General features: G+C 67.3%; 105 protein-coding genes, 1 tRNA gene, 1 other RNA gene and 1 pseudogene (1 of these 108 cut by a window edge). 50 read left to right on the top strand and 58 right to left on the bottom strand.

Going from position 1 to position 110578, the window contains the following annotated elements; all coding sequences use genetic code 11:
• The first annotated feature begins 1 nt into the window (after position 1).
• Complete coding sequence (locus tag HBE64_RS09525) at positions 2-1816, top strand: family 2A encapsulin nanocompartment cargo protein cysteine desulfurase (RefSeq protein WP_243841557.1); 1815 nt, start codon at positions 2-4, stop codon at positions 1814-1816.
• Between the two features lie 16 nt (positions 1817-1832).
• Here the strand turns inward: HBE64_RS09525 and HBE64_RS09520 are convergent, their stop codons facing one another.
• Complete coding sequence (locus tag HBE64_RS09520) at positions 1833-2582, bottom strand: NlpC/P60 family protein (RefSeq protein ID WP_167100820.1); 750 nt, start codon at positions 2580-2582, stop codon at positions 1833-1835.
• A gap of 231 nt (positions 2583-2813) precedes the next feature.
• Here HBE64_RS09520 and HBE64_RS09515 point away from each other — a divergent pair, with 231 nt between their 5' ends.
• Positions 2814-3344, top strand: a complete 531-nt coding sequence (locus tag HBE64_RS09515) for a hypothetical protein (RefSeq protein WP_208300603.1) — start codon at positions 2814-2816, stop codon at positions 3342-3344.
• A gap of 138 nt (positions 3345-3482) precedes the next feature.
• On the opposite strand, the gene HBE64_RS09510 is transcribed toward HBE64_RS09515, so the two are convergent.
• From HBE64_RS09510 to car, 6 genes are all read right to left on the bottom strand, one after another.
• A complete protein-coding gene (locus HBE64_RS09510) occupies positions 3483-3692 on the bottom strand; it encodes a hypothetical protein (protein ID WP_167100817.1) in 210 nt (69 codons plus the stop codon).
• Positions 3693-3756: 64 nt separating this feature from the next.
• Positions 3757-4308 (bottom strand): YaeQ family protein, encoded by a 552-nt coding sequence (locus tag HBE64_RS09505; RefSeq protein ID WP_167100815.1) that lies wholly within the window; start codon positions 4306-4308, stop codon positions 3757-3759.
• Positions 4309-4390: 82 nt separating this feature from the next.
• Positions 4391-4564, bottom strand: coding sequence for a chitin binding peritrophin-A domain-containing protein (locus HBE64_RS09500; protein ID WP_243841556.1), 174 nt, complete (start codon positions 4562-4564; stop codon positions 4391-4393).
• 102 nt (positions 4565-4666) lie between these two features.
• Positions 4667-5476: an LLM class F420-dependent oxidoreductase gene (locus HBE64_RS09495; protein WP_167100810.1), complete on the bottom strand. Its 810-nt coding sequence runs from the start codon at positions 5474-5476 to the stop codon at positions 4667-4669.
• 196 nt (positions 5477-5672) lie between these two features.
• Positions 5673-6473, bottom strand: coding sequence for an oxidoreductase (locus HBE64_RS09490; protein WP_167100808.1), 801 nt, complete (start codon positions 6471-6473; stop codon positions 5673-5675).
• Between the two features lie 31 nt (positions 6474-6504).
• Positions 6505-10053, bottom strand: a complete 3549-nt coding sequence (gene car / locus HBE64_RS09485) for a carboxylic acid reductase (protein WP_208300602.1) — start codon at positions 10051-10053, stop codon at positions 6505-6507.
• A gap of 106 nt (positions 10054-10159) precedes the next feature.
• Between car and HBE64_RS09480 the strand changes: the two genes are divergently transcribed.
• Together HBE64_RS09480 and HBE64_RS09475 are read left to right on the top strand one after the other, a co-directional pair.
• Positions 10160-10651, top strand: a complete 492-nt coding sequence (locus HBE64_RS09480; protein ID WP_167100801.1) for a helix-turn-helix domain-containing protein — start codon at positions 10160-10162, stop codon at positions 10649-10651.
• Between the two features lie 444 nt (positions 10652-11095).
• Positions 11096-11803, top strand: a complete 708-nt coding sequence (locus tag HBE64_RS09475) for a hypothetical protein (RefSeq protein WP_167100798.1) — start codon at positions 11096-11098, stop codon at positions 11801-11803.
• Between the two features lie 126 nt (positions 11804-11929).
• Here HBE64_RS09475 and HBE64_RS09470 read toward each other — a convergent pair whose 3' ends face one another.
• Positions 11930-12349, bottom strand: a complete 420-nt coding sequence (locus tag HBE64_RS09470; protein ID WP_167100795.1) for a PPOX class F420-dependent oxidoreductase — start codon at positions 12347-12349, stop codon at positions 11930-11932.
• Positions 12350-12353: 4 nt separating this feature from the next.
• On the bottom strand, positions 12354-13247 hold the full coding sequence (locus HBE64_RS09465) for a hypothetical protein (RefSeq protein ID WP_167100792.1): 894 nt from the start codon (positions 13245-13247) through the stop codon (positions 12354-12356).
• 139 nt (positions 13248-13386) lie between these two features.
• Between HBE64_RS09465 and HBE64_RS09460 the strand changes: the two genes are divergently transcribed.
• The 4 genes from HBE64_RS09460 to HBE64_RS09445 are packed head-to-tail and all read left to right on the top strand — an operon-like array spanning position 13387 to position 17034.
• The gene (locus tag HBE64_RS09460) at positions 13387-13590 is read left to right on the top strand and encodes a hypothetical protein (RefSeq protein ID WP_167100789.1); all 204 of its coding nucleotides are present in this window, start codon (positions 13387-13389) and stop codon (positions 13588-13590) included.
• Complete coding sequence (locus tag HBE64_RS09455) at positions 13587-15056, top strand: sodium:solute symporter (RefSeq protein ID WP_167100786.1); 1470 nt, start codon at positions 13587-13589, stop codon at positions 15054-15056. Before HBE64_RS09460 ends, HBE64_RS09455 begins: the two co-directional genes overlap by 4 nt.
• Before the next feature lie 23 nt (positions 15057-15079).
• On the top strand, positions 15080-16330 hold the full coding sequence (locus HBE64_RS09450) for a sensor histidine kinase (RefSeq protein ID WP_167100783.1): 1251 nt from the start codon (positions 15080-15082) through the stop codon (positions 16328-16330).
• Positions 16331-16386: 56 nt separating this feature from the next.
• Complete coding sequence (locus tag HBE64_RS09445) at positions 16387-17034, top strand: response regulator transcription factor (protein WP_167100780.1); 648 nt, start codon at positions 16387-16389, stop codon at positions 17032-17034.
• 6 nt (positions 17035-17040) lie between these two features.
• On the opposite strand, the gene HBE64_RS09440 is transcribed toward HBE64_RS09445, so the two are convergent.
• Complete coding sequence (locus tag HBE64_RS09440; protein WP_167100777.1) at positions 17041-17415, bottom strand: DUF1801 domain-containing protein; 375 nt, start codon at positions 17413-17415, stop codon at positions 17041-17043.
• 217 nt (positions 17416-17632) lie between these two features.
• On the opposite strand from HBE64_RS09440, the gene HBE64_RS09435 reads away from it, so the two are divergent.
• Positions 17633-17830 carry a long chain fatty acid-CoA synthetase Faa4p gene (locus HBE64_RS09435; RefSeq protein WP_167100774.1) on the top strand — a complete coding sequence of 66 codons (198 nt, stop codon included), beginning with the start codon at positions 17633-17635 and terminating at the stop codon, positions 17828-17830.
• 4 nt (positions 17831-17834) lie between these two features.
• Here the strand turns inward: HBE64_RS09435 and HBE64_RS09430 are convergent, their stop codons facing one another.
• The 4 genes from HBE64_RS09430 to HBE64_RS09415 are packed head-to-tail and all read right to left on the bottom strand — an operon-like array spanning position 17835 to position 20561.
• On the bottom strand, positions 17835-18284 hold the full coding sequence (locus tag HBE64_RS09430) for a Zn-ribbon domain-containing OB-fold protein (RefSeq protein ID WP_167100771.1): 450 nt from the start codon (positions 18282-18284) through the stop codon (positions 17835-17837).
• A complete protein-coding gene (locus HBE64_RS09425) occupies positions 18281-19477 on the bottom strand; it encodes a thiolase family protein (RefSeq protein ID WP_167100768.1) in 1197 nt (398 codons plus the stop codon). The genes HBE64_RS09430 and HBE64_RS09425 overlap by 4 nt, the downstream gene beginning before the upstream one ends.
• Positions 19474-19710 carry a hypothetical protein gene (locus HBE64_RS09420; protein ID WP_167100765.1) on the bottom strand — a complete coding sequence of 79 codons (237 nt, stop codon included), beginning with the start codon at positions 19708-19710 and terminating at the stop codon, positions 19474-19476. The genes HBE64_RS09425 and HBE64_RS09420 overlap by 4 nt, the downstream gene beginning before the upstream one ends.
• Positions 19711-19712: 2 nt before the next feature.
• The gene (locus tag HBE64_RS09415; protein ID WP_167100762.1) at positions 19713-20561 is read right to left on the bottom strand and encodes a sulfurtransferase; all 849 of its coding nucleotides are present in this window, start codon (positions 20559-20561) and stop codon (positions 19713-19715) included.
• A 62-nt stretch (positions 20562-20623) separates the two neighbouring features.
• Here HBE64_RS09415 and HBE64_RS09410 point away from each other — a divergent pair, with 62 nt between their 5' ends.
• Entirely contained in the window at positions 20624-21799 is a 1176-nt protein-coding gene (locus HBE64_RS09410; RefSeq protein ID WP_167108987.1) for a P1 family peptidase, read from the top strand.
• 8 nt (positions 21800-21807) lie between these two features.
• Here HBE64_RS09410 and HBE64_RS09405 read toward each other — a convergent pair whose 3' ends face one another.
• On the bottom strand, positions 21808-22620 hold the full coding sequence (locus HBE64_RS09405) for an acyl-CoA thioesterase domain-containing protein (protein WP_167100759.1): 813 nt from the start codon (positions 22618-22620) through the stop codon (positions 21808-21810).
• Between the two features lie 94 nt (positions 22621-22714).
• On the opposite strand from HBE64_RS09405, the gene HBE64_RS09400 reads away from it, so the two are divergent.
• On the top strand, positions 22715-24157 hold the full coding sequence (locus HBE64_RS09400; protein WP_167100756.1) for an MFS transporter: 1443 nt from the start codon (positions 22715-22717) through the stop codon (positions 24155-24157).
• Here the strand turns inward: HBE64_RS09400 and HBE64_RS09395 are convergent.
• Positions 24154-25023, bottom strand: a complete 870-nt coding sequence (locus HBE64_RS09395) for a DMT family transporter (RefSeq protein WP_167100753.1) — start codon at positions 25021-25023, stop codon at positions 24154-24156. The two genes, HBE64_RS09400 and HBE64_RS09395, sit on opposite strands and share 4 nt — an antisense overlap.
• A gap of 54 nt (positions 25024-25077) precedes the next feature.
• On the opposite strand from HBE64_RS09395, the gene HBE64_RS09390 reads away from it, so the two are divergent.
• Entirely contained in the window at positions 25078-25545 is a 468-nt protein-coding gene (locus HBE64_RS09390) for a MarR family winged helix-turn-helix transcriptional regulator (protein WP_243841555.1), read from the top strand.
• A 4-nt stretch (positions 25546-25549) separates the two neighbouring features.
• Here the strand turns inward: HBE64_RS09390 and HBE64_RS09385 are convergent, their stop codons facing one another.
• From HBE64_RS09385 to HBE64_RS09370, 4 genes are all read right to left on the bottom strand, one after another.
• Positions 25550-26572, bottom strand: coding sequence for a TIGR03617 family F420-dependent LLM class oxidoreductase (locus HBE64_RS09385; protein WP_167100750.1), 1023 nt, complete (start codon positions 26570-26572; stop codon positions 25550-25552).
• Between the two features lie 143 nt (positions 26573-26715).
• The gene (lhgO, locus tag HBE64_RS09380) at positions 26716-27915 is read right to left on the bottom strand and encodes an L-2-hydroxyglutarate oxidase (RefSeq protein WP_167100747.1); all 1200 of its coding nucleotides are present in this window, start codon (positions 27913-27915) and stop codon (positions 26716-26718) included.
• An 8-nt stretch (positions 27916-27923) separates the two neighbouring features.
• The gene (locus tag HBE64_RS09375) at positions 27924-29339 is read right to left on the bottom strand and encodes a mechanosensitive ion channel domain-containing protein (RefSeq protein ID WP_167100744.1); all 1416 of its coding nucleotides are present in this window, start codon (positions 29337-29339) and stop codon (positions 27924-27926) included.
• Positions 29336-31552, bottom strand: a complete 2217-nt coding sequence (locus HBE64_RS09370) for an adenylate/guanylate cyclase domain-containing protein (protein WP_243841628.1) — start codon at positions 31550-31552, stop codon at positions 29336-29338. Before HBE64_RS09370 ends, HBE64_RS09375 begins: the two co-directional genes overlap by 4 nt.
• Before the next feature lie 178 nt (positions 31553-31730).
• On the opposite strand from HBE64_RS09370, the gene HBE64_RS09365 reads away from it, so the two are divergent.
• The gene (locus HBE64_RS09365; protein ID WP_371744128.1) at positions 31731-32585 is read left to right on the top strand and encodes an alpha/beta fold hydrolase; all 855 of its coding nucleotides are present in this window, start codon (positions 31731-31733) and stop codon (positions 32583-32585) included.
• On the opposite strand, the gene HBE64_RS09360 is transcribed toward HBE64_RS09365, so the two are convergent.
• Positions 32582-34198, bottom strand: a complete 1617-nt coding sequence (locus HBE64_RS09360) for an NAD(P)/FAD-dependent oxidoreductase (protein WP_167100741.1) — start codon at positions 34196-34198, stop codon at positions 32582-32584. The genes HBE64_RS09365 and HBE64_RS09360 overlap by 4 nt on opposite strands.
• A gap of 138 nt (positions 34199-34336) precedes the next feature.
• On the opposite strand from HBE64_RS09360, the gene HBE64_RS09355 reads away from it, so the two are divergent.
• Genes HBE64_RS09355 through HBE64_RS09345 form a run of 3 tightly spaced genes read left to right on the top strand, consistent with a single transcriptional unit; the run spans position 34337 to position 37996 of the window.
• Positions 34337-35518: an acyl-CoA dehydrogenase family protein gene (locus HBE64_RS09355; protein ID WP_167100738.1), complete on the top strand. Its 1182-nt coding sequence runs from the start codon at positions 34337-34339 to the stop codon at positions 35516-35518.
• Between the two features lie 12 nt (positions 35519-35530).
• On the top strand, positions 35531-36439 hold the full coding sequence (bphC, locus tag HBE64_RS09350; RefSeq protein ID WP_167100735.1) for a biphenyl-2,3-diol 1,2-dioxygenase: 909 nt from the start codon (positions 35531-35533) through the stop codon (positions 36437-36439).
• A gap of 6 nt (positions 36440-36445) precedes the next feature.
• Positions 36446-37996 carry an FAD-binding protein gene (locus HBE64_RS09345; protein WP_167100732.1) on the top strand — a complete coding sequence of 517 codons (1551 nt, stop codon included), beginning with the start codon at positions 36446-36448 and terminating at the stop codon, positions 37994-37996.
• Here HBE64_RS09345 and HBE64_RS09340 read toward each other — a convergent pair.
• The 9 genes from HBE64_RS09340 to HBE64_RS09300 are packed head-to-tail and all read right to left on the bottom strand — an operon-like array spanning position 37983 to position 47784.
• The gene (locus tag HBE64_RS09340) at positions 37983-38498 is read right to left on the bottom strand and encodes a hypothetical protein (RefSeq protein WP_167100729.1); all 516 of its coding nucleotides are present in this window, start codon (positions 38496-38498) and stop codon (positions 37983-37985) included. The genes HBE64_RS09345 and HBE64_RS09340 overlap by 14 nt on opposite strands.
• Before the next feature lie 14 nt (positions 38499-38512).
• Positions 38513-40120: an MCE family protein gene (locus HBE64_RS09335; protein ID WP_167100726.1), complete on the bottom strand. Its 1608-nt coding sequence runs from the start codon at positions 40118-40120 to the stop codon at positions 38513-38515.
• A 2-nt stretch (positions 40121-40122) separates the two neighbouring features.
• Positions 40123-41391 carry an MCE family protein gene (locus tag HBE64_RS09330; RefSeq protein ID WP_167100723.1) on the bottom strand — a complete coding sequence of 423 codons (1269 nt, stop codon included), beginning with the start codon at positions 41389-41391 and terminating at the stop codon, positions 40123-40125.
• Positions 41388-42866: an MCE family protein gene (locus tag HBE64_RS09325; protein WP_243841554.1), complete on the bottom strand. Its 1479-nt coding sequence runs from the start codon at positions 42864-42866 to the stop codon at positions 41388-41390. Before HBE64_RS09325 ends, HBE64_RS09330 begins: the two co-directional genes overlap by 4 nt.
• Positions 42863-43960, bottom strand: a complete 1098-nt coding sequence (locus tag HBE64_RS09320; RefSeq protein ID WP_167100716.1) for an MCE family protein — start codon at positions 43958-43960, stop codon at positions 42863-42865. The genes HBE64_RS09325 and HBE64_RS09320 overlap by 4 nt, the downstream gene beginning before the upstream one ends.
• On the bottom strand, positions 43960-44985 hold the full coding sequence (locus HBE64_RS09315; RefSeq protein ID WP_167100713.1) for an MCE family protein: 1026 nt from the start codon (positions 44983-44985) through the stop codon (positions 43960-43962). Before HBE64_RS09315 ends, HBE64_RS09320 begins: the two co-directional genes overlap by 1 nt.
• Positions 44982-46169 (bottom strand): MCE family protein, encoded by a 1188-nt coding sequence (locus HBE64_RS09310; RefSeq protein WP_167100710.1) that lies wholly within the window; start codon positions 46167-46169, stop codon positions 44982-44984. Before HBE64_RS09310 ends, HBE64_RS09315 begins: the two co-directional genes overlap by 4 nt.
• A gap of 12 nt (positions 46170-46181) precedes the next feature.
• The gene (locus HBE64_RS09305; RefSeq protein WP_167100707.1) at positions 46182-47027 is read right to left on the bottom strand and encodes an ABC transporter permease; all 846 of its coding nucleotides are present in this window, start codon (positions 47025-47027) and stop codon (positions 46182-46184) included.
• Positions 47028-47040: 13 nt separating this feature from the next.
• Entirely contained in the window at positions 47041-47784 is a 744-nt protein-coding gene (locus HBE64_RS09300) for an MlaE family ABC transporter permease (RefSeq protein WP_371744179.1), read from the bottom strand.
• Between the two features lie 51 nt (positions 47785-47835).
• On the opposite strand from HBE64_RS09300, the pseudogene sucB reads away from it, so the two are divergent.
• The 6 genes and pseudogenes from sucB to HBE64_RS09270 all read left to right on the top strand — a co-directional run.
• A pseudogene (sucB, locus tag HBE64_RS09295) lies at positions 47836-48873 on the top strand (2-oxoglutarate dehydrogenase, E2 component, dihydrolipoamide succinyltransferase); the annotation flags it as partial.
• 4 nt (positions 48874-48877) lie between these two features.
• Positions 48878-49813 carry a TIGR01777 family oxidoreductase gene (locus HBE64_RS09290; protein ID WP_167100705.1) on the top strand — a complete coding sequence of 312 codons (936 nt, stop codon included), beginning with the start codon at positions 48878-48880 and terminating at the stop codon, positions 49811-49813.
• Between the two features lie 13 nt (positions 49814-49826).
• Positions 49827-50513, top strand: coding sequence for a lipoyl(octanoyl) transferase LipB (gene lipB / locus HBE64_RS09285; RefSeq protein WP_167100702.1), 687 nt, complete (start codon positions 49827-49829; stop codon positions 50511-50513).
• The gene (lipA, locus tag HBE64_RS09280; protein ID WP_167100699.1) at positions 50510-51490 is read left to right on the top strand and encodes a lipoyl synthase; all 981 of its coding nucleotides are present in this window, start codon (positions 50510-50512) and stop codon (positions 51488-51490) included. The genes lipB and lipA overlap by 4 nt, the downstream gene beginning before the upstream one ends.
• 24 nt (positions 51491-51514) lie before the next feature.
• A complete protein-coding gene (locus HBE64_RS09275) occupies positions 51515-52267 on the top strand; it encodes a DUF4191 domain-containing protein (RefSeq protein ID WP_167100696.1) in 753 nt (250 codons plus the stop codon).
• 18 nt (positions 52268-52285) lie between these two features.
• A complete protein-coding gene (locus tag HBE64_RS09270) occupies positions 52286-54076 on the top strand; it encodes an amidohydrolase (RefSeq protein ID WP_167100693.1) in 1791 nt (596 codons plus the stop codon).
• Positions 54077-54137: 61 nt separating this feature from the next.
• Here the strand turns inward: HBE64_RS09270 and HBE64_RS09265 are convergent, their stop codons facing one another.
• Positions 54138-54602 (bottom strand): RDD family protein, encoded by a 465-nt coding sequence (locus tag HBE64_RS09265; RefSeq protein ID WP_167100690.1) that lies wholly within the window; start codon positions 54600-54602, stop codon positions 54138-54140.
• A gap of 166 nt (positions 54603-54768) precedes the next feature.
• Here HBE64_RS09265 and glnA (HBE64_RS09260) point away from each other — a divergent pair, with 166 nt between their 5' ends.
• Complete coding sequence (glnA, locus tag HBE64_RS09260; protein WP_167100687.1) at positions 54769-56205, top strand: type I glutamate--ammonia ligase; 1437 nt, start codon at positions 54769-54771, stop codon at positions 56203-56205.
• 425 nt (positions 56206-56630) lie between these two features.
• Here glnA (HBE64_RS09260) and HBE64_RS09255 read toward each other — a convergent pair whose 3' ends face one another.
• Entirely contained in the window at positions 56631-56909 is a 279-nt protein-coding gene (locus HBE64_RS09255; RefSeq protein WP_167100684.1) for a hypothetical protein, read from the bottom strand.
• Between the two features lie 19 nt (positions 56910-56928).
• Between HBE64_RS09255 and HBE64_RS24910 the strand changes: the two genes are divergently transcribed.
• The 4 genes from HBE64_RS24910 (at position 56929) to HBE64_RS09235 (ending at position 59686) form a co-directional block, all read left to right on the top strand.
• Complete coding sequence (locus tag HBE64_RS24910) at positions 56929-57543, top strand: hypothetical protein (protein WP_167100681.1); 615 nt, start codon at positions 56929-56931, stop codon at positions 57541-57543.
• 224 nt (positions 57544-57767) lie between these two features.
• On the top strand, positions 57768-57992 hold the full coding sequence (locus HBE64_RS24845) for a hypothetical protein (protein WP_167100678.1): 225 nt from the start codon (positions 57768-57770) through the stop codon (positions 57990-57992).
• A 138-nt stretch (positions 57993-58130) separates the two neighbouring features.
• A complete protein-coding gene (locus HBE64_RS09240; protein WP_167100675.1) occupies positions 58131-58532 on the top strand; it encodes a DoxX family protein in 402 nt (133 codons plus the stop codon).
• Between the two features lie 2 nt (positions 58533-58534).
• Positions 58535-59686: an acyl-CoA dehydrogenase family protein gene (locus HBE64_RS09235; RefSeq protein ID WP_167100672.1), complete on the top strand. Its 1152-nt coding sequence runs from the start codon at positions 58535-58537 to the stop codon at positions 59684-59686.
• 4 nt (positions 59687-59690) lie between these two features.
• Here the strand turns inward: HBE64_RS09235 and HBE64_RS09230 are convergent, their stop codons facing one another.
• Genes HBE64_RS09230 through HBE64_RS09215 form a run of 4 tightly spaced genes read right to left on the bottom strand, consistent with a single transcriptional unit; the run spans position 59691 to position 64772 of the window.
• A complete protein-coding gene (locus HBE64_RS09230) occupies positions 59691-60299 on the bottom strand; it encodes a carbonic anhydrase (RefSeq protein WP_167100669.1) in 609 nt (202 codons plus the stop codon).
• A 29-nt stretch (positions 60300-60328) separates the two neighbouring features.
• Complete coding sequence (locus HBE64_RS09225; RefSeq protein ID WP_167100666.1) at positions 60329-60652, bottom strand: P-II family nitrogen regulator; 324 nt, start codon at positions 60650-60652, stop codon at positions 60329-60331.
• Entirely contained in the window at positions 60649-63219 is a 2571-nt protein-coding gene (locus tag HBE64_RS09220) for a DUF2309 domain-containing protein (protein ID WP_167100663.1), read from the bottom strand. The genes HBE64_RS09225 and HBE64_RS09220 overlap by 4 nt, the downstream gene beginning before the upstream one ends.
• Positions 63216-64772, bottom strand: a complete 1557-nt coding sequence (locus tag HBE64_RS09215) for a proton-conducting transporter membrane subunit (RefSeq protein WP_167100660.1) — start codon at positions 64770-64772, stop codon at positions 63216-63218. Before HBE64_RS09215 ends, HBE64_RS09220 begins: the two co-directional genes overlap by 4 nt.
• A gap of 134 nt (positions 64773-64906) precedes the next feature.
• Here HBE64_RS09215 and HBE64_RS09210 point away from each other — a divergent pair, with 134 nt between their 5' ends.
• The gene (locus tag HBE64_RS09210; RefSeq protein ID WP_167100657.1) at positions 64907-65191 is read left to right on the top strand and encodes a winged helix-turn-helix domain-containing protein; all 285 of its coding nucleotides are present in this window, start codon (positions 64907-64909) and stop codon (positions 65189-65191) included.
• Here the strand turns inward: HBE64_RS09210 and HBE64_RS09205 are convergent.
• The 7 genes from HBE64_RS09205 to HBE64_RS09175 form a co-directional block, all read right to left on the bottom strand.
• Complete coding sequence (locus tag HBE64_RS09205) at positions 65188-66048, bottom strand: TIGR03619 family F420-dependent LLM class oxidoreductase (protein WP_167100654.1); 861 nt, start codon at positions 66046-66048, stop codon at positions 65188-65190. The two genes, HBE64_RS09210 and HBE64_RS09205, sit on opposite strands and share 4 nt — an antisense overlap.
• Positions 66045-66677 (bottom strand): PaaI family thioesterase, encoded by a 633-nt coding sequence (locus HBE64_RS09200; protein WP_167100651.1) that lies wholly within the window; start codon positions 66675-66677, stop codon positions 66045-66047. The genes HBE64_RS09205 and HBE64_RS09200 overlap by 4 nt, the downstream gene beginning before the upstream one ends.
• Positions 66678-66682: 5 nt before the next feature.
• Positions 66683-69658 (bottom strand): bifunctional [glutamine synthetase] adenylyltransferase/[glutamine synthetase]-adenylyl-L-tyrosine phosphorylase, encoded by a 2976-nt coding sequence (locus HBE64_RS09195; protein ID WP_167100648.1) that lies wholly within the window; start codon positions 69656-69658, stop codon positions 66683-66685.
• A 30-nt stretch (positions 69659-69688) separates the two neighbouring features.
• The gene (glnA, locus tag HBE64_RS09190; RefSeq protein ID WP_167100645.1) at positions 69689-71029 is read right to left on the bottom strand and encodes a type I glutamate--ammonia ligase; all 1341 of its coding nucleotides are present in this window, start codon (positions 71027-71029) and stop codon (positions 69689-69691) included.
• Between the two features lie 99 nt (positions 71030-71128).
• Complete coding sequence (locus HBE64_RS09185; protein ID WP_167100642.1) at positions 71129-72667, bottom strand: alpha/beta hydrolase; 1539 nt, start codon at positions 72665-72667, stop codon at positions 71129-71131.
• A gap of 124 nt (positions 72668-72791) precedes the next feature.
• Positions 72792-74336, bottom strand: coding sequence for an alpha/beta hydrolase (locus tag HBE64_RS09180; protein WP_167100639.1), 1545 nt, complete (start codon positions 74334-74336; stop codon positions 72792-72794).
• Between the two features lie 78 nt (positions 74337-74414).
• Positions 74415-75833, bottom strand: a complete 1419-nt coding sequence (locus HBE64_RS09175) for a wax ester/triacylglycerol synthase family O-acyltransferase (protein ID WP_167108977.1) — start codon at positions 75831-75833, stop codon at positions 74415-74417.
• A gap of 214 nt (positions 75834-76047) precedes the next feature.
• On the opposite strand from HBE64_RS09175, the gene panB reads away from it, so the two are divergent.
• Complete coding sequence (gene panB / locus HBE64_RS09170; RefSeq protein ID WP_167100636.1) at positions 76048-76890, top strand: 3-methyl-2-oxobutanoate hydroxymethyltransferase; 843 nt, start codon at positions 76048-76050, stop codon at positions 76888-76890.
• Here the strand turns inward: panB and HBE64_RS09165 are convergent.
• Together HBE64_RS09165 and HBE64_RS09160 are read right to left on the bottom strand one after the other, a co-directional pair.
• A complete protein-coding gene (locus HBE64_RS09165; RefSeq protein WP_167100633.1) occupies positions 76887-77669 on the bottom strand; it encodes an enoyl-CoA hydratase/isomerase family protein in 783 nt (260 codons plus the stop codon). The two genes, panB and HBE64_RS09165, sit on opposite strands and share 4 nt — an antisense overlap.
• Positions 77670-77679: 10 nt before the next feature.
• Positions 77680-78357: a TetR/AcrR family transcriptional regulator gene (locus HBE64_RS09160; RefSeq protein ID WP_167100630.1), complete on the bottom strand. Its 678-nt coding sequence runs from the start codon at positions 78355-78357 to the stop codon at positions 77680-77682.
• Between the two features lie 154 nt (positions 78358-78511).
• On the opposite strand from HBE64_RS09160, the gene HBE64_RS09155 reads away from it, so the two are divergent.
• From HBE64_RS09155 to HBE64_RS09145, 3 genes are read left to right on the top strand one after another with little or no spacing between them, the layout of a single operon-like run.
• Positions 78512-79264: a DUF1989 domain-containing protein gene (locus HBE64_RS09155; protein ID WP_167100627.1), complete on the top strand. Its 753-nt coding sequence runs from the start codon at positions 78512-78514 to the stop codon at positions 79262-79264.
• Complete coding sequence (locus HBE64_RS09150; RefSeq protein ID WP_167100624.1) at positions 79261-79893, top strand: urea amidolyase associated protein UAAP2; 633 nt, start codon at positions 79261-79263, stop codon at positions 79891-79893. The genes HBE64_RS09155 and HBE64_RS09150 overlap by 4 nt, the downstream gene beginning before the upstream one ends.
• Positions 79890-81890: a 5-oxoprolinase/urea amidolyase family protein gene (locus HBE64_RS09145; protein ID WP_208300601.1), complete on the top strand. Its 2001-nt coding sequence runs from the start codon at positions 79890-79892 to the stop codon at positions 81888-81890. The genes HBE64_RS09150 and HBE64_RS09145 overlap by 4 nt, the downstream gene beginning before the upstream one ends.
• On the opposite strand, the gene HBE64_RS09140 is transcribed toward HBE64_RS09145, so the two are convergent.
• Entirely contained in the window at positions 81887-83728 is a 1842-nt protein-coding gene (locus HBE64_RS09140; RefSeq protein WP_167100621.1) for a fatty acyl-AMP ligase, read from the bottom strand. The genes HBE64_RS09145 and HBE64_RS09140 overlap by 4 nt on opposite strands.
• A 174-nt stretch (positions 83729-83902) precedes the next feature.
• On the opposite strand from HBE64_RS09140, the gene HBE64_RS09135 reads away from it, so the two are divergent.
• The gene (locus HBE64_RS09135; RefSeq protein WP_167100618.1) at positions 83903-85426 is read left to right on the top strand and encodes a CYTH and CHAD domain-containing protein; all 1524 of its coding nucleotides are present in this window, start codon (positions 83903-83905) and stop codon (positions 85424-85426) included.
• A 364-nt stretch (positions 85427-85790) separates the two neighbouring features.
• Here HBE64_RS09135 and rnpB read toward each other — a convergent pair.
• Together rnpB and HBE64_RS09125 are read right to left on the bottom strand one after the other, a co-directional pair.
• An RNA gene (rnpB, locus tag HBE64_RS09130) (RNase P RNA component class A) lies at positions 85791-86187 on the bottom strand.
• Between the two features lie 19 nt (positions 86188-86206).
• Entirely contained in the window at positions 86207-86827 is a 621-nt protein-coding gene (locus HBE64_RS09125) for a cyclopropane-fatty-acyl-phospholipid synthase family protein (protein WP_167100615.1), read from the bottom strand.
• 46 nt (positions 86828-86873) lie between these two features.
• Between HBE64_RS09125 and HBE64_RS09120 the strand changes: the two genes are divergently transcribed.
• Entirely contained in the window at positions 86874-87452 is a 579-nt protein-coding gene (locus tag HBE64_RS09120) for a helix-turn-helix domain-containing protein (RefSeq protein WP_167100612.1), read from the top strand.
• 3 nt (positions 87453-87455) lie between these two features.
• On the opposite strand, the gene HBE64_RS09115 is transcribed toward HBE64_RS09120, so the two are convergent.
• From HBE64_RS09115 to HBE64_RS09105, 3 genes are read right to left on the bottom strand one after another with little or no spacing between them, the layout of a single operon-like run.
• Positions 87456-88535, bottom strand: coding sequence for a bifunctional RNase H/acid phosphatase (locus HBE64_RS09115; protein ID WP_167100609.1), 1080 nt, complete (start codon positions 88533-88535; stop codon positions 87456-87458).
• Positions 88532-89269: a zinc ribbon domain-containing protein gene (locus tag HBE64_RS09110; RefSeq protein WP_167100606.1), complete on the bottom strand. Its 738-nt coding sequence runs from the start codon at positions 89267-89269 to the stop codon at positions 88532-88534. Before HBE64_RS09110 ends, HBE64_RS09115 begins: the two co-directional genes overlap by 4 nt.
• Complete coding sequence (locus tag HBE64_RS09105; RefSeq protein ID WP_167100603.1) at positions 89266-90315, bottom strand: Nif3-like dinuclear metal center hexameric protein; 1050 nt, start codon at positions 90313-90315, stop codon at positions 89266-89268. Before HBE64_RS09105 ends, HBE64_RS09110 begins: the two co-directional genes overlap by 4 nt.
• Here HBE64_RS09105 and HBE64_RS09100 point away from each other — a divergent pair.
• The 3 genes from HBE64_RS09100 to HBE64_RS09090 are packed head-to-tail and all read left to right on the top strand — an operon-like array spanning position 90290 to position 92378.
• Positions 90290-91054, top strand: coding sequence for an HAD-IA family hydrolase (locus HBE64_RS09100; RefSeq protein WP_167100600.1), 765 nt, complete (start codon positions 90290-90292; stop codon positions 91052-91054). The genes HBE64_RS09105 and HBE64_RS09100 overlap by 26 nt on opposite strands.
• Positions 91055-91112: 58 nt before the next feature.
• Entirely contained in the window at positions 91113-91550 is a 438-nt protein-coding gene (locus tag HBE64_RS09095; protein WP_243841627.1) for a protein tyrosine phosphatase, read from the top strand.
• On the top strand, positions 91551-92378 hold the full coding sequence (locus tag HBE64_RS09090; RefSeq protein ID WP_167100594.1) for an SURF1 family protein: 828 nt from the start codon (positions 91551-91553) through the stop codon (positions 92376-92378).
• Here the strand turns inward: HBE64_RS09090 and HBE64_RS09085 are convergent.
• Positions 92332-93297: a cobalamin biosynthesis protein gene (locus HBE64_RS09085; protein WP_167100591.1), complete on the bottom strand. Its 966-nt coding sequence runs from the start codon at positions 93295-93297 to the stop codon at positions 92332-92334. The genes HBE64_RS09090 and HBE64_RS09085 overlap by 47 nt on opposite strands.
• 45 nt (positions 93298-93342) lie before the next feature.
• On the opposite strand from HBE64_RS09085, the gene HBE64_RS09080 reads away from it, so the two are divergent.
• Together HBE64_RS09080 and HBE64_RS09075 are read left to right on the top strand one after the other, a co-directional pair.
• Entirely contained in the window at positions 93343-94158 is an 816-nt protein-coding gene (locus HBE64_RS09080; protein ID WP_208300600.1) for an oxygenase MpaB family protein, read from the top strand.
• A gap of 19 nt (positions 94159-94177) precedes the next feature.
• Positions 94178-95890, top strand: coding sequence for an amidohydrolase (locus HBE64_RS09075; RefSeq protein ID WP_167100588.1), 1713 nt, complete (start codon positions 94178-94180; stop codon positions 95888-95890).
• A 94-nt stretch (positions 95891-95984) separates the two neighbouring features.
• Here HBE64_RS09075 and HBE64_RS09070 read toward each other — a convergent pair whose 3' ends face one another.
• Positions 95985-97130, bottom strand: coding sequence for a DUF4185 domain-containing protein (locus tag HBE64_RS09070; RefSeq protein WP_243841553.1), 1146 nt, complete (start codon positions 97128-97130; stop codon positions 95985-95987).
• 10 nt (positions 97131-97140) lie between these two features.
• On the opposite strand from HBE64_RS09070, the gene HBE64_RS24700 reads away from it, so the two are divergent.
• From HBE64_RS24700 to HBE64_RS09050, 5 genes are all read left to right on the top strand, one after another.
• Positions 97141-97491: a hypothetical protein gene (locus HBE64_RS24700; protein WP_243841552.1), complete on the top strand. Its 351-nt coding sequence runs from the start codon at positions 97141-97143 to the stop codon at positions 97489-97491.
• Positions 97492-97676: 185 nt separating this feature from the next.
• Positions 97677-97913: a hypothetical protein gene (locus HBE64_RS09065; protein WP_208300599.1), complete on the top strand. Its 237-nt coding sequence runs from the start codon at positions 97677-97679 to the stop codon at positions 97911-97913.
• Positions 97914-98109: 196 nt separating this feature from the next.
• The gene (locus HBE64_RS09060; protein WP_167100582.1) at positions 98110-98346 is read left to right on the top strand and encodes a GCG_CRPN prefix-to-repeats domain-containing protein; all 237 of its coding nucleotides are present in this window, start codon (positions 98110-98112) and stop codon (positions 98344-98346) included.
• A gap of 276 nt (positions 98347-98622) precedes the next feature.
• Positions 98623-98862 carry a GCG_CRPN prefix-to-repeats domain-containing protein gene (locus HBE64_RS09055; protein WP_167100579.1) on the top strand — a complete coding sequence of 80 codons (240 nt, stop codon included), beginning with the start codon at positions 98623-98625 and terminating at the stop codon, positions 98860-98862.
• 146 nt (positions 98863-99008) lie between these two features.
• The gene (locus tag HBE64_RS09050) at positions 99009-99377 is read left to right on the top strand and encodes a DUF6319 family protein (RefSeq protein WP_371744177.1); all 369 of its coding nucleotides are present in this window, start codon (positions 99009-99011) and stop codon (positions 99375-99377) included.
• 27 nt (positions 99378-99404) lie between these two features.
• On the opposite strand, the gene HBE64_RS09045 is transcribed toward HBE64_RS09050, so the two are convergent.
• On the bottom strand, positions 99405-100436 hold the full coding sequence (locus HBE64_RS09045; protein WP_167100576.1) for a magnesium and cobalt transport protein CorA: 1032 nt from the start codon (positions 100434-100436) through the stop codon (positions 99405-99407).
• 151 nt (positions 100437-100587) lie between these two features.
• Between HBE64_RS09045 and HBE64_RS09040 the strand changes: the two genes are divergently transcribed.
• From HBE64_RS09040 to HBE64_RS09025, 4 genes are all read left to right on the top strand, one after another.
• Positions 100588-101325, top strand: coding sequence for a polysaccharide deacetylase family protein (locus HBE64_RS09040; protein WP_371744126.1), 738 nt, complete (start codon positions 100588-100590; stop codon positions 101323-101325).
• A gap of 320 nt (positions 101326-101645) precedes the next feature.
• On the top strand, positions 101646-102674 hold the full coding sequence (locus tag HBE64_RS09035) for a 3-oxoacyl-ACP synthase III family protein (RefSeq protein WP_167100574.1): 1029 nt from the start codon (positions 101646-101648) through the stop codon (positions 102672-102674).
• Positions 102671-103789, top strand: a complete 1119-nt coding sequence (locus tag HBE64_RS09030) for a sulfotransferase (RefSeq protein WP_167100571.1) — start codon at positions 102671-102673, stop codon at positions 103787-103789. The genes HBE64_RS09035 and HBE64_RS09030 overlap by 4 nt, the downstream gene beginning before the upstream one ends.
• 311 nt (positions 103790-104100) lie before the next feature.
• Positions 104101-105774, top strand: a complete 1674-nt coding sequence (locus HBE64_RS09025; RefSeq protein ID WP_167100568.1) for a hypothetical protein — start codon at positions 104101-104103, stop codon at positions 105772-105774.
• A gap of 40 nt (positions 105775-105814) precedes the next feature.
• On the opposite strand, the gene HBE64_RS09020 is transcribed toward HBE64_RS09025, so the two are convergent.
• The 4 genes from HBE64_RS09020 to HBE64_RS09005 form a co-directional block, all read right to left on the bottom strand.
• Positions 105815-105886: transfer RNA gene (locus HBE64_RS09020), tRNA-Val, on the bottom strand.
• Positions 105887-105933: 47 nt separating this feature from the next.
• Positions 105934-106398: a peroxiredoxin gene (locus tag HBE64_RS09015; protein WP_167100566.1), complete on the bottom strand. Its 465-nt coding sequence runs from the start codon at positions 106396-106398 to the stop codon at positions 105934-105936.
• The gene (locus HBE64_RS09010) at positions 106395-106823 is read right to left on the bottom strand and encodes a DUF3052 domain-containing protein (protein WP_167100563.1); all 429 of its coding nucleotides are present in this window, start codon (positions 106821-106823) and stop codon (positions 106395-106397) included. Before HBE64_RS09010 ends, HBE64_RS09015 begins: the two co-directional genes overlap by 4 nt.
• A gap of 85 nt (positions 106824-106908) precedes the next feature.
• The gene (locus HBE64_RS09005) at positions 106909-107478 is read right to left on the bottom strand and encodes a hypothetical protein (RefSeq protein ID WP_243841550.1); all 570 of its coding nucleotides are present in this window, start codon (positions 107476-107478) and stop codon (positions 106909-106911) included.
• 151 nt (positions 107479-107629) lie between these two features.
• Here HBE64_RS09005 and aceE point away from each other — a divergent pair, with 151 nt between their 5' ends.
• Positions 107630-110419, top strand: a complete 2790-nt coding sequence (aceE, locus tag HBE64_RS09000; RefSeq protein ID WP_167108961.1) for a pyruvate dehydrogenase (acetyl-transferring), homodimeric type — start codon at positions 107630-107632, stop codon at positions 110417-110419.
• 71 nt (positions 110420-110490) lie between these two features.
• Positions 110491-110578, top strand: the start of a protein-coding gene (locus tag HBE64_RS08995; RefSeq protein ID WP_167100558.1) for a CdaR family transcriptional regulator. The gene runs 1196 nt beyond the window's last position; 88 of the gene's 1284 nt are visible here — the first part of the coding sequence; the start codon lies at positions 110491-110493; its stop codon lies off the right edge, out of view.

Genomic DNA, 110578 nt, shown 5'->3' with positions numbered 1-110578 from the left:
AATGGCAACACAATTGTTCTCCACCGGAACGATTCCCGGAAACGACAGTCCGCCCCAGATGGTGCCGCCGGCACCCCGCGGTGAAGTCCCCGACACCACGTCGGCTGCCAGTTATGCGCAGTCCGGTGTGGGGTCGCAGACCCACCTCGCGCCGGCCGCCGTCACACCGCCGCCGTCGCTTGCGGTTCCGGCCCCGAGTTCACCTGGGCCGGAACCAATTCCGCCGGGATCGGTACCGGTGGCACCGCGGGGGAGCGCTCCCGATCTGACTTCGGGAACGTCGGCCGGGCATGCCGGCAGCGGGCTGGTTAGCGCCTTCAATCCGTTCAACCTGGGCGAGTTCACGGTTCCCGACGGCATCCTGCCGACGGTGCCGGGGGTGCTGGCGGGTGCGGCGCCCACCGTGCCGGTCGCTCCGCGCGGGTCGGTGCCGGGCTTTCCCCACGAAGTTCCGGGGATTCCGGACCTCAGTTTCCTGTCGGCACCCGAATTGACTTCGGCGCCAACCGGAGACGAGGCGAACTACTACTTCACCTCGGCAGCTCCCGAGTTAGCCGAGCCGGTGCCGCAGATTCCGGACAAGCACGAGATCTTCGACGTCCACGCCATCCGCGCGGACTTCCCGATCCTGCACGAAACAGTCAACGGCAAACCACTGATCTGGTTCGACAACGCCGCCACCACCCAAAAACCCCAAGCCGTCATCGACCGCCTGGCCTACTTCTACGCCCACGAGAATTCCAACATCCACCGCGCCGCTCACGAGTTGGCCGCACGCGCCACCGACGCCTACGAAGAGGCCCGGGATACGGTGCGCCGCTTCATCGGAGCTCCGAAATCTGAGCAGATCATCTTCGTGCGCGGTACCACCGAAGCCATCAACCTGGTGGCCAAGGCCTGGGGCGGCAAGCACCTCAAGCCGGGTGACGAGATCGTGATCACCAATCTGGAGCACCACGCCAATATCGTTCCCTGGCAGATGATCGCCCAGCAGACCGGCGCGATCCTGAAGGTCGCCCCCGTCGACGATGCCGGCAACCTGCTGCTCAGCGAGTTCGAAGACCTGCTCGGTCCCCGCACCAAGCTGGTCTCGGCCACCCAGGTCTCCAACGCCCTGGGCACCGTCACCCCGGTGGAGAAGATCGTCGAACTCGGCCACCGCTACGGCGCCCGCGTCCTCATCGACGCCGCCCAATCAGTGCCGCACATCCCGATCGACGTGTCCGAGACCGGCGCGGACTTCCTGGTGTTCTCCGGCCACAAGATTTTCGGCCCCACCGGCATCGGGGTGCTCTACGGCACCGAAGAAGCACTCGCCGAAACCCCGCCATGGCAGGGTGGGGGCAACATGATCGCCGACGTCACCATCGAACGCTCGATCTACCAGGGCCTACCCAACAAGTTCGAAGCCGGCACCGGCAACATCGCCGACGCCGTCGGACTCGGCGAAGCCCTACGCTACGTCGAAAAAATCGGCATCGACCGCATCGCCGCCTACGAACACGCCCTACTCGAATACGCCACCCCACGACTGGCCGCCATCCCCGGCGTGCGGCTGATCGGCACGGCCGACGAGAAGGCCAGCGTGCTGTCCTTCGTACTCGCCGGCCACGACCCGATCGAAATCGGCAAAGCCCTCAACACCGAAGGCATCGCCGTACGCGCCGGACACCACTGCGCCCAACCCATCCTGCGCCGCATGGGAGTCGAAACCACCGTCCGACCCTCCTTCGCCTTCTACAACACCTACGACGAAATCGACATCTTCATCGACGCCGTACGCAGAATCGCCGAGGGCGCAGTCAACGTCGGCTGACGCAGTCCTGATCACGTCACCCGATGGGTCGCCAGGCGCCCAGAACGGCGTCCCGGTACCAGCCTGATCGGGTGCGGATCTGGACTCCGGGGAGGTTCTGGGCGTCGACGCGGCTGTCGATGACGTGTTGATCATCGATGTAGATCACGACATGTGAAGCCACGCTTGGGTTTCCGTTGGGATGCAGATAGATCAGATCGCCGGGCTGGAACGGCCATTCTGCGGGGATGCGGCTGCCCATCGGCCCTGCGCTGCCGGCGAACTGCTTGTGGACGTCGCCGCCGAACTTGATGCCCAGACCGTAGTTGTAGACCCAGGCGGTGAAATTCGAGCAGTCCAGCCCTCGCCCGGCGTCCCATGCGGTGGTGCTGCGTGGCGCGTCGGTGTCCGGATTCTCTTCGGCGTCACCGGCATACGTCGACGTGGGTGGATCCCAGCCCGGGATGTGGTGGTGGCGGTACTGCAGGCCCAGCGGGTTGTCGGGAGTGTTGAGGTAGCGCATCGCGACCGCGAGGACCCGCTCCTGCTTCCACGTCGCGGGGTCGCAGCCGGAGTCCTGGGGGATGACCGGCGGCGGATACGTGCTCGCCGCCGGTCCCCATCCACCGTTCTTGTACCGTCCGGCGGGCGTTGTCGTGTACCACTGGTCGGTAGCGACGGGGGACTGCGCCAGCTCGTCGCGTGCCGCGAAGTCAGATGTCAGCGAATCCCAGCTGCACGAAAAGGGATAGCCGCCGGTGTCGGCGTTGCCGAGCCCAGGGGCCACGAGGACCGTCGTAACCAATAGGGTCAGCATCATCAGGAGCGAGCGCGTTCGAAAGGTCATCACGGCCCCCATCATTCGAGCGGTGCAATCTCGCGATCCTAGGCGGGCCCGGTTGCCGGGTGGTGCGGAATCGCCCGAGCTGCTCCGCAGCGGTTGGGCGATCGGTTGGCGTCAACCTCGGATGGTTACACGCGACGTCGAGCTCGAGTTGCACCTCGGTGAGGAGACAGCATGGCTATCAGACAGACTCCGCCGTTCCGGATCATCGCTGAGAACGCCAAGGCCTACCGGGCGGCGAATGTGGCTGTCTACGGGACACTTCTGGCCGGGTTCGGCGTAGGGCTGGCATTTCCAAAACTCAGCCAGGCGCAGCACAGGCGGTTACAGGATGACGGGACAGCCGATCTCGTCCAGTCGCTGATCGCCAACCCCTGGCTGTTCGCACTGACGATTCTCGCGGTGAACACCCTCAAGATGGGAGCGCTGACCATCGTTGCGCCGTCGTTGATCGTGCCGTTCGCGGGCATTGCGTTCTTCGCCTACTGGGCCTTGGCCACAGGGATGACGCTCGTTCCTGCGCAAGACATCGGCTGGGTGGCTCTGATACCGCACTCGCTTACGGTGATCGTCGAATTGCAGCCTACCTGCTGCTGCTGTTGGGTGTCTATCTGCTCGGCAAGGGCTGGGTCGCACCCGGGACCGTCGGCGCCGAAAATCGCCGCCAAGGCTACCTTCGAGGGCTGCGGGACCTCGGCTGGCTGACGCTTCCGGCCCTGGCTCTGCTCATCGTCGGTGCGGTGTACGAGGCGTTCTCATTGCGCTACTTTGTACACCCGCTGGCCGAGTGGCTGTTGTAGCCGGGGGAGCGGTGCTGACTGCTGGCTGCATGTTTGTGACGGCTCATGCGACGCTGCTGATGATCGCGATAACCAGCCCGATCAGGGTAAGTACTCCGACCAACACGGCGGCGGCGATCGCCCGCCCCCGTCGGTGCCGGCGTACGTCGTAGATCGCGACCGCGATGCCGGCGAAGATCAACGCTGCATAGGCCGCCAGCCCCGTCGTCAGCGCCGCCGTTGACGCGGCGCTGGCCAGGATCTCGTTGTGCACGCCGTGAGCCTACGGCGCGAACGGAGCATTGCTGCGCCTGGGAAGCACCGCCAGCTCAGCCCGTTCACTCCAAGGGCTCGGGCGTGAAGGTGACATCGACACCACCCACGCTCATCGTCACCTGGCTTTCCATCACCATCACCTGGGCCGAGACCCGTCGATCGACACTCTGGGCCAGTTGCTGCACCGGTTCGTGCGGTATCTGCACCACCGACAGGTTCCGCAGCCCCGCCACTTTAGGTCCCACGGTGCGCCACCAGGTGGCCACGCCGGCTGCGAACGGGAACAGCAGCACCTCGTCGGCCTGGCTGGCCGCCTTGCCCAAGACACGTTCATCAGGCTGGCCAACGGTGATCCACTCCAGGATCCGGCCCGTGAAGTCCGCGAGTCGCAGGTCCGGCACGCCAGGGGTGGATAGGCCCGCCCCGAACGCCAAATCACCGTCGACATCACTGAGCCGGTGCGCGCGCAGCCCAAATGCCAACAACCGCACCACCATCCGCTCGTCGGTCTCACTGGGATGACGGGCCACGGTCAGCGTGTGATCGGCGTAGTAACCGTGATCGACATCGGAGACGCCAAGTTCGACTTTGAACACTGTTGCAGAAAGGGCCACGTCATAGTGTCCACCCTGGTGCTGTTCCCCGAGTAGTCAGGGCGCTGTCGTATCTCCTCGCCGCCGAGGGCAGCGAAGCGGCCTAGAGTTGCCCAAGGGGCCGGCAGACGTTGGACAACGGGTTCCAGTACTCACCGGGCGCACAGTTGTCCGCCGGACGCGGCGTCTGGCAGGTGTTGGTGATCGGGTCCCAGAACTGTCCGTTGGGGCAGTTTAGGGGCTCTGCCGAACCGATCCCGGCTCCGAACAGTGACATGGCAGCAATGGGAGCGGCGGCAAGGAGGGCGCTGCCCGAACGGCCAGAGAATTTTCGCATGGGTTGATCTTGCCCGACGGGGGATGCGGGAGCGATACCCCGTCAGCCGTTGTCCCGCCACGCCAGGACCTGCTTGAGGGACGTGAGGTCGTAACCACTGTCGGCGGTGAGTTCGGTCTGGAACAAAGTCACTCCTGCCTCGCGGAAACCATCGGCGCTGGCGGCGTTCTCCCAGAGCGTCGAGCGTTCGATATCGGCACCGTTGCGGCCGAAAGTCGATGCAAGCTCGTCGACACGGTCGCTGGACCGGCGGAACGCCTCGAGATCCTGGAATGCGTGCCAGATGTCGGCGTGCCGCGCAACAGCGGGGAGCGACCGCTTGGGCCCCGTGCCTCCGATGAGGATTGGGAGCTTGCGCACCGGCGGCGGAATCAGTGCGGCGAGCCGGTTTTCGATGCGGATCAGGCTCTCGTCGAACAGATCGAAGCGAGAGCCGAAGCTGCCGAAGTCGTAACCGTAAGTGGTGTAATCCTTTTCGTACCATCCAGCGCCGAGGCCGAGGATGAGCCGGCCACCGCTGATGTGGTCGACGGTGCGCGCCATGTCGGCGAGCAGGTCCGCGTTGCGGTAGCCGACGCCGGTGACGAGGAGCCCGATCTCGGCGTGTGAGGTGATCTCGCCCCACGACGCGAGCGCGGTCCAGCCCTCGAAGTTGGCGACGTCGGGCTGCTCGTCGAACAGGACCGGCTTGCCATCGACGAGGGCTTTCATCGCCGGGCGGTGGAAGTGGTCGTAGCCGAAGATCACGTCGACGCCGAGGTCGTCGGCGGCCACTACGGCCTCGCGCCATGTGCGGTAATCGGGCGTGCCGCCGGGCTGGATCTGCACAGCGACACGGACGGGTCGGGTCATGGATGCTCCTGAGTCGGGGAGAGGGCGACTCTTTGGCCAAGCCCACGGGGCGCGGAGTTTATTCCGGGTCGGTATCGCCCGGCCGAAGTGTAATGCCGCCAGATTGATTGACACCTGCGTAGGCCGCCCGCCCCGTGGTTGACGCGGCGCTGGCCAGGATCTCGTAGTGCACGCCGCGAGCCCACGGCGTGCATCGTCAGTTCCCGACAGCGAGGGACTTACGCAGTTGCTTGTCGAATGCCACACGAGGAACGAAGCGGCGCATGGCGCTCAGCTGTCGCGCGGAGCCGGCCGGATAACGCAATTTCGGATTGTTGTCCGTCGCGGCGGCCACGATCGCCTTGGCGACAACCTCGGGATCGTCGCCGTTGTTGACTTGATCGGCCACAGCCTGATTCGAGCGCCGCCGCCGATTCTCGTAGGCTGGCAGCGGGTTATCGGGTTCAGCTGTGTTGTCGTCGAATCCGGTTCTGGTACCGCCCGGTTCGACAAGAACGACGCGGATGTTGTCCTCGCGAACTTCGTGGTCGACCGATTCGGAATAGCCCTCGACGGCGAATTTGGTCGCGCTGTAGGAAGCCATGAAGGGAGCAGGCATCAATCCGAAGATCGACGAGATGTTCACGATGCGTCCGCTGCCCTGTTTGCGCATCTGCGGCAGGACAGCGTTCGTCATCCTCATGACGCCGAAGACGTTGATGTCGAAGAGCCGCTGCGACTGGGCGATCGAGTTCTCCTCGCTCGCTCCGTTGAGGCCCATACCGGCGTTGTTGACCAGTACGTCGATACGCCCGAACCGCGCAATCACCGCGTCGACCGCGGCTGCCACGGATTCGTCGCGGGTGACATCGAGTTCGAGGATGGACAGGTCCTGGCTGTCGGCCGTGCGGCTCGTGCCCACCACCTGAAATCCCGCATCGGTCAGGGCACGGGCGGCGAATCTGCCGAGGCCTGATTTGGCGCCGGTGACGAGTGCGACCGGTTTCGGTGAAGTCATGCGAATGTGTTCCTTTGTTCGTGGTGAGATGTCAGGCGGGCAGAAGTCCGAGTCCCCGGAGGTCGCTGACGTACTTGTCGATCAACTGCCGGGACAGGTGGGGGATGTCGGCGTCGGCGCCGATGGCGTTCGCTTGCACGGCGTCCCGGAAGACGTCCGCGGGAGCCAGCGAGCCGAGCACCGGTGCGTCCGGACGGTGGTAAGCGGACAACAGGGGGAGTACCGAGAGTTGGCGCTGCTCTTCGGGCAGCGCACGCAGAGCGGTCTCGAAGCGGAGGAACCACTCTCCGTAGTCATCGACGAGATCGATCCGATGACCCGCTTCGATGAGCCAGTCGACGAAGACGTCGAGTGAGACGCCGTCGTCGTGTGGGTTCATCACGTCGTAGGAACGGAAGCCGCGTCGTTCACCGGAGCCCAGTGTCGTGATCGACTCGGCGATGAAATCGACGGGCAGTCCGTCGTAGTGCGCACGTGACCGTCCGCCCCCAGATGACCTCTGATAGAACGAGCCCGGCGCCAGACCCGTGACCAACAGGCTGTAGATCAGGCGGGTGAACATGTCAGGGACGTTCAGCTGCCCGGCATACCGCCGGTCGGCGAGGATCATGCCGGAGCGGAACACCGAGACCGGGAGACCGCACAGGTCGTGCGCCTCCCGCAGGAGAACTTCGCCGGCCCACTTGCTGTTGCCGTAGCCGTTGGCGTAGGAGTCGTCGACCGGGCGCTCTGCGCTGATCTCGCGGATGTCACCGTCCTCGGAGAAGACCTCTGCATCCACGGTCATGGCAACCGAGACGGTCGACAGATAGTTGACCGGTTTCAGCCGGCCGCTGAGCGCAAGCCGGATGATCTCAGCGGTTCCCACGACGTTCGGACCGAACAACTGGCGATACGGCAGAACATGATTGACCAGGGCTGCCGGATGCACGATCAGGTCGACACGTGTCGCCAAGGCGTCCCACACCTGCGGGGTCAAACCGAACTGTGGCTTGCTGATGTCGCCGGCGATGACCTCGAGGTGCTCGTTGGCCAACGCACGGAAGTGGGTGCTCAGTGCCGGATCGCCGTCATCGAAGATCTGCGCCAACCGTGCCCGTGCCGAGTCGTCGTCGGCACCCCGCAGCAGGCAGATCAGCGTTCCGCCGGTGTCGGCGAGCCGCTGCAGCCACTCCAACGCGAGGAACCTTCCCAGATAACCGTTGGCACCGGTCAGCAACACGGTGGCGGGCGCATGCTCCGTCGGTGGCGGCAGCGTCCGGGCATGGGCGAGGAGATCCTGTGGGAGGAACCTGTCCAGCGTCAGGTCTGTGGCGCGAATGGTGGTGGCGTGCGGTCCGTGCACGCTGTCCGGCGTCGGACCGAAAGGCCCGTCCTCCCTTTCCTTTTCGAGATGATCTGCAATGTCGGCAAGGGTGGTCGTCGGGCCGGTCAGCAACCCCACCGGGGTTTCGACGCCGAAGAGCTCCTGAAGGAGGTTGGAAAATGTCAGCGCAAGAAGCGAATCCCCGCCAAGGTCAATGAAATGATCGTCGCGCGCGACGGTCATAGACGCGATGCCGAGCAGCGCGGCCGCCGCTTGGATGACGGTATCGACGACCGGTTGACGGGCAGCATTGTCACGCAAGGCACGGACTTCATCGGCGCGGGCCGTCTCGAGCTCCTCGTAGAGGCGTTCGAGGGCAGCACCGTAGCGTTCCTTCAGTTTCGGGCGCAGCAGCTTGCCCACCCCCGACAGCAGCCCGTTGGCGGCACTGAACGGCACCGTTTCGACGAGGAAGTCGACGGGGATCTCATAGGGCTGCAGATCAACATCGCTGGCCGTGCGGGAGATTTCGCCGCGGATCGCCGCCTTCAGGTCATCGCTCACTTCGCCATGCCGCGTCAAGGCATCGTCGGTCGGCACGACGACCGCGACGAGAGCGGACCGTTCACTGTTGCCGTAGAGGTAGATCTGCCGGATCAGCGGCGTCCGTGCGAATTCCGCCTCGAGCTTGGCCACCGCGACGAACTCGCCCTGCGAGAGCTTGATGACATTGTTGCGTCGGTCCACGTACGCCAGCCGGTCCGGCGCCAGTTCGGCGACGATGTCGCCTGTGCGGTAGTAGCCGTCGGCGTCGAAGACCTCGGCCGTGATCTCCGGGCGTTTGTAGTAGCCGGGCATCGCGGCCGCACTCTTGACCAGGAGCTCCCCGCGAGGGTGCGGCTTGTCAGTAGCGAAATAGCCGAGCTCGGGGACGTCGACGAGTTTGTAGTCGATGACAAGTGGCCGAACCACGTTGCCGTCGGTGGTGACCGCACCGATTTCAGTCAGGCCGTAGGCGTCGACAACGTTCACCTGCAGGCAGGACTGCAGGAAGGACCGCATCTCGGCGGCGAGCGGTGCGGTGCTGACGAAGCCGGAGACGACCCGCCCGCCCAGCAACTGGTCGCGAACCTCGGTCATCGCCACCTGCTCGGCGGCGTCGAGGTCGCGACCCTCGACCGTCAGGCGGTCCACGATCTGCCGGTAATGCTGGTAGAGCATGTCGACCACACGCGGAACAAGACCCAGGTCGGTGGGACGCACCAGCGCCCAGTCCTCGAACAGCGTCGACAGGTCCGGCTCGGCAACGAAATAGCTTGTGCCGCCGGCCTGGAAGGCCGCAGACAGCGGGAGCCGTCCGCCCATGTGGTTGAGCGGCATGAAGTTGAGGTTGATGACCACCGCGTCGGGCTGCTTGAGCGGAATGGTCCACAGTGTGGCGACCATCCGCTCGGTCCACATCGCACCTTTGGGTGCGCCGGTGCTTCCCGAGGTGTACAGGATCATCGCCAGCCGGTCGTCGGGCCCGTCGGTGAACAACGGAGCTTCCGGCAGCTCGGCGCCGCGCGCGATGAGGTCGGGGAGTGTCTCGATGACGACGTCTCTGTGCGCATCGGCGAATTGGTGGCGGGCCCGGCGGAGGCGATCCTGATGGTCGTCATCGTCGGGCCGGAAGTCGAATACGACCAGACGCGACAGCCACGGCGCGTCCGCTGCCACCTCGACCGCAAGATCGAGATAGGCGGCGCTGACCGCCAGGACACGCGGGGTGGTCTCCTCGAGTATAGGCGCCAGCCGGGTAGCAGAAGTGTTGTGCTGCAGCGGAACTGCGACCAGTCCGAGGTAGCCGCACACCAGGTCGAGGGTGAGGTAGTCGGCGCTGGCGAATCCGATCGTTGCGACGAAGTCGCCGGCCACGATGGGAGTCTGCGGGTCGTGGTGCCACGCACCGGCCACGGCCCGCACCCGCGACCAGAGTTCGCGGTAGGACATCGTGTCGAAGGACGGCAGGAGTTGCGTCACGCGACGACCGGTGACCTCGTCGGCAACGGTGGTCGCCGATCTACTGCCGAGGGCTGGGCGGTCGTCATACCCCTCGACCAGCGTCTGTAGCACCTCAGACAGGCGCAGACCCGGCTGCCGGGCCGCGTCGATGACGTCCTGGCGCGGCAGGGATGCCCGGAACTGGGGGTCATGCTCGAGCAATAGCGCCACGCGGTCGGGGGAGCCGTGCGCCGATTCGACGGTCGGTTTCGCCGGAGTCTCAGTGGTCAACACGCCATCCCTCACTCGTCGCCGTCCATCTGACTAGACTTACGTCTAGTCAGACGGTAGCGCGCTGGCTTTACCAAAGGCAAGTCAGCATGGCACTATGACAGATATGACTTCCGCGACACTGGTCGGACGACTCGGCGATCGGGACTCCTGGCGGGCAGATGACTGCTCCATGGCGGCAGCGCTGGACATAGTCGGGCGCCGAGCGAGCCTGCTGTTGCTGCGTGAGGTGTTCTACGGAGCCCGGCGCTTCGACGAATTCGTGCGCCGGGCGCAACTCAGCGAGAAGATCACCGCCACCCGGCTTCGTGAACTCGTCGACGAAGGGGTTCTGGAGAAGCGTCCGTACCACGAACCCGGGCAACGCGCCCGAGAGGAATACCACCTCACCGAGAAGGGGGAGGAACTCCTTCCCGTACTGCTCGCCCTGATGCGATGGGGCGACCGGTGGGCCCGCTCGGATGGCGGCCGCGTAGGCCTGACGCATATCGATTGCGGTGCACCCATCGAAGTCGAGGTACGTTGCGACAAGGGCCATCCGGTGACAGCGGCAGATATCCAGGCTGCCCTGCGGGACCAAGCGCCTTCGGCGCACTAGGCGGGGAGATCACCGATCTACCAGGGCGAAGCCGTATGTACTCTACTTGACATAATGTGGCTTATCGGCAAAACGTAACACCAGGCCACACCCAAACGAGCACACACCCAGCTCGATGCACGCCTTCCAACTCTTTGTGAGCCGCACTCGCCGCACCCTCATCATCAACACGCACCGAGTCTGCGCACAGATCGCCATCCGGGCGGCCGCTGGCGATCTGTGCGCAGACTCGACGACGCAGACATACCGTGCGAGCCGGCCTCGTGTCGCCAGTCTCGCGACACCGAAGCCCCGCCCCGGACTCCGCTTTAATGACCGATATTCGTCACAGTGACGTATTGGGGTGGCGTCGTTGGTTGCTCCTAATCCGTTGAATATCGGTGCCTACCAACCTATTACGCCAGATCGATGCAGTGACCGGTACAAGGCAGACATAATCTCGTGGTGAGCTCGCCCGACGAAGAACCGATCGCTCAGTCGCTGAGCGACATCACCCGCCACAACAGCATCGCAGCCGTCTTTCGGGCCGGCCTGACCGGAGGCGAACACCGTTGGGAGCTGCGCGCGGCAGCAGGTGAACTCCTCGCGGTCACCGCGCGAGTGCACAAAGGCGGACGCGGCGCACAGATGTTCTGGAAGGCGCTGACCCTCACCGGAATGGACGCCGGCAATGACATCCATGCAGAACTGCGCGGTGCCCGGGGGCGCGTCTTGGCGCGCATCACCTCGGCCAATGATGCACCGGCAACCGTGACCATTCACGACGAGGCGGGCTCACTGGTCGTCAAGAGCACCCGCGAGAAGACACTCTTGTTGAAGGTCAAGCATCCGGACACCTTCACCGTCCTCGATGCCGATGACCACGTCGATGCCCGCGTGGACTGCGAGGCCGCCCTGCCGTGGCAGGTGCTGGACGGTACGGGTGCGCTCACTGGAGAACTGCTCACCGGAATACCCGGGCCGACTCTCTCGCCGCAGTGGTCCGACTGGATTGACCCGCAATGGGGTCTGTCCGTGGCGACCTATGCCAACGCTCAACATCTGGGCATCGCTCGCGCCCAGCAGTACACGGCCGTGGTCCACGGCGCCCCCTCGGCCCGGCAGTCCACGGTCATAGCGTTGTTGCCGCTTCTCGCGGCGATGAGTTACTGACGACTCCCCTTGGTCCCCCAACGGCGCTCACGCCATTTCGTCACGGTGACAAATCGGGACAGGCATCGCCCCTGGGGTGCTTAAGCGCTGGCTTCCGGGAAGGCAACCCCACCAATGGTTTTCGCGTCAGTTCGCGACATCGAATGCCGCGATCACCTTCGTCGGCGTTATCCGGACGACGAGCTCGCCGGGCACCGCGTTGCGCCGACCGAACTCGTCTGCCCGGTCGGCGCCCATGTACCGGCCTCCGATCCGGGTTGCCGTGTGGAGCAACTCGTCGGGATCCTCACCGATAGCCGCCACGCCCTGAACCTGAACGAACGAGAACGGCGGAGTCTGATCGTCGACACAGATGACCACCCGCGGATCACGCTGCAGTGCATGACCTTTCGCGGTATCCCGACCGGTGTTGAACACCAGCTGCTGACCGTCGACGATGAACCAGACCGGCACCACCAGCGGCCGGCCGTCCGTCGCGACATACCCCAGTTTGCCCGTGCGAGTTCCTTCGGACAAGAACGCGATCACTTTGTCAGAGAGTTCCATGTCACTAGTTCAGGTTCATGTACAACGTCAGGCTCCGCGGCGGAAGGCTCGTACCGCCGAACCAGGTTTGCACCCGAAACGCGGTCAGCTGATTGGGATGCAAATCCGCCGGAATCGGTTTGAACACTGAGGAATTCGCGTACGACACCGTGATCCCGTTGTAATCGACTGAGAACGTGAAGGTTTGGCCGATCGGCACCGGAATGATCTCGGACTGCGTCGGCAGGATCCGGGCCAGGTCGACGTTGTAGTACGGCGCGATCTCGAACTGCTTGGCATTGACGTTGTAGCGCCACGCCACCATCAATGCGTTCTGGTCGGGCCGCAGGATGTTGAACGAGATGCCGGTGAGCTTGTTCCAGTCGTATTGGTCGACGTTGTGCAGGTCGTAGACCGTGTTGTCGGTGAGCATCGCGCTGCCGGACACCTTGGTGACGAAGAACGCTGGCAGCCTCGGCAGGCTGAACGGCAGGTTCTGAAAGATCGCGATCTGCCCCTTGAAGCCGACATGAACCTTCACCGGAGTCGGCGGAGTCGCCTTGATTCCGGTGCCGTCCGGAACATTGGTCGACGGCCACGGAATGGTCTCCGTCCCGAGCAGCGGCAGGCGAATCGGATCGACGGTGGTCGTCGGCGGCAGGCTGCGGTGCACTGGTGCCGCAGCCGTCCGCACGACCCGCGCCGACACCGCGGCACCCGACGACGCGGGACGGGACGCATGCGCAGTAGCGCCGGACCGGGGACCCGCACCACCGGTGGCCGACGCGGCATGCTCGGAGCCGGCTGAGGGCGAGTCCGCCGATGCCGAGGATGCCAGCGCCGTGCCGATCGCCGCCCCGATCCCCAACGCGACCGCCAGCCCGCCGATACGCCCGACGAGCGCTGCTGTTGTTGCCATACCCGGACCCCCGAATGCCGTTGACCGAGCCTATCCGCCACCCATCGCCGGCAGGCGGGCTTCGCGCGGATCCGATACCGCGGCGGCGCCTGCCTGGGATGCTTCATGCGAACCGGTCAAGGTGAGAAAGGCTCAGCCCATGCTCGAGATCCTGCGCGGACGGTGGTCGCTGCTGTGGCTCCTGGCTCCGGTGGTTCTGTTCCTGGCTCCCCTGCCCCTGGTCAACCACCCCCACCTGCTGGGTCCGTGGCTGATGGTTGCCACACTGCTGACCCCGCTGTTCGTTTTCCTGGCCGCCCGCGGCGATCCGGTGTTCCGCGCAGACGAGAGTGACGACGCATGAATGCGGCCGTCTCCGTGACGGTGCTCGCCGCCTTTCTGGCCGCCACCGTCGCACTCGGTGTCGCCGCCCGCCGAAGCGTCGCGCACACCGCCGATCTGACCGGCTGGTCGATCGGCGGCCGCAGCCTGGGACTGCTGTTCACCCTGGTGCTGATGGCCGGCGAGAGTTACACCAGCTTCAGCTACCTCGGCGCCGCCGGATGGTCCTACACCCATGGACTTTCGGCGCTCTACGTCGTCGCCTACGTCTCGATCGGCATGAGCGTGAGCTATCTCGTCGGGCCGATCCTGTGGACCTACGCCCACCGACACAACCTGGTCGGCATCAGCGACATCGTCGCGCACCGATTCGCCGCACCCTGGCTCGGCGCGCTCACCGCGATACTGGCCACCGTGTTCGTCCTGCCCTACATCCAACTGCAGATCACCGGAATGGGCGTGGTGGTCACGACGGTCAGCTACGGCACCATCGGGCTGTCGGTGGCCTACCTGGTGGCGTTCGTGGTCTCCGAGGCGTTCATCCTCGCTAGCGGATTACGGGGCAGCGCCTGGGTTTCGGTGCTCAAGGACATCCTCGCGGTCAGCACACTGAGCCTGGTGTTCATCTACATCCCGCTGCACTACTTCGGGTCCTACCGCGAGATGTTTGCCCGGATCAGCCAAGCCCACCGGGACTGGCTGACGCTACCGGGACCGGCCGGCCACACCCTGGGCATCGGCTGGTTCGTGTCCACCGTCGTCCTCAACGGCGTCGTGCTGACGGTGTTTCCCACCCAGGTGACGGCCTACCTCGGTGCGAAAAGCGCTCAGACACTGCGCAAGAACGCCATCATCCTGCCGTTTTATCAGGTGCTGCTGTTCGTGCCGGTGATCCTGGGCCTGGCCGCACTGATCGTCGTGCCGGGGCTGAAGGACTCCAACCTGGCGCTGTTCGCGATGATCGAATCCGTGATGCCGGCCTGGCTGCTCGGGGTGATCGGCGCGGCCGGCGCACTCTCGGCGATCGTCCCGATGGCGATGTTCATGCTCGTCATCGGAACCATGTGGGGCCGTTCAGTTCTGGGCATCCACCCGCGCACGGCACCACGGCAGCGTGAACTGTCACAGGCAGTGGCGTTGCTTGCCGGCATCGCCGCCCTGGCGATGACCTACGTCTGGCCCAACGCGCTGGTGCGCCTGTCGCTGATCTCCTACGAAGGGATGGCGCAACTGATGCCTGCGGTGTTGCTTGCCCTGTTGTGGCGCAAGATCTCCGCCACCGCCATCCTCAGCGGCCTGGTGATCGGCGTGAGCCTGGTGAGCTGGCTGGTCTTCACCGACCGTGACCCGTTCCACGGGATCAACGCGGGACTGGTCGCCCTGGCCGCCAATCTCGCCGCGGTGGCCGCGATCAGCGCGATCCGCCCGGCCCACACCCCCGAGGACCGGATCGCGCAACCCGAACGGATCAGCCGGGCCTATCGTTGAAGCCCGAGCGACAGGAGACTCCGATGCCGCCAGCAGCACAGCGCACACCCGCCGCGCCCCGAGTCGATATCGCCTCCCGCCTCGACCGGCACCTGCTGGCCGGCTCACGACTGCAACTGGGCCTGCGGCTGCTGCTCTCGGCGTTCATCATCGTCACACTGGTGATCGAACGCCCGCACGACAAGTTCGGGCTGTGCATGCTGATCGTCGGGGTGTACCTCGCCACCGTGGCGGGATGGGCGGTGTGGGCCTTCACCCCGCGCCGCACGGTCGACAGCTTCTCGGCGCCCATCGCGTTCGCGGTTCTGCTCGCCGACGTCACGGTCGTCGCGTCGATCACCGCGATCACCGGCATCGCGTCCCCGGAGAGCTGGACCTCCGATCTCCTGCGCGAAGGCCTGTTCCTGGTGCCGATCATCGCCGCCGCCCAACTCAGTGTCCGCATGACCGCGGTCATGGCGGTCCTGGTGGTCCTCGCACAGGTGGTGGCCAACTGGATCAACCAGGCCGCCAACGAGGAGCCCTGGCCCCCGATCATCTTGCACGCCACGCTGCTGGCCACCGTAGCCTGCGGGTCGGTGATGTTGTCCTACATCCAGCGGGCCCGCGTCACCACCATCCGGAACCTGTTGGTGCAGCGCACTGAGCTGCTCGACGAGATGGTCGGTCTGGAGATGCGGGAACAGACCGAACTCTCCGAACGCCTCCACGACGGCGCGCTGCAATCGGTGCTTGCCGCACGCTACGACCTCGCCGCGATCCGGTCGGGATCCACCGAGGCCATCGACCGGATGGGCACCACGTTGACCGACGCCGTCCACCTGCTGCGCGATGTCGTGCGTGAATTGCACCCGGAGGTGCTCAACCGGTCCGGCCTGCATACCGCCGTCGAACAGCTTGCCCACACCGTCGCCGAACGTGGCGGGCTGACAGTCGATCTCGACGCCGACGGGTGGCCGGAGGGGGTGCGCACCGACGCCGATCCCCTGCTGTTCAGCTGCGCGCGGGAACTGACCAACAACATCGTCAAACATGCCGGCGCCCGCACCGTGCAGCTCGGCCTGGAACTCACAGACACCTTGGGACGCATCATCGTTCGCGATGACGGCCACGGGATGGCCGATGTCGATCTCACCAAAGTCGTCGAAGAAGGCCACATCGGCCTGGCCGCCATCCGCACCAAGGTCCGCGCTGCCGAAGGCGAGTTCGACGTCGACTCCGGACCGCACGGCACCCTGGTGACGGTGACAGTTCCGCTGCACCACACCACCTGATCCGCGTTCGTCGCGGTACAGTCCATCCACAGTCGCAAGGAAGGCGGGGTGGCGACATGCAGACGTCGGAGACCCGCACCCGCGTGGTGGTGTGTGACGACCACCCGCTGTTCCGCGAAGGCATGGTCCGGGTGCTGCGGGCCAGCGGCGGCATCGAGGTGGTCGGCGAGGCCGCCGACGGCCGCGCCGCGCTCGACGCCATCCGGGAGCTGACGCCCGACGTCGCGGTGGTCGACTACAAGATGCCGGGGCTCGACGGGGTGGCACTGGCCAATGCGGTGTCCCGCGACGAACTTCCCACCAAGGTGTTGCTGGTCTCGGCGTTCGACGACAGCAGCATCGTCTACGAGGCGTTGTCGTCGGGGGCGCTGGGCTTCATCAGCAAGGAGGCCCCACCGGAGCAGGTAGTCGACGCCGTGCGGGCCATCGCCCGCGGCGAGGAGGTCGTGCCGCCCGAGCTGGCCCGGGGTCTGGCCAGCGAGGTCCGCAAGCGCGCCAAGGGCAACATGATGGTGCTGACATCGCGCGAGCTGGAAGTCGTCCGGTTCATCGCCGAGGGCTTCTCGGTGCCCGAAATCAGCAAGCAGATCCACCTCTCGCCGGCGACGGTGCGCACCCACATTCAGAAGCTCTACGAGAAGCTCGGCGTGTCCGACCGGGGCGCAGCGGTCGCCGAGGCGATGCGGCGGCGTCTGTTGGAATGACCGCGGCTACCGCGACGTGTTCAGCGCCACCGCCGCGTGGATGAGCGCGGTCAGTGCCTCGTCGTCGACGACGTCGCCGTCCCGAAAGTCGATGGCCCGCCGGGTATTGCCGTCCAAACTCGAGTTGAACAATCCGGACGGATCCGGCAGCGCCGCCCCTTTGGCGAATGTCACCTTCACGACGCTGTTGTAGGTCTCCCCCGTGCAGATGATGCCGGCGTGCGACCACACCGGAACGCCACGCCATTTCCATTCCTCGACGACGTCGGGGTCGGCCTGCTTGATCACCGCCCGGATCCGGGCCAGCATCTCACCGCGCCAGTCATCCAGTTCGGCGATCCGCGCGTCGATACGCTGCGCTGGGGAAACGTTGTCGTCCATGGTGGTTGGCTCTCGTCGGCGGTCAACGGGTTGTCGCAATTATGAATTACCTGGACGAATGCTGCGATAAACCCTTGACACGGATTTGGAGATTCGGCCGGACGGGTTGTATCTTTTCCGGCGGCCCAAAAACGTTTCGGAAAGCAAGAAGATGCGCACCCTGTACAGAACTCGCGGCTTCTCCAATCGTCCGCAACGTAGCGTCCGTTCCCACCGTGTGCTGCGCCCCGTCGCCGGTCAGTGCTTCGAGATCGACATCCGCCCGGAGAACAACCGGTGGATCGTCGCCATCCCCGAGATCAACGAGGTGACCGAGGCGAACACCCGCGCCGCAGTCGAACTCGCTGCCCGCGAATGCATCGCCACGCACACCGGGATTCCGATCGGCTACATCTCGGTGTGGGTTCGCGACTGATCGGTCATCGCACCGGCCGGAACAGCGGTATCCACACCCGGCTGTCCTCATCGCCGGACAGTGCGGTCCAGTCTTCGAAGAACACCTCGACCTCCAGCCCCACCCGGATGTCCTCGGGTGCGATGTCGACAATGTTGGTGATCAGCCGGGTGTCCGGCTCCTCGGCGAGTTCGACCATCGCCACGATGTAGGGCGGCTCGAATCCCGGTATCCAGGGCTGCCGGTCGACGGTGAACGCCGCGACCGTTGCCCGTCCCGACACCTTCTCCGGTGCGACGTTGGCGCTGCGGCAGCGCCAGCAGACCGGGCCGGGCGGGTGGAAGAAGTGCCCGCAAGCGTGACAGCGTGAGATCAGTAGGTCGCCGTTGCGCCCACCGGTCCAGAAGGCGGTGGATTCCGGTGTGGGACTAGGGGCCAGCCGCAGTGCGGGGCGCTGGTAGCCCCTGTCACTCATCGGCTGCTCACCAGCATCGAACCGGCGACCGGCCCGCCGCCGACCCCGACGGCCACCAGGTCCGGCGTGCGTACGGCCTGACGCTCACCGCCTTCTTCCCACAGCTGCACACAGGCCTCGTGCAGGAACCCCATCCCGTGCAGGCGCCCGCCGGAGAGCTGGCCGCCGCTGGTGTTCAACGGCAGCTGCCCCTCGAGCGCGATTCGTTCTCCCCCTTCGATGAACTCGCCGACCCGGCCGTGTTCGCAGAATCCCAACGCCTCCAACCACATCACGGTCAGGAAGCTGAACCCGTCGTACAACTGGGCCATGTCAACGTCGGCCGGCCGCAGTGAGGTGTTGTCCCAAAGCGTCGCCGCCGAATCGTGAGCCGCCATCGTCGTGATGTCGAAACGTTGCTCCCACGTTGGCCTTTCGAACATCCCGGGGCCCACCGACTCCACGGTCAGCGGGTGGCGTGGCAGGCCTGCCGCGGCGTCGCGGCGCGACACGATGACAGCGGTGGCGCCGTCGCACGGAACGTCACAGTCGAACAGACACAATGGTTCGGAGATCATCCGCGCCGAAAGATAGTCCTCCATCGACATCGGATCGCGGTAGACCGCATCGGGATTGCCGCCGGCGTTGCGGCGGGCGTTGATCGCGATCGCCCCGAGCTGCTCGCGGGTCAGCCCGAAATCGTGCATGTAGCGCTGGGCCGGCATGGCCAGCCAGTTGGCGGCCGACAGCGCCCCGAACGGCGCCGTCCACTCCATCTGCACGGGCAACTTGCCGCCACCGCCGAGCAGCACCGAGGCGTGGCCACCGCCGGCGTGCGCGGCAGCCGTGGACTCCCAGACCGACCGGAACACCACGACGTGATTGGCCAGGCCGAGCGCCACCGCCATGCATGCCTCGATCACCGGGCCGATCTGGCCCGCGGTCTCCAGCGACGACATGTACCAGCGGCTGCGCAGCCCGAGGGCGGTGCGCACCTCGGTGACGCTGGCCCCGGAGAACCCGGCCCCCGCGGCGGCCGGGCCGGGATAGCTGGCGATGCCGTCGACGTCGTCGACCGACAGCCCGGCATCGGCGATCGCGCGCAACACCGCCTCCAGCGTCAGGTCCAAGCCGGTGCGACCCAGCCTGCGCCCGACCGCGGACTTACCGGCACCAGTGATGACGGCCTTGCCGTCGAACGGACCTCTGCTCACGTCTGCTCGTCGGTGTCGCGGGTCTTCACCGGCGGGCGCGCTGCCAGCGCCTGTTCGGTGAGCGACAGCGCTATGAGGATGTCGACGGCGGTGATCACCAGACCTGTGTAGTACATCCATTTGACCGTCGGGTCGGGTTGGACCACGAAGTAGAGGATCAAGAAGATCGGCCCGACGATGCCAAAGACGAAGATCAACCCCTGGATCCTCAAGTAGGTCCACCACGTGGACATGGTCACTGCGCCCCGCGCGCCACCGGGCGCCCGTCCTCGGAACTCCATTGCGACCAGGACCCCGGGAACAGTGCCGCAGGCTGACCGAGCGCGGTGAGCGCCGCGACCGTCACCGCCGCAGTGACGCCCGATCCGCAGTAGACGCCCACCGGCGCGCTGCCGTCAGCGCCGCACAGCGCCAGCTGATCGCGGACCGCGGGATCGGTCGCGAACGTGCCGCCCTCGGCGAGTACCGACGTGCTCGGCAGGTTGCGGGCACCGGGGATGTGCCCGGCCACGGGGTCGACCGGTTCGACGTCGCCGCGGAAACGCTCCGGTGCACGGGCGTCGAGCAGCAGCACCGAGTCCACTTCGTCGGCGCTCAAGGTGGGCATCGCCCCGGCATACAGGTCGTCGTGGGGCAGCGTCACGTCACCGGGTTCCGGGTCGACCGGGCCCTGCTCCAGCTGACCCCCTGCGGCCTTCCACGCTCCCAGCCCGCCGTCGAGGATGCGGACGTTTTCCAGGCCCGCGGCCCGCAGCACCCACCAGGCCCGTGCCGAACCGGCGCGATTCCAGTCGTCGTAGACCACGACCGGACGGCCCTGACGCACACCCCATCGCCGCGCGGCTGCGGTCAGGGGGGCACCCGAGGGCAGCGGGTGACGGCCGCGGCCGGTGACGCTGTGATCGCTCAGTTCGCCGTCGAGCGAGACGTAGACCGCACCGGGCAGATGCCCCGACAGGTAGGCGGCGCGGCCGTCGGGTTCGGCAAGCTGCCAGCGCACATCGAGGATCGTCACCGGCTCGCCGCCGCGGATCCGGCTGATAAGTTCCTCAGCCGTGGTCAGCACCCCGGAGCGGCTCGTCATCGTTGTCCCTTCCCGTCGTCTCGCAGACGATCATGCCCAATCGCGTGCGGGTGTGTCAGCCGATGACCGGCGGTAGGGTCGGCGGGGTGAATTCGCCGCAGGCGTACGCCCCCGACGGACGACCCCGCGCCCGGGGCCTGGGTATCGCGGTGTCCGGGGAGCCCGGAGAGCTCAATGCGATCACCGACGTGCCGGGAGTCGAGGTGGGCACCGTCACCCTCGTCAGCGGCGAGGGGCCGCTGGTGGTCGGCAGCGGGCCGGTCCGCACCGGGGTCACCGCCATCCTGCCGCGCGGTCGCGCCGGCGTCGGTCAGCCGTGCGCGGCGGGCTGGCATTCCCTCAATGGCAACGGCGAGATGACCGGAACGACCTGGATCGAAGAGGCCGGCTCCTTCAATCTCCCTGTGCTGCTGTCGAATACGCACGCCGTCGGGGCCTGCCACACCGGGGTGATCTCCTGGGTGAACCGGGTCGACCCGGTCCTGGCTCGCCAGTGGCTGCTTCCGGTGTGCGCCGAGACCTGGGACGGCTACCTCAACGACATCAACGGCGGGCACGTGCGCCCCGAACATGCCGAGGTGGCCCTCGACGGCGCGACGGTCGGCCCGGTCGCGGAAGGATCGGTCGGTGGCGGGACCGGGATGAACTGCTATGAGTTCAAGGGCGGCAATGGAACTGCGTCACGTCTGGTGCGCTACGCCAGCCACACTTTCACTGTCGGCGCTTTCGTCCAGGCCAACTTCGGCTCGCGCGAGGAACTCACGGTGGCTGGCCGGCACGTGGGACCCCTACTGGGCGTGGGCAATCCACTGGCCGGCGACTGGTTCGAGCGCGACCTGAACCGTCCGCCGCCGGGTGCCGGTTCGGTGATCGCGGTGATCGCCACCGACGCCCCGCTGCTGCCAGGCCAGTGCAGGGCGCTGGCCCGCCGCGTCCCGTTGGGCTTGGCGCGCACCGGCACCACCGGCAGCCACTTCTCCGGCGACATCTTCCTGGCGTTCTCCACCGCGCCGGCGCCCGGCCTGGCCAGCCGCTTCCCCACTGGTGAACCCACCGACGACGAGTTCGGCCACCTCAGGTTCCTGCCCTGGGGCCGAATGGATGTCATGTACACCGCGGTGGTCCAAGCGGTCGAGGAAGCTGTGCTCAACGCGCTGGTGGTCAACACCGATATGGTCGGGCGCGACGGGCACCGCTCCCCCGCGCTACCGCACGACGATCTGCGAGCTCTGCTGTAGCCGTCCGGTCACACCTGCAGATTGGGCACGGCGTTGAAGCCGCCGAAGTCGAGTTGGGCGGCCGGGTTGGCGATCGCGGTGACCATCCCGGTACCGAACGGGCCGTCTCCGTCGTGCAGGGTCGCCGTGCCGACCGACACACCGTCGGCCGCCCAGTGCGATTCTGCTTGCAGGCCAACGTAGTCCGAGTGCGGTAAGCGGGTGAGCGCCACCGTCAGGTCGCCGTTGATGTACCCGATCCCCTTGGTTCCCAGATTACAGACCAGGCTGGTGGCCTCGGCGACGATCACCGCACGCACGAACGGGGTTAGAACCTGGCCGGCGACCGCATCGATCGGCTTGTGGTAGAAGCGCTTTCGGGTGGTGTTCTGGTGTGCCCCGCCGCGGGTGTCCCAGCCGGCGCCGTCGCTGCCGATGAGGTAGGCGTTCTCGTGGGTCTGCAGCGGCGGGGTGAACGAGGCATCCCCAATCCACTCCTCGCCAGGCGGCGGCTCGGACGTGCGGTACTGCACCAACGTCGCACGCGCCACGACGATCTCACCCTGGACCACATCGCATTCGGAGTTGCGGATCCGGTGGCCGTCGCGAATCAGGCGGGTGCGCACATGGGTTGGCCGTTTGCGGGCCGCTTTGAACAGGTCGACGGTGAGCCGGCCTGGAAGGAACCCCTGCGCCCCGTAGTCACGCTCGAGACTCCAGGCAGCCAAAGCCACGACCGCGGGGCCGTTGAGCATGTCCTCGCCCCAGCGGCTCTGCGCCCACTTGGTCGGCTGGAAGGTGCCGTCTGCTTCCGCCGTGAAATGCGCCGGGCCGTTCCCCATCCGCGCATCCTCGCACAAGGCACTCCGGTGTCCGCGCCCGGATGCTTAGTCGACATAATCAAGGGGTCGGGGCGAGGAGAAGGGAACACCACGAGTGTCTGATCTGGGCTCCGGTCACCCTCGGCCGGCGGTCCTTGTGGCGACGCTGAGTGTGGTTGCGTTGACCGTCGCGGTCCTGCAGACCGGGGTGGTGCCGATCCTGGGTGTGATCGCCCGCCAGCTCAACGCCTCCACGGTTCACGTCAGCTGGGCCGTCACCGCCAACCTGCTGGCCGCCGCGGCCACCACCCCACTGATCGGCCGGCTGGCCGACCTCTACAGCAAGCGGCGGGTCCTGCTGGTCGTGCTGGCCGTCGTGCTCGCCGGATCGCTGCTGGCCGCGCTGACGGCGTCCCTTCCGCTGCTGATCATCGCGCGAGTCCTCCAGGGCGCCTCGTACTCGCTGTACCCGATCAGCGTGTCGATCCTGCGCGACGAACTGCCACCGGAGCGGCTGATGCGGGCGATGGCGGTGCTGTCCGGGACACTCGGCTTCGGCGGCGGCATGGGGCTCGTGGTGACCGGTCTGCTGATGCGCGGCGACGCCGGCTATCACCGGGTGTTCTGGCTCACCACCGCGTTCACCGCGATGGTGATCGTCATGGTGCTGCTCGTCGTGCCGTCCCGGCCGCGCACGGCCTCGGGCACGATCGACTGGGCAGGAGCGCTCGGGCTGGGCGTCGGGCTGTCCGCCGTATTGCTGGCGATCACCCAGGGCCCGGGTTGGGGGTGGGCGTCTGGGCGCACGATCGGCTGCGCCGTCGCGGGCCTGACGGCCCTCGGCGCGTGGTGGTGGTGGGAACGCCACTGTGCGCAGCCCCTGGTGTCCACCGCGATGTTGTCCCGGCGTCCGATCCTGTTGACCAACATCGCCACCGTGTTGGTGGGGATGGGCCTGTATCTGAGCTTCCTCGGCCTGACCGACTTCGTTCAGTCCCCGGTGGCCAGCGGATACGGGTTCGGCGCCTCGGTCCTGGGTGCCAGCGTGGTGTTCCTGCTTCCGGGCGCGATTGCCGGCTTCGTCACCGCGGTGCTCAGCGGCCGCTACATCGACCGCTACGGGGCCCGCATCGTGCTGGTGGTCGGCGCGGTGGCCGGCGTGATCGGCTTCACCCTGTTGGCCGTCCTGCACGACCTGCCGTGGCAGGTCATCGCCGCCACCGTGCTGGCCAACGCCTACATCAGCCTGGCGTACGGGGCGCTGCCCGCCCTCGTCGTCCAGGAGGTGGACGCCGGCGAGACCGGTGTCGCGACGAGCATGAACGCGATCGCGCGGACCATCGGCAGTTCGGTGGCCGCCGCGATCGTCGCGGTGTTGCTGAGCCGCTCACATGACGGCTATCCCGCCGAGAGCAGCTTCATCGCCATCTTCGTGCTGGGCGCGGTCACCGCGCTCGGCGCGCTCGTACTCGTCGCCACCACGCGGCCGCGGCTACGGCGCCTGGAATCGCTGGACGACATCACCGATTCGCGAGCGATGAACCATGAGTGGGGCTAGCGCGCCGCCGTCTCCGGGCCGGGCTGCGCCCTGGTGCCACCACGGGCCGCCCCGATCCCGGCGGCCACCACGAAGCCGATACCGACGATCGCCAGCGCCGTCGGAACCTGTTGCAGCACAAGGAATCCGATCAGCAGCGCCAGCGCCGGCTCCAGGCTCATGAGTGTGCCGAATGCGGCGGCGTTCAGGCGACGCAACGCCAGTAGCTCCAGCACGAACGGCGTCATCGGCAGCAGCAGTGCCAGCCCGAACCCGACGAGGATCAACCCCGGCGTCATTCTGGGGATCACGGCGTGGCCGACCGCCGCGGTGGCGACCAGCGCCGCGACCGGCATCGAGACACCGAGGCCGGCCAGCCCGTCGACGCCGTCGCCGACGCGCTGGGTGAGCAGGATGTAGGCCGCCCAGCACAGCGCCGCACCCAGGGCGAGCCACACGCCGGTCACGTCGACGGTGCCGCGCCACGGCTCGGTGAGCAGTAGGACACCGGCGCCGGCCAGCGCGGGCCAGACGAGCCGCCCCCGGCCCCGGCCGCTGACCACCGCGACACCGAGCGGTCCGAGGAACTCCAGCGCGCTGGCGGTCGCCAGCGGAATCCGCGCGAGTGCGGCCATGAACAGCAGCGTGGTCAGCGCCGTCACGGCGCCCAGCACCACGCACGTCGCGAAGGTGGTCCTGGTGAACGCCGACGGGCGGGGGCGCACCAGCACCAGGAACAGCAGTCCGGCCCACGTCAGCCGCAGCCAGACCGCACCGTCGGTGCCGATCCGGCCAATCAGGCCGACGGCGACCGCCAGGCCGAGCTGGACGCACACCATTGCTCCGACCGCGAGGGCCGCACCGGTCCTCGCAGAGTGAGCGGGCATGGTTGGCATGATTGCAGAGGACACTCAGGCACCCCACGCCGGAACGGACGCTCAGTGAGTTCTTCACCGAAGGACGAGTCGCTCGACTCGATCAGCCACACGCTGGCCCAGGTGATGCGACTCAGCGGCAGCCGGTCGATGTTCGCCCGGCAGGCCGCGGCCGCCGGCGTCGTCCTGACCCAGCCGTCCTACGTTCTGCTACGCGTCCTGATCGACGGGGGCCCGCAGTCGATGGGTGCGCTGGCCCGCGCCGCACACATGGACGTCGGCATGGCGACCAGGCAGGTCAGCATCCTCGTCGATGCGAAACTGGCTACGCGGGAGCCGGATCCGGCCGACGCGAGGGTGACGCTCATCGCTGTCACCAGGACCGGACGGCGAGTCGCCGGTTCCCTGCAGGAGGTCCGGCGCCGTCATCTGCAGCGTGCCCTGTCGGGCTGGACGCGTGCCGAACTCGACGAGTTCGACCGGCTGCTGACCCGGTTCTTCGACGACTCGGTGGGCACTCCGATCGACGACTGACCCCTCAGCGGGCCTGCAGGGCGGCGATGCACGCGCGCAGGGCTTCGTCGTCGCCGGGATCGGCGATCTGGGGCAGTTGGACACCGTCGGCCAGCTCGCCGTAGCGCGCCCGCAGGATCGCCGGCAGCTCGTCGTAGCGCCCCGACACCAGCAGGGTGTCGAGCACCGCGTCGGTGAGCACGGCGGGCAGCTCGGACCAGCGCTGGTCCTTGACCACCGCGCGCAACCGGCCGGCGAGATCGGTCAGGCCGAGGCGTTCGAGCGCGGGCGCGTAGGCCGGTGTGGAGTACAGGAAGGCGAGCAGGCCGCGTTGCCGCTCCCGGGCGCGGGCTACGGCCGCGTCGCCGGCGCCGGTAGCCATCGCGCAGGACGCGATGATCGCTGGTGCGGCAGCGCGTTTCGCCGTCGCCGCGCCCCGGTCGAGGGCCGGCCGGACGACGTCGCGCAGGTAGCCCGGGTCGGAGTTGGTGGAGTGGGTGACCACGCCGAGGGCCAGTTCGCCGGCCAGCTCACACATTCCGGCGTTCACCGCACCCAGCCAGATCGGTGGCGGGGCGACGGCGTCGTCGGGGCCGGGGTTGAAATAGGGCTGCAGACGGGTCAATTGGTAGCACTGCCCCTGGAAGTCCAGCCGCCCGCCGGTGCGAAACGCCGTAAAGAGGGCCTCCAGCGCGCCGAGATAGTCGCGCATCCGGGATCGCGGTTCGCTCCACGGCATGCCGTAGCGGTCGCGGACGTTCTGCTTGATCTGGCTGCCCAGCCCGAGTTCGAAACGGCCGCCCGACATGACCGCCAGATCCCATGCGGTGTAGGCCACCAGGGTGGGGCTGCGCACGAAGGCCAGGGTGATCGACGTGCGAACCGTGATGGCGGCGGTGTGTTCGAGGGCGAGTAGTGCCACCGCCAGCGAGTCGTGAATGGTCTCGGCGATGTGCAGGCCGTCGAATCCCAGCTGTTCGACACGGCGTGCATACCCGGCGACGTCGCGCAGCGGCAGCCGGGGATCCATTCCCGCGTAAACCTTCATCGCGCCCCACCTTAACATTTGCTTGACATTGTCAATTTTATCGACTTAGCCTTCGGCGATGACCGCAGCACGGTTCTACTTCGACTGGGGCAATTACCTCACCATGCTCAAGCTGCTGCGGGCCGAACCGGCAGTACTGACCGTCAGGCAGTGACCCGGTCGACGAGTTCGCGCGCCAACGCGAACGCCGAGGTGGCCGCCGGCGAGGGGGCGTTGCGCACATGGGACACCGCACCGATGCGGGAGATCACGAAGTCGTCGACAAGGGTGCCGTCGCGGCCGACGGCCTGGGCCCGCACCCCGGCGTGCGCGGTCCCGTCGAGGTCGGCCACCGACAAACCCGGCATGTAGCGCTCCGCGGCGCGTACGAATGCGCGCCGGCTCGCCGCCATCCGGATCTCGTCGAACCCGACCCGCCAATATCTATGCGCCACATGCCAGGTGCCCGGCCAGCTCGCCGACTCCCACGCGTCGCGCCAGTTCCAACGGCGCAGCGAGTAGCCGTCGCGGGCCGCCACCATCATGGCGGTCGGACCTAGGCTCACCGAACCGTCGATGTGCTTGGTGATGTGCACGCCCAGGAACGGCAGTTCGGGGTTGGGCACCGGATAGATCATGCCGTTTAGACGCGGCTGTGCGGTCGGCGTGAGTCCTAGATAGGCGCCGCGGAATGGGATGATCCGGGGGTCGCGCGGAGCTCCCGCACGCCGGGCCAACCGGTCGGACCACAATCCGGCGCAGGCGATCACAGTCCCGGCCCGCACCGGACCATGACCGGTGAGCACCACCGGTGACTTCGCACCGTCGATACTGCGGACGTCGGTGCCGAACCGGATCGTCGCACCGGCCGCAGTCAGCTCCTGCACCAGTGCCCGCGCAACCGCCGGATAGTCCACGATGCCGGTGTTGGGCGCGTGCAGTGCTTGCACACCAACGGCATTGGGCTCGATCTCGGTGATCTCGGCCGCGCGGACCCGGCGCAGGCCTGGCACGGCATTGGCCCGGCCCCTGGCCTCCAGGTCGTCCAGTCGCGGCAGTTCACTGGCGGAGACCGCCACGATCAGCTTGCCGCAGCGCTCATGGGCGATGCCGTGCTGCTCGCAGAACTCATACATCAGTCGCGCGCCCTCGACACACAGCCGTGCTTTCAGCGAACCGGGCTGATAGTAGATGCCGCCGTGGATGACTCCCGAGTTGTGCCCGCTCTGGTGGCGTGCCGGCCCGGCTTCACGTTCAAGCACCGCCACCGAATCCTGCGGACGTCGCGCCAGCCATTCCCGCGCGACGGCCAGCCCCACAATGCCGGCGCCCACCACGACGAGGTCATAGGCGGTGCGAGCCATGATGCGGCTCAATCGATATCGGCGTCGGCGGTCTGTTCCATCGCCCGCCGGACGTGGGCACGGCGCTCCTCGATGGTCTGCCCCAGCTCCTGCAGGAGTTGGGGGTTCTGGTGCACAAGGTCGGCCATCTTGTCACGGCCAACGTGCACTGTGGTGACTTCGCCGTCGGCATAAGCCGATCCGAGCACCGCCTGTCGTGTCAACGCGGACTGGCCAAGGAAGGAGCCCTCCCCCTGCGACCACAGAACCGTCTCAGAACCATCCTCGAGAGGCGCGGTCATCTGCACTTCCCCCGACAGGATGAAGGTCAGTCCGTCGGGGACCTCTCCGATCCGCTGGATCCGCTCGCCGTCCGCGTAGCGTTCGAGCTTGGCGTGCGCGATCAAAGCCCGCTGCTCGTCGCCGCTTAGCCGGAACGTGGGCCCGACCACCCTGGAGATGGCCTCGGTGATCCTGTCCTCCGTCGAGAACTCATCCTGTGCCTCATCCAGATGCAATCCCTCACGCCTCGAGGCGTACCACAACCACCGCAGAAAGGTGGCTTTGGCCCTACCGTCCTCTGCCGGCGAATTCAGCGGAATCTTGGTGCGATACTCCATAGCACCCGAGGGCACCGCCGACGGCGAGCGGTCCGGGTCGCACTGCGGTAGTGCAGCGGCCAACCGGGCGAGCAGGGCACACACCTTCTCTGGGGGATCGTCTACCGCGAACACAGTGGTGACAGCCAACGAATGCTTGCCAGCCGGCCGGCTCAGGTTGGTGAATGAGGCTGCGGCCAGCATCGAGTTCGGTGTGATCTGAAGTCCGGTGCCCGTCTCGAGATGAGTTGCCCGCCAGTTGACCTCGATGACTTTGCCTTTTGCCTGTGCGGTCTCGATCCAGTCCCCCAGCCGAAAAGGCTGCTCGAACAGCATCAGCAGGCCGGAGATGATCTGGCCTACCGAGTTCTGCAGAGTCAGACCGACCACGATCGACGTGACGCCGAGTGCGGTGAACAAGCCCTTGACGTTTGCGCCCCAGATGTAGGCGAAAATCATCGCCAACCCCACCGCGATCAGCACGAAGCGCAGCACATCGAGGAAAATTGACGGGATCCTCTTGCGCCACGATCCGTCAGGAGCGCTTTGGAACAGCGCCGCCTTGATACCCGACAGCATGAGCACGAGCACCACGAACGCGACCAGGGTGCCCACCACCCGCACCGAAGTTTCTTGTGGTGGAATCTGATTGGCTTCCAACATCAGCAACAAGAGTGCGGTCAGCGGCAACAGATAATTCCGCAGTATGGTCACAGGGCGAACAAGGAAGCTCTGCTTACGCTGCAGGATATGCTGCCACTCGGTGAGAATCACCAGTCCCAGGGGGAGACCGAAGGCGATCCCGACCGCCCAGTAGAACCATGTCGACCTGAAGATGTCCGTCATCGCTCACGCTCCGACAACTGCCACACGGGTTCGGACGCGCCGTCGACTGTCACCGTTCCAGCGGACGTGAACTGCATGGTTTCCTGCAGGTTGTCGTATACCCGCGAGGTGACGTAGATCCCCGGCTGCGGCGAGCCGTTCTTGATCTGGTGGGCGAGATTCACCGCCGCGCCCCACATGTCGTAGACCACCGACGGCTGGCCGAACAGACCGCTGCTGACCGACCCGGTGTCGATGCCGGCCCGCAGGCTGAGGTTGTTGTCGGTCTCTGCGTTGAATCGCTCGACGATTCGCTGACACTCCAGGGCGAAGTCGACGGTCCTGCGGACGTTGTCGAGCCGGGGCACCGTCAGACCACAGCTGGCGAGGTAGCCGTTGCGAACGGTGTGCACCCGCTCCATACCCAAACTGTCGGCGGCAGCGTCCATCTGCCGGATGAGCTCGTTGACCTTTGTCAGCGATTCCCGCGATGACAGCTCGACCTGAAGCCGATCCAGCCCGATGATGTCAGCGAAGATCACCGTCACGTTCTTGTGCTCAACGGAGATACTCTCTTCACCCTGCTTGAACCGTTCGGCGATGGTCTCTGGCATCAGTGACTTCAGCAGAGCGTCGGCCTCGCGCCGCTGTTGGTTGATGAGATCTTCCTTGACAGTGAGACTGCGACCCATCTCATTGAAAGCTGTTGTGAGGTCGCCAATTTCGTCCCGCGTGGTGACGGGGATTGCAACTTCGTAGTCACCCGAGCCGATTCGCAGCGCACCGGCCTCGAGGCGCCTGATGGGGCGAACGAAGATCTGGGCCAGCATGATCGCCAGCAGACAGACCAGGAAGATCATGCCCGCGGTCACCACCACCATGGTCTTGGTAAACGTGGCTTCCTTGGCAAAGGCTTCGGCGGTATCGACCTTAGCGACGATCGACCAGTGCAGCTCGGAGTCCTTGACCACGAGCGGCGCATAGGCCTGCAGAGTGTCCTGGCCGAGGTAATCGGCGGCGACCAGGGTGCCAGACTCTCCCCTCTGGGCGTTCCTGGTGGCGGGCGAGGACAGCGGCTGCACCAACGTCGTCCCACCCTGACGGATGGCCATGTCGGCGACGTCGGGCGGAGTGCCTGCTTGGACGACATCACGTTTGTAGCGCTGCGGGTCCTCCAGGAAGACCCGAGAGTCCGACCTCATGAGCTCGTCTGGCCCCGCCAGGATCGTCTCCCCCGTCTGGCCGAGGCCAACATCCTGCCACTTCTTATCGAAGGTCATCAGGCGGTTGATCTTCGTGATGGGGAACTGCAGCGCGAGAACACCTTCCGCGCGGCCGTCCCGGCGCAACGGTGCCACCATCCACGCGGTCGGCGAGTTTTCGGCCGGTTGATAGAACTCGAAGTCAGTGAATCCGACATAGTCGACGGCGTTGGACGACATCGCCTTGAGATAGGCCTCCTGGAGTTTGGATCCGGCAAAGGGGCCGGCCACGATGTTGGTGCCGAGGTCGACGTCCTTGTAGGCGGTGTAAACGACGTTGCCGCTGGCATCGATCAGCAAGGCATCCTGAAATTCATACCTTGTCGTGATCTGCCGGAAGAAGTCCTGGAAATGAGCGTTCGCCGCCGACCACGCGCTGCCGTCGTGGGCGTCGTCAAGGGCAATCGCGTAATCGTCGCCGTCGTCAAGGTTGTGCGGACGCGTGGCCGTGTAGTTGGCCTGCAAGTAACGCTGGGCATTGGAAGCGGGTAGGAGCGCGGCGGCGTCCAGTTTCGTGCCGCTGTACTTCTCGGTCTCTTTGATGAACGAGTTGTTGTAGTAGTCACCGATGTTCTGCCACTGCGCCGGGCTGATCTGGGCGTTAGCCAATTGGTTGAACCCGGCGGTGAACGCCTCCAGTGCGTCGCGCGCGACCACACCGTGGGTGTAGATGATGAGGGAATTCTTCAGGTCGGAGATCTGCTCCTGCAGCGACCGGGTTTGGGACTCGCGTAATTCGGTCAGCCGGTCGAACACCGCATTGCGGAGCGAGGTGCGGCCGGCTTGGAACGCGATGCCGCCGACGACCGTCGCCGCCAGTATGGTGCACAGCACCATCATCAGGATGAGTTTCGACTGGATACTTACGTGGCTGAGCGGGCGGCGGCGCCGGATCCGGTCCAGCCTGGTCATTGCCGGTTTGGCTTCCCCCGTAGGTTCGGTGACGGCCTCCGCAGCGTCTGAATCAGACACTTGCGTCATAGGCATCCCTTCGCCCGGCACGGCGCGCACAGACACGCTTCCTCGAGCAGGATACCGCACGATGTGACCAGTGTTGCTGATGTGATGACTGATACGACGACTCTGTCGCCCGCTCACTGACCGGAACCCGCCGTTGAGCAACACGACCGCAAATGATCGGATAGCAGACGTGGACACCAGTTACGAAGGCACGCTGCGGGAAATCAGCACCGACAAGGGCGTTCTGCGCTATCACGAGGCCGGCGAGGGCCCCACGCTGCTTCTGCTGCACGGATCGGGCCCCGGCGTGACCGGCTGGCGCAACTACCGCGGCAACCTGGCGTTCTTCGCCGAACACTTCCGGTGCCTGGTGCTGGAGTTCCCGGGCTTCGGCGTCAGTGACGACTTCGGCGGTCACCCGATGCTCGACGCCCAGGCCGCCGTGCCGGTGTTCGTCGACGCGCTGGGACTCGACCGGGTCGACGTGATCGGCAACTCGATGGGCGGCGGCGTCGGTATCAACTTCGCGATCAATCACCCCGACCGCATCGGCAAGCTCATCACCATCGGCGGGATCGGCACCAACATCTACAGCCCAGGCCCCAGTGAGGGAATCCGGCTGCTGCAGGAGTTCACCGAGGATCCCACCCGCCAGCGCCTCGTCGACTGGCTCAACTCGATGGTCTACAACCAGGACCTGGTCACCGAGACGCTGATCAACGAACGCTGGGAGCTGGCCACCGATCCCGAGACGCTGGCCAGCGCGCGCCGGATGTACGGCAAGGCCGCCTTCGCGGCGATGACGAAGATGATGCGAAACGCTGATTTTCCGCTGCCCTGGGCGATCATGCATAAGGTCAAGGCACCCACCCTGCTGACCTGGGGGCGTGATGACCGGGTCAGCCCGCTGGATATGTCACTGGTCCCGATGCGCACCATCCCCGACGCCGAACTGCATGTCTTCCCGAACTGCGGGCACTGGGTGATGATCGAGCAGAAGCAGGCCTTCGAAGCGACCGCACTGAGCTTCCTTCAGCGCGGCTAACCTTGCGGCGCAAGGAGTTCGAACCCCTTGTAGCCGCTTGCCGCCACGTCGGCGCAGATGTCGTTGTAGACGCCGAACCCGCCGCAAAACAGCATGAACACCCGCGGCTTGCCCGGCACGTTGGCGCCCAGGTACCACGAGTTGGCCTTGGTGAACAGCGTGGTCTCCACGCGCTGCGACAGCTCGGCCAACCAGCGCTCCACAGCGTCGGGCGTGGCTTCTAATGCGGCGTAGCCGTTTTCGTCGAGGTAGCCGATTGCCTCGGCGATCCAGTCGACGTGCGCCTCGGCTCCGAGCACCATGTTGGCCAGGACTGCCGGGCTGCCCGGGCCGGTGATCATGAACAGGTTCGGGAACCCGTCGCAGCCCAGCCCCAGATAGGTCCGCGGGCCGTGGGCCCAGTCCTCGGACAGCGCCCGTCCCCCGCGGCCGATAATGCTGATCTTGCCCAGTGACCCGGTCAGTGCGTCGAAGCCGGTGGCGAACACGATCGCGTCGACGTCGTAATGGGCTGCGGTGGTGGAGATCCCGGTGGCATCGATCGACTCGATCGGGGTCCGGCGCACGCTGACCAACTCGACGTTGGGCCGGTTGAACGTCTGGAAATACTGCGAGTCGGTGCAGATACGCTTCGCCCCGATCGGATGGTCGTCGGGGATCAGCAGTTCGGCGACGGCGGGGTCGTCGATGACCGCGCGGATCTTGTCCTCCCAGAACTTCCTGGCCTCGTCGTTGGCGGCGAGGTCGGTCATCTGGTCGGGGAACGTCTTGGAGAACAGCACGCCGCCGAGCTGCCAACGCCTTTCGAAGGCCATCCGGCGCTCCTGCGGCGGCACCTGCAGGGTCGGCGTCGTGGTGCCGACATAGGGCGAGCCGCCGCCGCTGCGGAACGAGATCCGCCGCCGTTCGGCGTAGTTCGCCTTGACCTCGGCCAGCTCGTCGGCGGTCAGCGGCCGGTTGCCGGCCGGGACGCTGTAGTTGGGCGTGCGCTGGAAGACGTACAGCTGGGCGGCCTGTTCGGCGATCAGCGGAATCGACTGGATGCCCGAGGATCCCGTGCCGATGACCGCGACCCGCCTGCCGGTTAAGTCGACGCCCTGGTGCGGCCAGTGCGCGGTGTGGAACACATCACCGGAGAAGCTGTCCAGCCCCGCGAAGTCCGGTGTGATCGCCGCCGACAGCGCGCCGGTGGCCATGATGGCGAACCGCGCGCTGACCACCTCACCGGAGTCGGTGCTCACCGTCCACCGCAGGGTGTCCTCGTCGAGGACCGCCGACGTCACTCGCGTGCCGAAGGTGATGTCGCGGCGCAGGTCGAGTGTGTCGGTGACCCAGTTGAGGTACTCGAGGATCTCGGGCTGCGTGGCGTAGCGCTCGGTCCAGTTCCACTGCTGCTGCAGTTCCTCGGAGAACGAGTAGCTGTAGTCGACGCTCTCAACATCGCAGCGCGCGCCCGGGTAGCGGTTGTAATACCAGGTGCCGCCCACTCCGGGGGCCGCCTCGAACACCCGCACGGCCAGACCCTGCGAGCGCAGCCGGTGCAGGGCGTACAAACCCGCGAATCCGGCCCCGACGACGACGGCGTCGAGGTCGGCCAGCCCGGTTCTCTGCATGCTGGTCACATTGACAAATCAGACCAGACTTGTAAAGGGCCAAAAGGGCCTGGTCCGCTCATTGGGACAACTCCTCGCGCCGCCAGGCACGCTGGTTCAGTATTGGCCTAACCAGGCCCGACAAATGAGGGAAAACGCATGACAACCCGGGTTATCGACAAAGTCATGGACGCCGCGGATCAGTTGCGCGATCACGCGGTCGAGGCCGAGAAGATCGGCAAACTGACCGAGCAGACAGTGAAGATCATGAAGTCGGCGGGCAACATCCGCCTGCTGCAGCCCAAGGAGCACGGCGGGCTCGAGGTGCACCCGCGCGAGTTCGCCGAAACGGTGATGGCGACCGCGGCACTGGACCCGGCTGCCGGCTGGATCAACGGTGTCGTGGGCGTGCACCCGTACCAGTTGGCCTATGCCGATCCGCGGGTGGCCGCCGAGATCTGGGCCGACGATGTCGACACCTGGGTGGCATCCCCCTACGCACCGCAGGGTGTGGCGGTGCCCGTCGACGGCGGCTACATCTTCAACGGCCGCTGGCAGTTCAGCTCCGGCACCGACCACTGCGACTGGATCTTCCTCGGTGCTCTGCTGGGCAATGCCGAGGGCAGACCCGTCATGCCACCGCAGATGCTGCACATGATCCTGCCCCGCAAGGACTACGAGATCGTCGAGGACTCGTGGGATGTCGTCGGGTTGCGCGGCACCGGGTCCAAGGACGTGATCGTGCGCAATGCCTTCGTCCCCGAATACCGGACCATGGACGCGTTCAAGGTGATGGACGGCACCGCCCAGCGGGAAGCCGGCATGACCGACACCCTGTACCTGATGCCCTGGTCGACGATGTTCCCCCTCGGCATCTCCTCGGCCACCATCGGGATCTGCGAGGGCGCACTGGCCGCCCACCTCGACTACCAGCGTGAGCGGGTCAGCGCCGCCGGGACGGCCATCAAGGACGACCCGTACGTGATGTACGCGATCGGTGAGGCCGCCGCCGACATCAACGCCGCCCGCCAGGAGATCCTGGCCAACGTCGACCGCATCTACGACATGGTCGACTCCGGCAAGGAGGTCTCGTTCGCCGACCGGGCCGCCGGCCGTCGAACCCAGGTTCGTGCGGTGTGGCGCGCGGTGATGGCCGTCGACCAGATCTTCTCCCGCTCCGGCGGCAACGGCATGCGCATGGACAAGCCCCTGCAGCGGTACTGGCGTGACGCCCATACCGGTATGGCACACGCCATCCACGTGCCGGGCACCGTCTTCCATGCGTCAGCTCTCAGCTCCTTCGGCGTCGAACCCGAGGGTCCGCTGCGGGCGATGATCTGACGGGCGCCGCAGATGAGTTTGTTCTCCAGCCTCGGCTACGTCACGATCCAGACCGCCGACATCGAGCGGTGGCGCCAGTTCGCCTTCAGGTTGCTCGGTTTCGCCGAAGGTAAGGGACCCGATCCGGAATCGCTGTACCTGCGGATGGACGAGCGGGCCGCCCGGATCATCGTCACACCCGGCGACAGCGACCGAATTGTGGCCGCGGGCTGGGAAGTTCGCGACCGGATCGGGCTCGAGCAGGTCAGGCAGACCCTTGACGCGGCGGGTGTGCCCTACAAACAACTCTCGCAGTCCGAGGCCGACGACCGCCGGGTGGAGGAGGTCATCACCTTCGACGACCCGGCAGGCAACACCCTGGAGGTGTTCCACGGCGCGGTGCTTGACCACAGCCCGGTCGTGACACCCTTCGGCGCCCGGTTCGTCACCGGTGACCAGGGTCTCGGCCATGTCGTCCTGCCCGCGGTGGATGCCCCCGCCCTGTTCGAGTTCTACACCGAGACATTGGGTTTCCTGTCCCGCGGCGCATTCCGGGTGCCGCTACCCAAGGAGTTCGGGCCGATCCGGATCCGCTTCCTGGGAGTCAACGAGCGTCATCACAGCCTGGCGATCGCCCCGGCAACGACGTTGCGTGACCCCGGCCTGATCCACATGATGGTGGAGGTGGACACCCTCGACGCGGTCGGTGCGGCGCTCGACAGGGTCAACAAGGAGGGCTTCCAGCTGTCCTCAACACTGGGCAGACACACCAACGACAAGATGGTGTCGTTCTACGTCCGCGCTCCCGGCGACTGGGACATCGAGTTCGGCACCGGCGGGCTGCGTATCGACGAAAGTCGTTACACCGCAGAGGAGATCACCGCTGACAGCTACTGGGGCCACCAGTGGGTGAGCGACCTGCCCGCTGCCATGCGGCCCTGAACTGACATGTCCGATTTCGATGAAATAGTCGACGTCATCGTCGCCGGATCCGGTGGCGGCATCACCGGTGCCTATACCGCTGCCAGAGAAGGACTTTCGGTCGTTCTCGTGGAGGCGACCGACAAGTTCGGCGGTACGACGGCCTACTCGGGCGGCGGTGGGATGTGGTTCCCGTGTAACCCGGTGCTCCGACGCGCGGGAAGCGACGACACGATCGAGCGGGCGCTGAACTACTTCCATTCCGTTGTAGGCGACCGCACTCCACGCGACCTGCAGGACGCCTACGTGCGTGGCGGTGGCGCACTCATCGAATACCTGGAAGCCGACGAGAACTTCGTCTTCACCGTGCTGCCCTGGCCGGACTACTTCGGCAAGGCCCCCGACGCGCGCACCGACGGGCTGCGCCACATCGTCGCCGTGCCGATACGCGACGACAAGCTCGGACCGTACGCGGGTTCGGTCGGCGGCCCGTTGGATACCGAACGGCTCGGGGTCCCGGCGCCGGGCAAGCTGTTCGGCGGCCGCGCCCTCATCGGCCGATTCCTGGCCGCCCTCAGCGGTTTCCAGAATGCCGCGCTGCACCGCAACGCCGAACTGGTGGACCTGATCACCGACGACGGCCGGGTGGTCGGCGCAGTGGTGCGCCGCGATGGCGGGCAGGTCCGGATCGGCGCGCGCCGCGGCGTGCTGCTCGCCGCAGGCGGGTTCGAGCACAACCCCGAGCTGCGCCAGACCTACGGGGTGCCCGGTGACCCGATGGACTCGATGGGCTGCCCGGGTAACACGGGCGCGGCCCTGCAGGCGGCGATTCGCGCCGGCGCGAGCCTCGATCTGATGGACCAGGCGTGGTGGTCACCCGGTCTGACTCATCCCGACGGCCGGTCGGCGTTCGCGCTGTGGTTCACCGGCGGGATCTTCGTCAACGACGCCGGGCAACGCTTCGTCAACGAATCGGCCGCCTATGACCGGATCGGCCGCGCGATCATCGGCGAAATGCACGCCGGCAGGCTCAGCATGCCGCTGTGGATGATCTACGACGACCGCGAGGGTGAGGTTCCCCCGGTCAAGGCCACCAACGTCTCGATGGTCGAGACGGAACGCTACAAGGACGCCGGATTGTGGCGCACCGCAGCGACTCTGGCTGAGCTGGCAGAGCTGATCGGAGTGCCGGCCGAGGCGCTCGAGCAGACCGTCGCACGCTTCAACGAGATGGTCGCCCGCGGCGCCGACACCGACTTCGGACGCGGTGACGAGGCCTACGACCGGGCGTTCTCGGAAGGACGCTCACCACTGGTGCCTATCGTCGAGCCACCGTTCCACGCAGCGGCCTTCGGGCTGTCCGACCTTGGCACCAAGGGTGGTGTGCGGACCGATGCCCACGCGCGGGTGCTCGACCACGATGGCGTGCCGATCGCCGGGCTGTATGCCGCGGGCAACACGATGGCCGCGGTCAGCGGCACCACCTATCCCGGCGGCGGCAACCCGATCGGAGCGTCGATGTTGTTCAGCCACCTGGCCGCGCTGGACATGGCCGGCGTGGCGGTCAGCTCTGCTTGACCAGCTTGAACGGCATGCTGATGTAGAGGACGCCCCCGCGCCCGCAGGCACCGGGGGCACCGGTCGTGCCGTCCTCCCCCGCCCAGATCCCCGAGCTGGCATCGGAGGTCGTACCGTCCGCCGAGATCCCGTGGAACCGGTAGACCTGCTGTCCGGGCGCGGTGGAGCCGTCGTAGCAGGGCATCCAGTCCGGGATGATCCGCTTGACGTACCACTCGCCGCCGGTCTGATAGATCGGCGCCGTCCAGCCCCAGTCGCTGGTGACCGTTCCGGTGCACTCGGTGGGATAGCTGCACTGCGATGAGATGGTCCAGATACTGCGGACGCTCTTCTCGTCGTGGAACACGTCGTTGTTCGTCGCCCACTCACCGTTGGACGTCGCGACGAACGTCCCGTTGAGCGCCCACCGGTCGGAGGCATCGGCCGTCGCCGGGTTCAGCACACTGCCCACCGCCGCTGCGGTAAGCACCGCTGCGGCGACCAGCGTCGGTGACGTACGCATGCACCCGTCTCCTCTCATGTAGTGGGCAACAGGTCTTTCCACGACCGATCAGCGCCCGGCTTGACCAGGTCCGACTGCCGGAAGACGCTGCCGTCCGGGGTGGCGTACTGGCCGGTGGCCGGATCGTAGGTCGCAATGGCGACCGACGGACCGGATGCGCCGCCGGTGTACGCACTCGGCGCCACGGCACCGCCGGTGTCGATCGGCGCGGGATTGGGAATCGCGGGCGGCGCCCCGGGTGCCGGAGCCTGTGCCGCGGCGGGGGCCACCGGCGCCTGCGCGGGCGGCGGTGGTGCCGCCGGATCGGGCCCTGGCGGACGCGGGGTGCCCTGCAGCGGACCGTAGATGTTGTCGTTCAACGTCGTCCGGTCATCCGGCGGAATGCCTTGTGACACCAGGTTCGGGTCGAACGGGTAGGGCCCGGTCGCGTGCTGACGCATCGCCAGCGGCTCGAATGGTTTGTCGCTGTCACACAGTTCGGCAGTCGGTGCCCGCTTACCCGGCTCAGCCTGGCACGGATAGTTACGCGCGCCGCGGACGGCAATTGGCGAGTCCTGCGGCAGCTTGCAATACAGCCCGTCCGGTGTGTCGATATCGGACAGGTCCGCGGGGGAACGCCACGACGACGGCGGCAGGAAGCCGACGGTGCACGCCGGCGGGTCGCTGATGCCGACGGTGAAGTCGCCCTTGGCCATTCCGGTCGGGTTGTTCAACGGCCCGATGGACTGCAGCGACGCGATGTAGGGCGGCAGCAGCACCAGCAGCTGCTCGAGGGAGGCGTGGTAGGTCACCGCGACCTGCCCCACCGTGGTGAGGTTGGCCAGCAACACCGGCAGGGTGGGCTTGACCTGATTCAGCAGCGCTGAGGCCTCATTGGCTGCACCCGGGCCGTTCTGCAGGATGGCACGCCACTGCGGATCATCGGTCACCAACTGTCCGCTGATCCCGGCCAGGCTGCGTGCCCAGGTCCGAATCGAATCCGTGGACGCCAGCTGGCCGTCGAGCAGCGGGCGGCTGTCCTCGATCAGAGTGCGGGCCTGGTCCCCGGAACCGTTGAAGTCAGCGGCCAGCCGGGAGGCCGAGTCGGCCAGCGTGCTCAGATTGTCCGCGGTGCCGTTGAGAGCTTTGAACGACTCCTGCAGAAGATCCGGAATCCGGTCCTTGGGAATGCTCTTGAGCAAGGCACTGACCTGATCGAGCATCGGCCCGACCGCCTGCGGGACGGTGGTGTTCTTGGCCGGGATCACCGCGCCGTTCTCCAGGTATGGCCCGGAGTCGGTGCGCGGCACCAGGTCGACATACTGCTCACCGACTGCCGACACGCTGAGCACTCTGGCCTGCAGATCGGCGGGCACCTTCGGGGAGGTGTCCAGCGACAGGGTGGCCTCGGCGCCGGTCTTGGTAGGCCGCACTTCGGTGACCTTGCCGAGCTGAACACCGCGGTAGGTGACATTCGAGAACTGATAGAGCCCACCGGTCGTGGGCAGTTCGAGCTTGACCGTCATCCGGCCGATGCCCAGCAGTGTCGGGGCCTGCATATAGGTCATCACCATGACCGCGATCCCCACGATCGAGGCGATCGTGAAAATGATCAGCTGGTTGCGAACGAAGCGCGTCAGCATGGTTAGTTGCCCCCTCCGTCCTGCGGCGCCGCATCCGGTGCCGGTCCGGGCAGCGGGCCGGTTCCCGTGCCGTGTGCCGCAGGCGTGTCGACGTTCAGCGCCGACTGCGACACCGGTGCCGGGTTGACCAATGGCGGGATGTCGGCGACCTGAGCAGGTGTCGGCGTCAGCGGCGCCTGCAGGGGGTCGTAGGTGTAGGTCGCGTACCACGGGTCACCGGGGGCGGGAACCAGTTTGGCGTTCTCGTCGCCCCAGCTCGTCCCCAGGAACAGGCCGCGCTTGAGCCGGGGCACCGTGAAGTCGAAGATGATGAACTGGTTCATGTAGTCGCCGCGGATGGCCCGGTCGACGAAACTCTGGGTGTAGGGGAACGTGGGGAAATAGGCCAGCGCGGTGTCGAGCTTGGGTCCCACATCCGCGAGAGCCTTCAACGTCGGCTCCAGGTTCTGCAGGTTGCGGACCAGATCTGCGCCGGCGTCGTTGACCAAACCCGTAGCCAGGTTCGAGAAGTCGCGGAACTTCTCCAGCGCGGTGGTGATCCGGGGCCGCTCGTTGATCAGCACGTCCAGGGCGGGCGGAATCCGGTTCAGCGCGCTGGTGAGAACCTCACGCTGACCCGCGAACGTACCGGCCAGTTTGTTCAGCGACGTCACCGCGGCATTGATGCTGTCTCGCTGTTCGGAGAGCAGTCCGACGAAGTCGTTGAGCTGGGTCAGCAGATCCCGGATCTTGTCCTCGCGGCCGCCCAGTGCGGCGCTGAATTCCCGGACGATGTCCCCGATCTGGCCCAAGCCGCCGCCGTTGACAACGACTGACAGCGCCGACAACGTCTGCTCGGTCGACGGGTATGTCGAGGACTGGTTCAGACCGAGGGTGGCACCGGGCTGCAGTACCCCACTCGGTGCCTCGCCCAGCGGCGGATTGAGGGCAAGGTGCATCGAGCCGAGCAGGCTGGTCTGCCCCACCGTCGCCACCGCGTTCGCCGGGATCACGATGCCCGGCTTGACCGATACCTCGACATCGGCGTGCCAGTCGGACACCGTCATCTTCCCGACGCTGCCCACCACCACATCGCCGACCAGGACGGGCGAATTCGACTCGAGCTGACCGACATTGGCGATCTCAACGTGATATGTCTTCGAGCCTTCACCGTGGCCGACCGTTCCGGGCAGCGGCAGTGAATTGAGACCGCCGAACGCACAGCCGCTGGTGCTGACAGCGATACACGACGCGATCACAGCCACCCGGCGCACCGAGTCACGACGGGTCATGATGGCGGTGTCCCTTCGACGGGTTGCGCTGCCGGGGGCGCTGATTCGGCCGGAAGCAGCATGCCCTCCACACTCGACGGCGGCGGCGCGGCAGGTCCGGTGGCCGCGGCCGGAACCCCCGGCGGAATCGGAGCACCCGGGAACAGCGCAGGCGACGGGTCGGCGGGCAGCCCATTGGGGGCATAGGCCCCGTGGAAGTTGGGGTCCGCGGGGGGAACGCCCCAGCCGGCCGGGCCGGGCACGTCACCGTTGTAGCCGGTGTAGGCCGACACCGTCGGCGGAATCTCCGCAGGCGGGGCATAGCGCGAACCGCCCGGCGCGATCGCTGGATCCGTGTAGATCAGGTTCTCCGGGCTCGGCGACTTGCCCAGGTAGCTGTTGAACGGGATCGGCAGGTAGTTGAAGTTCAGCAGCCGGAGCGCCGGGCCCAGGTACTGAGCGCACAGCTTCGAGGTCTCGGCCGCCGTCGCGTTCTTCACCGCCGCGATCGCCGTGCAGACCACACTGACCGGGTTGGAGAAGTTCGCCAACGCGAAACCGCCCAGCGCGCTCTGGGTATCGGGGTCGTAGATGTTGTAGGCATTGCCGATGGCGTTCGGCGCCACGTGCAGCAGGTTCTTCAGCACGATCTGGTTGTCGGAGAGGTTCTGCGTCACGCTGGACAACCGCTGGATCTGCTCGGCGGTCTGGTTGCGGCTGCCTGCGATGAAGCGTTGGACGTCCACCACGGCGCTGGACAGGTTGGTCAGCGCCGCGTCGAGATCAGACCTGCTTCCGTCGACGACGCTGGTGAGACTGGCCAACCGGTCCTGGAACGCGACGATCTGGACATTGCTGTCCCGCAATGCGGTCACGAACGTCTGCAGGTTCTTGATGGTGTCGACGATGTTGCCGCTGCCGTCGGCGAGCACCCGGCTCACACCGGACAACTCGGCGATGGTGTCGTGCAGCTTCTGGCCGTTGCCATCCAGCGCGTTGGCCGCACTGTCGATGAAGCGGCTGACCGCCGTGGTCGACTGGGCGTCCTTCGGGCCCAAATCGGCTGCCAGGCGGGTCAATTGAGTCTTGACCTCGTCCCACTCGACAGGCACGGCGGTGCGGTCGAGGCCGATCACCGCGCCGTCGGCCAACTTCGGGCCGCTATCGGTGTAGGGCGGTGTGAGCTGGACGTAGCGAGCGCCGACCAGGTTTTGCGAGACGATGACGGCCTCGGCGTTGGCCGGGATCGGCACGTCGCGGTCGACGACCAGCGTCATCTTGGCCTTGGTGCCCTGAGCTTCGATCGACTTGATGTTGCCGACCTTCACACCGGCCACCCGAACCTCGTCACCGGGGTAGATCGCAGTGGCACTGGTGAAGTACGCCGTGATGGTGGTCGGCTTGAAGAACGCCTGCCGAACCAGCAGGCCGACGCCGCCGGCCACCAGCAGGGCGAGGATCACGGCGGCGACGGCGGTGAGCCGCTTGCGGGTCATGGCTGCCCCCATCGCTCATTGGGCTGCGGTATGCCGTTGTACGGGAACGGAATCTCGGCGCGCGGCCCGGCGTTGTCCGGCGGCTGGCCGGCGTCGATACCGCGGCGGAACCCGAGCGCGTAGTCGAAGAACGGCTGCAATGTCTGCGCCGGTATCAGGTTGGCCACGAACGCGTTGTAGAGGAACCCACTGTTGACCGCCTCGGCCTGGGTGATCTGGTACTTGGCCAAACCCTTCATGGCGGCGGTGATGTTGTCGTTGTTCTTCTCCAACATCGCGGTCACCGAGTTCAACTTCTCCAAGGCGGGCGCCAACGCCTTCTCGTTGTCGGCGACGATGCCGGTGAGTTGCTTCGACAGGGCCGAGGTGTTGGCCAGCAGGTTCACGATCGCGTAGCGACGTTCCTGCAGGACGCCGACGAGGTCGTTGGCGTTGAGCAACAGCGTGTTCACCTGTTGGCTGCGCTGCCCGAGTATGCCGGTGACGTTGGCCGCACTCTTGAGCAGGTTGGCCAGGGAATCGTCACGCTCGTTGATCATTCGCGACAACCTGCTCAACCCGTCGAACGTCGGCCCGATCTGGGGCGACACCCGGTCGAGGGTGTCCGAAAGCGTGTTCAGCGACTGGTTGAGCGCCGCGGTGTCGGTGTCGGCGGTGTTCGCGGTGAACTCCGACAGCGAGTCGGACAGCGAGTACGGCGCCCCGGTACGCGATACCGGGATCACCTCAGAGGACTTCAGGACCCCCTTGCCGTCGGACTCCAGCGTCAGGATCCGCTGGCCGAGCAGAGTGCCGGTGCGGATGTGGGCGGTGGTGTCCGCACCCAGCCGGACGCTGCCCTTGACCACGAAGGTCACCAGCGCCTTGCCGTGGTCGAGTGACACGTCGGAGACGGTGCCCACCTTGACACCGGAGACCTTGACGGCATTGCCGGACTGCAGGCCGCCGGCCTCGGTGAACAGGGCTTGATGTTTGACCGACGTCGCCCACGTCACGATGCGCTCGGGCGCCAGGCCGACGGTGATGACGAGCACGATCAGCATCAGGCCGATGAAACCCGATCTGATGAGAGAGGAACCGCGGTATTTGAGCATCAGGGCTCCCCACACCTTCCACTGTGTTGGATGATCCAGGGGAAGTACGCGGTCCGGCCCTGCAGGTCACTGACCCGGAACGACAGCCCGCACAGGTACTGGTTGAGGAAGCTGCCATAGGCGCCGAGCCGCACCAGTTTGCGGTAGTTCTTGGGCGCCTTCTGGATTGAGATGTCCAGCAGCTCCTTGTCCTGGTCGAGCAGCGGCGCGAGCCGGCCGAGCTGGCCGATGGTCCCGGCCAGCGGTGCGCGCGACTGCCCGAGCAGGTCGGTCAGCGACGCGGTGCCGTTGTCCAGTGCGGTGACCGCCTCGCCGATCGGGTCCTTGTCGGCGGCAAGGCCTGTAACCAGCTTCTCGAGCTTGTCGACGGCACCGGAGAACTTGTCGCCGTCCTTGGAGATCGTGGTGATCACCGTGTTGAGGTTGTCGATCAGCTGCTGCACCGTCTGACCGTTGTCGGCCAGTGCCGTGGAGAACGACGACGTCTTGGAGAACAGCGACTCGATATTGCCTTCCTGGCCTTGTAGGACCTGGATCAGCGAGTTCGTCAACGCGTTGACGTCCTGCGGATTGAGGCCACGGACAACGGGTTTGAGCCCACCGAGCAGCAGATCCAGATCCAGCGCGGGCTCGGTGCGGTCGAGCGGAATCCGTGAGCCGGCGGGCTGGATCTTGCCCGAGCCGGGGCTGTCGACCAGTTCCAGATACCGGTCACCGACCAGGTTCAGGTACCGCACCACAGCCTTGGTACCTGCCGTCAGGACGATCTTCTGGTCGGCGTCGAAATCGACGATGACCTTGTTGTCCGGCTGCAGGGCAACGTCTTTGACGGTGCCGACGCGCACACCTGCCACGCGCACCGAATCACCGGATTTCAGGCTGGACGCATCGGCGAACTCCGCCGAGTAGCTGTTGTCCGATCCCGAACGGTACTGGCCGAAGATCGCGAAGAGAGCTCCGGTCAGCAGCAGCATCACCACCCCGAAGATGCCGACCTTGACGACGGTCTTCCACAGCGCGGTCATCCGGGCTGTCCAATCTGTGCGGTGTTGCGGGGCGGTCCGTCGATCGGTCCGAACAGGGCTTGCTTGAGACCGTCGGAGTTCAGCAGGATGCCCTGGTTGCCGTACTGCGCCTGGTTGGTTCCGATGTCGGCGACCACGAACGGCGCACTCTTCTCGTACGGAACCTTGGGCAGGTCCGTGCACTGAGGCCCGCCCTTGGCGGCGACCTTCGGCAGGTCCTGCGGATAGCGGTAGCGCTCACGGCCGAGGAAGAACGACTGCAGCAGGGTCACGCCGGGCAGTGGCGTGCCGGGGCCGGTGGCCAGCGGGACCAGACCGGCGATTCCGCAGTTGAGTGCCGCGTTGTACTGGTTGAGCAGGTCAGTGGTGGGGACCAGCAGGTGCAGCACGTTGGTGAGCGGCTGGCGGTTCGTCGACAGCACCTCGGTACCGACGTCGGCCAGGCCGATGGCGCTGACCAGCAGGGCGTCGAGGTTGTCGTTCTGGTCGACGACGGTGTCGCTGATCTTGCTGGCGTTCTCGACCGTCGAGACGAGATCTGAGGATGCCGCGGCGTAGGCGTCGAACACCGGTGGCGCGATTGCGATCTCGTGGTTCAGGGTGTCCAGGCTGGGGTTCAGCTTGGCCAGCGCGGAGTCGAGGTCGACCAGGGACTGACCGAACTTCTGCCCGCGGCCGTTGAAGCCCTTGGCGAGCGCGCCGAGGGTCTGGTTGAGCTTGGCCGGCTCGATCGCGGAGAGCACCGAGACCAGTTGCTGGAACACTGTGTTGACCTCGACGGTGACGTGGTTGCCCTGGATCACCTGGTCGGACCGAAGGGTCTGCGCCGAGGGGTCAGCCGGGGCGACCAGTTCGACGAACTTCGAGCCGAACACCGTCGAGGAGGTGATGTCGGCGCCGACATTGGCCGGGATGACGTCGACCATTTTGGGGTCGATCGCGAGGTGCAGTGCGGCCCGCCCGTCGGGAAGTGAATCGATGGAGGCGACCTTGCCGACCTGGGCGCCGTTGATCTTGACCTTGGCCTCGGGATTCATCACCAGGCCGGCGCGGTCCGAAATCACAGTCACCGGAACAGTTTTGGTGAAACTGTCGTTAAAGAGCCCGACAGCGACAGCGACGATCGCGGCGAGTGCGATCACCGTCGCCAGGCCTGCCAGCGGGCGCGTGATACCTGATCTCATCGGGTTCCTCGCCTATCCGGACAGGTTGAAGTTGCCGTTGGAGCCGTAGATAGCCAGCGAGACCAGCAGCGTCACCGAGACGACGACGATCAGTGAGGTCCGCACCGCGTCACCGACGGCGACGCCCACCCCGGAGGGTCCGCCGGTGGCGAAGTAGCCGAAATAGGTGTGGATCAACAAGATCGTGATCGCCATCAACACCGCCTGCAGAAACGACCACAACAAGTCGATCGGATTGAGGAACGTATTGAAGTAGTGGTCATAGAGCCCGCCGGACTGACCGAACAACACCACCGTGGTGAACTGCGAAGCCACAAAGCTCAGGATCACCGCGATCGAGTACAGCGGGGTGATCGCGATCATCCCGGCCACGATGCGGGTGGAGACCAGATATTCCACCGGCCGGATACCCATCGACTCCAGCGCGTCGATCTCCTCGTTGATCCGCATCGCACCCAACTGCGCGGTCACACCGGCACCGAAGGTCGCCGCCAACCCGATCCCGGCCACCACCGGCGCCGAGATCCGCACATTGATGAACGCCGCCAAAAACCCTGTCAGCGCCTCGATCCCGATATTGCCCAGCGAGGAATACCCCTGCACCGCCAGCGTCCCACCGGCGGCCAACGTCAAGAACCCGACGATCACCACGGTGCCGCCGATCATCGCCAACGTCCCGGCACCCATCGAGATCTCGGCGATCAACCGAATGATCTCCTTACGGAAATGTATTGCCGCATGGGGTGTTCCGCCGATGGCACGGGCGTAGAACAGTGTGTGATCGCCGATGCGGGCGAAGAAGTTGACCGGCCTGTCGATCTGCTTGGCCAGTTTGGGATACGCACCCCGCAGTGCCATCACTGCACCCGCTTCATCGGCTGGTCATCCGGATACCGATGGCCGTGACGACCACGTTGACCACGAACAACGCCATGAACGCGTACACCACCGTCTCATTGACCGCATTACCCACCGCCTTGGCACCCCCACCAGAGATCGTCAACCCCCGATAACAAGCCACCAACCCCGCGATCAACCCGAACAACGCCGCCTTGACACACGAGATGATCACCTCCGGCACCCCGGTCAACAACGTGATCCCCGCCGCGAACGCCCCCGGATTCACATCCTGAACGAACACCGAAAACACATAGCCACCCAAGATCCCGATGATCACCACCAACGAATTGAGCAACAACGCCACCAACCCCGAGGCCAACATCCGCGGCGTAACCAGACGCTGCACCGGGTTGATCCCCAGCACCTCCATCGCGTCGATCTCCTCACGAATCGTGCGCGACCCCAGATCCGCACACATCGCCGTCGCCCCCGCACCGGCCACGATCAACACCGTCACCAACGGACCCACCTGCGTCACCGCACCAAAGGCCGCACCCGCCCCCGACAGATCCGCCGCCCCCAACTCCCGCAACAAAATATTGAGCGTGAAACTCACCAACACCGTGAACGGAATCGCCACCAACAACGTCGGCGCCAACGACACCCGCGCCACAAACCACGCCTGCTCCAAAAACTCCCGCCACTGAAACGGCTTACGGAAAATAAACCGCACCGCATCAGCCGACATCGCAAACAACCCACCAATAGCCTGCATCGGCCCCGACACACCACTACGAATAGCGATCCCCGGAGACCACCGATCTGGCCGAAACCCGAACCCGCACCGGCAGCAGCCCCCGCTCCCGCAGCCGCACCAGCCCCTGCCGCCGCCGAAAGCGACGCCGGCGACGGCAGCCCCTACGTCACACCGCTGGTGCGAAAGCTGGCCGCCGAGAACGGGATCGATCTCGCGACGGTCAAGGGCACCGGCGTCGGCGGGCGCATCCGCAAGCAGGATGTGCTGGCCGCCGCGGAGGCCAAGAAGGCTCCCCCGGCGCCCGCGCCCGCAGCTGCACCGGCCGCCGCGCCGGCGGCGGCCGCGGCTGCGGCTGCCCCTGCGGCCGCCTCGCCGCTGGCCCACCTGCGCGGTACGACGCAGAAGGCCAACCGCATCCGGCAGCTCACCGCGAAGAAGACCCGCGAGTCGCTGCAGACCACCGCGCAGCTGACCCAGACCCACGAGGTCGACATGACCAAGATCGTGGCGCTGCGGGCCAAGGCCAAGAACAAGTTCGCCGAGCGCGAAGGCGTGAACCTCACCTACCTGCCGTTCATCGCACGCGCGGTGATCGACGCCCTGAAGGCGCATCCGAACATCAACGCCAGCTACAACGAGGACACCAAGGAGATCACCTACTACGACGCCGAGAACCTCGGCTTCGCCGTCGACACCGATCAGGGCCTGCTCTCCCCGGTGGTCCACAACGCGGGTGATCTGTCGCTGGCCGGGCTGGCCCGGGCGATCAACGACATCGCTTCACGGGCCCGCTCCGGCGACCTCAAGCCGGACGAACTGTCCGGCGGCACGTTCACCATCACCAACATCGGCAGCCAGGGCGCGCTGTTCGACACCCCGATCCTGGTGCCGCCGCAGGCGGCGATGCTGGGGACGGGCGCGATCGTCAAGCGTCCACGGGTCATCATCGACGAATCCGGCAACGAGTCGATCGGCGTGCGGTCGATCTGCTACCTGCCTCTGACCTACGACCACCGGCTCATCGACGGCGCCGACGCCGGCCGATTCCTCACCACGGTGAAGCGGCGGCTCGAAGAAGGAGCGTTCGAGGCCGACTTGGGGCTCTGAGGCAATGGGCGACTCGGTCTTCGGGCGGGGTGGCGGGAAGGTCCTCGCCATCGCCGGCTCGTCGGGGCTGATCGGCTCGGCACTGGTGTCGGCGCTGCGCGCCGCAGACAACCGGGTGATCCGCATCGTGCGCCGCGCCCCGGCCAACGGTGACGAACTGCACTGGAATCCCGAGAGCGGCGAGTTCGACCCGGCCGGGCTGGAGGGCGTCGACGCCGTGGTGAACGTGTGCGGGGTCGGCGTCGGCGACAAACGCTGGTCGGGTTCGTTCAAGCAGACGCTGCGCGACAGCCGTATCGACCCGACCGATGTGATCTCGGCCGCGGTGGTCGACGCCGAAGTGCCCGTGCTCGTCAACGCCAGCGCCGTGGGTTTCTACGGCGACACCCGCGGCCGGGTTGTCGACGAAACCGCCCCTGCCGGAGCGGGTTTCCTGGCTCAGCTCTGCGTTGACTGGGAGGCGGCGACGCTGCCCGCCGAGGACGCCGGAGTGCGGGTGGTGCTGGCCCGGACCGGTCTGGTGCTGTCGCCCGGTGGCGGCGGGGTGCTGGGGCGGCTGCGCCCACTGTTCGCGCTCGGATTGGGCGGGCGGCTCGGCGGCGGCCGGCAGTACATGCCGTGGATCAGCCTGGAGGACGAGGTTCGCGCGCTGTTGTTCGCGATCAACTCCGAGGACCTGTCCGGGCCGGTGAACTTCACCGGGCCCGCGCCGGTGACCAATTCGGAGTTCACCGCTGCGCTGGGTCGGGCACTCAACCGCCCGACACCGTGGCTGGTGCCCGGAATCGCGCTGCGCACCCTTCTCGGCGAGTTCGCCGAGGAAGGTCTGCTCGGCGGCCAGCGCGCCATCCCGGCCGCGCTCGAACGGGCCGGCTTCGTGTTCCACCACAACACCATCGGCGAGGCGCTGGCCTACGCCACCTCCTCGGCGCAGGGCTAGTAGCGTCGATAAGGTGCGCCAGTCCATCCGGTCCAGCTCCACGCCCGTCGAGGTGCGACAGCTCGGCGCGGTGGACTATCGCAGCGCGTGGGCACTGCAGCGCGAGCTCGCCGACGCCCGGGTGGCCGGCGGTCCGGACACCCTGCTGCTGCTCGAGCATCCGGCGGTCTACACCGCGGGAAAACGCACCGAGGATCACGAACGTCCTGCTGACGGCACCCCCGTCGTCGACACCGACCGCGGCGGCAAGATCACCTGGCACGGGCCGGGCCAGCTCGTCGGCTACCCCGTGATCGGCATGGCTGAACCACTGGACGTGGTGAATTATGTTCGGCGCCTTGAGGAATCGCTGATCGCGGTGTGTGCCGACTTCGGACTGCAGACTGTCCGCGTCGAGGGCCGATCCGGGGTGTGGCTGCCCGCCGGCGACGGCCGCCGGGAGCGCAAGGTCGCGGCCATCGGTATCCGGGTCGCGCGCGGCACCACCTTGCACGGCTTCGCACTGAACTGTGACTGCGACCTGTCGGCCTACACCGCGATCGTGCCGTGCGGGATCGCCGATGCGGGGGTGACGTCGCTGAGCGCCGAGTTGGGCAGGCGCGTCGGGATCGACGACGTCCGTGAGCGGGTGGCGCAGGCGGTGTGTGACGCACTCGACGGCCGCCTACCAGTGTCGACTCACGTAGCATCGACACGGTGAGCGTCACTCCGGAGTCCAATGTCGCCGGCCCGGCGGCTCCGGAAGGCCGCAAGCTGCTGCGTCTGGAGGTCCGCAACGCCGAGACCCCGATCGAACGCAAGCCGCCGTGGATCAAGACCCGGGCCAAGATGGGCCCTGAGTACACCCAACTGAAGGGCCTGGTGCGCCGCGAAGGTCTGCACACCGTCTGCGAAGAGGCCGGCTGCCCCAACATCTACGAATGCTGGGAGGACCGCGAGGCCACGTTCCTCATCGGCGGCGAGCAGTGCACCCGGCGCTGTGACTTCTGCCAGATCGACACCGGAAAGCCCGCCGAACTCGACCGCGACGAGCCGCGCCGGGTCGCCGAGAGCGTGGCCGCGATGGGCCTGAAGTACGCGACGGTCACCGGTGTGGCCCGAGACGATCTGCCCGATGGCGGGGCGTGGCTGTACGCCGAGACGGTGCGCGCCATCAAGGCGCTCAACCCCTCAACCGGTGTCGAGCTGCTGGCGCCGGACTTCAACGGCGTGCCCGCGCTGCTGCGTGAGGTCTTCGAGTCTCGTCCAGAAGTGTTCGCGCACAACGTCGAAACCGTGCCGCGCATCTTCAAGCGGATCCGGCCGGCGTTCCGTTACCAGCGCAGCCTCGACGTGCTGACCGCTGCCCGCGAGTTCGGTCTGGTGACCAAGAGCAATCTCATCCTCGGGATGGGCGAGACCATCGACGAGGTGCACGTCGCGCTGGCCGACCTACACGGCGCCGGGTGCGACATCGTCACCATCACCCAGTACCTGCGCCCGTCGCTGCGCCACCACCCGGTCGAGCGCTGGGTTCATCCCGACGAGTTCGTCGCACTCGCCGCCTACGCCGAGGGGCTGGGTTTCGCCGGTGTGCTGGCCGGGCCACTAGTGCGTTCGTCGTACCGCGCGGGCCGGCTCTACAAGCAGGCCGCCAGCACGCACCGGCTGGACACGGCGACCCCGGCTCCGCGCTGATTCGACTTCCGTATCCTGCTAGCTATGGCGAAATCCCGCACCACCGCCGAGACCAAGGCCGCCAAGGCCGAGGCCAAGGCCGCCCGCAAGGCAGCGTCCAAGCAGCGCCGCACTCAGCTGTGGCAGGCCTTCCAGATGCAGCGCAAAGAGGACAAGCGGCTGCTGCCGTACATGATCGGCGCGTTTGTCCTGATCGTGGCCGCGTCGGTGGCCGTCGGCATCTACGCCGGCGGGTTCACGATGTATCTGATGATCCTGCTCGGCGTAGTGCTCGGCGCCCTCGTCGCGTTCATCATCTTCGGCCGCCGTGCGCAGAAGTCGGTGTACAGCAAGGCTGAGGGCCAGGCTGGCGCCGCGGCGTGGGCATTGGACAACCTGCGCGGCAAGTGGCGGGTCACACCGGGCGTCGCGGCGACCGGGCATTTCGACGCGGTGCACCGGGTGATCGGGCGGCCCGGGGTGATCTTCGTCGCCGAGGGCGCGCCGTCGAGGGTCAAGCCGCTGCTGGCACAGGAGAAGAAGCGCACTGCTCGCCTGGTCGGGGATGTGCCGATCTACGACGTCATCGTCGGTAACGGCGAGGGCGAGGTACCTCTGTCGAAGCTGGAACGGCACCTGACCAAGCTGCCGGCGAACATCACCGTCAAGCAGATGGATGCCCTGGAGTCCAAGCTGGTCGCCCTGGGCTCGCGGATCGGCCCTGCCGCGATGCCGAAGGGCCCGCTGCCGGGTCAGGCCAAGATGAAGGGCGTGCAGCGCACCGTGCGCCGCCGCTGACCGGCTTGGGGGGCCGCTTTGTGTACTGCATGTGAGTGGGCGCCGCACTTCAGCGCCCTCGGAACCGGGGTTGTGACGAGGCGGCCAGCGCCGCGAGCGGCGGCTGTGACGGCCGTCTCGACAGCAGCCGCCTGCGCGAAGCCGCCCGCGGCGGTGGACCGCACGACCGCCGACTTCGTGTTCCGCAACGGCCGGATCTACACCGTGTCCCCCGCCCAGCCGTGGGCGCAGGCGGTGGCCGTCACGGGCAACACGATCACCTATGTCGGGCACGACGCTGGCGCGAGAGCGCTCGAAGGACCCGACACCCACGTCATAAACCTCAAGGGCAACCTGCTGCTGCCGGGTTTTGTTGAGGGACACATCCACCCGTTCCTCGGCTCGTTCCTGACCAGCGGAGTCGACCTGCAGGTGCCTACCGGCGCGGACGCGCTGGCCGCGATCGCCGCGTACGCGAAGGAACACACCGACGGCCCGGTGCGCGGATTCGGTTGGCGCGTAGACATGTTCGGGCCCAACGGGCCCAATCGCGGCGAGCTGGACCGGGTGTTGCCCGACCGGCCCGGGTTCTTCTTCGCGATCGACGGGCACAGCATGTGGGCCAACAGCAAGGCATTGGAGAAGGCCGGCGTCAGCCGGGACACCCCTGATCCGATTCCCGGTTTCAGCTACTACGTCCGCGACGAGCACGGCGAGCCCACCGGCTATGTCCTCGAGGTCGACGCCGTGTTGAGCCTGGTGAACGCGGTCGACCCGATATCGCCGCACTCGATGCAGACGCTGCTGGAGAGGAGGCTGCCGAACGCGTCGGCCGCGGGGATCACCTCGGTGTTCGACGCCGGTGTGCCCCCGATCGGCGAGGACCAGGGTGCGCTGATCGGGCTGTACACCGACTTGGAGCGACGCGGGGCGCTGCCATTCCGGGTGGTCGCCTCCTACAGCGTGAAGTCCCCGCCGGTCGACGACGCTGTGGCGAGGCTGACCGACATCCGCAACCGGACCTCGACCGAGCTGGTCGACATCGGCGTGGTGAAGGTCATCGGTGACGGCACGCAGGGCGGGTACACGGCGTGGCTCATCGAGCCGTACGCGGACAAGCCCGATTCGATCGGTGGGTCGCCGTTCACCGACGAGCAGTGGCGCCAACTGGTCCGCGAAGTCGACGCGGCCGGGTTCGACGTGCACGTCCATGCCTGCGGTGAACACACGGCGCGCACGGCTCTGGATTCCATCGAGGCCGCGATCGCAGCCAACCCGGCCCGCGACCGCCGGCACACCATCGCCCATCTGGTGTACGTCGAGGATCCCGACAGCCGGCGGTTCGGCAAACTCGGTGTGATCGGCCAGTTTTCGGCTAACTGGATGTCCGCCGACCCCGACACGGTGTTGAATATGGCCGCACGCTACGGGCGGCCTCGTCAGGACTTGTTCTATCGCGCACAGGACATCCTGCGCTCGGGCGGTCGCATTTCGCTGGGAACCGATTGGCCTGCCGCAGGGTACTTCTCCACCTACAAGCCGCTGGATTCCATCCAGATCGGGGTTACCCGTCAGCTGATCGGCCAGCCGGACGCCGCTGTGCTGGCGCCGGCCGATCAGCGACTCAGCGTCGCCGAGGCGGTACACGCCAACACCTTGGGCGCCGCCTACCAGATCCGGCTGGACGACAAAGTCGGCTCGGTCGAGGTGGGCAAACTGGCTGATCTGATCGTGCTGGATACCGATATCTTCGAGGTCGACCCACACGACATTCACCGTGCGACCGTGACGATGACGATGATGAACGGGCAGGTCCGCCACCGAATCTAGAGCGGTGGTGGCGTTGGGCTGCGTAACCAAGGATCGGCGCCCGGGCGAGGCGAGAGACTCTTCAGCGCCGGACGACGGCTGTTGCGGTCAGACGATCGTGCAGGCCGCGTCCGTCGGAGTCGGTGAACAGCGGCGGGATCACCAGCGCGATCAGCAGACCCCGGACGATGGCCCGTCCGGTTCCCACGTGCAGGCGATTGTCGACCGGCACCATTGTCAACCCCAGTGCGTACTGGCCTGGGGTGAACCCGAACAGCCGCACCGAAATCACCCCGAGCACAAACCAGATCACCAGCACCGCGGTAGACAGCGTCGCCGTGCTCACCCAGCCGGCCGCGATCGCCAGCCCGGCGAGCCCGTAGCTGATGAACCAGTCGATGAGCAGTGCGCCGAATCGCCTGCCCATCTTTGCCAGCGACCGCGAACCCGTCTCGGGTAGTCCCAGCGCCTGGCCCGGGTATCCGGTCCGCCCACCGGGCTCGACCGATTCGGGTCCGGACAGCCACGAACCGATTTCACGCGCCATGGCCCCAGGATAGGTGGCCCTGACGTGAGGCCGCGGACCGCCGATGCGTAACGTCGGCGCAACACGAGCTTGACTGGCGTGCAACATCAGCTGCTTAGCGTCACCTCCGGGTTAAGAATGTGTGCCTGGACATGCATCGGCTGCAAAGCAAAGAAGGAGTTCACAAGTGGCAGAAAAGAACGCTGACGACATCTTCAAGCAGATCAAGGACGAGAAGGTCGAATACGTCGACATCCGATTCTGTGACCTGCCCGGTGTGGTCCAGCACTTCTCGATCCCCGCCGCCGCGTTCGACGAGAGCGTCTTCGAGGACGGTCTGGCGTTCGACGGCTCTTCAGTGCGCGGCTTCCAGTCGATTCACGAGTCGGACATGCTGCTGCTGCCCGACCCGGGAACAGCGCGCATCGACCCGTTCCGGGCTGCGAAAACACTCAACGTCAGCTTCTTCGTACATGACCCCTTCACCCGCGAGGCCTACTCCCGCGACCCGCGAAACGTGGCACGCAAGGCGGAGAACTACCTGGTCAGTACAGGTATCGCTGACACCGCCTACTTCGGCGCCGAGGCCGAGTTCTACATTTTCGACTCGGTGAGCTTCGATTCCAAGATCAACGGCACCTTCTACGAGGTGGATTCGGAGTCGGGCTGGTGGAACACCGGCGAGCCGTTCGAGGCCGACGGCAGCGCAAACCGCGGCTACAAGGTACGGACGAAGGGTGGCTACTTTCCGGTTGCCCCGTACGATCACTATGTCGATCTGCGCGACGACATCACCACGAATCTGCAGAACGCCGGATTCACCATCGAGCGCGGCCACCATGAGGTGGGTACCGCCGGCCAGGCGGAGATCAACTACAAGTTCAACACGCTGCTGGCCGCGGCCGATGACGTGCTGTTGTTCAAGTACATCGTCAAGAACACCGCCTGGGCCGCCGGCAAGACGGTGACCTTCATGCCCAAGCCGCTGTTCGGTGACAACGGGTCCGGTATGCATGTGCACCAGTCGCTGTGGAAGGACGGCAAGCCGCTGTTCCACGACGAGTCGGGCTACGCCGGGCTGTCGGATCTGGCACGCCACTACATCGGCGGCATCCTGCACCACGCCCCATCACTGCTGGCGTTTACCAACCCCACGGTGAACTCCTACAAGCGTCTGGTGCCTGGCTACGAGGCTCCGATCAACCTGGTGTACAGCCAGCGCAACCGCTCGGCCGCCGTCCGCATCCCGATCACCGGTAACAACCCGAAGGCCAAGCGCCTGGAGTTCCGCGCACCGGACAGTTCGGGTAACCCGTACCTGGCGTTCGCGGCGATGCTGCTGGCCGGCATCGACGGCATCAAGAAGAAGATCGAGCCTCAGGCCCCGGTCGACAAGGACCTCTACGAGCTGCCGCCGGACGAGGCCGCCAACATCCCGCAGGCGCCCACCTCGCTGTCGGCGGTGATCGACCGGCTGGAGCAGGATCACGACTACCTGACCGAAGGCGGCGTGTTCACCGAGGACCTCATCGAGACCTGGATCTCCTACAAGCGTGAGAACGAGATCCTGCCGATCCAGATCCGGCCGCACCCGTACGAGTTCGCGCTCTACTACGACGTGTAAGGACGTGTAAGTCGGCTAACGCGCCGACCTGCCCAGCTGCCTGACCGAGTCCATCTGCTCGGCGATCACTAACCCGGTCGTCGAGCAGGTGGACTCGTTGGTATCTGGCCATGAGCCCGCTGGTGGAGTGCTGGCGAACTTTGGGACTGAGCGGCGTGCGGATGACTGTGAGTTGCCGAAACACTCTGCCGAGCGGCCGCGTTGCCCACGTCAGGGCCGAGGGCACACGCCCTGGTGAGCTTGTCTGCTGAGGGATGTGTCGTACGGGTGGGTGATTCCTCGCAAACGGCGTTAAGTCGCTTCGGTGGGTGCGTTGTTGTGTTTGCATTGTCCACGAATGCGCGGTGTCGGGGCCGCGTCGTGTGGCAGGGGTGTCGAGTGGACGCAGCGAACAGCCTCATTGATGGGAATCACCGGCGCCAGGGCTACGCCCGGTATGTGGGCCGCGTGGGTGGTTTGGCGATTGCGTTGGGGGTGGGGGTCGGGATTGCGGCCCTGCCGGCGCTGGCGTGGGCGGATAGCGGGTCGGGTAGCTCGGACTCGTCGTCGGCTGCGGGGCCGGCACGCAGTGCAGGGCATACGGCCCGCACCACGACCGCGGGCAGCAGTGCGCGGGCCGGTGTGACGCCGGGAGCCAGTAAGGCCCCGGCGGGCACGGCGTCCACGGTGGCGGGCGCAGCGTCGTCGGTATCCTCGGTCGCCACGACCGACACGGTCGCGGCGGTGAGTTCGGTGCGCGCGGTCGCGGTGGGCCAGTCCGGGCGCTCCTCGTCGGTGCCGGGGCCGGTGGCTCCGGCCGCAGCGGTGTATCTGTCCTCGACGCTGGTCGCTACCCGCCGCCAGAGCACGGCGCGTACCGCGACGGTCACTCCGACCGCCCTGGCCTCGAGTGCGGCGCTGACGAGTAACCCGGTCACTGATTTCATCGCGATCTTCATCGGCAACGGCACCGCCACCCACCCTGATGCCGGGTTGTTGATCGGCAACGGCTTCTCCTACGACGCCACCTCCTGCACCGGTGGGGTGGCCTGCAACGGCGGCAACGCCGGGCTGTTGGGTAACGGCGGCAACGGCTACAACGGCGGCGCCGGCGGTGACGGCGGACTGTTCGGTAACGGCGGTAACGGCGGGACCGGGCTGGCCGGCCAGGCCGGCGGCACCGGTGGCCGTGGCGGGGTGTTCTCCGGATCCGGGGGTCGCGGCGGTAACGGCGGGGCGGCGGTGACCGCGGGCCAGGCCGGCGGCACTGGCGGTAACGGGGGGTCCACCGGGCAGTTCTCCCTCTACGGCGTCCGTCTCTTAGAAACATCTGACGCTGCCGACGAAGAGGAGAGGTGAGATTCTCGTGATCGCCGTATGATTAAAAAAAAAAACACAATCCATCCTTATACTAAAGAAACAGGGAAGGTGCTGCTCTCGTTGCCACCGGCGCCACCGTTGCCCGCACTGGCGGTGGTGGCGGAGGGGCCGGCTCGACCACCGGCAGTGCGGGCAACGGTGGCGCCGGCGGCAACGCGAACAGCACCGTCCCTGCAAATTCGGGTGCTGGCGGCGACGGCGGCATGGGCGGCGCGGGCACCGGCGGCGGTGGTGGCGGCGGTGCCAGCGCCGGCGCTGACCCTGGTAATGGTGCTGCAGGTGACAGCGGTTCCGCCGGCGGCACCGGCGGACTCGGAGCCGGTGGTTCTACCAACACGCAGGGCGGCCAGGGGGGCGCTGTCGGTGTCGGCGGCAGCGGCGGCAGCGGCACCCAGGCGGGTCTGCCGGGGGCGAACTCGGCCTCCTAACAGGCAGACACTGTCAACCGACCGATCCCGGGCACACCGGCCGGATCCACAGTCCCGCCCCTTGGGCGGCCTGACCTGCGCTCCGATCACAACGAGCGACACGGACCGGACCGCAGTCCGAATAGTAGGCTTTCAGCCATGTCTCAGAAACTGGACGCTCGCCTGAACACCTACCACTCCCCCGTGCTCGGCGTGTTCCGCATCGTCGTCGGCTTCCTGTTCGCCATCCACGGCACGGTCAAACTGTTCGCCTGGCCCATCTCCCAGGGCGGGGCCGTGCCCGTCGGCACCTGGCCCTACTGGTACGCCGGCGTGATCGAACTCGTCGTCGGCATTCTGGTCATCCTGGGACTGGGTGTGATCACCCGAATCGCGGCGATCATCGGCTCCGGACAGATGGCCTACGCGTACTTCACCGAGCACCAGCCGAAAGCGTTGTGGCCCATCGACAATGGTGGCGAACTGGCGATCCTCTACTGCTTCTCGTTCCTGCTCATCGGGTTCGCCGGTGTCGGCGCCTTCGCCGTGCGGAAAGCCTAGTCATGGGCCGCAAGCACACACCTTCCTGGCACGACGACGAAGTCGGTGCGCTCTACGAACTGGCGCTGGGCTTCTTCGAACGCGAAGTGGTGGCCCACGTCGACAAGTGGGACGCCCAGCGTCACATCGACCGCGACGTCTGGCTGGAGGCCGGCAAGCTGGGCCTGCTGCTGTGTTCGGTTCCCGAGGAATACGGTGGCGGCGGCGGCACGTTCGCACACGACCTCGCCGTGCTCGACGCGCAGGGGTACGCCGGTGACCTGTCGCTGGGAATCGGCGTGCACAGCGGCATCGTCCCGCACTACATCGTCAAGTACGGCTCAGAGGACCAGAAACGCACCTGGCTGCCGCCGATGGCCACCGGCGAGATGCTCTGCGCCATCGGCATGACCGAGCCGGGCGCGGGCTCGGACCTCAAAGCCATCCGCACCACGGCGGTGCGCCGGGGCGACGAGTACATCGTCAACGGTTCGAAGACGTTCATCACCAACGGCGGCTCGGCGGACATGATCCTGCTCGCCGTCAAAACCGACCCCAAGGCAGGGGCGCGGGGAATCTCCCTGCTGCTGATCGACCTGCACGACGCTCCCGGCTTCCAGGTGACCAGGGTGCTCGACAAGGTGGGCCAGCACGGCGCGGACACCGCCGAGATGTCCTTCACCGATGTCGCGGTGCCGGTGGCCAATCTGCTCGGACCCGAGGAAGGCCAGGGCTTCGGCCAGATGATCGACCAGCTCGGCCAGGAACGACTGGTGGTCGCCGCCCAGGCAATCGGCGGGCTGGAACGCGCGGTCGACGAGACGGTCTCCTACACCAAGTCCCGGGAAGCCTTCGGGCACAGCCTGTTCGACTTCCAGAACACGGCCTTCGAACTCGCCGAGTGCGCCACGATCGCGCGTACCTGCCGCACCTTCTTCGACCACTGCGTCGAATCGCACTTACGCGGCGAACTCGACGGCAGCGATGCCGCGATGGCCAAATACTGGATCACCGACCAGCAGTGCGCCGTCATCGACCGCTGCGTGCAACTGCACGGTGGGTACGGCTACATGCGGGAGTACCTGATCGCCCGCATGTACGAGGATGCCCGGGTTCAGCGCATCTACGCCGGCGCCAACGAGGTGATGAAGCAGATCATCAGCCGGTCGCTATAGCCGTTCAGACGCACTCGAGCAGCGTGTCACCCGCCTCACCGAGCGCACCGACGGTGGCATAGGGCTGGATCCGTCCGTTGTGGTCGGTTGTGGCGCAGACGATTCCGCACAGCCCGGCATCGACGCGCCGGGCGATCACCGGTGACTTCTCCAGCAGCGACATCCCTACCGACACGATGTGGGCGGCCGCCACGGAGTCGACGCTGTCTGCCGCCGATCCTCGCCGCACGATCGAGGTGAGCGCCTGCTCGACAGCCAGCCGGCTGGCGCCGTCGGGGATCTCGGCGGTGTCCCAGGCCCGCAGCGCGGCGCGCATCGCGCTGCAGTTGTGATGGCCGAGCACCACGATCAGCGGCACCTCGTACGCCTCGACCGCGTGCTCGAGGGTTCCGAGGACGCCGGTGTCGACGACGTGGCCCCAGGTGCTCAGGTCCAGCAGCGAGCCCCAGCTCTGGCCGAACACCACTTCGCTGGCGACTTCGGCGTCCGCGCAACGGAATACCGCGGCGACGGGTGGGCCCTGGTGAAAATTGTCCCGCTGTGGGCGCACCGGGCGGAAGAACAACTCGTTGCCCGCACGCAGTCGCTGCCAGGCGCTCATCGGATCAGACATGGTGGTGAACCTTTCTTTCAGTGGGCGAATCAGGAGAAGTAGTCGGGTCGGCTGACATAGGTCTCGGTCACGAACATCACGCCGGACGAGGCATCGAGCAGGGGCCGAAGCCCCGCCAGCAGTGCGTCGACCTTGTCTTCGGGCACCACGGTGATCAGCAGTTCCAGCGCGGCCTGCTGGTTGAACAGCAGCCGGCCCTGGTGGTATCCGCTGTGGCCGAGGCCGGAGACCCCGGACAGGCTGGTGAATCCGGTGGCGCCGACGCTCTGGATGAGCTCGCGCACCGCGGGCGCGTCGCTTCCGGCGACGACGACCTCAATCTTGGTCATCTTGGTCAGTGGCGGTGCGGTCATGGAACCATCTCCTCTTCGTCGAGAACTTCTGGGGTGCTGTTGTTTTCGGTCCAGGATCGCCATCCGGCGATCGTCCATCTCTGCCATTCCTGCCCAGGGGTCTCGCGGGCGGCCACGCTGACCCAGCCGTTGCCGAAGAGCCGCTGCAGGATCGGGTTGCGTTCGACCACCATGTCGATCCGCTCGAGCGGGGCCTGGATGACCGCGAGCAGCCGCAGGGGCTCGTGGGTCAGCCCCTGGCCGGTGGCCACCGACTGCCAGGGCAGCCCGAGCCGCAGGTCCCCTTCGTGTCCGGCGATGACACCGGCGGTGCCGACCACATTGTGGATGGTCTTGGTGCCGGCACCGAACACCTCGGGTGCGACCGCGGAGAAGTAGTACTGGCAGTTGATCCACTGTGCGACCACCAGCGGTGCGGTCAGGATCGTCTCCAGTGCGCTGCCGTCCGGGTCGACCTCGGCGGAGTAGGAGTGCAGGAATGTCCTGCGCTGCAGGTCGATTCCGCGGGACATCTCGCGTGGGCCCACCACGAAGGCGGCATTGCCTGCCAGTCCCCACTCCGGGTAGACCTGGGCCCAGTCCAGCGAGCGGCCCACGACGTGGCGCGCGGCCCGCATCGGCGACATGTCCCGCGGCGCGCCGGGTAGCAGTGCGCCGCGTTCGGCGGCCAGGGCGGCACCGGCGCCGGCCAGCGCATCCTGCAGCCCCGCGACCTGATCCCGGTGCGAGGCGGGGATCAGGTGGGCGTCGAGCACCGTCACCTGGTCGGTGGCGGTGTCGTGCTGGGCTGCCAGAAACCAGGTGTGGTCCGGGATGTCGATGCCCAGCGGCCGCAGCTCGTCGCGGACGTCGGTCTGGTTCAGGATCGCCGCGGCGGTGCGGGCGTTGGGACCGCCGGCCTGACCGCCGCAGGCGCCGCAGTCCAGTGCTGCCTGGTACGGGTTGTTCTCGGTCGTGCTGGCGTGCCCGCACAGTACGACCAGCCGGCCGAACCGGTCCGTCAGGCCCATCGTGGTCAGTGCCACCTGAGCGAACAGGGCCCGCTGGTCCAGGGACAGGTCGGCGACGTTCAGCTCGGTCGGCGCCGGCGGGGCCACCAGGTCACGCAGCCGCTTGCGCAACCGTCCACTTGCCGCCGGTGTCAGCGTCTTGGCCGCCGACAGGGGGGCTGCCACCCAGCCGGCCGCCTCGGCGAGCGTGAACGGTGCTGCCAGTGCGTCTTTGGCGGCGTGGAAGGCCGATTCGGCCGCGGCCAGTCCGCGGAACCCCGCCGCCCGCCGGGTGGCCTTGGCGGTCGTCCCGGGCGCCGGTGTCTCGTGGATCTCGTGGCTGGGCTCGATCAGCACCGGGCACAGGTCACAGGAGGCGCCACCGAGAAGGTCGGTGAACCGGATGGCGACCGCGAAGAATCCGGCGAATCCGAAGGTCTGGTATCCCTCGTTGGACTCCAGGTGCCTGCGCAACCCTTCGGAGCGGGTGTCGATGCAGGTGACCACCTGGGTGTGCGGGGCGGCCGGCTCCGGGCACTCGTCGGCGGCGCTCAGCGCGTCGAGCAGCTGATCGCGGTAGTGGCCTTCGAAGGCGTTCTGCCACAGCATTTCCCGTGCGGTTACCGGCAGCGCGGCAAGCACCCGGGCGGCGGCGGTCAGCTCCGCTTCGGCCACCTCGCCCACACCCCACACCTGGCTCAGGTGCGCCGCGCGCTGCCGTGCCGAGGGGATCCGCTCGGCAGCCTGCTCGGCGGCGCGCTCACCCCGGTTCCCGGCCAGCAGCACCGCCTCGTAGCTCAACCGCACAGCCAGGTAGGACATCAGGTCCACTCCCCTGTCGCGGCCGGCGCACCACTGGATGTGTGCCGCCCAGCCGGGCAGCCGGGTCAGGTGCGCCTGTAGGTAGGCAGCGCGGTCGGCGTCTCCCACGTCCAGTGCCGAAAGCGCTTGCAGCACAGCGTCGTCGGGCCGCTCGGCGACCGCGCGCAGCGCGGCCCTGGCCTTGCGGGACAGTGTCGGGTCGGCCGCTGCCAGCCCCCGCCAGGCGGCGTAGAAGCCGGCCTCGCGGCCCGGCATCGGCCAGCCCGCAGCGCCGAAGAAGGCCGAGCACCATTTGGCGGTCTGCGCGTCGACGATCCGGGCGACCTCGGGGGCGAACTGCTCGGCGTTGGTGCGGTAGCGGCGCTCGGGTTGCGGCGTGCCGGTGCCGTGCAGCAGGTCGCCGCGCAGCAGTTCGGCGGGAGTGACGTCGCGCCCGCCGAGCCGCAGTGCCGGTTGGGCCAGCAGGCTCGGATAGCGCCGTTCCAGCGCCCGGTCGAGGTCGGCGTCGGTGATCCGTCCCGTCCGGTAGAGGTCGCGGAAGCCGTCCTCGGCCAGGGTGCCGCGGGTGCCGTAGAGATCCCCGGCGCGCCGGACCGCCTGCTCGAAGGGCAGATTCTCCAGGCCGGCCAGCGGGTTGACCGCGATGAAGGTCTCCAGCGGGTAGTGGGTGGGCAGCACGCGGGCGGCGAGCGTGATGTCGCTGCGCAGCTGGGCCCGGCGTTCGGCGAGGCTCGATTCCAGGTGTGCGGTCGTCATGAACGGGCTCCTGTCAGTCGGATGGAACTCGGGGATGTGGGTGCTGCGATGTGGCCGGCGCTCAGGGCGCGGGCGTAGAGGGCCCGCTGCAGCCGGTCGGCGCCGGGGGCCGCGCGCAGTGCGGCCAGGCCGGCGAGCAGGGTCAGGGCGGCCCCGGTGATGAGCCAGGTTGCGCCGGCCGGGAGCACCGCCGCGGGCAGCGCCGGGGCGAGGAACCCGCTGACCGTGGTGATGAGCCAGACGTAGGCCAGGCTGGCCGGCGCCAGGAAGGCGGCGGCGGCCAGGACTCCCGCGGGCCCCGGGCGGCGCTTGAGCCAGCCCCAGATGGCGGCAGCACTCGTCACCCAGGCGAAGAGCAGTAGCGCCCGCTCGGCGGCGTGGTCACCCGACCCCGTCGGGACCACCGCCACCGCCAGGCCGAGCGCGGCGGTCGGCAGCGCCAGGGCCGCGATGAGCGCCGCGCAGCGCTGGGCAGCCGTGGGCGGGGCCGGCGGAAGCATCACCTTGCGGCGCCGGTAGGCGATGGCCGATCCGGACGACAGGAACAGGGTGGCCTTGTAGAAGCCGTGGGCGACGAGGTGGAAGACCGCCGCGGCCCAGAGCCCCAGTCCGCAGGTGAGGATCATGAAGCCCATCTGGGCCATGGTCGAATGTGCCAGTGCGCCTTTGATATCCGGTTTGACGAGCATGATGACCGCCCCGTAGGCGAGGGTGGCGATGCCCGCGCCGATGGTCAGCGCTCGGGCCGGGCCCGAGGCTGCGGTCAGGGCGGCGAGTTTGATGAGCAGGATGCCGCCGGCGTTGACCACACCGGCGTGCAGGAGTGCCGAGACCGGGGTCGGCGCGGCCAGCGTGGCGGGCAGCCAGCGGTGGAAGGGCACCTGCGCCGAGCGAGACAGCGCGGCCAGGACCACCAGGCAGGCGGCGATCGCCGCGACCGGGCCGCCGAGCGGCTCGCCGCCCAGAGCAGCCAGCTCGAGGCTGCCCCCGCGGGTGGCGACCAGCACCACCGCGGTCCACAGCGCGAGGTCGCCGATCAGGAAGGCGGTGGCCGTGCGCCGCACGCCGTCTCGCGCGGCGGGCAGATCCCAGTAGGTCGCGAGCAGCAGACACAGCGCCAGCCCGGCCAGAGACCAGCCGGCCGCGAGGACCACCAGCGTCTGAGCGGTCATCAGCAGGGCGGAGGCTGTGGTGAGAAGGCCGGCACCTGCGGTGAACCAGCCTGAGCGCGGGTCCTCGGCGAGGTAGCGGACCGCGAAGGTCTGCACGATGGTGCTGACACCGAAGACCAGCAGCAGGAGTACCACCGCCAGCCGGTCGGCAGCGGCGGCGAGGACGGCATGTCCGCCGGCGCCTGTCACCGTCACCGACACTGCGTGGCCGCGTGCCGCCTCCACGGCCAGGACCGCCGCGGTCAGGAACCCGAAGCCCGCGACTGCGGCACCGAGGCGACCGACCAGTCGCGGGTTGCGCCGGCCTGTGGCCGCGGCGACCGCCGCGATCAGCACCGGTCCGAGCAGGCTGGCCATCAGCAGGGCGCTCATGTTCGACATGCGACACAAATTACATGTGTTTGGTTTCCGGTGTCAATCTTCGTGAAATATGACTCTTGTTTGTGTCGACGGGTGTGTCGGCAGACCGGAGATGGTTGTTTCCTGATATGGCGTTGCCGACCTAGAATTCCGGTATGGCAGAGTGGACGTTCCTGACGAATCACGCCCACACGCTGCTGTGTATCGCCCGAGATCCCGGGATCCGGCTGCGCGACGTGGCCGAACGGGTCGGCGTCACCGAACGCGCAGCACAGCGCATCGTCAGCGACCTGGTCGAGGCCGGCTACCTGGACCGGCTACGCGAAGGCAGGCGCAACTACTACCGCGTGAAGGCCGACCGGCCGCTGCGGCACCCGGTCGAACGCGGCCACCACATCGGCGAAATCCTGACCGTCCTGCACGAGGCGGACGCGACCTAGGCGTCCAGGCCCAGGTCCTTGCGGAACCGCCGCATCCCGTCGATCTTCTCGGCCACCGAGGCGTCGGGCCGGCAGTAGAACACCCACGGCATGGTGATGATCCCGTGGATTCCGGCAGCCGAGGCGCGTTCGTAGTGCTCGGGGGTGAAGGCGTCCGACAACGGTGTCACCACCGTGTATCCGTCCATGGTCAGGCCCTTGTCGGCCCGCAACGCACGCACCTTCGCGACGCGCTCGATGGCCTGATCCAGCGTGATGAGATCGCCGATCCACCCGTCGAGACCCGCGGCGCGGCGCAGCGCGATATCCGACAGTCCCCCGCTGTAGACGGGGATGGGCGGCGGTGTCGGGGTCATCTCCAGCCGCGGGGTCTGGTAGAACTCGCCGTCGAACTCCGTCCAGCCGGGCTGCCACAGTTCCCGCATCAGCCGGATCATCTCGTCAGTTCGCTTGCCGCGCTTGGCGAATTGCTGGCCCATCAAGCTGAACTCTTCTTCACACCAGCCCACCCCGATGCCCAGCTCCACCCGACCGTCGGCCAAGTAGGCCGCGGTGCCGATGGCCTTGGCCGCGGAGTAGGGGTCGCGCATCGCCGGAATGTAGACGGTGGTGAGGAACTTCAGCCGCTGGGTGGCCTGTGCCAGCGCGCCGACGAGCACCCACGGGTCGGGCCAGTCGGTGAACGGCTGCCACCGGCGCTCGCCGTCGGGGGTGTACGGGTACGGGGTGGCAAGCGTCTCGAGGTTCACCACATGGTCCGGGATGCCCAAGCCCTCGTAGCCGAGATCATCTGCGGCCTTGGCGATTTCGATGACCTCGCTGGTCTTCAGAAATGCGCAGCTGACATAGAATTTCATCCGGTCGCAACCCTCGCCCACGCTGGCATGATGAAAACCCCTTCTGCTTCGACAGTGGTCCCTTGCGCGTCACCCAGGGTGCCGCGCGCATACGTCTTGTGTCCCTCGGTGCGCTCCACCCAGGCCTGCGCCCGCAGCGGCCCCAACGGCGTCCCGCGAAGATACTTCAGCGTGATGGTGCCGGTGAACTTGGGCATGCTGAGCTGGTTGGTCGCCACCTCACCGAGCAACTGGTCGAGCAGCAGCGCGCAGATGCCGCCGTGCACCAGGCCGGGCGGGCCCTCGTAGACCGGTCCGAGCGTGAACTCGCTCCAACACCGGCCCGTACCGTCATGGTGCGTCGTCATCGGCGGGGCGAGTGGATTGTGCTGTCCCACAGCCGGATTGCGCCACACCACCGGCAGTCCGGTCTCGGCGTGCCGCAGTGTGCGCGGGCCGTCGGCCGGGGTGCGCTCGAGCATCTCGCTGACCTCGTCGATGGTCTGCCGAGCCGCGAGGATCGTCTCCTCGTCGGCCCCGCTGTGCAGGCTGGCGTCGACGAGTCTGCGCACCGCTTCGGCCAACGGCTGGTGCAGCGCCTTGATCCGGTCATACTCGTCGGCGCTGATGAAGTCCCACTCGACATCCATCCCGGTCAACCCCCGAACACCCGCAGCGCCACGGCTTTTGCCCGGCGCGTCACGCGAAGATAGTTGTCCAGGAACTCCCCGCCGTCGTCGTTGTGCCATCCGGCGGCCACCGCCACCGCATTGAGCTGACGGCCGGGACCGGGCAGCTGGTCGGTGGGTTTACCGCGCACCAGCACCAGCGCGTTGCGCGCCCTGGTGGCCGTCAGCCACGCCTGGCGCAGCAGGTCGACGTCGTCCTCGGCGAGCAGCTCGGCCGCGCCGATGGCGTCGAGTGTCTGCAGCGTCGAGGTGTTGTGCAGCGCAGGCACCTCGTGGGCATGGCGCAGCTGCAGCAACTGCAACGTCCACTCGATGTCGGCCAGGCCGCCGCGACCGAGTTTGGTGTGGGTGTTGGGATCCGCGCCGCGCGGCAACCGCTCGGCGTCCACCCGGGCCTTGACTCGCCTGATGTCGTGCACGGCCTCCGCGGACACCCCGCCGGCGGGATAGCGCGTCTTGTCCACCATCAGCAGGAATCGGTGGCCCAGGTCGAGATCGCCTGCCACCCGGTGGGCGCGCAGCAGCGCCTGGATCTCCCAGGGCTGCGCCCACTGGTCGTAGTAGGCCTCATAGGAGGCCAGCGTGCGCACCAGCGGACCCTGCCTGCCCTCGGGCCGCAGATTGGCGTCGACCTCCAGCGGCGGGTCCGCGCTCGGGGTGCCCAGCAGGGCGCGTACCTGCTCGGCGATCGACACCGACCACTTGACCGCCGTCGACTCCTCCACACCGGCGTTCGGTTCGCAGACGAACATGACGTCGGCATCCGAGCCGTAGCCCAGCTCACCGCCACCCAGGCGGCCCATGCCGATGACGGCGATCGTGGCCGGAACCGTTCCGTCGGCAGCGGTGTTCGCCCGGATCACCGCCTCCAGCGCCGACTGCAGCACCGCCACCCAGATCGAGGTGAGGGCGGCGCACACCTGCCTGACCTCGAGCATGCCGAGCAGGTCGGCTGAGGCGATTCGGGCCAGTTCCCGTCGGCGCAACGTGCGGGCGGCGGCGATGGCGCGCACCGGGTCGGGATGGCGTGCGGTCGAGGCGATCAGCGACCGGGCCACCCCGTCGGGGTCGACGTCGAGCAGTTTGGGACCGGCGGGCCCGTCGGCGTACTGCTGGATCACCTCGGGTGCGCGCATGAGAAGTTCGGGCACGAACGCCGAGGTCCCCAGCACCCGCATCAGGCGTTTGGCGACGGCGCTCTCGTCGCGCAATGTGCTCAGATACCAACGCTGTTCGGACAGCGCCTCGCTGACGCGGCGATACGCCAGCAGGCCGCTGTCCGGGTCGGGAGTGTCGGAGAGCCAGTCCAGCAGACGCGGCAGCAGCACCGCCTGCACCCGGCCGCGGCGGCCACTGGAGTTCACCAGCGCGCCCAGATGGGTCAGCGCGCTCTGCGGACCCTCGTAACCGAGTGCGGCAAGCTGCCTTTCGGCTGCGGCCGTCGTCATGCCGGGGGCGAAGCCCACCGTCGGGCCGACCGACTCCAGCAGCGGCTGATAGAACAACTTGGCGTGCAGCCGCGAAACCCGCAGGTTCTGCCGCTTGATCTCTTCGCGTAGCACACCCAGCGCGTCGTGGGTGCCGTCGGGCCGTATGTGGGCCGCGCGGGCCAGCCAGCGCAGCGCCTCGACGTCATCGGGTGCGGGCAGCATGTGCGTTCTCTTGAGGCGCTGCAACTGCAGTCGGTGCTCGAGCAGGCGCAGGAACTCATACGACGCGGTCAGATTGGCGGCGTCGTCACGGCCGACGTATCCCCCGGAACTCAGCGCCGCGAGGGCGTCGAGCGTCGAGGACACGTGCAGCGAATCGTCGGTGCGGCCGTGCACCAATTGCAGCAACTGGACCGCGAATTCGACGTCGCGCAGCCCGCCGGTGCCCAGCTTGATCTCCCGGTCACGCACGTCGGCAGGCACCAGCGCCTCGACCCGGCGCCGCATCGCCTGCACTTCGGGCACGAAATCCTCACGCTCACAAGCGGTCCAGACCATCGGCATCAGCGCCGCACGGTACTGCTCGCCGAGTTCGGCATCCCCGACGGCCGGCCGGGCTTTCAAGAGGGCCTGGAACTCCCAGGTCTTGGCCCAGCGCTGGTAGTAGGCGATGTGCGAGTCCAGTGTGCGGACCAGAGCGCCCTGCTTGCCCTCGGGCCGCAGCGCGGCGTCGACTTCGAAGAAGGTGTCCGACGCCAGCCGCATCATCTCACCGGCGACCCGGGTGGTGACCGAATCGGCGTTCTCGGCGACGAAGATGACGTCGACATCGCTGACGTAATTGAGTTCGCGCGCACCGCATTTGCCCATCGCGATGACCGCGATGCGAGGTGCCGGCACGCCTTCCTTGCAGACCGCCGCCACCGCGACCTGTAACGCGGCGTGCAGTGCGGCGTCGGCCATGTCGGACAGATGAGCGCCGACCGTCTGGAACGCGAGGACTGGTTCGTTCTCGACGGTCGGGGCCAGGTCGAGCGCCGCCAGGATCAGCAGCTGGTCACGGTAGAGGGTCCGCAGCCGCGGCATGATAGTTGCTGCGGCTGTGCCGAATTCGGCGATGCAGTCGTCGAAGGCACGCTGCAACTGCGCGGCGTCGGGCAGCTGCACCGCCCCTTCGAGCAGATGCCAGGAGCGCGGGTTGGCCACCAGGTGGTCCCCCAGTGCCAACGACGAGCCGGTCACGGCGAACAACCGCCCGCGCAGACCGCGGTCCTTCAGTAGCGCGGAGTTCAGTTGCTGCCAGTCCGGGCCGAGCGCCTCAGCGAGGCGGACCATCGTGCGCAGCGCGACGTCGGCGTCGGGTGAGCGCGACAGCGACCAGAGCAGTTCGACATGCGCATCGGTGTCCCAGCCCAACGCCGCCAGGTCAGCCGCAGCATTGCGCTCAACCAAGCCGAGTCGGCCCACGCTGGGTACGCGTGGGCGCTGCGTCGCTGGTTTGGCCACGCCCACGACGGTAGCGCACGCCCGGTCAGCGATCGGCTACAGCGACAGGTAAGCCTTCAGCTCGAACGGAGTGACGTTGGCGCGGTAGTCCTCCCACTCCTTGCGCTTGTTGCGCAGGAAGTAGTCGAAGACGTGCTCGCCGAGTGCCTCGGCCACCAGCTCGGAGCTCTCCATCTCCGACAGCGCGATGCCCAGGCTGGACGGCAGCTCCCGGTAGCCCATGGCGCGGCGCTCTTCGGGGGTCAGCATCCACACGTTGTCCTCGGCCTGCGGGCCGAGCACATAGTTCTTCTCGACACCGCGCAGTCCGGCGGCCAGCAGGACCGCGAACGTCAGGTACGGGTTGCAGGCCGAGTCGGGGCTTCGGACCTCGACGCGGCGCGAGGCCGCCTTGCGCGGGGTGTACATCGGTACCCGCACCAGCGCGGAGCGGTTGGCCGCACCCCAGGAGGCCGCGGTCGGCGCCTCGCCGCCGTGCACCAGCCGCTTGTAGGAGTTCACCCACTGGTTGGTGATGGCGCTGATCTCGCTGGCGTGTTCGAGGATGCCGGCGATGAACGACTTGGCGACGTCGGAGAGCTGCAGCGGGTCGTCGGGGCTGTGGAAGGCATTGGTCTCGCCCTCGAACAGGCTCATGTGGGTGTGCATGGCCGAGCCGGGGTATTCGGCGAACGGCTTGGGCATGAACGACGCCCGCACTCCTTCGGCGAGTGCGACTTCCTTGACGACGTAGCGGAAGGTCATCACGTTGTCGGCCATCGACAGCGCGTCGGCGTAGCGCAGGTCGATCTCCTGCTGACCGGGTGCACCCTCGTGGTGGCTGAACTCCACCGAGATGCCCATCTGCTCCAGGGCGTCGATCGCGTGACGGCGGAAGTTGGGGGCCGAGTCGTGGACGGCCTGGTCGAAGTAGCCGCCGTTGTCGGCAGGCACGGGCACCGAGCCGTCGTAGGGGCCGGGCTCGAGCAGGAAGAACTCGATCTCCGGGTGCACGTAGCAGGAGAAGCCCAGGTCGCTGGCCTTGGCCAGCTGCCTGCGCAGCACGTGGCGACTGTCGGCCCAGGACGGCGAGCCGTCGGGCATGGTGATGTCGCAGAACATCCGCGCCGAGTGGTGCTGGCCGCCGCTGGTGGTCCAGGGCAACACCTGGAAGGTGGACGGATCGGGCCGGGCGACAGTGTCGGATTCGAAGACCCGCGCGAAGCCCTCGATCGAGGAGCCGTCGAAGCCGATGCCCTCCTCGAAGGCCCCCTCCAACTCTGCGGGTGCGATGGCGACCGACTTCAGGAAGCCGAGCACGTCGGTGAACCACAGCCGGACGAACCGGATATCCCGTTCTTCCAGCGTGCGGAGCACAAATTCCTTCTGGCGGTCCATGACGCGAGCGTATGCACCGGCTGTTAATTCTGTGTTACGTGGGAGGTAAATGCCGCGGTTGCGCCGATACCGGCGGCTCCAAGCACGCCGACTAGAACATCAGCACCGCAGGTCGCCGGGAACCATCCGGTCGACGAAGTAGCGCATGATCGCCGAGTCCACACAGATGTCTCCGTTGAACACCGCGGTGTGCTGGGTGCCGTTGTAGGTGACCAGCGTTGCGTTCAACTGGCGGGCCAGGTTCACCCCCGCCTCGTAGGGAGTGGCCGGATCGTGCGTCGTGGAGACGACGACGACGCTGCCCGGCGGCGCCGGTGACGCAGGGTGCGGTGACGACGTCGGCGGCACCGGCCAGAAGGCGCAGATGTCCCGCGGCGCGAAACCGGTGTACTGGCCATAGGACTGGAACGGCGCCGATTCGCGGGTCCGCCTGTCGATATCTGCCCACACCGCGGGGTCTGACGGTGTCGCATCGTCCACACAGCGGATCGCGTTGAAGGCGTCCTGCCCGTTGCCGTAGCGGCCCAACGGGTCGCGGCCCTGGTATTCGTCCGCCAGCAGCAACAGGTCGCCGGCGTCGCTGTGCCGCTGCAGACCGAGCAGACCGCTGGTGAGGAACTTCCAGTACTGCGGCGCGTACAGCGCGTTGAACGTGCCGGTGATCGCGTCCTGGTAGCTGAGGCCACGCGGATCCGACGTCGGACCCGGCGTGGTCACCAGCGGGTCGACGAGCTGGTGGAACCGTGCGACCCACTGAGTCGGATCGGTGCCCAGCGGGCAGCCCCGCGACTTGGCGCAGTCGGCGGCGTAGTCGTTGAAGGCCACCTGGAAGCCGTTCATCTGCTCGATGATCGAGCTGACGGTGTCCTGCTCGGGGTCGATCGCACCGTCGAGAACCATCGTGCGCACCCGCTCCGGGTAGCGCTCCAGGTAGGCGGTGCCCAGCTCGGTGCCGTAGCTGAAGCCGAGGTAGTTGATCGTGTCGTCGCCGAGCACCTGGCGAACGGTGTCCATATCCTTTGCCGCCGAGGCGGTTCCGACCCCGGCCAGGAATGCCGTGCCCATCTTGGCGGCGCACTCGGCGGCGTAGTCGCGGTAGATCTGTTCGATCGCGGCGACGCCCTCGGGGCTGTAGTCGACCATCGGGTTGCGCCGCCAGGCGTCGAACTCGGCGTCGGTGCGGCACCGCAACTCGGGGGTCGAGTGGCCGACGCCGCGCGGGTCGAAGCCGACGAGGTCGAAGTGCTCGCTGATGGGGCTGCCCGCCAGGGCGTAGGCCATGGTGACGGTGGCGTCGACGGCAGATGCGCCCGGACCGCCGGGGTTGATGAACAGCGCGCCGATGCGCTGCCCGCTGGCCGGGATCTTGATGACGGCCAATTGCGCTTGTGCCCCAGCGGGATCGGCGTCGTCGACCGGAACCGGGACGGCGGCGCACACCGCGGTGGGGACGTCACGGGAGCTGCTGCCGAGGAAGCGTTCACAGCTTCCCCAGAGAGCTTGCGGCGCCGTCGTCTGACCGGCTCCTGGTTCAGTGGCAGCGGCCGGCGGCACCGCGACACCGAGGGCAAGCACGGTGCAGAGGAACCAAGAGGACAGAGCCGAGCCCAGTCGACTCGTGCGTCCCATGGGTGTCATCGTCGCACGGCCGGGCCGCGAACGTGACGGCGAGCCGGTCACGCGTCGATCTCGGATGGGGCCGACTTCGGTAACACTTGTTGACGGGGACGTAAAACCGTTGTCCCGCTGGGGTTTTCAGTAATCAGCAGGTGGCACCGGGAGGCGGGACGGTGAGGTCGACGAGGTAAGCGGCGGCGTAGTTATCCACGCAGGTGTTCCCCTGGAACACGACGGTGTGCTGGGTTCCGTTGAAGGTCAGCAGTGCCCCGCCCAGTTGCTTGGCCAGGTCGACACCCGCCTGATAGGGCGTGGCCGGGTCATTGGTCGTCGACACCACCAGCACCGGCGGCAGGCCGGGCGCGGCAACGGAGTGCGGTGTGCTGGTCGGCGGAACCGGCCAGAACGCACAGGTGCTCAGTGGCGCGTTGCCGGTGAACTCGCCGTAGCTCATGAACGGCGCGACCTCGCGCATCCTGCGGTCTTCCTCGATCACCTTCGCGCGGTCGGTGATCGGCGGCTGGTCGACACAGTTGACGGCGATACGGGCGTCGGTGGCGTTGGTGTAGTGGCCTTGGGCGTCGCGTCGCATGTACATGTCGGCCAGCGCCAGCATGGTGTCACCGCGGCCCTTGGTCATCTCGCTGAGCGCCTGGGTCAGGTGCCGCCACAGATTGGGCGAGTACAGCGCCATGATGGTGCCGATGATCGCGTCGCTGTAGGCCAGTCCGCGCGGGTCGGCGGTCGGCAGCGGCTTCTTCACCAGCGGGTCGACCAGGTTGCGGTAGACGTCAACGGCTTTGGCGGGATCGGTGCCCAGTGGGCAGGTCGGGTCCTTGGCACAGTCCGCGGCGTAGTCGTTGAAGGCCTGCTGGAACGCCGCCGCCTGGTCGATGTCGGCCTGGATCGGGTCGGCGTTGGGGTCGACGGCGCCGTCGAGGATCATCGCCCGGACCTTGTCCGGGAACGCTTCGGCGTAGGCCGACCCGATGCGGGTGCCGTACGAGTAGCCCAGGTAGGTGATCTTGTCGTCGCCGACCGCCGCGCGCAACGAGTCCATGTCCCTGACGACACTGGCAGTGCCGATGTTGGCCATGAAGTCCTTGCCCATCTTGTCGACGCACCGCTGGACGAAGGCCTTGGTCTCGCCCTCGATGTGCGCGATGCCCTCGGGGCTGTAGTCGACCTGCGGGTCGGCCCGCAGCCGGTCGTTGTCGGCGTCGGAGTTGCACCACAGTGCCGGCGTGGAGGACCCCACCCCACGGGGGTCGAAGCCCACGAGGTCGAACTTCTGGCGCACGTTGGCGGGCAGGTTCTCGACGATGCTGGCGGCCGCCTCGATACCGGACTCCCCCGGGCCGCCGGGATTGATGATCAGCGAGCCGATCTTGTCACCGGTGGCCGGAAACCGGATCAGCGCCAGACTGGCGATCCCGGCGTCGGGCTTGGCGTAGTCCACCGGGACGGCGATCTTGCCGCACTGCGCGCCCGCCGGGATCGGCAGTGCGTTGCCCCCGCCACCGCCGGCCACCCGGCACGGCCCCCACGTCACCGGCTGTCCGAGCCTGGGCTCGGCGATGACGGCCGTTCCCGACACCATGGTGCTGCAGCCGGCGCTCGCGACGAGTCCGGCCACAGCGGTGAGCACCAGTGCGGTGCGAAGGACGCGCGGGCGGGGGTACTGCCTCATGGCAATCATGCTGCCATGCTTTTCGGGGGTGCCTTACGCACCGACCCGCCGACGGCGAGCTTTCGGGTCAGCCGCGGTTCACTTACGGCCTTGTTTGGTGGCCGGTTTCGTCGCGTCGAGCAGTTCCTTCATCCCGACGGCGAAATCGTCAGCCATGTCCCACAGGTCGGGCAGCAGCTCAGGACATGAGATCAGCCCGACGTCAAGCTTGCCGTTGAGCGACATCACGGTGATGTTGAGCCCGGAGCCATGAAAGATCGGGCCCAGCGGATACATCGCGGTGACTTCGGCACCGAGGAAGTACAGCGGGATCTGTGGTCCGGGCACATTGGAGACGACGAGGTTGTGTACCGGACGGGATTCGGTGAGCCGGCTGCGGGCGTAGACCCGCATCGCGACACCGAAGATCGCGGGCCCGGCGAACTGGCTCCAGTCCTGCAGCAGCGTCGCGCCGATCGCCGAACTGTGTTCCTTGGCGGTGTCGTTCGCCTCGGCGATAGCCGCCAGGCGCTTGGCCGGGTCCTCGATCTGGGTCTCGAGTTTGGAGAACATCCCGGAGACCTGATTGCGGCCAGGCCGGTCCGAGCGGTCGTGCACCGACACCGGGATCATCGCGACCAGCGAGGAGTCGGGCAGTTCGCCGCGCTCGAGCAGGAACTGGCGCAGCACGCCGGCGACCAGAGCCATCACCACGTCGTTGACCTTGACCCCGAAGTGGTTCTTGACCTTCTTGATGTCGTCGAAATCGAGCTCGGCGAAGGCGACGTTCCGGTGCGCCGTGACGCTGGCGTTGAAGCGGGTCTGGGGTGCGGCGAACGGGGCGGCCATCGCCCGGCCGCCGACCGCGCGTTTGACGGTGTCGAAAACCGTGGTCACGGTGGACGGAAGCACGTTGGTGGCCAGGTGCATCGGCCTGGACACGAAGTTGCCGAGACCGCCGAGCGCGATGCGCAGCGGGTTGGCGTCACCTTGGCCGTCGACCGGGGCCGGCGGCGGGGCGTCGGGCTCGGTGGAACACAGCTGCGACATGAGGTTGGCGCCGGTGACTCCGTCGACGGCGGCGTGGTGCACCTTGGTCAGCACGGCCAGCCGTCCGCCGTTGCGGGCGTCGGTTCCCGCCACTCCTTCGATGACCCACATCTCCCACAGCGGGTAGCGGCGATCCAGCGGCAACGAGGCGAGATGACCGCAGATCTCCCCCAGTTCGACCCGGCCGCCGGGGGCGGGCAGGCCGATGCGGTGGAGGTGGCGGTCGATGTCGAAGTGCTCGTCTTCCACCCACACCGGGTGGTCGAGGTTGAGGAAGCTGTTGGCGAGCTTCTCCCGGAAGTTCGGCATCGCCTTGATCCGCAACTGCAGTGCTTCGCGCAGGCGGTCGAAGGTGTAGCCGCCCGGAATCGTGGCGGCGTCCAACTCGAGCACTGAGCACACATGCAGTGGCTGGGAAGGGGTTTCGAGATAAAGGAAACTGGCGTCGAGTCCGCTGAGCCGCTGCAGGTGTTGGACCATGCCGCCGATCGTATGTCCGCTCAGATGCCCCCCGAGCCGGATTGGGCCAACGCCGCACACCGGCCGGGATTGTGGTGTGACAAAGTCCACTTCACTTGCCGTTCACCTTTGCCGGGTGGCGGTGGCAGACTTATCAGGTCAGACGAACCCGGGGACCCGGATGGGCCACGAGGATCGACAAAGACCATCACTAGGGACAACGATGTCTGAGCAGACTGTTTACGGTGGCTGTACCACGCCTTCTGTGCCGCGCATCAAGGTACGGACCCATCACCTGCACAAATGGAAGACCGAGGGCCACAAGTGGGCCATGCTGACGGTCTACGACTACTCGACCGCCCGCGCCTTTGACGAGGCGGAGATTCCGGTGCTGCTGGTCGGTGACTCCGCCGCCAACGTCGTCTACGGCTACGACACCACGGTGCCGATCTCGGTCGACGAGCTGATCCCCCTGGTTCGCGGTGTGGTCCGCGGCGCCGAGCACGCGCTGGTCGTGGCCGATCTGCCGTTCGGCAGTTACGAGTCCAGCCCCGCGCAGGCCTTGGCGACGGCCACCCGGTTCCTCAAGGAGGCCGGCGCGCACGCGGTGAAGCTGGAGGGTGGCGAGCGCGTCGCCGACCAGATCGCCACGCTGACCGCCGCGGGCATACCCGTGATGGCTCACATCGGCTTCACCCCGCAGAGTGTCAACGGCCTCGGGGGTTTCCGTGTGCAGGGCCGCGGTGACGCCGCCGAGCAGACCATTCACGACGCCATCGCGGTACAGGAAGCCGGCGCGTTCACGGTGGTGATGGAGATGGTGCCCGCCGAGCTGGCCACCCAGATCACCGGCAAGCTGACCATCCCGACCGTCGGTATCGGCGCGGGCCCCAACTGCGACGCCCAGGTGCTGGTGTGGCAGGACATGGCCGGGCTCACCAGCGGCAAGACCGCCAAGTTCGTCAAGCGCTTCGGTGACGTCGGCAGTGAACTACGCCGTGCCGCAACGCAATACGCATCTGAGGTCGCGACGGGCGCCTTCCCCGCCGAGGAGCACAGCTTCTAGGCGAACTTCGGCGCGCGCTTGTTGAGGAACGCATCGATCCCTTCGGCACCGTCCGGACTGTCGGCACACGCGCCGATGTATTCGGACTCCAGATCCATCTGCGTCTCGATGTCGTTGCCGAACGTCGTCAACAGCAACTTCTTGACGGCACTGCTGGAACCCTTTGCCGCCGAAGCGATGTGCTCAGCCAGCGCCTGCGCCTTGGCCGCAAGCTCGGCGGCGGGCACAGCCTCGGTGACCAGTCCCCACTCGACGGCTTCGGCCGCGCTCAGCGTGCGATTGGTCAGCATCAGCTCGGTGGCACGGCGCACGCCGACCAGTCGCGGCAGGTAGTACGACGAGCTGCCGTCCGGGCTCAGCCCCGCCTTGGTGTAGGCCATGGTGAACGAGGCGTTCTCGGCGGCCAGCACGAGATCGCCGGCGACCGCCAGGCTGAAGCCGGCCCCGGCGGCGACACCGTTGACCGCGGTGATCAGGACGGCGTCCATCCGCGCGAAGGTCGCGATGGCGCGGTGCAGGTCATCAGCGATGCCCCTGACGAAGGGCCCCGGCCCCAGCGGTGAGGCCGCCATCGCCTTGAGATCGCCACCCGCGCAGAAGAACCGGCCGGCCCCGGTCAGCACGACGACCTTGACCTCGGGTGCGGTGCAGCGCTGCGCGACCTCCGCCAACTCCCGGGTCATGGTGTCGTTCATGCCGTTGGCAGCTTCGGGGCGGTCCAACACGATGCGTGCGATCGGCCCGCTCTGCTCGAAGCTCAGGGTCTCGTATTCACTCACCCGGCACACGTTAACCGGTGACCGCGGGCTCCTCGCGCCGGGTCTGCAGCCGGTCGGCACTGCGGTCCCGCAGGGCGGCGGCATCGCCGCGCCAGCCGAGGATCCGGACCGCGCCGTCGGCGATGATCCATGGCGTCTCCGGTGGGCATGCCCCGTCGTCGGAACGACGGTTGATCACCGACTCGACAAGCCGGAAGGGAAGGTCGTCGGCGTCGGGGACTCCGTCGCATTCGGCGATCACCTGGACCGCCAGTTGCCGATAGCGGCCGCGCAGTTGTTCACGGCTGATCCGGAACTGCTCGAAGCGGTCGACCCGCAACTCGGGGAGCAGGTAGAGCGCGCCGAGGTTCCAGCGCTTGGCGCACAGCTGCGAGACGTCGCCGACCACCAGGGCGTGCAACCGCTCGGCGGCCGGGCCGTGCTGGGCGAGCAGGTCGGCGGCCAGCGCCAGCGGCTGGTCGACGGTGCCGGCCAGCAGCGCGTCGAGAATGTCGTCCTTGGTGGCGAAGTGGTGGTAGAGCGAGGCCTGCCGCATGCCGACCGCGTCGGCGATGCGGCGGGTGGACGTCGCCGCGTAACCCACCGTGGTGAACAGTTCGGCCGCCGCGTCCAGGATCTCCTCGCGGGCGGTATTGCCCGGTCGGCGGGACTGCTCGAGGCGCGGACGGCCCCGGCCCTCGCTGCGCATACGCCATTGTTGCATTCCCGGCATGCGCCAATAACTGTCATTTGATAGAAATAGAGTCAACGTAAGCGTTACACCCGTGACACCCGACGGGAACGGGGTCACTTAAAACTTTCACTTGACAGTTAATCGGGCTTGCCCCGGACAGGAGTGCACCATGACCACCGCGTCGACCGACGGCGCCCGCTCGCACGCCCGCTCCCAGGCCGCCGCCGCGGCCATGCGCGTCCCGGCTGTGCCGGACGGCGTCGACGACACCCGCCTGGTGTGGTCGGAGTCCGTGCCCGCCGAGTCGTACGCCACCCGGGTGCTCGGCCGCGGAACGCGGCTGCGGTTCACCGACCCCGACGGCGGCGCGTGCGCGCACCTGCTGCTGTTTCGTGCCGACGCATCGTGGGAGCGGCTCAACGTCGCCGACACCATGAAGGTGCCCTGGCAGGCCTACCTCAGCGCCGGCCACCCACTGCTGTCCGACCAGGGCCGGGTGCTGGCCACCGTCGTCGCCGACACCTCCGGTCACCACGACATGCTCTGCGGCCTGCCCCCGGCGGCCCGGCCCACGATGCTGCTCGCAACGATCAAGCACGGCATGGATATTCGTGACGTCGCCCCGTCTGCGACGCTGTTCAAAGGCGCGCGGGTCGAAGACTCCGGTGCGCTCACCTTCACCGGTTCGGCCGGCCCCGGCGCCGCGGTCGACTTGCTCATCCATCTGCCCGTCGTCGTCGCGGTGGTCAACACCGCCCATCCCCTCGACCCGACGCCGGCCGTCACCGGACTCGACATCGTCGCGTGGCGCACCCCCGAAGAACTGCTCACCCCGGTCAACGACGACCCCGAGTATCTCAGGGCCCTGTTCAACACCGAATCAACTTGGGCCGCAGCACAATCCAGTGAGGCACTTCGATGACGACCGCACTTCCGACGGTGATCAGCGACGAGGTGGTGGCGGCCTGCGCGCCGTGGTCGGCGATCCTGCGCACCGGCCAGTCCCTGCAGATCATCGACCTGCACGGCAACCAGGCAGTGGACACGCTGTTCTACGCCGTCGACGGCGACCGGGTCGATCCGACCGGACCCTACAGCGCCCAGGTCACCGTGGCCGAGCAGGGCAACATCTTCCTGACCACCGGCTCGGTACTGCGCGCCGCCGACGGCAGGCCACTGGTGTCGATCGTCGCCGACGAGGTCGGTAACCACGACACCATCGCCGGTGCCTGCTCCAAGGAGTCCAACACCCTGCGCTACGGGCACCACACCGTGCACCAGCACGCCTGCGCCGAGAACTTCCTGGCCGAGGCTGCGAAATGGGGAATGGGCAAGCGCGACATCGTCTCCAACGTCAACTTCTTCATGAACGTGCCGGTCGAAGCCGACGGCACCCTGGGCATCGTCGACGGCCTGTCCGCCCCGGGCAAGTCGCTGACACTGCGCGCCGAGAGCGACACCCTGGTGCTGGTCTCCAACTGCCCGCAGATCAACAACCCGTGCAATGGGTTCAACCCCACACCGGTGCGGATGGTGATCACCGCATCATGAGCAACCTCCAGGTGGTCCGGCCGGGAATGCTGACCACCGTTCAGGACTGGCCCGGCCGGGTCGGTTACTGGCATGTCGGGGTGCCGCCGTCGGGACCGATGGACGACCTGTCGTTCCGCCTCGGCAACCGCGTGCTGGGCAACCCCGAGGGTGCCGCCGGGCTGGAATGCACCAAAGCCGGTCCGGCCCTTCGGTTTCCCGACGGTGGACGGGTGTGCGTCACCGGCGCTCCGGCACCGGTGACGCTGGACGGAGTGGCGGTGGCGCAGTGGCAGTCGCTCACCGTACCCGCCGGTGGTTTGCTCGATGTCGGGATGGTCGACGGCCCCGGCATGCGCTGCTACATCCTGATCGCCGGTGGGCTGGAAGAGCCCGAATATCTCGGCAGCACAGCCACCTTCACCCTCGGCACGTTCGGCGGCCACGACGGGAGGCCGCTGCGCGAGGGTGACGAGCTGACCGCCGGGCACGACCCCGGCCCGGTCTCGAGCCGGCCCGCCCGCGCCGCCATCGACGAACAGCCCGCCATCGGCCATCGCTGGGAGGTCGCGGTCACCGAGGGCCCGCACGCGGCGCCGGAGTTCTTCACCCGCGCCGACATCGACACCCTGATCAACACCGACTACACCGTGCACTTCAACTCCGACCGTACCGGCGTACGCATGGAAGGCCCCAAGCCACAGTGGGCCAGGACCGACGGCGGCGAGGCCGGCCTGCACCCGTCGAACATTCACGACAATGCCTACTGTGTCGGCACTTTGGACTTCACCGGCGACACCCCGATCCTGCTGGGTCCGGACGGTCCGAGCCTGGGCGGCTTCGTCTGTCCGGTCACCGTGGTACGCGGCGACCGCTGGAAGCTCGGCCAGATGGCGCCGGGTGACCGGGTCCGCTTCGTTCCGGTGCGGGCCGATCGCGCGCCGTCGCTGGGCACCATCGACGCCGACCGGCGCGCCTCGCTCCCCCTGGTGATCTCCACCGCGGCTGACGCCGACGACGGCGTCCTGACGCGGTTCAACGGCGCCGACGATATCGCGGTGACGGTCCGCCGCGACGGTGACGGCGGCCTGCTCGTCGAATACGGGCCGATGGTCCTCGACCTCGCGCTGCGCGCACGGGTCCACGTGCTCTACGAGTCCATGCTGGCCAGCGGGGTACCCGGGGTCACCGAACTCACCCCGGGCGTGCGCTCATTGCAGGTGCAGTTCGACCCCGCCGTGATCTCGATGCCCGAACTCGTCGACCTGCTGGCCCGTACCGAGGAAACACTGCCCGCCACAGACGAACTCGTGGTCCCGAGCCGGACCGTGCAGTTGCCGCTGTCCTGGGACGACCCGTCGACCCACGAGGCGGTCCAGCGCTACATCCACGGTGTGCGTGCCGACGCGCCGTGGTGCCCGTGGAACATCGAGTTCATCCGCCGCATCAACGGCCTCGCCGATGTCGAGGCGGTCCACGACATCGTCTATCAGGCCCAGTACCTGGTGCTCGGCTTGGGCGACGTGTATCTGGGTGCGCCGGTGGCCACCCCACTGGACCCGCGCCACCGGCTGGTCACCACCAAGTACAACCCGGCCCGGACCTGGACACCGGAGAACGCCGTCGGCATCGGCGGTGCATACCTGTGCATCTACGGGATGGAGGGCCCCGGCGGCTACCAGTTCGTCGGGCGTACCACTCAAGTATGGAATCACCAGCACCCCAACGATTCTCAGTCTTTCGAGCCCGGAACACCTTGGCTGCTGCGCTATTTCGATCGCATCGGCTTCTACCCCGTCAGCGCCGAGGAACTTCTCGACCTGCGGGCCGACATGGCGGCGGGCCGGGGCAACGTCGACATCCGTGACGGCGAGTTCTCGATGTCGCACTACCAACGATTCCTCACGGACAACGCCGACAGCATCGCCACGTTCCGTGCGCAGCAGGCCGAGGCGTTCGGCGCCGAGCGCCAGGCGTGGGATAAAGCCGGCGAGTTCTCCGGTCAGCTGGCCAGCTAGCGCGCGCCGAGCGCCCCGGCCAGATACTCGGCCCGGCAGGCCCGTCGGGCGAGTTTGCCGCTGGTGGTGCGCGGGATCGCGCCTGCGGCGACCAGTCGCACATCGGCGACCGGCAGCGCGTGGTGTCGGGAAACAGCCGCACGGATGGCCTCGATCACCGGCTCGGGATCGGCCTTGCCGGCACCGGGCCCGCGCTCGGCGATGATCACCAGCCGCTCGCCTGCACCGTCGGGCCCGGGCACCGAGAACGCCGTGACGAACCCGGCGCGCACCGCGCTCGACGACTCGGCGACGGTGGCCTCGATGTCCTGGGGGTAGTGGTTGCGGCCGTCGATGATGACCAGGTCCTTGATCCGGCCGGTGATGTAGAGCTCGCCGTCTAGGTAGACACCCATGTCGCCGGTGCGGAACCACATGCTGTTGGCCGGGACGCCCTCGGCGTGGCTGCCGCTGTCCAACCGCACCTGCAACTTGTTGCGGAACGACAGCTCGGTTTCGCGCTCGCGGCCCCAGTAGCCGCGTCCGATGTTCTCGCCGTGCAGCCAGATCTCGCCGACCCGGCCGTCGGGCAGCTCAGCTTCCGAGTCGGGGTCGACGACGACCGCCCATTGACTGCGGGCGACGTGGCCGCAGGAGACCTGCGGGACGGCACTGGGCGCGTCGCGGGCCACCCGAACGGCACGGCCCATGCCGAGTTCCTCGCGGTCCAGGTAGATGGCGGTGGCCCGGTCCTCGGAGCCGATCGTGGAGACGAACAGAGTGGCCTCGGCCATGCCGTAGGACGGTTTGACCGCGGTGGGCGCCAGCCCGTAGGGCCCGAACACCGCGTTGAACTTGTCGATCGAGGCGATGTTCACCGGCTCGGAGCCGTTGATCAGCCCGGCGACGTTGCTCAGGTCGAGGTCCTCACCGGCCGGGGGCAGGCCGCGCTGCGCGGCCAGCTCGAAGGCGAAGTTGGGCGCCGCGGCAAACGTTCGGCCTCGTTTGGCTTCGGTGGCAAGCTCTTTGATCCAGCGGTGCGGCCTGCGGACGAACGCGGTGGGCGACATCAACGTCAGGTGACCGCCGAACAGGGCCGGGAACATGATCATCAGCAGGCCCATGTCGTGGAACAGCGGCAGCCAGCTGACGCTGGCGGTGTCCCAGTCCAGCCCGACCGAGATGATCATCTGCACGACGTTGGTCAACACGGCGCGGTGGGTGATCTCCACCCCTGCGGGGCTGCGGGTCGATCCCGAGGTGTACTGCAGGTAGGCGATGCCGTTGCTCTCGAGGTGCGCAGGCACGAACGTCTCCCCGACCGAGTCGGGCACCGCGTCGATGGCGATCACCCGCGGCCGTCGGGAGCGGGGCAGCTTGCGGACGAAAGCCTGCGCGGCTGCAGCGGCCGCCGTGGTGGTCAGCACCGCTGCGGGCAGCGCGTCGGTCAGCACCGCGTCGAGCCGCTCGGCGTGGCCCGGCAGTTCCGGTGCGAACAGCGGCACCGCGATGTTGCCCGCCTGGATCGCCGCGAAGAAGCCGACGACGTAGTCGACCCCCTGCGGGGCCAGGATCGCCACCCGGTCACCCGGCGAGGTGACCTGCTGCAGCCGCGCCCCCACCGCGCGCAGCCGCATCCCAAGCTCCCGCCAGGCCAGCTCGATCGGTAGGCCTGCGGAGTCGTGGTCGAAATCGAGGTAGCGGTAGGCGGCGGTATCGCCGAACTGCGCGATGTTGTGATCGAGGAAATGCGTGATGGTCAGATCGGCCGGAAGTGCGATGTTGCCGCTGTCGTCGAGATAGTCCTCGAGCCTCAGCCGTACCCCCTGGTCGGCAGCGGATGCGGGTTCGCGGCTCATGACCGAATTTTACGATCGGCCAGCACATTTCCCCGGCCCACGCGCGGCGCGCCGCCGAATACACAGGAGCTCCGGCGGCGGCCGGCGACACGGCGGCGCGGCTTCGTGTTCACTTGGATGTGACACCCTGTGCGGCGATACGGACCGCACGGGATGTCGCGAGCGAAGGTGGAAATGGCTGCTAAAGCTGCGGGTTCGGCCCGCCACGTCGAGGTCGAGCAGAAGTTTGACGTCCCGCCTGCAACGGTGTTCCCGTCGTTCGAGGGACTGACGTTCGTCTCCCGGGTCGAGCGGCTTCCGTCACAGTCGCTGGATGCGGTGTATTTCGACACATCCGGCCAGGACCTGGCGCGGCGGCGTGTCACGCTGCGCCGTCGCACCGGCGGGCCGGACGCCGGCTGGCACCTGAAGTTGCCTGCCGGACCGGACGCCCGCACCGAGGTCTATGCGCCGCTGGACGACGGTGCGCACGCCGCGGCCAGCGAGGTGCCCGCCGAACTCGTCGACATCGTGCTGGCCATCGTGCGGGACCGTCCCCTGGTGCCCGTCGCCCGGATCTCGACCACCCGCAATGTCGTGCTGGTCTACGGAATCGACGGCGCTGCACTCGCCGAGTTCTGCGATGACCAGGTCAGCGCGTGGGCCATCGATCCCGCCGACGGCGCCGACGGCGAGGAACAGCACTGGCACGAGTGGGAGCTGGAACTGGTCGACGGGGAAGCTGACGGCGGCAAGGACGTGCTCGCGCGGCTGGCCAACCGGCTGCTCGACGCCGGTGCCGTCCCCGCCGGGCACGGTTCGAAGCTGGCCAAGGTCCTGCAGGCCGGGCTGCCGGCGGCCCCCGCCCGTCCGGAGCCGTCCGCTGATCCCGTGCACCGGGCGGTCGCCGAGCAGGTGGACCAGATGTTGGAGTGGGACCGGGCGGTGCGCGCCGACACCTGGGATTCGGTGCATCAGATGCGGGTGACCACCCGCAAGATCCGCAGCCTGCTGCAGTCGTCGGAGGACGCCTTCGGCCTGACCGACGACGCGTGGGTGCTCGACGAGCTGCGGCAGCTGGCCGCGGTCCTGGGCGTGGCCCGCGACGCCGAGGTGCTTGCCGAGCGCTTCGAGCGCGCCCTGGACGAGCTGGCCCCGGAATTGGTCCGCGGCCCGGTGCGCGAGCGCCTGGTGGACGGGGCCAAGCGGCGTTACCAGGCCGGCCTGCGCCGGTCGCTGGCCGCGATGCGCTCCCCGCGGTACTTCCGCCTGCTCGATGCGCTGGAGGCTCTGGTCGCCGCCGAGCCGGCGCCGCCCGCCCCCGGCGAGGAGCACCCGCCGGTGAGTATCGACTCGGCCTACAAGCGGATCCGCAAGGCGGCCAGGACGGCAGCGCACGCCGAAGAGGAGCACAAGGACGAGGCATTGCACCGAATCCGCAAGGGCGCCAAGCGTCTTCGCTACGTCGCGGCCGCCACGGGTGAGCCGAAGGTGTCGGACCGGGCCAAGGTCATCCAGACCCTGCTCGGCGACCACCAGGACAGCGTGGTCAGCCGCACCCACCTGAGTCAGCAGGCCGAGGCCGCCCACACCGCCGGTGAGGACACGTTCACCTATGGCCTGCTCTATCAGCAAGAAGACGATCTAGCCCAGCGCTCCCGCGAACAACTCGAGGACGCGCTGCGCGCGCTGAGGCGCGCCGTCGCTAAGGCGCACTGAGCCAGTCGGCGGAATCGGGTAAGGAGCGAGGTCCTCGAGCAGTAGCGTCGGACTGGCCGGAATACTTCGGCCAGTAGTGCCCCCGGCAAGATCGGGACACAACGAGCGGCGATTCCGCCGCGGTGCACCCGAGTGGTCGGCTAAGTTCAGCCTCGCAGGCCGAACGCACCCGGGGGGGGCGCAACATGAACGACGTCAAGTCGCCGACCGCAGTCCAGGCCGGATCACCGGTACGGCATCGCAATGTGCGGTGTCGTCGGTGTCGCGCGGTGCACTGGGTGGCCACGAACATCAGCGTCATGGCCTGCGAGAACTGCGGAGAAGCGATGGAGCTCAACATGCCTTCGTCAGCCTGACTCGGGGGCGGACGAGTTGGCCTGTAAGCCGGATTCTGTTCCGCCCTGCCCCGGTTGACCGTGACAAGGCGGCGGCGACCATCCATCTGGGCACACCGTCGCCGAGTGCCTCGAGCGGCCTACCCGCAGGCTCGGGCGAGCAGCCCTCGAACGCCTGCGCAGCCGCACCAGGTGCGACCTCTTGGCCTTGCTTCGGGTGGGGTTTACCGAGCCATCCCGGTCACCCGGAACGCTGGTGCGCTCTTACCGCACCGTTTCACCCTTACCACCCCTGCGGGGTGGCGGTTTACTTTCTGTGGCACTGTCCCGCGAGTCACCTCGGATTGCCGTTAGCAATCACCCTGCTCTGTGAAGTCCGGACTTTCCTCGACTCACCAGGTGAGCCGCGGCCGCCCGGCCAACTCGTCCGCCTGAACACGGTAGCTCATCGCCGTCGCAGCTGGATGATGTTGTCGGCCAGGATGGCGTGCTCGCCGTCGGGTCCGACGACCTCGCGCGGCACCGGTCCGACCCGGACCGTCTCCCACTGCGCGGGGTCAAGCGCGAGGCTGGCGACCACCTCGTCGGGCGGCGCGAACACGTGGTGGCGGACCTCCTCGGGCGCCCAGGGCGGGGCACCGCCGTGGTCGACGATCAGCAGCGTGCCGCCGGGGGCGACGGTCGCGGCGGCGCGGCGCAGGATCGCCGGGCGGTCCATGTCCACCATGCTGTGGAAGAACTGTGCCGATACCAGGTCGAACGGCCCCTCGGGCAGGGTCCGGGTCAGGTCGTGCTGCTGAAAGTCGATGTGCGACAGCACTCCACGCTTATCTGCTTCCTCGGCGGCGCGGGCCAGTGCGGTGGCCGAGACGTCGACGGCCACCACCTCCCAGCCGTGCTCGGCCAGCCAGATCGCGTCGCCGCCCTCCCCGCAGCCCAGGTCCAGCACGACATCCCCGTCGATCTGCGGGACGAGCTCGGCCAGCCGGGCATTGACCCGTCCGCTCCAGATCCGCGGCTTCTCGGCGTACCGCTGCTCCCAGTGGGCCTGATGTTCGTTGTCCATGCGTCGAGCTTGTCCGCAACAGCAGAAGCTGGCAAGGTCTTTTGCCATGCAGGCAAACGACTCCGACGTCGATGTCGACCTGCGGGTGCGGCGGCGGCTGCGTGAGCTGCGCAACCGGATGGGGCTGACCCTCGAGGAGGTGGCCACCCGCGCCGGTATCGACGTCTCCACTCTGAGCCGGCTCGAGTCGGGTAAACGGCGGCTGGCCCTCGACCATCTCCCCCGGCTGGCCGCCGCGCTGTCGGTCAGCACCGACGAACTGCTGGGCCCGTCGCAGGCCACCGACCCACGGGTGCGGGCCCCGGCGCAGACCCGCGGCCTGGTGACGTACTGGCCGCTGACCCGCCACGGCGGCGCGGCGGGCCTGCAGGCCTTCAAGATCCGGATCAGTGCCCGCCGTCGAACACCTCCGTCCGAACTGCCGACCCATGAGGGCCACGAGTGGCTCTACGTGCTGTCCGGCCGGCTCCAGTTGATCCTCGGCGAGCAGCACTTCGTCATCGACCCCGGCGAGGCGGTGGAGTTCAGCACCTGGACCCCGCACTGGTTCGGTGCCGTCGACTCCGCCGTGGAGGCCATCATCCTGTTCGGCGCCCACGGCGAGCGGGTTCACCTGCGGTCGTAGTGCTCAGCCCAGATAGGACGTCTGGTTCACCAACCGGACCGACGAGCCGCCGTCGGGATAGAACTCCGCGATGCTCAGCGAGGCCAGGTCCAGGTGCAGACGGTGCAGGATGCTCGCCCCGGCGTCCAGCGCCAGCCGCAGCATCGTCTTGATCGGCGTCACATGCGAGACGACCAGGACGGTCTGGCCGGGATGAGCGGCGATGATGCGGTCCTGGGCGCGACGCACCCGGTGGGCGACGTCGTCGAAGCTCTCCCCGCCGGGCGGTCGCAGGCTGGTGTCGCGCAGCCACTGGCCGTGCAGGCCGGGGTCACGGTCGGCGGCTTCGGTGAAGGTCAGGCCTTCCCACGCGCCGAAGTCCGTCTCGATCAGGTCCTCGTCGATGGCCACCTGCAGCCCCAGCGCGGACGCCGCCGCGGTGGCCGTCTGCACGCAGCGCTGCAGGGGTGAGGACACCACCGCGGTCACGCCGCCGCGCTCGCCCAGATACCGGGCGGCCGCCTCAGCCTGCCCGCGGCCGGTCTCGGTCAGTTCGGGGTTGCCGCGGCCCGAGTAGCGGCGGGCGACCGACAGTTCGGTCTGGCCGTGGCGCAGCAGCAGGAAGCGGGTGGGCTCGCCACGGTTGCCGGTCCAGGCCGCGGGCGGCACGGCCACCGCCCCCGCTGGCGGGTCGGCGATCGAGGCGGGCTGGTCCATCGCCTCGTTGGCCAGCCGGTCGGCATAGGCGTTGCGTTCGCGCGGGATCCACTCGTAGCTCACCGAGTCGAACGTCGACGCCAGGGCGCGGGCCTGCTGATGCAGCTCGGCCATCGCGGCGTGCTTGACCTTCCAGCGCCCGGCCATCTGCTCGATGACCAGTTTGGAGTCCATCGCCACCGCTACGTCGGTAGCGCCCAGCCTGCGGGCCTCCTCCAGCCCTGCGATCAGACCGCGGTATTCGGCGACGTTGTTGGTCGCCACACCGATCGCGCTGCCGTGCTCGGCGAGCACCTGCTGACGGTCGGCCGACCACACCACCACGCCGTAGCCGGCCGGGCCGGGGTTGCCGCGCGATCCGCCGTCGGCCTCGACGACTACTCTCACCGGCTGAACCCGTTGATACGCAACAGGATTGCCCCGCATTCCGGGCAGCGCAGCACCTCGTCGTCGGCGGCCGCCGAAATCCGGGCCAGCTCGCCGCGGTCGATCTCGATACTGCAGGCCCCGCACCGGCCGCCGAGCAGCCGGGCCGCACCGATTCCCGATGACTTGCGCTGACGTTCGTAGAGCTGCGCCAGCGCGGCGTCCAGGCCTGCCACCACGTCGGCGCGGCGTGACGCGTTCGCGGCGCGCACCTTGTCGACGTCGCCGAGCGCTTCGTCGCGCCCTGCCTCCGCGGTGGCCAGATCGTGCTGCAGCGCTTCGAGTTTCACCTCGGCGGTGGACCGCTCGGCCACCAGTTGTTCGCGGCGCTCCATCACCTCCAGCAGGGAGTCCTCCAGGCTGGCCTGCCTGCGCTCGAGAGTCTGCAGCTCATGCGAGAGCTCTTCGAGCTGTTTGGGGTTGACGGTGCCGGAATCGAGCAGCCCGCGGTCGCGCTCCTCGCGCTGGCGCACGCCGTCGATCTCGGACTCGAACCGGGCCACCTGCGCGTCGAGGTCCTCGATCGCGATGACCAGGGCGGCGAGATGGTCACTGGCGGCCCGGTGCTCGGCCAGTACCTGCTCGTAGGCCTGCTGCTCGGGCAGATGGGCCGCGCGATGGTCGGTACGGGTCAGCTCGGCGTCCAGCTCTGCCAGCTCCAGCAGCGAACGCTGCTGTGTCACTTCAGCTTTCACAGCTTGCCTTTCGGGGGTTGATGCTCGATGTTCCACGGGTCGGTACGGATGCCGCTGACGGCGACCGGCAGCGCCGGGCCGAAATACGAGCCCAGCAAGTCGGCGGCCTGAGCGCACCACGGGTATTCGCCGGCCCAGTGCGCGACGTCGACCAGCGCCGGCCCCCCGGCCCGCCGGTATTCGTCGGCGGGATGGTGCCGCAGATCGGAGGTGACGTAGGCGTCCACGCCGGCGGCCGAGGCCACCCCGAGCAGTGAGTCACCGGCTCCGCCGCAGACCGCCACCCGCGACACCGGGGCATCCGGGTCGCCAGAGCCGCGCACACCCCAGGTGGTCTGCGGCAGCACCGCCTCCACCCGGGCGACGAAGTCGGCGAACCGCAGCGGCTCGGCGAGGCTGCCGATCCGGCCGATGCCCACACCGGCCGGCAGCGCAGCCAGGCTCACCACTTCGAACGCCGGCTCCTCCCCGGGGTAGGCGGCACGCACGGCGGCCAGGATCTCAGCCCGCAACCGCGCCGGAGCCACCACCTCAACGCGGTCCTGCACCGTCCCGGCCGTGTCGATCGCCGGTGCGGCGCCGGCCGCGAAGAGCGCTGCCCGCAGCGCCTCGGAGTGCTCTGGTGGCACCAGGATCGCCCATTTGTCGGTGTCGGGCCGAGCCGCCGGCTCCAGGACGCCCTCGACGGTCAACCCAAGCACGTCTGCCAGGGCGTCGGACACCCCGGGGTCGGCCGCATCGGCGTTGGTGTGGGCGGTGAACAAGGCGGAGCCGGCGCGGATCAACTGGTGGATCAACGCACCTTTCGGGGTGCTGGCGGCCACCGTGTCCACGCCGCGCAGCAACAGCGGGTGGTGGGCCAGCAGCAGCCCGCGCTGCCCGACCGTCGCGACCACCTCGGCGGTGGCGTCCACGGCCACCGTGACGGAGTCGATGACGTCATCGGGGTCACCGCACACCAGGCCGACCGAGTCCCAGCTGTGGGCCAGGCTGGCCGGGTAGGCCACGTCCAGCACAGCGATGATCTCGGCGAGTCGTGCGCTCATCTCGACATCTCCACCGCGTCCACCACGCCAAGCACAGTACCGCCGGGCGATCAGGGACAATGGGGGCGTGACCCGCACGGCCTCCGCTACCCGCCCGCAGTTGGTGATCTTCGATCTCGACGGCACCCTGACCGATTCCGCGGACGGCATCGTCGCCAGCTTCCGGCATGCGCTGGCGGCCGTGGGCGCTGAGGTCCCCGGCGGCGACCTGGCGGGCCGGATCGTCGGTCCCCCGATGCACCAGACCCTGACGGGTATGGGGCTCGGCGAGCGGGCCGACGACGCGATGGCCGCCTACCGGGCCGACTACACCACTCGCGGCTGGGCGATGAACAGCCTGTTCGACGGCATTCCGCAGCTGCTCGACGACCTGCGGGCCGCCGGCGTGCGGTTGGCGGTGGCCACCTCGAAGGCCGAACCCACCGCGCGGCGGATCCTCGAGCACTTCGGTCTTGCCGAGGCGTTCGACGTGATCGCCGGCGCCAGCGTCGACGGAAGCCGCTCCAGTAAGGCCGAGGTGGTGGCGCACGCGCTGAGCCAGCTACAGCCCCTGCCGCCGCAGGTGGTGATGGTCGGCGACCGCGCCCATGACGTGGAGGGCGCGGCCGAACACGGCATCGACACCATCGTGGTCGGCTGGGGTTACGGCGCAGAAGACTTCGCCGATCCCGAGACGGCGGCCGCCGCGGCCGCCCACGTCAGCTCCGTCGCTGCGCTGCGTGAGGTGCTCGGTGTCTGAGACCTCGGAATTGCTGCATGTCACGTTCGTCTGCTCAGGCAACATCTGCCGGTCGCCGATGGCCGAGAAGATGTTCGCCCACCAGATCGCCGAGCGCGGCCTGGCCGACGTGGTGCGGGTGAGCAGCGCCGGGACCGGGCACTGGCACGCCGGTGAAGGGGCCGATGCCCGCACGAACGCCGTCCTGCGCCAGCACGGCTACCCCACCGAGCATCGGGCGGCCAAGCTCGCCGACGTCCATCTCAGTGCCGACCTGGTGATCGCGATGGGCCGCAATCACCTGCGCTTCCTCACCGACCTCGGGGTGGAACCCGAGCGGTTGCGGATGCTGCGGGCCTTCGATCCCCGCTCCGGCGCGCACGCTCTCGACGTCGAAGACCCGTATTACGGCACGCACGCCGATTTCGAGGAGACGTTCACCGTCATCGCGGCGTCGCTGCCGGGACTGCATGCCTGGGTCGACGAGCAACTGGCCGCCGAGGGTCTGGCCGGCTAGATGAAGCGGTGGTCGTTCCTGCTGAAGCCGGGCTGGTGGGCACTGGGCCTGGTGGTGGTGGCCTTCGCTTACCTGTGCTTCACGGTGCTGGCCCCGTGGCAGCTGGGCAAGAACACCAAGACCGAGCGGGAGAACCAGCAGATCCAGTCGTCGCTGACGGCGGCTCCGGTACCGGTGAAAACGTTTCTTCCGCAACAGAATTCGTCGGCGCCCGACGCCCAGTGGCGACAGGTCACCGCGACCGGGCGCTACCTGACCGACGCCCAGGTGGTGGCGCGGCTGCGGGTGGTGGGCGGCGAGCCGGCCTACGAGGTGCTGGTGCCGTTCGCCGTCGACGGCGGCCCCACCGTGCTGGTCGACCGCGGTTACCTCCGCCCGGTGCAAGGCACCGCGGTACCCGCGATCCCGCCTGCGCCCGGCGGCACCGTGTCGATCACCGCCCGCCTGCGGGATTCCGAGACCGCGCCGCCGGACAAGCCGGCGTTCACCGAGAACGGCGTCACCCAGGTGTATGCGGTCGACACCCGCGCGGTGTCGGCCGCGACCCGGGTTCCGCTGGCGGGCTCGTATCTGCAGCTGACCGAGAATCAGCCCGGGGTCCTCGGTGTCGCCGAGCTACCGCATCTGGACGCCGGGCCGTTCCTGTCGTACGGGATTCAGTGGATCGCGTTCGGCATCGTTGCGCCGATCGGCCTGGGCTACTTCATCTACAGCGAGGTCAAGGCCCGCCGCCGCGACGCCGAAGCGTCCGCGGCCGCGGCCACCACACCGTCTGCGCCGCTCACCGTCGAGGACAAGCTCGCCGACCGTTACGGCCGGCGGCGCTGAGCCCGACGGCCACCCCCGCCGCGGCCACCTGCACCACCCGCGAGAGCGTCACCGACCGGCGCAGGTCTTCGACCCCGGGCACCCGACCGTCGCCGAGTGTAGGACGGATCTCCAGCTCGTGCCGGTACTGTGTCGGCCCGCCCAATCGCACCCCCAGCGCCCCGGCGAACGTCGCCTCCACCACCCCGGCGTTCGGGCTGGGGTGGCGGGCGGCGTCGTGGCGCCACGCCCGCAGCGCACCCGCGGGCGAGCCGCCGACGGCAGGTGCGCACAGCACCACCAGCACACCGGCTAGCCGGGCCGCGACATAGTTGGCGGCATCGTCCAATCGTGCTGCGGCCCAACCGAATCGGGCGTAGCGCGGTGACCTGTTGCCGATCATCGCGTCGAGCGTGTTGGCGCCGCGGTACAGCAGCACCCCCGGTACTCCCCCCAGCGCGGCCCACAGTAGCGGGGCGACATGGGCGTCAGAGGTGTTCTCGGCCACCGACTCCAGCGCCGCACGGGCCAGCCCGTCGGAGTCGAGCACCGAGGGGTCGCGCCCGCACAGCGACGGCAGCAGGTCACGGGCACCGTCGAGGTCACCGGCGTCGAGCAGATCGGCCAGTCGCGTCCCGGTGCGGGCCAGCGTCGTCCCGCCGAGTGCCACCCAGGTCGCCGCGGCGGTCACCGCGCCCAGCGCGGGACCACCGCGCGCACCGCGCTGTACCGCCGCGCCCACGAGCGTCAGACCACCCAGCAGAACAGCCACGTGCACGGTGCCTGCGGCGCGGCTGTCGCGGTAGGTGCTGGATTCGAGTGCGGCTGCGCACCAACCGAACCCCGCGACCGGATGGTAGCGCTGCGGGTCGGCGAACGCGACGTCGGCCAGTTGGCCGAGCACGATTCCGGTGGCCCGCCACGGTCTGCGCACAAACACTCCGGCACTCTCTCACACGTGGTGTACTGCCCCCATGAGGGCGCGATGACGCGACACCCGACGCGGGTTGCCGACCTGCTCAACCCGGCCGCGGTGTTGCTGCCCGCCGCCAATGTCGTCATGCAGCTCGCTCATCCCGGAGTGGGCTACGGCGTGCTGGAGAGTCCCGTCGACAGCGGCAACGTCTACAAGCATCCGATCAAGCGGGCCAGGACCACCAGCACCTATCTGGCCGCGGCGACGATCGGCACCGACGCCGACCGCGCCCTGATCCGGGTGGCGGTGGACACCGCGCATGCCCAGGTGCGCTCCGGCCCGGACAGCCCGGTTTCCTACCGCGCATTCGACCCGAAGCTGCAGCTGTGGGTGGCGGCGTGCCTGTACCGCTACTACGTCGATCAGCACGAGTTCCTGCACGGCCCGCTCGACGATGCGGCGGCTGACGCGGTGTACGCCGACGCCAGACGTCTGGGCACCACGCTTCAGGTGGGTGACTCGATGTGGCCGGCTGACCGGCCGGCGTTCGAGGAGTACTGGAAGCGCTCGCTCGACGAGCTGTCCATCGACCCGCCGGTACGCGAGCACCTCAAGGGTGTCGCGGCCATGGAGTTCCTGCCGTGGCCGGTACGAGCGACGGTGGGCCGCTTCAACCTGTTCGCCACGACCGGATTTCTGCCCGCGGAGTTCCGCAGCATGATGAAGCTGCCGTGGGGCGCGAGCCAGCAGCGCCGCTTCGAGTGGCTGCTGAGCGCCCTGCGATTGGCCGATGTGCTGATCCCGCAGCGGGCCTGGATTCTGGGCTATCAGCTGTATCTGTGGGATATGCGGGCTCGTGCCCGGTTGGGGAAACGCGTCGTCTGAACAACACCGAGGGGGAACCATGTCCAGCCAGATTCTGACGGCAGGCACCGTGATCACGATGGATTCGGCACGGCCGCGCGCTGAGGCCGTGGCCGTCACCGACGGCCGCATCGCCGCGGTCGGCACGTTGGTCGAATGCCGGGCGGCGTGCCCGGATGCCGAGGTGATCGACACTGGGGTGGCTGCGCTGCTGCCCGGGTTCGTCGAACCGCACAGCCATCCGGTGATGAGCGGGGTGGCCACCCAGCCACCGGCCCGCTCGATCGCGCCGTGGGTCGCACCGACCTGGGCGGACGTGGAAGCGATCATCGCCGAGGCGATCACCGCGACCGATCCGGCGACACCACTGCTGTTCGCCGGTTTCGACGCTCTTCTGCACGGCCGGCCCTCCCCGAAGGCCGACGAACTCGACCGGATGTTCGGCGAGCGGGTCGCGGTGATCACCGACAACTCGGGGCATGGCGCGTATTTCGACACCGCGGTGATGAAGCGCAACGGCTGGGATGTCAGCCCGCCGCCGGATCCGGCCGGTGCCCACTACGGCCGAAACGCCGACGGCAGCCTCAACGGCCAGGGCTTCGAAACGGCCGCGATCATGGCGATCGCCGCGCCGGTGCTGGCCGAACTGGGCGGCAATCCCCTGGTCAGCGCGGCGCAGTACTACGCGTCGATGGCACGCGGGGGCTACACATCCACCTCCGACATGACCTACGACCGCAAGATCAAGACCGCCTACGAGGCGCTGGCCGCGGCGCCGTCGTGTCCACTACGAGTCAGCATGTGGGAGATGTCGACCTCAGACGCCTACGCCGAGCCGGAGAGCTTCGCGGCCGGTGAGGCCCTGCTGGTCAAGCGCGGCGTCAAGTTGTGGACCGACGGCTCGCCGTGGATCGGCAACATCGCGATCTCGTTTCCCTACCTGAGCAACTCGACCACCGCCGACGCCGGTATCGACCCCGCGGTGGCCGGCGGGGCGCGGTCGATGAACTACACCCGTGAGCAGCTCGACGCCATCCTGGACAAGGCCGCGCCGGCCGGCTGGCAGATGTCCTTCCACGCCAACGGGGACCTTGCGATCGAGCTGGCGCTCGACGCCTACGAGGCGGCGTTGCACCGGCACAACCTGATCGGCACCGACCATCGTTGGCGGCTGGAGCATCTTGGCGCGGGCACCCGGGCCCAGTTCGAGCGGGCCGCCGCGCTGGGGGTGTACGTCTCGATGGCGCCGTTCCAGTACTACTACTGGGGAGATCTGTTGGACGGCAAGCTGTTCGACCACGAGCACGGCAGCCGCTGGCAGGCGTTCGGTGACGCGGTGGCCGCCGGGGCGGTGGTGTCGCTGCACAACGACGGATCGGTGTCGCCGCCGACACCGGTGCTGAACATCCAGACTGCGGTGTCGCGGCGCACCAGGGCGGGCACTGTCCACGGGGCGGATCAGGCGATCTCGCTGGAGCAGGGGTTGCGCGCCCACACCATCGACGCCGCGCGGACATTGCACCGGGAGGATCTCGTCGGTTCGATCACCGTCGGCAAGCTCGCCGACTTCACCGAACTGACCGCCGATCCCTACACCGTCGACCCGGCCGCCCTCACCGAGACGGCTCAGGTGAGCGGAACGTGGTTGAGCGGCAAGCGAATCGACCTCGACGAGTTCCTGGGAGCCGTGCGAAGCATCGACGTCAGTGCCCATGCGCACGTCACCGAAACGGCCCACCGCGCCTGTTGCTGAACCGGCTGTGTCGCTGATTCGTGTTCAGTGAGACTTCGATGGAGGGATTTCACCATCGGCCTGACGCTGGAGTTCTTCGCCCCGCCGGTCTGACCTACGCCAGCGTGGTCTTCATCAGGGCCACGTTGTAGTCACCCCACAGCGACATGTTCCAGTAGATGTCCTGGCCGGTGGACCACGGATCCATCATGGGCGCGTACAGGCCGGGATACTGCAGCGAGTTCACCAGCGGGGTGGCTGCCGACCAGGTGCCCTGCGGCGAATCGGCCGTCCGCATCACCACTGTGCCCGTCCCGTCGGAGTACATCGCCACGTACTTGTTCAGGTAGGTGTTGTACTGCACCGACATCTCGCTGACGTGGCCGTTGGGTCCGCCGACGCCGAAGACACCGGCAACCCAGCTGCCGAAGAACAGGCCGAGCTGGCCAAGGAATCCGCCGGCGTTCTGGTTCTGAGTGGTCGGCGGCAGGATCGGCACCGCGGCCGACGGGTCGTTGGCCGTCCAGGACGCGCCGTTCCAGTACTCGTACTGGCTGAGGTCGAGGATGGCATCCTGCTTTACCCGCGAGACGTAGGCCGAGCCCATCCGCCCCGACGGGGTGCCGAACGAGTAGCCGTACCCGGCGTCGGCGGAGTCGGCGGGCGGTTTGACGTAAGCGCCCTGCTGAAAGTTCTGGTTTCCGTAGATGAATGACCGGCTGGACCGCAGCCAGCTGGCGGCGCGGATGGTCTGCGGGGCGACGGTCCAGTTCTGCCCGTTGTCGTCGGAGTAGGCGATCGCCGAGTAGTTGGTCGTCCACTGGCCGCCGAAGTCCCAGGACCGGACCGACATGAAGTTGACGTATTGCCGTGCGCCATAGGTGTTGTCGTAGGGTACGGAGATCGCCGCGGTCGGGATGATCGTCACCTCCGAGCCGAACAGACCCAGATAGCTCGCGTTGCCGCGGATCACCTGCTTTGACATGCCGGTCGAACTCAGCGGCGAGCCGGCGAACGGGTTGGTCAGCGAGCCGGTGGCGAACGTCCGGGTGATCGGGTCGGTGGTGCGCAGCAGCACGTTCGAGCGCCACACCCCGCTCTGGTTGGGACCGCTGAAGGTGTCTCCGAAGATGATGAGGACCTGTCGGTCCTGGCCCGTCATGCCGTTGTCCCACATGACGCCGACATCGGTGCCGTATACGCCGAACCGGGCCGAGGTGCCATTGTTGGGCCCGGTAACCCAACCGACCTTGGTCGTCACGGGTGACGCTGTGACCGCGGCCAGGGCGATGAGCGGAGCCTGGTCCACCGGGGCGACCGGGGCTGCCGGCTGGCTGGAGGCGAATGATCCGGTGGCTCGGGAAGCTCTGCGCGGCACAGCATTCAGCACCTCTGCGCTGTCGCGAGCCGGGGTGGCAGTCGTCGACGACGCCGCGGCCGCCGCACTGGCCGGCTTCACCGTGGCGCGTGGCGACGGGGTTCGCTGGTGGCGTGCCGAGTGTGCGGCCGAGGATGAACTCGGCGCGGAGTCAGTGGAATCCGCCGACGCAATCCCCGCGCCGCTGGCCAGTGCGCCACCTATGCCCAGTGCTATCGCCAGGCCGCCGATTCGGCCCAGATGAATCGCTGTCCGCATTCGGTCCCCCTTCATCGCCCGTCCAGTATTGACCGCGCGGGTGTCCCCCGATTGCAGTACACGCGAATCATCCGCCGCGAGGGCCGCTCGGTGGACAGACGCCGGTGTTGCGGCGGCGCAGTATTCATCTCGAGCCGCTCACGAGAAGCGGACCAGGACTTGGAGGACACGATGACTGCACAGATTTCAAAGCGCGCCGCAGGGCTGTTTGCCGGTGTCGTCGCGGCCGGCGGGCTGGCTCTGGGCCTGGGCTTCGCCCCCACCGCCAGTGCCGCCAACGGCTGCGGGTACGGCTACCACCTCGACGGCGGCAGCTGCGTCGTCAATCTGCCCGGCCCCGGCGCCCAAGCCGACCCGGGCCATCCGAACTGCTGGATCAACGACAACGGCGACCAGCGCTGCTACTGAACCACCGACTTCCCCAACACATCCCGCCCGGGCCACTGGCCCGGGCGGGATTGTTTGTATGTGAACCGGCGGTGTCCTGAACCGGTGAATCCTACGAATTCGTCGAAATCCGAGCGCAGCGTAATCCCTGCGGTCGTAAACTTTCTCGTCACACGCCCTGCTCACCCCGAGCGGGGATAAGCCCGGGAGGACACACATGACTGGATCGATTTCCAAACGCGCCGCAGCGTTTTTCGCAGGAGCGCTCGCTGCTGGTGCAGTGACAACGGGAATGAACTTCGCCCCCAACGCCCATGCCGCCGACGGCTGCGGAATCGGATTCCACCTCGACAACGGCAACTGTGTGGTCAATGTTCCCCCGCCCAATGCCCGCTTCATCAGCCCCAACTGCTGGATCAACGACAACGGCGACGAGCGCTGCTACGCACCGTAACTCGACGCCCTCACTTACCCACTCCCGCCCGGGCCCATTGGTCCCGGGCGGGATATTTTTTGAAACAACTTGTCCTGCAATGGATTTGATCGATATACCCGCCCCGCCCTGTAGTCCTATCGGCGATCAGCGTCCACCGATCGGAGTACCCGCGATTCCATCTCCGAACAGTCTCTTCGGGGGACATACAACGGGTGTGGCCCAGCGCACTATTCATCTCGAGCCGCGCTCAACCCGGGCCGGCCCACCAGAAACCTGAATAAACCGGAGGACAACATGACTACCAAGATCACCAAGCGTGCTGCAGGAATTCTCACCGGCGCTCTCGCCACCGGCGCCCTGGCCACGGGCCTGGGGTTCGCCCCGGCCGCGCAGGCCGCCGACGGCTGCGGCTACGGCTACCACCTCGACGGCGGCACCTGCGTCCTGAATGCGCCCGGCCCGGGCGCTCGCTTCATCAGCCCGAACTGCTGGATCAACGACAACGGCGACGAGCGCTGCTTCGCCGGTAGCTGATCCCACCACACCCCTGAGCCCGCCCGTGACGTCACCGGGCGGGCTCTCGGTGTGTTGTGGGCGCGGCGCGTTGAACCACGCATCGAACGTGTGTTCTACTTGGCGCTCGATCGAGAGGAGATCACGTACCGATGACCGTTGAGTTGATGACCGCCCCCACCACCATCGACACGTTCGATATCGAGCCCCCCACCGAACAACCCGTCGCAGAGCCCAAAGCCCAGTCCAAGCGCGGCCCCGGCAAGAAGGCGAAGACGCTGGAGCTGACCCTGACGGTCACCGGCACCGCCGACGGCGAATGGCGCGCCGAGCTCAAACAAGGCAGCACCTATCTCGCCAAAGGCCTCGCGGTCGCAGCCGCCGCCGTCTCACGGGCGGCCAAGGAACTGCACGAGGATCTCTCGATACCGATCGACGCGGTCATCGAGGAGGCCCGCTCCCAGCAGGCCGCCCGGGTCGCGGTTCTGGAAGCCGAACTCGAAGCCGCCCGTAAGGCACTCGCCGAGCTGGATTGAATGTTCTTGTAGTAGCCCAATCGTGCATTACAGCCACCGGTTACGTCGGAAGCCCATGTACAGGAAGGCACAGATTCCTGCCATGGCGATCAGTACCCCGGCATAGCCCCAGGCCCAGTGCAGTTCCGGGTGATCGAAGCGCATGCCATAGATTCCCGTGACCCCGGTGACGACCAGACCAAGGGCGCCCCATGCCGATATTTTGCGCATATCGTCGTTCTGCTGCAACGCAATCCGCCCCAGAGCACTCTCCAACAGGTCGCCCACGATGTTGTCAAAGCTATTGAGCCGTCGAGCAGATTCGCTTTCGAGAGTGATCAAGTCACGTAGGTGGTACCACAGGCCGCCGGGAACGAGGTCGCGGTGTGCGGTGACGAGCCGGTCCAGTACTTCTGAGAGCGGTCCGATTCCCCTTCGTAGTTCGATCATCTCGCGCTTGAGTAGGTAGATATCCTCGACGTTGATGGCGGCCCCCGGCCTGAAGATCGCCTCCTGCATGGCGTCGATATCAGTCTCGATAAGCGTCGCCACCGCCCGATAGCTCTCGAAGACGTTACGCATAATCGCCTGCATGACGTAGTACGGGCCGTGCGCGAGTAGGGCCGGGTTCGCCTGCAGCTCAGTGCGCAAGTCAGCCAGGCCGCTGAAGTCACCGTGGCGGCTCGTGATGAGAAAGTCTCGCGCGACGCAGATCATGATCTCGCCGGTTTCGACGATCTGCCCGACAGCTGCAGTCTCGTGGGGAATGTAGTGCACGGTCTTGAGCACCAGAATCAGGGTGTCGCCGTGGCGTTCGAGCTTAGGCCGCTCAAAGGCACGCACCGCATCGTCGACTACCGACGGGTGCAGCGCGAACACGTCTGCTACCGCTTCCATCTGCTCGCGACCAGGCTCGAGTAGACCGAGCCATACGAAGCCGGCACCGACCGTGTTAACTCTGTCCCGCGCCATGCGTGGGCTGAACACCTCGGGCAGTCGTTGCCCGTCAACGTAGACCCCGCAGTCCACGACCGGCTCCGCCTGAGGAATGAGCGCGGGCCGCCGCACCACATCCGGCATGAGACGTCCTTCGGCATGGGTGAGCAGTGGCTCCTAGGTTATCGCCGGGTTCTCGAAGGGGGTGGCACCACACCGCTGCCCAGCGGACCGTGAGCGCGGTTTTACCCCGTCGTTCAGCATCCCGTAAGGGACGGACCCTAACCTCGTCGCCATGTCGCACGTGGACCGACGGACGTTGATGCGCGCCATCGCAGTGTCGGTCGTCGCGGCCGCCGGAACCCGGACCTTCGCCCACGCCGATCCGTCACACGGCGGGCAACTCGGCGCCAGGGTGCCGGCGCCACAGGGGGTGCTGACCCGGCTGCCCGGCGACGGCAATCAACTGGCCCTGACTGTCGATGACGGCACCAGTAGCGAGGTGGTCGCGGCGTACGCCGCGTTCTGCCGCGACAGCGGTGTACGGCTGACCTTCTTTCCCAACGGGGTCAACAAGTCGTGGACGGTCAACGCCCCGCTGCTGCGTCCGATGGTGGACTCGGGGCAGATCCAACTCGGCAACCACACCTGGAGCCACCCCCGGATCACCACCCTGGGGCTGGACGCCGTCGCCGACCAGATCCGCCGAAATGCCGACTTCCTGCGCAACACCTATGGCGTCGACGGCGCCCCGTACTTCCGGCCACCGTTCGGAGTGCACACTCCCGACACCGACCGCGTCGCTGCCGACCAGGGCTACAGCACCATCACGCTGTGGAGCGGTACGGTCGGCGACTCGCGGCCGGTCACCGAGGAGCAATTGGTCAACTTCGCGCGCGAGTCGTTTCAACCGCAGCAGATCATCCTGGCCCATGCCAACCTGCCTCCGGTCACACACACATACGCGCAGCTGCTCGACATCATCGCCAGCCGCGGTCTGCAGACCGTGACGTTGGCTGACGTCTTCGGATGATCGCGGACCGCTGACAGCAGCTGAGCGCGCCAGACTCTGATCACACGCGAAAAGCATCGGCGTCGGATGGCCCACGTGCATTCCACGAGTGGGCGGAGCGCTGATCGCAAGCCTGGAAGATACCTGACGACACGCTGTCAACCTGCTTCGGGCAGTGCATCGAGAACCCGCTTGCGCCAATGGGTCTCAGACGAGGCCTTTTGCTGCACCTCTGACGACACCCGCCGACAACGAGGGGCGAAGAGTCCGGTGGCTGAGGGTTATTCGCATTACTGTGATGCAGGAAGCACCCGACCAAGCGCACAAGGACGGTTAGCCTCATGACGATTCCCCGACTGCACCTCTCGAGGCCTGCGGTAGTACTTCCTGATACCGCAGTGGACAACGAGGAGTTGCTGGCCCGGGTCCGGGAATCGTTTCGCGGTACCGCCGCCGAATGGGCGCCCATCGAGCTCGGCATTCGGTATGCCTTCGACCGATGTAACAGCAAGATGCGGTACCTCGAAGAGGACATCGCCGTGTCGCCCGGGGAGTTCGCCGCGCGAGCGGCGGCCGCCTGCCTCGATCAGAACGGGGTGGCGGCCACCGACGTCGACCTCCTGATCTACGGCGGGATCGCCCGGGACGCATTCGAGCCCGCCACGGCCACCGAGGTCGCCGGACGGCTGGGCGCGACACCCCTGCATGCCATGGACGTCACATGCGCCTGCGCCGGGCTCATCGAGGCGCTCCACGTCGTGGCCGGCTACTTCGCCCTCCACGACGACATCGACACGGCACTGATCTGCGCCGGAGAAATCACCCGGGACCGGGTCAGCTACGACTTCCAGACCATCGAAGACGTCTCAGTCGGGGTGGCGGGACTGACGCTCGGCAATGCCGCCGCGGCGCTCCTGGTCACCCGGGACCTGCTGCCTGCGGGCGGGGCCCGCGTGCTGGCGTTGCAGCACACGACCCTGTCCGAGCACTATGACCTGTGCCGGGCGCCGGTGGACGGTCACTTCGTCTCCAGATCCACCGAGCTGTTCGCGCTCGGCGTCCACGTGCCGGGCGAAGTGCGGCGCCTACTGTCCACCGTGGGATGGGCGCCGGAGGACGTCGACCACTACGTGTTTCACCAGCCCAGCGAGTCGATGGTGGAGCAGGTGCTGAACGGACTCGGTGCCCGGCCGCAGGCCGGAATCGTCACGCACTCGTTGTTCGGCAACACCGCCAGTACGTCGTGGGCGCTGGCGTTGGACTACCGCCTCAACCAAGGCTCGGTGCACGCCGGCGACACGATGGTCCTCGCCAGCGCTGCCGCCGGATTCACCATCGTGGGGGCCGCCGCGGAATGGGTGGAGCGGTGAACCACTACCTGCGGCTCTACCGGGTCATCAGCCAGACCTTCGGGTTCAGAGCCCGTCCGATCGGCGCGTTCCTCCTTCTGCAAGTACGCCAGGCCATCTCCGCTGCGACCCTGGGCTTGGACCATCTCGTCTACCCGAGCCACCGCAAGCAGCCCATCGATCGGCCGATCTTCATCGTCGGCAACCCGCGCAGCGGCACGACCTTCCTGCACCGGCTGTTGCTCGGCGCGGGCGGGATGGCCTCCTTCGAGCTGTGGGAGATGTTGTTTCCGGCCATCACGGCGCGAAAGCTGCTCGGCCGCATCGTCCCCCGCATGGACCGGCTCTCGCCAGCGCGCTATCACCCCTCCGACGTACACGACACGAGCCTGCGAGGCATCGAGACAGACGACGTGGCCTGGTTCTTCCGCACCCTCGACGGCCCGTTTGCCTGGGCGTATTTCCTTGCCTGGCAAGATACTTGGGGCAGCGACCTGTCCCGGCACAACTTCGGCATCGCCGACGCCACCGACCACGAGCGGGAACGCTTCTTCCGTTATTACGAGGCCTGCTGGCGGCGGAACCTGATCTACAAGCGACGCAACCGCATCCTGGCGAAAACCAGCATGCTGGCTTTCCGGCTGCCGGAGGTGCTGCAGCGCTACCCGGACTGCAAGCTCGTCTACATCATCCGCGATCCCGTCGAGGTCATCCCGTCGGGAATGTCGCTGCTGGCCGGGGTGCTGGAGAACGGCTACGACGTCTGGAACCGCACCAGCAAAGAGGATCAGGAGCGCTGGATCGAGAACCTCTACCAGGCTTCCTGCGCCATGCTCGGCACGTTCCACGAGGCACAGACAACGGGCCTCATCCCGGAGCGCAATCTCTGCGTCGTGCGCTACACCGACCTGCTGCAGAACCTCGAACCGACGATCGCGCGGATTCTCGACTTCATCGACATCGAGCCCACTGCAGAGTTTCTGGAAGAGGTGCGACTGCAGGCCGAACGCCAACGCGCCTACAAGAGCCGTCATGAGCACTCCCCCGACCAGTTCGGCCTCGATCCCGAGCGCATCCGTACCGACCTCGAGTACGTGTATGAGGCGTATCGCCTTCCGGACGGCCGGCTGAACTGAAAGAGTGGTGTCGAGCAATGAGCACTTCACAGCGGGCTTCAATCTGGATCGGGCGGGTGGGCGGCTTGGCGGTCGCCCTCGGCGTGGGGACCGTGGCATTGGCCGGATGCGCGATCGCCTCGGCCGACTCCGGATCCCCGGACGCGGCAGGGCCGTCGGCGAGCAGCTCGACGGCGCACAGCCCAGCGCGCACGCGACCTGCTCAAGGCGCCGGACGTACCACCACCGCACAGCGGACTTCCCGAGTCCCTGCACCGAGCGCCGCGGCCAGACCGGTTGACGCGCCCGCTGCGGACTCGGCAGGCCCGAGCGTGAACACCGGCGTTGCGCAGACCCCCTCGACGCCGGGTGCCACCGCGACACCGGCTCCCCGCGACCGGCGGTTGGCGAAGCCGCTCAACACGGCCACTGCCGACGCAGTCAGTACGCCGGTAGCGGCAGCGCCGGCGTTGACGTCCACGGCGCAGACTGCAGCCGTGGATCCCTATGCGCTGCCGCCGAAAACATCCCTTCAGGAGATCTGGGTGGCCGTCGCCTCTTCTCTGGTCGGCGTCGCCCAAGCGGCGTTTCGCGCCGTGTCCATCGCGGTCCATGTGGGTCCGACCGTGTCGACACTGAACCAGACGGTGCCGTTCAACGGTTTCAACCTGGTGCCCAGCTCGACCGAATTGGTCACCTCGTTCTACGGCCAGTGGACGTTCTGGCCGGGTGGGCCGACGTTGATTCAGGGACAGCAGCAGTACAACGTTGTCGATCCCGTCACCAACGACAACGTGGGAAGCTTTGGCGCCCTTGTGAGTACGGGTAGTCCGTTCAACGTGGGCAGTAAGTACGTCGAACTCTTGGTCACCTCGAACGATGGAACCAATGTCGGTACCGGACCGGGTCAGGTTCCGCCGGTCGGATCGTTGATCTCGAGATTCGATCTGATCGGCGGGTTCGGCTGGTCCTACTCGGCCATGCCGTCTCCATCCGGAGATGTAGTCGCGTTCAAGATTCTCACGCCGTTCGGCGACCTCTCGATTCCATTCGGCTTCGACGCGGCCAAGGGCATCGCCGACCACACGGTGGACAACAGGCCGGTCAACCTCGGAAACGGATACAGCATCGCTCCTGCCGACCCTACGGGCGAATCTTACGTCGGGACAAGCGGATTCCTTCCGTACTACACAACGGTTCAAGCCCACGAGGTCTTCAACTACCGTGACCCGTCGGGTAACACGGTGGGGAGTTTCGAGGGTGTCCTCACCCCCACCGCGGATGTCATGGGCGTCAAGACCGAGGCGATACTGGTCACCAAGGTCACTGACGGCACGGCCGGAACAGCGTCCGGTGACGTCCCGCCGGTGGGGTCGGTGTTCAACGTCATGTACGAGGCCGACAACAGCACGTACGCCGTGTATTCATCGCTGCCTTCTCCGTTCGGGGACAAGGTTTCGACGATCCTGGTGAACAACGGCACGGTGTCCAACATCGGCACCTTCCCCCTGAACATTCTCGATGCGTCGGCGCTGCCCCCGGTCAAGCGGTTGCCCGGCCCCGGCGGCTACAGTTTCCTCCCCACTTCGAACCTGCAACCGAGTGGCGTAAACGGTCTGCCCCCCAGAGAAATTCAGGTTCAGGGCTATCAGCAGTTCGGTATCTACGACGCGGCTGGCGTTCAGCAGGGAAGCTTCGACGCCGACGTGGCGACCCAGCTGGACATGTACGGCACCTACAGTCAAGCGATCCTGGTCACCAAGGTCACCAGCGGCACCACCGGAACCGATGTCGGCGATGTCCCCCCGGTCGGCTCTGTGTTCAACTACACGTACTTCGGCAACAGCGGATTCGGCACCTACTACGCGGATCTGCCTTCGGCATCGGGCGACAAAGTCGCCTTCAAGATCCTGACACCGGTCGGTGACATTCCCACCTGGTCGACGTATGACGCCTCTGCCGGCCTCGGCGGCGTCTCCTTCTTCGATCCGTTCACGACAGTCTGACGAGACACGTCCGTGCCGGCATTCACGTGCATTTCACGAGTGGGCGCGGAGGGTTTCGAACCCCCGACCGCTGGTGTGTAAAACCAGAGCTCTACCACTGAGCTACACGCCCGTGCCCGGGCAGGTTACACGGACCGCGCGGGTGCAGGGAAATCCAGGTCAGGCGTTCAGCGCGGCCAGCGCGTCGGCCCACACCGACTGGTCGCGGGCCTCGCCTGGCTCTTTGCACTCGGAGAACCTGATCACCCCGGAACGGTCGACGGCGAAGGTGCCGCGGTTGGGATATCCGGCCTCGGCGTTGAACACGCCGTAGGCCTGGGCGACGGCCCCGTGCGGCCAGAAATCGGACAGCACGGGGAACAGGAAGCCGCTTTGGACGGCCCAGATCTTGTGGGTGGGCGGCGGGCCCACCGAGATCGCCAGCGTGGCGGTGTGGTCGTTCTCGTAGACGGGCAGGTGGTCGCGAATCCCGTCGAGCTCGCCCTGACAGATTCCGGTGAACGCCAGCGGGAAGAACACCAGCAGGACGTTCTTGCGGCCACGGAAGTCACTGAGCGTGACGGGTTGACCGTTCTGGTCTTTGAGGGTGAAGTCCGGCGCCTCGGTACCGACGGCGGCGGTCACGAATGCCGTCCGGCTGCCTTCGACTTCGGTTGCACCAGCCGGCTGGCGCTCCAGTCACCCAGGTTGGCCGACGACGTCGGCATGAGGCCGGCGGTGGGGGCCGATTCGGCGATCTCCGCGGGAAGCACATGCCCGGGCTTGCCGGTCTTGGGTGTCAGGACCCAGATGATCCCGTCGTCGGCCAGCGGCGCGATGGCGTCCATCAGCCGGTCCACCAAGTCCCCGTCCCCGTCTCGCCACCACAGCAGGACCACGTCGACGACCTCGTCGGCGTCCTCGTCGAGCAGTTCGCCACCGCTGGCGTCCTCGACGTCGAACCGGATGTCGTCATCGGTGTCTTCGTCCCAGCCCAACTCCTGAACGACCTGACCCCTCTGTATGCCCAGCCTCTGGGCATAGTTCGGGGGGCCATCCTCCGCGACCACCGTCGGGACCTCCTTAAATCGTCAGGGTCGGCTGTCTAGGGCTATCGTCGCACGACACGAGCAATTGCATGCCGCGCGGTGGGGACTAGTACGTCGCGTCGCACAGACTCAAGGCCTTGGACCTGGTGTCGTTGAGGGCGCCGATCGTCGTGTTGAACTCCCCTGCCGGGGCCCGGCCGGTGATCGCCTTTGCGGTTGCGCGGGCACCGTCGACCCAGTCGGTGAAGGCCTGCTTCAGGTCCGGCGGGATGGCGTCGGTGATGCTGCCCGCCACCGCGTCCGCACTCTGATTGAGTGCGTCGACCGCCGGTCCCTCGGTGGCCGTGGTGTTTCCACCGCCGTCATTGAAGGCGCTGACGTAGGCGTTGACCGCGTCGATGGCGTCGGCGCTGGTGGTCGAGAGCGTCTCGCACGTGTCGTGCATGGCCTGGGTCGTCAACGATGCCTGGCGCTCGGACTCGCGCGCCCGCGACGACTCCGCGGATTGCGATGCCGACACCGACACCGAGGTCCGGTAGGCCGGAGCGTCGCCCGCGTTGACCCGGGGCGAGCCGTCACTGACCGTCGTACAGCCCACCACGCCCATGGCGATCGCCGCGGCGCCGGCGGCCAGCAGACCGCCGATCCGCAACCCCCGAGCCTTTCTGATCAGCACAGGCCGAGAGGTTACCGGCAAATGGCCCGGTCCGGCGCGGTGCATTAATTTCACTGGTCGCTGTCGGCGACTACTCGTCGGTACTGCCCCGCGTGCGGCACGATAGTGGGCAGAGGGTGCAAAACCTGCGCCAGCTACTAAGGAGCTGATGTTGACCACCGAGTTCGCACGCCACGATCTGGCTCAAAACTCAAACAGCCCAACCGAATCTGATCGTGTGCGAGTGATCCGCGAGGGAGTCGCGTCCTACCTGCCCGACATTGACGGGGAAGAGACCGCCGAATGGCTCGAGTCGTTCGACGAGTTGCTGGCGCGCTCCGGCCCGGCAAGGGCCCGTTACCTGCTACTGCGAATGCTCGAGCGCGCCGGTGAGCAGCGGGTGGCCATTCCCGCGCTGACCTCCAGCGACTACGTCAACACCATCCCCACCGAACTGGAGCCCTGGTTCCCCGGCGATGAGGACGTCGAGCGCCGCTACCGTGCCTGGATCAGGTGGAACGCCGCGATCATGGTGCACCGGGCGCAGCGTCCCGGCGTCGGCGTCGGCGGCCACATCTCCACCTACGCGTCCTCCGCCGCCCTCTACGAGGTCGGTTTCAACCACTTCTTCCGGGGCAAGGCGCACCCGGGCGGCGGCGACCACGTGTTCATCCAGGGCCACGCCTCCCCCGGCATCTATGCCCGCGCGTTCCTCGAAGGGCGCCTCAGCTCCGACCAGCTCGACGGCTTCCGCCAGGAGCACAGCCATGCCGGCGGCGGCCTGCCGTCCTACCCGCACCCGCGGCTGATGCCCGACTTCTGGGAGTTTCCGACGGTGTCGATGGGCCTGGGCCCGATGAACGCCATCTATCAGGCCCGGTTCAACCACTACCTGCATGACCGCGGCATCAAGGACACCTCGGACCAGCATGTGTGGGCATTCCTCGGCGACGGCGAAATGGACGAGCCGGAGAGCCGCGGGCTGATCCAGGTGGCCGCCAACGAGGCGCTGGACAACCTGACCTTCGTCATCAACTGCAACCTGCAACGCCTCGACGGCCCGGTGCGCGGCAACGGCAAGATCATCCAGGAGCTGGAGTCGTTCTTCCGCGGCGCGGGCTGGAACGTCATCAAGGTGGTGTGGGGCCGCGAGTGGGACACCCTGCTGCACGCCGACAAGGACGGCGCGCTGGTCAACCTGATGAACACCACGCCCGACGGTGACTTCCAGACCTACAAGGCCAACGACGGCGCCTACGTCCGCGACCATTTCTTCGGCCGCGACCCGCGCACCAAGGCGCTGGTGGCCAACATGTCCGACGCCGAGATCTGGAATCTCAAGCGTGGCGGCCACGACTACCGCAAGGTCTACGCCGCCTACCGCGCGGCCATGGAGCACAAGGGCCAGCCGACGGTCATCCTGGCCAAGACCATCAAGGGGTACTCGCTGGGCGCCCACTTCCAGGGCCGCAACGCCACCCATCAGATGAAAAAGCTTGCGCTGCAGGACCTCAAGGACTTCCGCGATGCCATCCGCATCCCGATCAGCGACGCCCAGCTCGAAGAGGACCCGTATCTGCCGCCGTACTACCACCCAGGCCCGGAGGCACCGGAGATCCGCTACCTGGTGGATCGTCGCCGCGCCCTCGGCGGGTTCCTGCCGGAACGGCGCACCAAGTCCAAGGTGCTGAAGCTCCCGCCTCGCGATGCCTACAAGGCGCTCAAGAAGGGCTCCGGCCACCAGCAGGTGGCCACCACGATGGCCATCGTGCGTACCTTCAAGGAACTGTTGCGGGACAAGGAGATCGGGCATCGCATCGTCCCGATCATCCCCGACGAGGCACGCACGTTCGGGATGGACTCCTGGTTCCCGAGCCTGAAGATCTACAACCGCAACGGCCAGCTGTACACCGCGGTCGACGCCGAGTTGATGTTGGCGTACAAGGAATCCGAGATCGGGCAGATCCTGCACGAGGGCATCAACGAGGCGGGGTCCACGGGCTCGTTCATCGCGGTCGGCACCTCGTACGCGACACACAACGAGCCGATGATCCCGATCTACATCTTCTATTCGATGTTCGGCTTCCAGCGCACCGGCGACAGTTTCTGGGCGGCGGCCGATCAGATGGCCCGCGGCTTCGTGCTCGGGGCGACCGCCGGCCGCACCACGCTGACAGGCGAAGGCCTGCAGCACGCCGACGGGCACTCGCTGTTGCTGGCCTCGACCAATCCGGCAGTGGTGGCCTACGACCCGGCGTTCGCCTACGAGATCGCCTACATTGTCGAGAGCGGGCTCGCCCGGATGTACGGGGAGAACCCGGAGAACATCTACTTCTACGTGACGATCTACAACGAGCCCTACGCCCAGCCGCCGGAGCCGGAGAACTTCGACCCCGAGGGCCTGTTGCGCGGGATCTACCGCTACCGCGCGGCCACCGAGAAGCGTTCCAACGTCGCGCAGATCCTGTCGTCGGGGGTGGCGATGCCCGAGGCCCTGCGGGCGGCGGATCTGCTGGCCGAGCGCTGGGATGTGGCCGCCGACGTGTGGTCGGTCACCAGCTGGGGTGAGCTCAACCGCGACGGTGTGGCGATCGAGAAGGACCTGCTGCGCCATCCCGACCGGCCGGCGGCGACGCCGTATGTGACCCAGGTTCTCGCCGATACCGCCGGGCCGGTGGTCGCGGTCTCGGACTGGATGCGCGCGGTCCCCGAGCAGATCCGTCCGTGGGTTCCCAACACCTATGTGACGTTGGGGACCGACGGCTTCGGATTCTCCGACACCCGTCCGGCAGCTCGCCGCTACTTCAACACCGACGCCGAGTCGGTGGTGGTGGCGGTGCTCACGGCACTGGCTCGCGACGGGGAGATCGACCCGTCGGTGGCGGTGGCCGCGGCGCGGGAGTACCGGATCGACGATGTGATGGCGGCTCAGGTCTCCTACGTCGATCCCGGGAGTGCCTAGCCGACGCTCACGACGGGCGAAACCCCGCGCCTTTGGTGGGAACATCCATAAATGAGGCGTAGCTTTTAGGGATGCCTGACAATCCCCGCCCGGATGCGACGCCGCCGCTGCCTTTGGCGGTTCTGGCCAACGTGCCCGAGTCGACCCTGCGCCGGCTCA

Origin of the sequence: Mycobacterium sp. DL592 (assembly GCF_011694515.1) — a bacterium.
Taxonomy (GTDB): Bacteria; Actinomycetota; Actinomycetes; order Mycobacteriales; family Mycobacteriaceae; genus Mycobacterium.
This window is presented reverse-complemented; position numbering and strand designations above follow the sequence as displayed.

What these genes read in the sequence shown, in the direction of transcription:
- HBE64_RS09155 (WP_167100627.1), top strand. Translation starts at nt 78,512, where the DNA reads ATGACCACCGCGTCGACCGACGGCGCCCGCTCGCACGCCCGCTCCCAG.
- HBE64_RS09105 (WP_167100603.1), bottom strand. Translation starts at nt 90,315, where the DNA reads ATGAGCGCACGACTCGCCGAGATCATCGCTGTGCTGGACGTGGCCTAC.
- HBE64_RS09395 (WP_167100753.1), bottom strand. Translation starts at nt 25,023, where the DNA reads ATGCCCGCTCACTCTGCGAGGACCGGTGCGGCCCTCGCGGTCGGAGCA.
- HBE64_RS09325 (WP_243841554.1), bottom strand. Translation starts at nt 42,866, where the DNA reads ATGACCCGCAAGCGGCTCACCGCCGTCGCCGCCGTGATCCTCGCCCTG.
- HBE64_RS09340 (WP_167100729.1), bottom strand. Translation starts at nt 38,498, where the DNA reads ATGCGTACGTCACCGACGCTGGTCGCCGCAGCGGTGCTTACCGCAGCG.
- HBE64_RS09215 (WP_167100660.1), bottom strand. Translation starts at nt 64,772, where the DNA reads ATGTCGAACATGAGCGCCCTGCTGATGGCCAGCCTGCTCGGACCGGTG.
- bphC (WP_167100735.1), top strand. Translation starts at nt 35,531, where the DNA reads ATGAGTTTGTTCTCCAGCCTCGGCTACGTCACGATCCAGACCGCCGAC.
- HBE64_RS09090 (WP_167100594.1), top strand. Translation starts at nt 91,551, where the DNA reads ATGAAGCGGTGGTCGTTCCTGCTGAAGCCGGGCTGGTGGGCACTGGGC.
- HBE64_RS09415 (WP_167100762.1), bottom strand. Translation starts at nt 20,561, where the DNA reads ATGACGAGCCGCTCCGGGGTGCTGACCACGGCTGAGGAACTTATCAGC.
- HBE64_RS09405 (WP_167100759.1), bottom strand. Translation starts at nt 22,620, where the DNA reads ATGGGGAACGGCCCGGCGCATTTCACGGCGGAAGCAGACGGCACCTTC.
- HBE64_RS09180 (WP_167100639.1), bottom strand. Translation starts at nt 74,336, where the DNA reads ATGAGGCAGTACCCCCGCCCGCGCGTCCTTCGCACCGCACTGGTGCTC.
- HBE64_RS09300 (WP_371744179.1), bottom strand. Translation starts at nt 47,784, where the DNA reads ATGCAGGCTATTGGTGGGTTGTTTGCGATGTCGGCTGATGCGGTGCGG.
- HBE64_RS09120 (WP_167100612.1), top strand. Translation starts at nt 86,874, where the DNA reads ATGCAGGCAAACGACTCCGACGTCGATGTCGACCTGCGGGTGCGGCGG.
- HBE64_RS09075 (WP_167100588.1), top strand. Translation starts at nt 94,178, where the DNA reads ATGTCCAGCCAGATTCTGACGGCAGGCACCGTGATCACGATGGATTCG.
- HBE64_RS09150 (WP_167100624.1), top strand. Translation starts at nt 79,261, where the DNA reads ATGACGACCGCACTTCCGACGGTGATCAGCGACGAGGTGGTGGCGGCC.
- HBE64_RS09140 (WP_167100621.1), bottom strand. Translation starts at nt 83,728, where the DNA reads ATGAGCCGCGAACCCGCATCCGCTGCCGACCAGGGGGTACGGCTGAGG.
- HBE64_RS09040 (WP_371744126.1), top strand. Translation starts at nt 100,588, where the DNA reads ATGTCGCACGTGGACCGACGGACGTTGATGCGCGCCATCGCAGTGTCG.
- HBE64_RS09200 (WP_167100651.1), bottom strand. Translation starts at nt 66,677, where the DNA reads ATGGATGTCGAGTGGGACTTCATCAGCGCCGACGAGTATGACCGGATC.
- lhgO (WP_167100747.1), bottom strand. Translation starts at nt 27,915, where the DNA reads ATGGCTCGCACCGCCTATGACCTCGTCGTGGTGGGCGCCGGCATTGTG.
- HBE64_RS09355 (WP_167100738.1), top strand. Translation starts at nt 34,337, where the DNA reads ATGACAACCCGGGTTATCGACAAAGTCATGGACGCCGCGGATCAGTTG.
- HBE64_RS09320 (WP_167100716.1), bottom strand. Translation starts at nt 43,960, where the DNA reads ATGCTCAAATACCGCGGTTCCTCTCTCATCAGATCGGGTTTCATCGGC.
- HBE64_RS09045 (WP_167100576.1), bottom strand. Translation starts at nt 100,436, where the DNA reads ATGCCGGATGTGGTGCGGCGGCCCGCGCTCATTCCTCAGGCGGAGCCG.
- HBE64_RS09135 (WP_167100618.1), top strand. Translation starts at nt 83,903, where the DNA reads ATGGCTGCTAAAGCTGCGGGTTCGGCCCGCCACGTCGAGGTCGAGCAG.
- HBE64_RS09500 (WP_243841556.1), bottom strand. Translation starts at nt 4,564, where the DNA reads ATGTCACTGTTCGGAGCCGGGATCGGTTCGGCAGAGCCCCTAAACTGC.
- HBE64_RS09100 (WP_167100600.1), top strand. Translation starts at nt 90,290, where the DNA reads ATGATCTCGGCGAGTCGTGCGCTCATCTCGACATCTCCACCGCGTCCA.
- HBE64_RS09310 (WP_167100710.1), bottom strand. Translation starts at nt 46,169, where the DNA reads ATGAGATCAGGTATCACGCGCCCGCTGGCAGGCCTGGCGACGGTGATC.
- HBE64_RS09430 (WP_167100771.1), bottom strand. Translation starts at nt 18,284, where the DNA reads ATGAGTGACAGGGGCTACCAGCGCCCCGCACTGCGGCTGGCCCCTAGT.
- HBE64_RS09440 (WP_167100777.1), bottom strand. Translation starts at nt 17,415, where the DNA reads ATGGACGACAACGTTTCCCCAGCGCAGCGTATCGACGCGCGGATCGCC.
- HBE64_RS09210 (WP_167100657.1), top strand. Translation starts at nt 64,907, where the DNA reads ATGGCAGAGTGGACGTTCCTGACGAATCACGCCCACACGCTGCTGTGT.
- HBE64_RS09460 (WP_167100789.1), top strand. Translation starts at nt 13,387, where the DNA reads ATGCTCGAGATCCTGCGCGGACGGTGGTCGCTGCTGTGGCTCCTGGCT.
- HBE64_RS09095 (WP_243841627.1), top strand. Translation starts at nt 91,113, where the DNA reads ATGGCCGAGAAGATGTTCGCCCACCAGATCGCCGAGCGCGGCCTGGCC.
- HBE64_RS09060 (WP_167100582.1), top strand. Translation starts at nt 98,110, where the DNA reads ATGACTGGATCGATTTCCAAACGCGCCGCAGCGTTTTTCGCAGGAGCG.
- HBE64_RS09080 (WP_208300600.1), top strand. Translation starts at nt 93,343, where the DNA reads ATGACGCGACACCCGACGCGGGTTGCCGACCTGCTCAACCCGGCCGCG.
- HBE64_RS09055 (WP_167100579.1), top strand. Translation starts at nt 98,623, where the DNA reads ATGACTACCAAGATCACCAAGCGTGCTGCAGGAATTCTCACCGGCGCT.
- HBE64_RS09455 (WP_167100786.1), top strand. Translation starts at nt 13,587, where the DNA reads ATGAATGCGGCCGTCTCCGTGACGGTGCTCGCCGCCTTTCTGGCCGCC.
- HBE64_RS09315 (WP_167100713.1), bottom strand. Translation starts at nt 44,985, where the DNA reads ATGACCGCGCTGTGGAAGACCGTCGTCAAGGTCGGCATCTTCGGGGTG.
- HBE64_RS09490 (WP_167100808.1), bottom strand. Translation starts at nt 6,473, where the DNA reads ATGACTTCACCGAAACCGGTCGCACTCGTCACCGGCGCCAAATCAGGC.
- HBE64_RS09065 (WP_208300599.1), top strand. Translation starts at nt 97,677, where the DNA reads ATGACTGCACAGATTTCAAAGCGCGCCGCAGGGCTGTTTGCCGGTGTC.
- HBE64_RS09290 (WP_167100705.1), top strand. Translation starts at nt 48,878, where the DNA reads ATGGGCGACTCGGTCTTCGGGCGGGGTGGCGGGAAGGTCCTCGCCATC.
- panB (WP_167100636.1), top strand. Translation starts at nt 76,048, where the DNA reads ATGTCTGAGCAGACTGTTTACGGTGGCTGTACCACGCCTTCTGTGCCG.
- HBE64_RS09450 (WP_167100783.1), top strand. Translation starts at nt 15,080, where the DNA reads ATGCCGCCAGCAGCACAGCGCACACCCGCCGCGCCCCGAGTCGATATC.
- HBE64_RS09145 (WP_208300601.1), top strand. Translation starts at nt 79,890, where the DNA reads ATGAGCAACCTCCAGGTGGTCCGGCCGGGAATGCTGACCACCGTTCAG.
- HBE64_RS09240 (WP_167100675.1), top strand. Translation starts at nt 58,131, where the DNA reads ATGTCTCAGAAACTGGACGCTCGCCTGAACACCTACCACTCCCCCGTG.
- HBE64_RS09495 (WP_167100810.1), bottom strand. Translation starts at nt 5,476, where the DNA reads ATGACCCGACCCGTCCGTGTCGCTGTGCAGATCCAGCCCGGCGGCACG.
- HBE64_RS09235 (WP_167100672.1), top strand. Translation starts at nt 58,535, where the DNA reads ATGGGCCGCAAGCACACACCTTCCTGGCACGACGACGAAGTCGGTGCG.
- HBE64_RS09265 (WP_167100690.1), bottom strand. Translation starts at nt 54,602, where the DNA reads ATGGCGCGTGAAATCGGTTCGTGGCTGTCCGGACCCGAATCGGTCGAG.
- HBE64_RS09420 (WP_167100765.1), bottom strand. Translation starts at nt 19,710, where the DNA reads ATGTCCACGTGGTGGACCTACTTGAGGATCCAGGGGTTGATCTTCGTC.
- HBE64_RS09225 (WP_167100666.1), bottom strand. Translation starts at nt 60,652, where the DNA reads ATGACCGCACCGCCACTGACCAAGATGACCAAGATTGAGGTCGTCGTC.
- HBE64_RS09160 (WP_167100630.1), bottom strand. Translation starts at nt 78,357, where the DNA reads ATGCGCAGCGAGGGCCGGGGCCGTCCGCGCCTCGAGCAGTCCCGCCGA.
- HBE64_RS09515 (WP_208300603.1), top strand. Translation starts at nt 2,814, where the DNA reads ATGGCTATCAGACAGACTCCGCCGTTCCGGATCATCGCTGAGAACGCC.
- HBE64_RS09465 (WP_167100792.1), bottom strand. Translation starts at nt 13,247, where the DNA reads ATGGCAACAACAGCAGCGCTCGTCGGGCGTATCGGCGGGCTGGCGGTC.
- HBE64_RS09345 (WP_167100732.1), top strand. Translation starts at nt 36,446, where the DNA reads ATGTCCGATTTCGATGAAATAGTCGACGTCATCGTCGCCGGATCCGGT.
- HBE64_RS09525 (WP_243841557.1), top strand. Translation starts at nt 2, where the DNA reads ATGGCAACACAATTGTTCTCCACCGGAACGATTCCCGGAAACGACAGT.
- HBE64_RS09385 (WP_167100750.1), bottom strand. Translation starts at nt 26,572, where the DNA reads ATGAAGGTTTACGCGGGAATGGATCCCCGGCTGCCGCTGCGCGACGTC.
- HBE64_RS09360 (WP_167100741.1), bottom strand. Translation starts at nt 34,198, where the DNA reads ATGCAGAGAACCGGGCTGGCCGACCTCGACGCCGTCGTCGTCGGGGCC.
- HBE64_RS09185 (WP_167100642.1), bottom strand. Translation starts at nt 72,667, where the DNA reads ATGACACCCATGGGACGCACGAGTCGACTGGGCTCGGCTCTGTCCTCT.
- HBE64_RS09330 (WP_167100723.1), bottom strand. Translation starts at nt 41,391, where the DNA reads ATGACCCGTCGTGACTCGGTGCGCCGGGTGGCTGTGATCGCGTCGTGT.
- HBE64_RS09335 (WP_167100726.1), bottom strand. Translation starts at nt 40,120, where the DNA reads ATGCTGACGCGCTTCGTTCGCAACCAGCTGATCATTTTCACGATCGCC.
- HBE64_RS09220 (WP_167100663.1), bottom strand. Translation starts at nt 63,219, where the DNA reads ATGACGACCGCACACCTGGAATCGAGCCTCGCCGAACGCCGGGCCCAG.
- HBE64_RS09205 (WP_167100654.1), bottom strand. Translation starts at nt 66,048, where the DNA reads ATGAAATTCTATGTCAGCTGCGCATTTCTGAAGACCAGCGAGGTCATC.
- HBE64_RS09230 (WP_167100669.1), bottom strand. Translation starts at nt 60,299, where the DNA reads ATGTCTGATCCGATGAGCGCCTGGCAGCGACTGCGTGCGGGCAACGAG.
- HBE64_RS09410 (WP_167108987.1), top strand. Translation starts at nt 20,624, where the DNA reads ATGACCGGCGGTAGGGTCGGCGGGGTGAATTCGCCGCAGGCGTACGCC.
- HBE64_RS09375 (WP_167100744.1), bottom strand. Translation starts at nt 29,339, where the DNA reads ATGACGGACATCTTCAGGTCGACATGGTTCTACTGGGCGGTCGGGATC.
- HBE64_RS09305 (WP_167100707.1), bottom strand. Translation starts at nt 47,027, where the DNA reads ATGGCACTGCGGGGTGCGTATCCCAAACTGGCCAAGCAGATCGACAGG.
- glnA (WP_167100645.1), bottom strand. Translation starts at nt 71,029, where the DNA reads ATGGACCGCCAGAAGGAATTTGTGCTCCGCACGCTGGAAGAACGGGAT.
- HBE64_RS09470 (WP_167100795.1), bottom strand. Translation starts at nt 12,349, where the DNA reads ATGGAACTCTCTGACAAAGTGATCGCGTTCTTGTCCGAAGGAACTCGC.
- HBE64_RS09035 (WP_167100574.1), top strand. Translation starts at nt 101,646, where the DNA reads ATGACGATTCCCCGACTGCACCTCTCGAGGCCTGCGGTAGTACTTCCT.
- HBE64_RS09445 (WP_167100780.1), top strand. Translation starts at nt 16,387, where the DNA reads ATGCAGACGTCGGAGACCCGCACCCGCGTGGTGGTGTGTGACGACCAC.
- HBE64_RS09480 (WP_167100801.1), top strand. Translation starts at nt 10,160, where the DNA reads ATGACTTCCGCGACACTGGTCGGACGACTCGGCGATCGGGACTCCTGG.
- HBE64_RS09050 (WP_371744177.1), top strand. Translation starts at nt 99,009, where the DNA reads ATGACCGCCCCCACCACCATCGACACGTTCGATATCGAGCCCCCCACC.
- HBE64_RS09275 (WP_167100696.1), top strand. Translation starts at nt 51,515, where the DNA reads ATGGCGAAATCCCGCACCACCGCCGAGACCAAGGCCGCCAAGGCCGAG.
- HBE64_RS24845 (WP_167100678.1), top strand. Translation starts at nt 57,768, where the DNA reads ATGGGCGGCGCGGGCACCGGCGGCGGTGGTGGCGGCGGTGCCAGCGCC.
- HBE64_RS09125 (WP_167100615.1), bottom strand. Translation starts at nt 86,827, where the DNA reads ATGGACAACGAACATCAGGCCCACTGGGAGCAGCGGTACGCCGAGAAG.